The sequence below is a fragment of the Hymenobacter plasmatis genome (genome assembly GCF_020711255.1).
In the GTDB taxonomy this organism is placed as follows: domain Bacteria; phylum Bacteroidota; class Bacteroidia; order Cytophagales; family Hymenobacteraceae; genus Hymenobacter.
Window position 1 is genome coordinate 1 of sequence record NZ_JAJFAW010000007.1, and the last position, 115343, is coordinate 115343.

Sequence of the window (115343 nt, forward strand, 5' to 3'; positions counted from 1 at the left end):
TGCGAGACCAGCAGCGCCGAAGCAACGCTCTATTTATCCAGCATTCGACACCTTATCCGTAAATTTTAACAGGCTCTAATTGTCCCGTAAAACGAAGCAGCAACACCCCGCTGGTCAGCCCGCTTGGCATGAAGAAGTCGATGTTGCGAATGAACCGCTTGAACGATTCCAAGCAAACCCTTTCTAAGCCACCTAAAACCCTCGGGTCCCCTCACGGGTCCCCCGGAAAACCAAAAGGCCCTTCACGCTAGCATGAAGGGCCTTTTTGGTGGTCGTGTAAGGACTACCGAAGGTTGTATGTCGTCTGCCTTAACTATGGTTGAAATGTGCCTTTAATGGCAATTATCGCATTTTATTGTTAGGTAGTGATAGGCTATGACCAGTTATGTTCAGAAGTTTTGTCCCGTGAAGTGTCCCGTGATGGTACAACTTGCTAACTTCGTCCCCTCAACTTCACAAGCAAAAAATGCTGCGCACGAAATACTATCTCACCGACGCCAAGGCTTCCGGCCCGACAGCTCTGTATGCCGCCTGCTACCTGGAGGGGGAGCGCAAAAAAATCTACCTGCCTGTGCTCACGGTGCAGCCTGCGCAATGGGATAAGGACGCGCAGAAGTATCGCCGCAATTTCACGGGGTTCTCGGACGCCAACCACCTGCTGAAACGGCTCACGGAGGCACTGGAGGAGGCTCACCTGCAAATCATCGCCAAGGGCAAAGTAACCACCCTTGCCGACCTGAAGGCCGTGGCGGCTCGCGTCACAGCTGGTAAGCAAGAGGCCCCCGCTGCTGGCCTGTGGGAGGCGATGGACAATTGGATTGAGTCCAGTAAACGGGACCGGGCCACTTCCACTATCAAAGCCTATAACACATTGAGGCAGCACCTCCTCACTTTCTCAAAACTGCGCCGGCTGCGACTAGAGTTTGCCAGCCTGGACGTGGCTTTCTGCGAGGCGTTTAAAACCTACTTGCTGAAAAACGTGGGCCTAGGCAACTCGTCTATCAATAACCAAGTGAAAAATCTGAAGGTGTTTCTGGGGCAAACCTTCGAGCAGGGCGTGCACGAATACGTGCATTTCAAACGGTTCCGCAAGCTAGAAGATGAAGCCCCTGATGTGGTCTACCTCACCGCTGCTGAGAAAGGCCGTTTGTTCGCCCTTCAGCTCGACCACATTCCGTACCTGGAGCAAACGCGCGACGTGTTCCTGTTCGAGTGCGAAACCGGGCTGCGGTTCTCGGACGTGTTGGCGCTCAAGGCCGAGCAGGTAACCAAGGATTATGTTCTAGTGACGACCCAAAAAACCGCCGACCTGCTGAAGGTGCCTCTGTCGCCACTGGCTCAAATGATTCTTGCCCGATACGCGGGCCGAGCCGATGGCCGCGCATTGCCCGTCAAAAGCAACCAGAAAACCAACGCCCACCTCAAAACCTTGGCTAAGCTGGCACGCATCGACGCGCCTACCACGACCCGGCAGCGAAAAGGCAGCGAGCGGGTTGCTACTACCTGCCCCAAATACGACTTAGTCGCAACTCACACAGCCCGGCGCACCTTCATTACCTTGGCGTTGGAGGGCGGGATGCGCCCCGAAACAGTGATGCGAATCACGGGCCACAAGGACTTCAAGATGCTGCACCGATACGTCAAAATCACCGACGCCGTGGTGCAAGATGAGTTTGCGCAGTACCTGGAGCGACAAGCTAAGCCCATTATGCGGGTGGCAGGGTAGGGGCGCCCTGCGCCTCAACCTGAATCCTATTCAAGGAGGTGAAAGGCAATGAGGGTAAAGATTAGGGAGGGCTGAAATTTCTTTTTTTATCAAGAAAACCGCTGCTTACTGGCTGATAATTTTGATTAATCAAAGCCGCGAAAAGCTCGTGGTAGTTTTCACCCTAACCCCTTTAATGCCCTTTACCCCCAACCTTGCCATCGTAGCAGACTCGCCGGAATCGTTCCGGGACCTGCTGCGCTCCATTGTAGCGGAGTTGTTTCCCGCTAACACAACTGCCTCACCGGCTGCCCCCGACGGGCTAATGTCGAAGGAGGAAGTTTGCCGAGAGTTCGGTATTTCCTCCACCACCCTTACCGAATGGATGAAAAAGGGACTCATTCCCTTCCTGCGCTACGACCGGCGCGTCTACTTCGAGCGGGCCGCCATCTTGGAGGCAGGTCGCACCCATACTAAGTACAAGCACTCCAAAGGCAAGTAACATGGGGACCCCAAACCACCTCCGCACCGCCCGTAAACCCGCACGCCTCGGGCCCGCCCCAGTCCTTCGCTCAGCGCGCTCCGCCTCTTCTAAGGCCCGTCCCCTAGCCGTATTGTTATACGAGAATTGGAGCAGCTCATACTCCCGCAGCTTCAAGCACCTAGGTATCAAATTCAACCTCACGGTGGCGTGTCTACCGACCGCAACCAGCATACGAGCCCATCAAACCCTGCATTTGTGCACGCCGCAGCGGCGGTATGATGGCCAGTGTGAGCACATGTTGCAGAGCCCGGACGTGGCGGGCATGAAAGATTTTCTTACGGGTCTCCGCGATGTACCAGCACCGGCAGAGCTTCCCGCCGGAGTCCGGCTCTTCGTAGGCGACTATAATGCCAGCCGCCATGCCAAAGGAGCGGCTCCAACCGCTGTGGTGCTGGAGGGCCAGCCTAAAGGCAACCGCCCTGGCTGGATGCTCGTCGTGGTGGTGGACAAGCCCTACCGCCGCCGAGGTGCTGGCGTCAACGCAGAAACAGCTAAGGTCACCGCCCTAGCCGTGGTGCCTCACTTACCGAAATGGCTTGAAAAGCTTCCCCTGGAGGAGCTACAGCCTGCCTAACCATCCTAACCCGCGCCGTCTTACTCGCCAGTTTCGCGCCACAACCATCAAACGCCAGCCCCCTGTGGGTTGGCGTTTCGGTAGTGTGCGGGGCCGGTCGGGCTCGTGCGGCCTTTCCCACCACCATAACGACGGGATGAACCCGCTGACGTGTACGACGACCTGCACCTACGATTTGAATTACCAGCGCCCTATGCCGTGACAGAACAGGCCCTGGCCGATTCCCTTGCCTTTGCTCATCGCACCCAGGAGGAAGGTGACGATGGCCGCCTACTGATTCGGGCAAAATACAAGAATCTCCGCATCACATACTGGCCCGACCAGCACCGGGGGCTCATTCGAGGCTCGCTGCACAGGTTCGCCCACGGCTCCAATGGCTCCCACTTCCCGGCTGCTGACGTGGCCCGTGCCTGCGCCGAGCTGGCCGCTGCCCTGGCCTTGCCGCCCGCAGCCTTAGTTGTGAGCCGGCTGGAGGTGGGCGTGAACCTGGAGGTGCCCACGCCACCGCGCAAATTCATGGAATTGCTCGACCACCACAAACGCAGCCCTTTTGCCGCAATGGCGCCACCCGCAGGCGTTAGCCGCCCGCTGGGGTACGTTGCGGGGCACGCGGATTACAAGGTAAAGGTGTACGACAAAGCCGCCCACCTCGCCCAGCAGAAAAAACCATTGCCCAAAGGTCATCACCTGCTGCGCTACGAGGTGGCGTTCACCCGGGCCCGCGAGGCGCTCAAAATCACGGGGCGCACGCAGCTCACCTTGGCAGATTTGCCCGACTCGGGCGTAATGGGAGCCTTTGCAGTTCATTTACAAAAGCAGTGGGGCCTCATCGCCCGTCGCATGGATTTTGACTATGCTGGCCTCAGCATGGCCGATGCCGAGCTGCTACGGGCCGGAGCAGATACGAAATTTTGGGAAGGCACCCGCGACACAACACCGCCCTCCACTTACAAGAAGCACAAAGCCCGCTACCGCAAGCTCCAGCAGCAGGCGGCCCACCGCGCCGGGCCTCACCCTTACGACCTGCTGCTGCCGAAGCAACTGGAGACGCTGCTGCAACTGAGCAACCCGGGCTGCGCTAGGCCCGAATCTGGTCCCTTCCTCCACGCATGTAATCAATTGGAAAATAGAGCTCAGAACAACGAGCAACCCGGGGTAATGTCTATGCCCACCGTGCCGATGCTCATGGCCGCCTAGGGCAACGTGAGCGGAGAGAGGCACGGGTATTCCTGGGCGATGAAGGCAAAAACTAGTTGTAAAGCAGTCGCCTGGGCGGTGCAAATCCTACGCAATGACGAACGCCCTGACATTTCCTGAGCGTGTTATTTGTCGCCGTTAGGGGCTGGGTATCAGTAGCTGTCAGCAGCAGGGTGGGTTTCTATTTCGTTGGGTTTTACCACACACGCAGCGGGGCTAAGGGCCTGTGCCGCGGGTGAAGAAGACTCATCCATAGCGACCCCACCCGGTTGAGCATTTGCGTTTCAATTAAAACCCAATACCCCCGGCCGTTGAATAACTAGCCCGGGCCCCTAAGCATCTCAACCCTGTGAAAAAACGGCGGGATGCGCGCCGTACAGGAAAAGCCCAACATTCGGCCTATCTTTTGGCCCGTTTTCTCTCCAGCGCGAGGGAGAACGGGCCATTAGCTTCTACCCCGATTTCGTGACCTACCCTGAATTTGAAGCCCGCTGGAAAAAATCCGGCGGGGCCGAGCGTGCCAACTACGGCCTTTTCCTCGTTAACCTCTGCTCCTTGCTTGGCGTGCCCCCACCCAACGGGACCACTGACAACCCCGCTCAAGATACCTACGTGCTGGAGCGGGCGGTGACTTTCAACGATGGGGGAGTGAAAAAGAGCACGGGCCGTATCGACCTCTATAAACGCGGGTGCTTCGTGCTTGAAACTAAGCAGGGAACCGACTCACCCGACACCGCCAAACAAGCCGAACTCGCCCAACTCGACTTACCCGCTGAGAAACGTCGCAAGGGCCATGCCGTGCGCGGCACCGCGAAGTGGGGCTTGATGATGGAGGCCGCCCGCCAGCAGGCCATTGGCTACGTGAAAGCACTGCCGCCCGAGGAGCCGCGCCCGCTGTTCGTGGTGGTGGTCGATGTAGGCTACAGCATCGACCTCTACAGCAACTTTGCCGGGGTGGGAGACTCCTTCCAGCCGTTCCCCGACCAGCAGCGGTTCCGGTTGCCGCTGACCGCGTTGGCGAACGAGGACACCCGGGCCATGCTCCAGTTGCTCTTTACCGACCCCCGCGAACTGGACCCCAGCCGACGCGCGGCCCAGGTAACGCGCAAGCTCGCCGCCCAGCTCGCCGCCCTTTCGGCTCAACTGGAGCAGGCCGGCCATGCCTCCGAGGTGGTGGCCGCCTTCCTAATGCGCTGCTTGTTCACCATGTTCGCCGAGGACGTGGCGCTGATACCGAAAGAGTCTTTCTCGGGCTTGCTGAAGCAGTACGACACTGACGCCCTGCGCCCGCGCCTGGCCGACGCCTTGACCAACCTGTGGGCCACGATGGACACCGGCGGGTTCACACTCAGCCTAGCCGCCGACATTCCCAAGTTTAACGGCCAGCTCTTCCACGGGGCCACGGCCCTACCGTTGTCGGTGCCGCAACTCACGTTGCTGCGCGAGGCTGCTGCTGCCAATTGGGCCAACGTAGAGCCCGCCATCTTCGGCACCCTGCTGGAGCGCGCCCTAAATCCTAAGGAGCGCCACCGTCTGGGCGCCCACTACACCCCGCGCCGCTATGTGGAGCGCCTGGTACTGCCCACGGTGATGGACCCGCTGCGCCGCGAGTGGGCTGCCGCTCAGGCTGCCAGCGCACAGCGCCAGAACGCGGGCAACGACAAAGACGCACGCGCCGAGCTGGTGAAGTTTCAGCGCCGCCTCACGTCCCTGCGCATCCTGGACCCGGCGTGTGGCTCCGGTAATTTCTTATACGTTACCCTGGAGCACCTGAAACGCCTTGAAGGGGAGGTATTGGCCGCCATCAATGCCTTCGGGCACACCGGCTTGCTGGACTTGGCTGGCACCACCACTGTGGGCCCGCGCCAACTGCTGGGGTTGGAACTGAACCCCCGCGCCGCTGCCATTGCCGACGTAGTGCTGCGCATCGGCTACTTGCAATGGCACATCCGCACCCACGGCCTCACCCACATGCCATCGCCTTTGCTCACTGATGACCACAACATCCGGCAGCAGGACGCCGCCCTGCACCACGGCCCCCCCGTCCCACGCCTTGATGCCCTCGGCCAGCCCGTGACCCGCTGGGACGGCACTTACCGCCCGAATCCCGCGACAGGACAGCCTATGCCCGACGAAACCGCCCGAGTCGCGGTGCTGGACTATCCTAACCCAGAACCTGCCGAGTGGCCAGCCGCTGACTTTATTGTGGGCAATCCTCCATTTATTGGCGCAAGCCGACTTCTGGACGTGCTGGGTGAAGGCTACGCTGAGGCTCTTCGTAAAGCCTACAAAGGACAGGTGCCAGATTCGGCTGACTTCGTGATGTATTGGTGGCACAACGCCGCCCAGGCCGTGCAAGCTGGCGCGACGGAGCGGTTCGGTTTTATCACCACCAACAGCCTCAAGCAGACTTTTAACCGGCGGGTGCTACAGCCATTCTTGGAGGGTGACAAGCCCCCGCTGGCACTCACCTTCGCCATTCCTGACCACCCTTGGATAGACAGCGGCGAGGGCGCTGCCGTGCGCATTGCCATCACCGTGGCCGAGCCCGCTGGGCCGGCTCCCGGCCGCCTCCTCACCGTACAAACCGAAACAGTACCCGAAGGCGACGACGCGGCCGATGTGGTGTTTTTAGAGCAGCAGGGCCGCATCTTGCCGGACTTGAGCATTGGGGCGGACTTGGATACCTCCCGGCCGCTAAAGGCCAATGCAGGGCTTTCTAATCGCGGTTTTGAATTAGGTGGTGCTGGCTTTATTGTTTCCCCTGAAACGGCTCGCTCTTTAGGTCTTGGTGAAGTAATAGGTTTAGACATGCACATTCGTCCTTATCGAAACGGTCGGGATTTGACTGACAAGCCCCGTAAAGTATTAGTTATCGACTTGTTTGGGCTGTCTGACAACGAGGCACTAGAGCGGTTTCCTTCTGTTTACCAGCATGTTTTACAAACTGTAAAACCAGAACGTGACCAAAACCGAGATAGAATTTTACGTGAGAATTGGTGGCTTCATAGGCGGCTTCGTGAGGACTTGCGCCAATCACTCAATGGATTGTCCCGGTACATTGCCACGGTAGAAACCGCCAAACACCGCCTTTTCCAATTTCTCGATGCTAACATTATTCCCGACAATAAACTGATAGTTTTTGCCTTGGATGATGCCTACCACTTGGGGGTACTATCGAGCCACATTCATCACATTTGGGCAGTCGGCACGGGCAGCACTTTAGAAAGCCGCCCGGTTTACGTCAAGACCAAGGGGTTTGAGCCATTTCCGTTCCCCAATGCTACGCCCGTTCAACAAGCCCGCATCCGCAAGCTGGCTGAAACCATCGACACGTGCCGCAAACGCCAACAAGCAGAGTACCCCAGCCTCACCCTCACCAAACTGTACAACGTAGTGGAGCAACTCCGCGCTGGCCAACTCCTGACCCCAGAGGAGCAGACCATTAATCAGCAAGGCTTCGCCTCAGTACTATTAGACCTACACAAATCTCTCGACGCGGCCGTGGCTGAAGCCTATGGCTGGCCCGTTTCATTATCCGAGCCTGAGGTGCTTACGTTGCTGGTGCAATTGAATCAAATACGGGGCACTGAGGAGGCGAACGGCCTCGTACGCCACTTGCGCCCAGCCTACCAAGACCAAGGCCAACAGCAGGCCGCTATGAAGCTCGCCACAGCGGCCATAGCTGAAGCAGCAACCCCAGCCTCTGCCCAGGCGTGGCCCGCCGAACTCGTGCGCCAAATGCAAGCCGTACGCGAAGTAGTGGCCCAGGCTACCGTACCGCTCACCTCCAAGCAAGTGGCCGCTCAGTTCATCAAAACCCGCCCCGCCCAGGTGCAGCCAATGCTGGATACCCTCGCTGGCCTCTCGCTGCTGCGCTGGGTAGAAACGGAAAATGCCTATGCAGCTTAGGAAATAGGGAGGAGCAATTCCTGAGAGTATAAAATCGCCTCACGCTAACAAAAAGAAACCCTGGTGCCTATTGCGCCAGGGCTTCTTTTTATGTTTTAACGGTAGTACAACCTATTGCAAAGTGCCTTCTATTAAATAGTGTGCAGCTTGCTCAGAGTATTCAACTAATTCCTGCCCTTCTGTAATGATGCGTTTTGGCGCAGACGTATCATTTAAGATGTTCAATGCTTTCTCATACTCGCCATAAAGCTCACGGCGACTAGGCGGAGCAACCAACAAATCAAATCGGTAATTATCTATCTCGGGAACTTTGCCTACCAAGTCAAGCCAACCATGACAATACACCGATTTTCGATTGATTTCCGTTGGGTTAACCAAATCAAAGCTAATAGCTTTTACATAGTTAAATGTGCCATTTTGCCAAGCAGCATCAAATTTCACGCTAGTCTTAGAATTTGGAACTTCTACATCTCGGAGCACAAGTTTCGCGGCAGCAGGGGCAGCCTGAGCCAAAAGCTGATTGAATTGACGACGTAAAAAGTCGTCGTCCTTATGTCGAGGACGTTCCTGTACAGCTCTGAAGAACGTGTCGTAATACTGCTGAGCAACCTCCACTGTATCCGAGGTATGAGCCAAAGCCTTTTTAGGAGGCCCAAACTGTAGTACGGTGGCGTCAACGGCGAGTAATTCGCGAGTGATGAATGTAGTGAACTGCTCTAAAGAAGGTACGGGTTTCAGTACAGAATTTTCCTGCGTTACTCTCTTCCTGAACGCTGTGAGGTATACTTTTAATTGACGCTCAGAAAAGTCTGGGTACAACTGGCGTATCCGACGAAAAGAATCAGGGAAACGAAATTCCATCCGCTCCTGCTCTGGGAAATAGAGCAGAATAGCTACGTTCACTTCTTCCCCCAGAAAGGGCGAGTGTACATACTTAAGCAAGCTGAAATAAATCGTTTTCACTGTAATGTTTTCCTCAATAATGCCTCAAATTTGCCGTACTGAGCTTTCTGCTGGCAAAGGTATTCTAATAACTCCTCAAACCGGCGGTGACCTAAGCCAAGCTCTTCAAGTTGGCGCTGATAAGGTTCAAGCAGATTAGGATTTAGCCGTCGTAGCAGTTGCCCAAAAGTTAGAAAGGATTGCTGAACCTTATCCGGACTTCTGTTACGTAGTTGCCGATAGAACAGATGACCTGCGCAATAGTGTTCCCAACGTTCTTCCCTAAGTTGAATGAGTGCGCCGGGTACGCCTTCAAGGGTCATTTCGTGGTCAATCAAATAAGCCTCCGCACCAAGCAGAAGAATGTTTGGTTTATCGGGACGCCGGTCAACATTAAGAATTAGGCTGTCGAAAGCGTAAATCGTTTCTTGGTCGTAATCGGCTAAAGCCTTTGCGCCTAAAGCTGGTGAGAAAGGAAAGCCACCTTCTATAAAGGTACTGCCTATCTTAAGGCCAGGCGGTACGGTGCGCAGTTGTTCTTGTTGTGGTTCTTGAAGTGTCTCAAGAAACTCGGGGGAGAAGTCAATCAATACAGCACTGGGGCACTGTAAATCGAACTCTTCAGCTAAAACAGCGCCGAATACTTCATTGGCAATAGCTGCATACTGCCGGAAGTGATACTCCCGAAATAACTTAACGGCAACCTTTTCTGATTTGCCAGCAGGGCTAACTGCGAGTATTGCCCAGGGGCGGGTGCTACCACCTGATAACTCCTCAATGAATGACAGTGCTTGATAAATGGGTAGCAACCGGAGTAGAGCTAAGTGCTAGGGTAGGGCTAAAAGTAGCTGTAATAACCGGGGTAGGTAAATAATGCTCAACTATTGGAGCCAGGATTGAAAGATGCATGATGGTTCGAAGAACCGTTTCATAGTAGCAAACACTAAGCATTAGCGTAGTAATGTCCCGTGAGCCGTCCTGTAAAAATAAATAGGCCCTACAACTTGCTAGTTATTAGCTTGTTGCAGGGCCTACTGGTGGTCGTGTAAGGACTAAAGCACCCCGACTCATCCCGACCCTACAAGTCCTAAAACCCTCTCAGATTCGCTGAATAGGCCTTTCCCAAATTTCCAACGTCGGTTGGTGTCCGATTGAATCGGTTAATAAAGCCCAAACTGTCCGATTTTCTGTCCGATATCGGACGGCCTTTTGTACATTTAGAGTAGTAACAAAAACCCCTCTAAGGCATGGCTAAGGTAACTTTTTTGCTCTATAACCCGGCCGCCGACAAGCCCACGCCCATCATTGCATCCATCACTTTTGATGGCCAGCGCCACAAAGTGTACGTTGGTATTTCCATCATTCCGCAGCACTGGAATAAGGAAGACCAGAAGGCGCTGACCCGGGGCTACTCGCACACCAACAACAGCAGCGTTAATGACACTTTAGAGGATACTAAAACGCGGCTGCTCAAGTGCTACGACGACCACCGCGCCGTGGGCACCCTGCCCACACTGGCTACCTTGAAGACCGTGGCCGCACCCGTGAAAAGTGCGTCGGAGCCGGAGCATGCTCCCGACAGCAACAACACTGAGACAACCACTGCCCGGCCCGACCTGCTTACCACCTTCTCCAACTGGATAGAGAACCGCGGCCTCACCCAAAGCCCCAATACCGTTCGCACGTACCGCACCTGTCTCCGGCACCTGCGCGACATGCAACGCGTCGAGCGCTACGCTATCGACTTCGACACCGTGGGCCACGGCTTCGGCGAGAAGTTTGCCCGCTACCTGCTCACAAAGCGCAACCTGATTGACAGCGTTATCAACAAAAACCTGTTTCGCGTCAAGCACTTTTTGGTGTGGGCCCAGGAAAACGGCTACCCCGTTGTCGTCGAGCCCAAGCAGTTCCGCTGGCAGCACCAGGAGCCGGAAATTCTAACCCTGACCCGCGCCGAGGTGCAGCGTCTTGCCGACCTCGACCTAGCCAGTCACCCGGCCCTCGACAACGCCCGCGCCCTGTTTCTGATTGGGGTGTACACCGGCCTGCGCTTCTCCGACGTGGCCGCGTTGAAACCCGAGCACATCCAGGCCGACCGCATCCGGCTTACCACCCAGAAAACCCGCACCACGCTCACCGTTCCGGTGCGGGCCGAAGCCCAGCCGCTGCTGGCCCGCGTCATTGCCGGCTCCCTGCGCCCCATCGCCAACCAGAAGCTAAACGGCCACCTTAAAGAACTGGCGCAGCTGGCCCGCATTGAGGCCCCCACCGAGCGCGTCCGCTACGCCGGTGGCCAACGCCGCGCCACTACCTCCCCCAAGTACGAGTTTGTAACCACGCACACTGCCCGCCGCACTTTCGTCACCCTGGCCCTGGAGGCAGGCGTGCGCCCCGAGGTAGTCATGCGCATCACCGGTCACAAAAGCCTCGCCGCGTTCCGCCGCTACGTCAACGTCACCGAGGACACCATGCTTGATGAGTTTTCCCGCGCCTTCGCCTAGCGCTACTTCCTCCCTTCTACCATCCTGAGCCGGCCCCTGCGCCCGACATGCGCCAATACTCCCTTCCCTCCGACGCCCTGCCCGCCGAAGCCGGTGAAGCCTACGAAAGCCTCCTGCACGCGCTGAGCGACTGGCTCAGCGCGCCCGCCCCGTTCGCTTCCACCAACCTGGCCGACTACTTCGAAGAGCACCTGGCCAGCTTCGACGCCCCCGAAGGACGCATCCGCTACCTGTGCCGGCTCACCCTGCAGGGCGGCATCAATGGCGAGGCCTACCCCGAAGCCGCCATGGAGCTGGTCGAGCTGCAATCCGAATTCCGCGCCTTTCCGGACTACACCGATACCGACCTGGACCTGTATTTCGACGAGTACTACTTCTCCTGGCTGGCCGTCCGGCTCACCGAAGCGCTGTGCGAATACACCGGCCGGGCCCGCCTCCGCGGCGCCCGCGCCAGCCTGCGGGCCGAGTGGGAAGCCCTGCCCCTCGCCCGCCTGCAGTACCGTCCCCACGACGCCAACACCGTCCAGTTGCTGCGCTTCCTGTTTGTCGTGCTGGTGCCCTTTGCTCAAAACAGCCGCACCCGCAGCGTTAGGAGCGTAGCCGAAGAAGTCGTGCAGGAAGCCCGAGCCGCCGCAACCAAGCCACAGCGCCCCGCTCCGGTGCCCCTCTCTTCCAACGTGGCTACGCTCTGCTCGGGCAGCTTCAAACCCGCCGACCTACGCGACCTGCTCACGTCATTAGGCGTGCTCGATACCAATACGGGCCACTGGCACCTCGGCGAGCTCAAAGGCAAAGCCGCCGCACCCCTTAGCGCCTTTCCCGCTGCCTACCGGGCTCTTTTCGAAGCCAAGCTCATGCTCTTTGCCGACGCTCCCGTGTACCGCAAGGCCTTCGAGGAAGAGTTCCGCGTCAAATTCAGCGACCGCCTCGCCACCTTCAAAGACGGCAGCGGCAGCGCCCGCTTCCAAGATTACCTGGTCGAAGCCCGCCGCTGGATTACGCTCTGGAAAGCCCAGCGCCAATCCGAGAAATAATTCTCGTCGTGCTAGTCCATATTCTTGCCGGTAATCTGCGCTAGCTTCGCCTTTCCTTGCCAAGGGCTACCCTTCCTCAAACTACCCAATAATGAAATTCTCGACCGGAGTTGTAGACGTTCACGCCCACAACGCAGCCATTACCGGTTTGCTTGCCGACGATGAATGCATCATTTTCCTGGATACCAACATCATATTCCTATGCTTCGCGCTTAATGATGCGGCCCGCAATGAGTTCTTCTCATGGTTGAGGCCACTAGCCGAAAAGAACCGGATAAAGCTGCCCTCATGGTGCTTACACGAGTACACTTCAAAATTCAATAACAAGCAAATCACAGGTTCTCAAGAAGAGAACAAGCTTATCAGCACGATTACCAAGAACTTTGAAGAGTTACGAAAGCTGCTGAGCTTATCGGTAGATGAAGCCAAGGCGCAGAGGCAGGGCTTTGCGACAATAGGAGACTTTACAAGCGCCGTTGATTCCGTAAAGCTCAACATCAGCAAACTAAATAATATCTTAAAAATTGACGAGCGGCTCTTGCTTGAAGTGCACGGGGTTCTGACGGAGATTCTTGGGCCATGCGTTCTGGAATCCAACATTCAGCAACTGGCGGATGAATGCTCACAAGTCCAAGCTTCAAGATTCGGCAATAGAATTCCACCAGGCTACAAAGACGGCTACAAGCCTGAAAACGCAATTGGTGACTTGATTATCTGGAACGAAATACTTGCGTTTTCCAAAGCCACCTCGCTAAGCAAGATTCTGGTAATATCAAATGATGAGAAGAAGGATTGGGTTTACCAGCCTTACAAGAAGCTGGAATCATCAAAGCAAAAGCCTAACATAAACCCGTCAATCAATTTGGTGGACACTAGGCTTGTCGATGAGTTTGAGAAATACACTGCAATACATGACCCCGCTTTATATGTAGTGCCTTTTAACTACTTGTTCGAGCTAATAATCAAGGCAGCTGGAAACGACAGCTTTGATAACTTGAGATTGGCAATCCAGGTAGCACAGGTAAGCCATAACAGCGCAGTAGAGCAACAGAGTGAGATTGACACCGCTGCTGAGGGGGCAGTAGCAGTAGAGGTACTGGTAGATGCTCCCGTCGATGTACCTGCTCTAATCGAGCAACCGGCTGACGCAGTTGTTGAACAACACGGAGGCTTATCAAGCGAAGCAAAAGCCGACGCGCACTATGTGTTTAAAAGCAAGGAAATAGAGGATATAGTATCCCTACTGAAAACCAGCAACTGGTATGCTCAGAACGACGCAGTTGCTGAGCTATACAGCACCTTGTCCACTACCGATGTAACCGAGGACCTGTTCGTTCTAGGCCGAAACATCTACCAAGCAGCCGAAGGAGGCTCTTTCGGAGCTTCAGATTACATCAGAAGTCTAGGTCAGAGGGTTAAATACTTAACAACTGACCAAATCACCACTTTGATTGAGGGAATAGTGTTCGAAGCCTACTTCAATTCCCAAGGAGCTTTTCGGCAATGCAAAGGCAAGCCCGATGCGTTGCCGCTTGTAGTAGAAATGCTGAGCAGCCACCGGTCAACACTACTACCTGTCGTCTCCAAGTTTATCAAGGACGAGCTTGGGGCCAATGAAAGCCAAGTGTTATACAAGTGGTTTAACAATGAGGTAACTGACTTCAACTTTTATGTTGTCCGGAATGAAAGTGAAGACGGAGATTATTTCAGCTTCTATAAAGTTCAACGCTTAGAGCTTAATGGTGTCGACATAACTGCAAGTTTCGTGTCCTGCAGGGAAGACGAAGACCCTTCCTTTTCTGTTCTTAACGACATTTCAAGGTTCTTCCACATTCCCCGCAGGTTAGTGCTTGTACACATTGAAGGAGAGGAAAATGACGTTCCACTGTTCTAGTAACCAAGCGCGAAAGCTCCGCTAATCGGGCACCTTTTCATGCGGGCCACCCGCCCTTTCATGCGGACTTCGTGCGCGTTTCATGCTGCCGATTGAACCCGCATGAAAGCCGAACTCCCTTTGTGTCGTCGCTGGCCAACACCCCCAGCGCCGTCCCAAATGGAGCCCTTCATCCTAAGCCCCGTCCCCTATGCCCAGTTGCTGGAGGACATGCGGGCCATCATCCGGCACGAAACCGCCCAGCAGCCCGCCTCTGCATCCCCGGCCGAGCCCAACGCCGGCTCTGACCTGCTCACCGTGCAGGAAGCCGCCGACATGCTCGACGTCTGTCCCCAAACCATTCACGAATGGAAGCGCCGCGGCGTGCTCACCTACCACAAGATGGGCCGCCGCACCTACCTCAAGCAGGCCGAGGTACTGGCCGCCCTGCAAAGCGAAAAGCGCACGGTCAAATCCGGCAAGAAAAGCCGGTGACCGTGCGCCTCGCTCTGTTCCTGCGCGCTGCTAGCCCCGCAGCTGCGCCGCGTTGCTCGTGCTTTCTTCCAGAAAGCGCCGCACCTCGTGGTAGTCGTGGCCCAGCAGCTCAATCACCTCCTGCAGGCGCTCCAGGGTTTGCACCGTCTTGTCCATCGGCCGGGCCGGAATGCTCGTCGAGAGGTAGCCCCGCACCATCCACAGCTGCTGAATGTCGGCCACCGGCAATCGGTACGGCTCATAGCCCGGGTTATCGGAGTGCAGCTCAAACGTCTCGTCGGCATCAGTAATCACCGCGCTGATACGCTTGAGCAGCAGGTTCTCCGATGTCACAATCACGTAGCACTCCCACGGCTTCAGCAGGTCCTTCCGGTCCACCACGCTGCACACCACAATGTCTTTGTGGCCAAACGTCGGGCTCATGCTCGTGCCCGATACCTCAAAGGCCCGGTACGTGCCCCACTCAAACCCCGGCAAGTGGTAAGGTTGCATGTCCTGCAAATACACCGCTTCGTTGCACAGCGACGGATAGCCGGCCTGCGCCGTCAGCGGCACCAGCAGCGTGTTTTCCTTGCCATCCCGGTCCACCGTCACGGTCAGCACCTTGAAGTTGCCCAGGTTCTTCCAGGTATCGGAGCTCGGCTTGCTTTCCGCCGCGGCTCGGCCGCTGGCCACCGGTGGCACCTTCTCTGCGCTGCGCACCATCGGCCCGCGGCCCATCACCAGCCAATCCGCTGACAGCTCAGGCCATACCTCCAGCATCTGCGTCAACGTGTCGAAACCAGGTTTGGCATCACCGCTCAGCAGTTTGTAAATCTTTCCACTTTTTTCATCGCCCATTTTCACCGCTGCCTGCCTGGCAGTCAACTGATAATGGTCAAGAACCTGCTGCAGGCGCTGGCTGACGTGTGTTGCGGTTTCCATTGTCTTAGTCTTTTAATACACCATAAGCGCAGCCGTTAGCGTATGTTTGTACACACTTCGCTGCCTTCTACCCCACAAATGTACTAAATTACAAACAAAATGGAACAGATTACTAATGACCGGCAAACAAAAGATACTAACGAGCAAACACCAACGCTCTTCCAGGTGTACAAAAGGCTCGGCGAACGCAACCGTGCCGCTAAGAAAGTAGTCGAGCGCCTGGCCGAAAAAGGCACCGTCGTGGCCCTCAGCACGGTCTACAACGTCATCTACGGCCGCTCCAGCCGCACCGACATCACCGAGCAGTTCCTCATTGTGGCCGCCGAGATGCTCGCCCACTCCAAAGACCTGCAGGCCCGCACCGCCGCCCTGGCCTCGGCCGAATAGCTCGTTTCCGCCCAAAGCTAACGCGCCCGCTCTCGTCAGGCTCCCCTCTCCCTTCGGAGAGGGGCCGGGGGTGAGGCCCAACGCCAGAACGACCATGAACTTCATCCGCCACATCCGCACGGCCTTCGAGCTGCTGGCGACCCATGCCGATGCCACGCCGTACCACGTAAGCCTGTACGTGGCCCTGTTCAGCCAGTGGAATGACGAGCGGTTCCCCGAATCGCTGATGCTCGTGCGGGGCGAAGTCATGCGGGCCGCCCACATCGGCAGCCCCAGCACCTACCTCAAGTGCCTCCGCGAGCTCACTGCCTACGGCCTCATCACCTATCAGCCCTCCAAGTCCGAACACCGCCCCAGCCGCTGCCTCATGCACGAGCTACAGCCCGACCAGCTTGCACCAGAAGTGGCCCAAGCACTGAACTCAAATGAGTTCACAGCTCGCACCAAAAGTGTAGCAAGCACTAGCACCAGAAGTGGTGCAAGCACTGGTGCAAGCCGTGGTCAAGCCGTAGTCTCGTTTGATAAACAGGTTGAAACAGTAGTAAACAAGAATAAACCCGTTCTATCAATCAAACTAGATGAGGCGGTAGCTGAAAAAAAAATAGGGGAGGAGTTGACTTCCGCCGAGCAGCTTTTAGAGCCAGACGATTCCGAGCTGACGGCCCCAGAGTCACCCCCCAAAGCAAAAGTTGCGCGAAAAGGAAAGGCCCCCACCACCCGCCGGCCCCCGCACCCGGAAATCCCTTTCGCTGAATCCAACCTCGCCGACCTCTCGGCCTTCATCGCCGCCTTCGCCGGCACCGACTACGCGCTGGCCGACCTGCGCTTCTACCACGAGAAAATCCTGAACTGGCGACAAAAGGGCGAAGTGCCCCGCCGGCGCGATTGGCTCGCCACCTCCAAGCAATTCTTCCTCAACGATGCCGCCGCTAACCGCCTTAAGCTCGCCCCCGGCGTCCAGTCCCACCAGCCTGGCGCCACCTACGCCGACACCGGAATCCCAACTACTGGCTACCGTTCTACCCGTTGGGATTAGTGCCCTGGCCCGCAGCAGCACCCCCGAGCTGCGCGAGATGCTCGCCGATATCAGCATCGGCCTCACCAAAGCCCAGGCCTTCAGCGCCCCCAAAATCTTCCAGCTCAATCGGAGCCTGGGCGAGCGCGAGGTCGTCAAACTGCTGGTGGTCGTGCTCCGCGCCTTCGTCGACTCGCTCCGCGTCAAGGAGAAGCCCGACGCTGCCGACCTCATCGCCCTGGCCGACGACCTGGCCCGCACCTACACCCACGACAGCCTCAAAGACATCATCCTGGCCCTGAAAGAAGCCCGCACCAACGGCACCAACTTCTTCCAAGCCCTCGACGTGAGCACCCTCTACCGCCTCATCGCCGAGTACTTCGACCGCAAAGCCCAATACCTCGAACACCGCCACCTCGACCAAAAAGCCACCGGCGCCAGCCTGCAGGCGCAGGACGTAAGGCTGCTCGGAGATTCCGCCCCCCGCCTGCTCGAGCACGTGGCTCAGCAAATCCCCGCCGACCACCCCAACGCCGACGCCCTCCGCTACAAGCTCACCATCACCAAGGCCCGCGAAACCCGCGGCCTCATCACCCCCGAGCAAGCCGCCGAGCAGCGCGCCGAAACGCGCCAGGCTACCCTGCGCAAGACCCGCCCTGACTGGCAGCCCACCCCCGAAGCCCAAGCACAAATAGCCCACCGCCACCTCCAGGAGGAACAAACCCTACTTCACCGCTACCGCACTCCTAACCCCTAGCCCCACCATGCCCCTCGCTAAAAAGCACGACCAGCTGCCCCTCGACCTCGGCCAGCTCTACGCCCCCGACATCACCGGCGCCATCCTGGCCTTTCTCACCCACTACGGCTACACCGTCTGGCGCCAAAACACCACCGGCATCTACGACGCCGCCAAGGCCCGCTGGCGCGTCAACCCCCAGGGCAGGAGAGGGGTACCCGACATCATCGGCTTCCGCAACCGCGACGGCGTCTTCATCGGCGTCGAAGTCAAAGCCGGCCGCGACCAGCTCCGCGACGACCAGCGCACCTTCCTCACCGAGCTCAAGCAGGCCGGCGGCCTGGCCTTTGTCGCCCACGACTTTGCCCAGTTTCAGCTTTCCTTCGAAAGCCGTGGCCTGCATCATTCCCGAAATTGATGTGCTAAGCAGGCCCGCCTTGTACTTTTGTGCCGCCATTTCGCTGCCATGTCCGCCCATCGCCTGCTTCGTCTGCTCTTCCTGTTGCTTGGTAGTTTCTACCTCAACACAGTTTGCCAGACCGACGCCGAAGATGCCCGCGCCTACCACGCCCGCGGCATTGCCGAGTACGTCGCCGCCCCCGTTGAAGTCACGGTAACGGCCCCGGTAGCCCGGCGCACCAGCCCCCGGCTCCGGCCGGTAGTTGCCCGCCGGGGCGCCCAGTATCAGCAGCGGCTAGCGGCCCGGCCCTGGCCTGGTCCCGCCCCAACCCCTCCCCGCGCCAGGCGCTGGCTGTGGTGCTCGGTGCTGCAGGTCTGAGCACAACACCTTGCCTTCCTCCCGGCAACGGGTTGCCCCGTAACCGGCCCCGCAGTTGTTGTTTGTTTTCCGGACGCTGGCCGTCCCTCTCTTTCATGAAATTTCAGTTTCTCCTGGCGCTGCTGCTGAGCAGCGCCAGCGCAGCCGTGGCTCAAAGCCCGCTGCGCGTACTCGTGCGCGACGAGCGCACGCACACCCCCTTGCCCGGCGTCACCGTCGCCGTTCCTTCCCTCCATACCGGCGCGGCCACCGACGCTGCCGGCCAGGTCACCCTGCCCAATCTACCCGCCGGCGTGGTCACCGTCCAGTTTTCCAGTCTCGGCTACGACTCGGCCACCCGCACCTTTACCCTGCCCCAACCCACCGACGCGCCCGCCCTCGTTGAGCTCGAACCCAACAGCCTCGAGCTGCAGGGCGTGGTGGTGGAAGCCACCCGCACCAACTCCCGCATCGAGGACGTGCCCGTGCGCATCGACGTCATCGACGAGGAGGAGGTCCACGAAGAAGCCAGCATGCGCCCGGCCAACATCGCCATGCTGCTCACCGAGGCCACCGGCGTACAGCCCCAGTTCACCTCCGCCAACGCCGGCAGCATGGCCTTCCGCATCCAGGGGCTCGACGGCCGCTACACCCAGATTCTTAAAGACGGCTTTCCGCTCTTTGGTGGCTTCTCCCAAGGGCTGAGCTTGGTCCAGATTCCGCCCCTGGACTTGCGCCAGGTTGAAATCATCAAGGGCGCCTCCTCGGCCCTCTACGGCGGCGATGCTATCGCCGGCCTCGTCAACCTGGTCAGCAAAACGCCCACCGAGAAGCCCGAGCTTAACGTGCTGCTCAACCAAACCAGCAAGGGCGGGCGCGACCTCACCGCCTTCTACACCGGCCGCTCATCCAGGCTCGGCCTCACGCTGCTCGCCACCCACAACACGCAGGAGGCCCGCGACGTGAGTGGCGACAGTTTTTCCGACCTGCCCCAGGTGCAGGCCACCACCGTCACCCCGCGCCTCTACTACTACGCCACCGACTCCACCACGCTCTCGGCCGGCCTCACCGGCACCGTCGAAACCCGGGCCGGCGGCTACCTGCCGGCCCTCGACAATCCCGCCACGCCCGGCTACACCGAGCGCAACCGCTCGGAGCGCTACAATACCCAGTTGCGGCTCGACTCCCACATGGGCCGCCGCCGCCTGCTCACCCTCAAAAACAGCGTCAGCTCTTTCACCCGCCGCCTCCAGGCGGGCGACACCTACTTCGCCGGCCACCAGCTTTCCACCTACACCGAAGCCTCGTTTCTGCTGCCCGCCGGCCGGCACCGGGCCGTGGCCGGTGCCAACCTGCTAACCGATGACTTCCGCGAAACCAGTGCCCCGGCCCCCGGCGCCCGCGACTACACCTACCAGACCGTGGGCCTGTTCCTACAGGACGATTGGAAGCTGCGCGACGACCTCACCTTGCAGGCAGGCCTGCGCGCCGACTCCCAGCGCCCTTACGGGCTGTTCGTGCTGCCCCGCGTTTCCGCGCTTTACAAGCCGGCCCCCTGGCTGAGCGTGCGCGCCGGCGGCGGCTTCGGCTACAAAGCTCCTACCGTGTTCAGTAGCAGCACCGAGCAGCGCGCATACGTCAACGTGCGCCCCCTCGACCCGGCCCGACTGCAGGCCGAAACCTCCCGCGGCCTCAACGCCGACTTCACCCTGCGCGGCCGCCTCGACGAGCTCAACGTCTCCTTCAACCAGGCATTTTTCCTCACCGAGCTTTCTCACTCCCTCATTGCCGACCCGGCGCAATTCGCCCAGGGCATCACCGATTTCGTCAACGCGCCCACCCCCGTCCGGGCCCGCGGCCTCGAAACCAACCTGCGGCTGAGCGTCGACGAGTTCCAGTTCCTGGCCGCCTACACCCTCACCGACACCCGCCAGACCTACGACCCCGCCCAGCCCGCCGAGCTGCCCTTTGTGTCGCGCCACCGCCTCGTGCTCACCACCACCTACGAAGAAGAGCAGAATTTCCGCGTGGCCCTCGAAGCCTTCTACAACGGCCCGCAGTACCTCGGCGAAGGCCCCCGCCAGGGCCGCGGCTTTTGGATATGCGGCGCCCTGGCCGAAAAGATATTCGCCCCCCATTTCTCCGTGGTACTCAACGTCGAAAACCTGCTCGATGTGCGCCAGACCCGTTTCGAGCACGTCGTCACCGGCCCCATCACCCAGCCCACCTTCCGCCCGCTCTACGCGCCGCTCGACGGCTTCGTGGGCAACGCCGCCCTGAAATTCACGCTCTAGCGTTTTCCGAAATCAACTAAAAAGCCCTGGCTGCGAATGCAACCGGGGCTTTTTTATCCCTGTTTAACTACCCGCTCAGCAGGGCGACCTATCAAATAGATTACATGGCATACGCATCCAGCTCCGGCACGTGCCGCAGCAGCGCCAGGCTCACCAGCGTATCCAGCAGCGGCTGCACCCTGGCGGCTTTGGTGGCCCGGAAGCGCGCCGCCGCCTGCTTGGCCGTCAGCGGCACCGCCGCGCCCTGCACCACGGCCCGCAACGCCTGCATCTGCTGCGCCAGCTCGGCCGGCCACGGTTGGGCCTCGGCCGTCGCCACGTCGCTCACTGCAGCCACCGTAGTTGCCAACGCCATGGTGCCCTGCTGCAGGCCTGGGGCCTGGTATTCGGGGCGCAGGTAGCGCACGGTGCCCGCCGCCTCTTCCGCCGCCCGTTGCTGGTTGAGCTGCACCAGCCGCGTCAGCACCTCGGCATCGGGCAGCGTCGCGGGCCAGCCGTAGGCCTCGGCCACGGCGGCATCAAGCTGCTGGTGCAGGCTGAGCACCACGGCCGCCAAACCCTGCTCGTGGGTGGTCTGCTCTTTGGCGGTGAGGGGCTGGCCGGCGCGCAGCTTTTCTACTACGTTATAGAGGTCGGTGAGCGCGAGGCCAGGGTGTTGGGCCTGCTGACGCTTGCGGTGGGTGTCGAGTGCTTCAGCCAGCTCGCGGATGTGAGCTTGTTGAGCGACTGTAGCGGCGGGAAACGGGAACTTAGAGAAACAGTCGCTGTGATTGTAAGTAGAATCATTACCAACTCCCAACCATCCACCTGTTGACGCTGCCCATAGTGTGTGGATTCCGCTTGAAAGAACACCGAGGAAATATGCATCATCATGGCCGATAGCAACCAGCTTCGCATCGGCCACATATTCTGCACCAACAAAAGAGAAAATTCTATGCCGAGCAGTACGCGGCGTAGCAATGTATCGCGTCAGCCCCAAGAGTGACTTGCGCATTTGAGAGCGCGCCTCGGCAAACACCCACCATTTTGTTCGATAAGTTGCTCGGTTGTTTAACTCTCTTTCCGGCTTAACCTTCTCAAAAACGTGCTGATATACTTCTGGATACTTACTAATTATTTCATTAGTCTCCAACCCGAATAAATCAATTACCCATGCCCCGCGAGGCCTTTGGGCTAAGTCACGGCCATTAATATAGGGTCGTAGATGATTCTCGAGACCAGCAATGCGGCCTAAGCCTAAAAGCTCAGCTTCCGGCTTTGTGATGATAAAGCCGCCGCCTACAAGTGTCATTCCTTGTGAGCTAAGCCGACTATTTGCCTCCATTAACTTAGCACTGTTCACATCAGACCCAATTGTGAGGTCAGAATTAATGGCTCCGGTCATTTCGCGAAGTACCACTTCGTGTGCATCGTCATCGGTTGTCGATTCCTCAACGACTGCAAACAAGGAACCAGCCAGTACACCTTTTTGCGCCACCGTGAAAGCCACACGCACAGCAGCTCCGTCCGCAGCATCAACCCATGGGTGGTCGGGTATGGTGAAGTTGAGTGACAGAGGGTTGGTTGTATCGCCCAAAAATTCCTGAACCACGCGCCGATTAAAGGTCTGTGTGATAGAATTGGTCGTAATGAAGCCAAACCGTTCCACTTCGCCACTGGCAGCAAGTTGAGCTGCCCTGTGCCACCAATACATCACCAAATCAGCCGACTCGGGCACTTTGCCTTTATATGTTTTGCGCAACGCATCCACGTACCCATCGCCCAAGGCCCGCCGCATGGCCTTGTCTCCCACAAACGGCGGGTTGCCCACAATAAAATCCGCCGCCGGCCACTCGGCCGGCCACGTCTGGCTGTAGTCCTCTTTGTGCCCCAGCACCGCGTCCTGCTGCTGGATGTTCTGGTAGTCATCGAGCAGCGGCTCGCGCAGCTCCGTTAGGCCGTGCGTGCGCAGGTGCCACTGCAGGTAACCAATGCGCAGCACCACGTCGGCAATGGCCGCCGCCCGCGGGTTCAGCTCCAGGCCCAGCAGCTGCCGCGGGCTCACCGTCGTGCCGTCGCCCAGCTCCAGCCGCCCCGAGCCGCCCAGCTTGGCCAGGCTGGTCAGCACTTCGCCCTCCAGGCGCTTGAGGTGCTCCAGCGTCACGTACAGGAAGTTGCCCGAGCCGCAGGCCGGGTCTAGCACCTTCACCGCCGTCAGCCGCCGCAGGAACTTCAGCAGTTCCTCGCGGGCATCGGTCACGGCCTTTTTGCCCTTGCCCTCGTCCAGGCGGGTGGCGCTGGCCGCCTGCGCGGCCGCCCACTCGCGCCGCAGCGGCTCAATCACCGTGGGTAGCACCAGCCGCTCCACGTAGCGCCGGGGCGTGTAGTGCGCCCCCAGGCTGTGCCGCTCGGTAGGGTCCAGCGCCCGCTCCAGCAAGGTGCCGAAGATAGCTGGCTCCACTTCCGTCCAGTTGGCCGCGGCGGCCCGCTGCAGCAGCGTTATCTGGTCGGCGTTCAGCGGCAGCGCCGTCGCCCCGTGAAACAGCTGCCCGTTAAAACGCCGCAGCCGCGTGCGCAGCTCCGGCGAAAACCCGCCCTTGTCCATCACCGCCCACAGGCTTTGCAGCGCCTCCGGCAAATACCCCCGCGATTCTTCCGTGCCCGCATACGCCGTCAGCAGCCCCGAAAACGACTCCTTCGGTATCAGCTCCACATCCTCGGCAAACATCGTGAACAGGCAGCGCATCAGGAACTGCGCCACCACGTCCGACGCATGCCCCGCCTTTTCCAGCTGGCTGCTCAGCCCCGCCAGGTGCCCCGCCAGTTGGCGCGTCACCTGCGCCGCCCGGCGCCCGGGGTCGAGGCTCTGCGGGTCGGTAAAGAGCTGCTGCAGCTGCGCCCGCAACTCGGGCTTGGCCAGCGCCGGCAGGTAAAAGCGGTAGGTGCCCGAGTCCGGAAACGGCACGTAGCTGTCGCCCACCCCGGCAAAGTTCGAGTACACGTCAAAGCAGTGCCCCACGTCCACTACCACCACAAACGGGGGCCGCGGCTCGCTGGCCGGCAGGGCCCGAACGTAGCGCAAGGCCTGTTCCTGCGCGGCGCGCATCATCTGCTCCCACTTGGCCGTGCCCCGCACCGCGTGGCCCTTGCGTCGCTTCTCAGCCGGCAGGCCCAGCTGCGCCTTCTCGGCCGCCGCCTGCTCATCGGGCGAGGTGGTGCCCTGCTTGGTTTCCAGCACAAAGCACCCCCGCTTATACAGGTCAATGCGGCCCGTGGTCTGCTTGCCGCCGCCGTCGTCAAACGTCACGGCCCGCTCCAGCACGTAGGCGTCCTGCGCGGGGTTGTCGGTGGTCGGGTCCGGGCGCGGCACGCCCAGTAAGTCGCAGAAGTCTTGCAGAAACAGGCCATAGTTGGCCCGCTCCGCGCCGCCGGATTTCAGCCAGCGGGTTTCAAAGTCAGTGTACAGCACGGTGCGCGTTAAATCCTTGCGGAGTAGCCCGGCCTCCTATAAAAGGCCAGGCAGTAGGTAGAGCCGCGAAGGTAGCTTTCGTTGCAACGGATTGGTAAACCGCTGCCACAATTTGCAGCAGTTTCAGAACGCGTCGTGCAAAGCGCAAAAAAGAACGTCATGCAGTGTGCAGCCGAACCGAAGGGCGCCGCAGGCAAGCATCTCGCGTGGGGTAGTAATTACAATCGTCTGTCATGCTGACCAAGGAAGCCCCTTCTCAGGCCAGAACGAGTCGTTCAGCGGCGATAAGTTGCTTCCTTGGTCAGCATGACAATCACAGTAGGAGAGACGCTTCTTGTAACTCCCCAAAGCCCTCCTCATATCTCCCGCGCCACCCGCGCCAGTGCAACCAGCGCCGCCCGGGCCCGCGTTTTCACCGTGGCCAGCGGAACGCCCAGCTGCTCGGCCGCTTCCACCTGCGTGCACCCCCCGAAGTAAACAGTTCCACCACCTCGCGCTGCTTGGGCTTCAGCTCCAGCGTCAATTCCCGCACCCCAATGTGTTCCGGGTGGAAGCTGGCCGGGGAGCGGGCCTGTTGCGCGGCACTCACCTCCAGCGACTTATTGCCCTGATGGAACCGCTGCCGCGGACTCCGCAGCACGTCAATGGCGTGGTTGCAGCACACCCGCACCATCCAGGTAAAGAAACGTCCGCGCTCGGGGTCGTAGCTGGCAATGCTCAGCCAGATTTTCAGCAGCCCCTCCTGCAGCACGTCCTGCGCCAGCACCTCATCGCGCACCAGTCGCTGAATCGCCAGCTGCAAGCTCCGCGCGTACCGTTCCTGTACCAGCCGCAGGGCCTGCTCGTCGCGGGCCAGCAGGCGCTGCACCAGCGCCGCTTCGTCGGCTGCCGTGGGCAGTACCGGAGTAGCATTCATGGGAGGGAAGGGGCGTAGCGAATCGGTGTCTTGGGACTGTCCGGGCGGAAAGGGTCTGACCGAAAGATACGGACCGGCCTAACTCCAGGCGGAAGATAGCGGAACTACGGTAGCGCTTTATTAGCCCGCCGGCAGGACCTGTTCATCACCGAGAAGGACAAGCTCAACCGCGGCCTCATTGACTTCGTCACTGGCACGGGCGTGCGCGCCGGTCAGACCAGTCTTGCCTTACGAGGCATAAAAAAAGCCGGACCGCCTACTAGGCAGTCCGGCTTCGTTACTGGTGGGTAACTCGCGGTTGAGCTACCGACGCATGGCCACGCCTTTGTCAGGCCCCGTGTCCAAACTTTTCAGGTATGCGACCAGCGCCGTCCGCTCCTGGGCGCTGACCGCGTAAAACGGGTGGGGAGCGCCTTTGCCGCGGTTGGGATTGAGGAGCGCCTCCAGGCTGGGCACGGAATTGTCGTGCAGGAACACGGGCTTGCGGGCCAGGTCGAGTAGCAGCGGCAGGGCGTTGCCGCGAATGCCGCCGCCGGGGCTGGCATCCACCACAATCATCTTGTCGTCGAACGTGCCGGGCGCATTCTGAATGGGGCTCAGCGGCGCTTGGCGCTGGGCCAAGACCTTGGGCTTGTAGTCCGGGTAAATCTGATTCATCGGAATCAGTTTGGCCATCACCGGCTTGCTTTGGTCCGTGTTATGGCAATTGGTGCAGTTATTCGAGACAAACAACGCCCGGCCCTGGCTCACGAGGGCGGCATCCGTGACCACGCCTTTGGGGGCCGCCAAGTGGGAAACGTAGGCGTTCAAATCGCGCAGCTTCTGCTCGTCGACGCGCTTGCCGGTGGGCGTGGGGGCCTCGCCGGGCTTGCCTTCCGTGGAGGCGGTCACGTAGGGAAAGCCCGTGACGCCCGTGGCGGCCAGGACCTTGGCGTAGCCGGCCAGCAGGGCGTCCCCGCCGGCCCCGCCCAGCACGTGGATGAACTGCTTGCCGCCGGGCGAGAGCAGGTTGCTTTGGTCGAACAGGGCGGTGTAAACCGTGTTGTTGAAGTCGTCCAGCTTGTCGTTCTGGCCGGAGCTGCCGAAGGGCGCGGCCAGGTCCTGGCGGAAGAAGGGCAGGATGTGCACGGGGTTGCCGTTGCCGTCGGGCGAGTCGTCAAACGTGCCGATGGGGTAGAATTTGGGGTTGCTCAGGTAAGCGTCCACCTCGGCTTCGGTGGAGGTGGCGGTGAGGCCCTTGGGCGCGCGGCCAATGGTGCTGCCGTCCGGCTGTTGCAGCTGCAGCGTGGGGAACAGGGCCCGCGAGTTGGCGGCGGTGGCCAGCAGCTTGCCCACGTTGAGCTGGTGGGGCGTGGGCCCGTCAATCCGCTTGCCGATGCTGCCCTTGCCGCCCAGGTCAAACATCGACTTGTCGGTCACGGCGTGGCACAGGGCGCAGCTCACGCCTACCAGGGCCCCCTTCGGTACCATGCCGATGACGGCGTTGGCTTTCACCAGCGCCTCCATCGTGGCCGGGTCGTTGAGCTTCGGGGCTTTGGCCGGCGAATGGTCGGTTTTCAGCTCGCTGGCGAAGGCCGCTTTCAGGTCGGCGGGCATGGCGTCCACGTCGAAGCTGACGCCGGCCTTCAGCGCGTCCATCACCGTGAGCTTGGCCGCTTTCATGCCTTGGGGCATGCGCACGGCGTTCGTCCAGAAGCCCTCGGTGCCGAAGGTTTCGTTGCGAAACACGTCCCGGCCTGCTTCGGCATTGCCGGTGGAACCCGCTACCGCAGGCGCCGTCCCCGTCGAATCGGCGGGCGTCTGCGCGGTGCCCTCCGTGGTCTTGGTGGAATTGCTCTGGCACATAGCCAGCGTCAATACGGTAAGTGCGGACAGGCCCAGGGTGGGCAGCCGCCATTTCGTAAAAGAAACCATAGGGGGTTGGAGTGAGGCGTGAAAACAAAAGGTATTCGGCTAACGAATCCCTAATCGGCTAGGTTGCTGTGAGGGGGTCCAGGGTAACCGGTCAGAAGCCCTCGTCCGGCAGGTGGTAACGGCTGATGGCCCGCGCTTGCTCCCAGCCCGTTGCCCTGGAAGCAAGTGCGGGCTGGGACCAGGCAAGGGCCCAAGTGGCGGAGGCGTTCTTCCAGCGGGTGAAAGCGGTGGAAAGCTTATTATAGGCCGGGAGCGGCGAAGCACCTCCTTCCTAAGGCTGTGCCTGATTGGTCCATTAGCTCAAGCATACTGGGACCCAGTGCAACCCCGTCCCAACCGGCGTCCCTGCTCCGCCGCGCCTTCGTAAAGGTTACGGGCCTTGGCGTGGCGGGGGCAGCCCTGGCCTCGGCCGGGTGCCGCACCAACAAGGATGAAGTGACCGACCGCGTGAACGTGGGCAAGCACACTCTGGCCGTGCTCAACTACGCCTATGCCCTGGAGCAGCTGGAGGCGGCCTGTTACACCAAAGTGACAGCCCGCTTTTACGCCGGGGCGATCGAATCTCGTGCGCCCCCTGCTATCGCCCCCGTTTCTGCCGCGACGAGAGCAGCCAGATGCCGCCGACTAGCAGCGCCAGCGCGGCGGCTACGACGGCCGCCTTAGGCAAAGTCGGGGCCGCCGCTTCTGCTTTTGACAGGGCAATGGATTCATCGGTGAAGGGCTGGCGGCTGGTAACGGCCAGAATCAGGCGCGTGGCTTCGGCGGGCTGGTCCCACTGCGGGAAGTGGCCGCAGTGCTCAAACCAATACAGGCGCGCATCGGGGAATTTCTCCAAGGCCAGTTTCGACTGGCTCGGCAAACACACCCGGTCCTGCCGGCCCCAGCCAATGACCAGGGGCCCGGGGAGGCTGCCCTGGGGCGCGGGTTGCTGCACTTGGCCGTGCGCCAACTGGTCGAGCAATTCGTCGAAAGCGGGCGAGTGGGCGAAAGTGTACATCTCGTCGATGGCCTGCTGCGAATCCACGGCCCAGGGGCGGGCTGAAAACTGCGGCAGCAGCACGGTGCGGCCCACCGCCGAGCCGGCCAGGGCGGGCATCATCGGCTGCAGGGCCTTTACCAGCTTGACCGACACGTCCACCGAATGGTAGAAGAACGGAATCTGCCAGCCCTGCCAGAACCCGCCCGGGTCCAGCGACACCACCGCGCCGAGCACCCCCCCGCGCCGGGCCAGCTCCAGTACCAGGCGGGCGCCCATGGAGCTGCCCACGGCATCAAGGCCGAGCAGGCCGTAGTGGGTGAGAAAGCCCGTCACCGCGTCGGCCAAGGTGGCGATAGAGTTTTCGCCTTCCAGCTGGGGGGTTTCGCCGTGGCCGGGCAAATCGACGGCAATGACGTCGCGCTCAGTGGCCAGCGCGTCGATGATGGTATTCCAGGACCGCCAGCTGCCGCCGATGCCGTGAACCAGTAACAGGGGGCGGCCGGTGCCGCGGCGGACAAAATGCAAATCCATAAACGGAAGAATGAAAATGGGTGAAAAAGTAAGTACAGCCCTATAACAGCTGGCCCCCCGAAACGGCTGAACGAAGCACCCCAAAAATCGAAATACTGCCCCTAAGGTCCGCAAGCCGCGGGTTGGCGCTCGTGCCTTCCAATGGCCCGCGGCGGGCCCATCGCTTTTGCGCCCCTTTTCGTGCCCCTTACCTTACGGCGGGTTACTGTCGGCCTTAAGTTGCATCTTCCCCGGCGGGCCATCCCCTCCCGCTGGTTTCCTCCCGTCCCGCATGGCTTCCGCGTACCCCTTTCCCGACGCCCTGCCCTGCTGCCCACGCTGCTAGCCGTCTCGCTCACCGCCGTCATGCTGCTGCGCCCGGTCTACGGTCCCGACGGCGAGGAAATGACCGACTTCACCCTCGACTACCTCAACCACGCCGCCCAGCGCATACTCGGCCTGCCCGAGCAGCCGGGCACCACGGCCCGCACCCGGTTTCCCGAAATTGTCCCCACCGGCATCTTCGACTTTTACCGCCGCGCGTTCGGCGGCGGCGCGGCCGAAACCTTCGACGTCAACTACCAGGCCGACGGCCTCGACAACTATTACCACCTGGCGGCCCAGCGCTGCGGCGAGGTGCTGGTCGTCAGCTTCACCGACACCGCCAACCAGCCCCGCACCCCCGTCGAAATCGCCCTGCGCGAAAGCCAGGCGGCCGAGCAAGCGGCCCGCGCCGAGGCCCAGCGCCAGCGCTTCTACGACGTGCTGATGACCCTGCCGGCCCAGGTGGCCACCTACCACGGCCCCGACCTCATTTATAATTTCGTTAGCCCCCGCTACCAGCGCTATTTCGGCACCCATGTGCTGTTGGGCCGCTCCCTGCGTGAGGTGCTGCCCGAGTTGGAAGACCAGGGCGTGGCGGCCCTGCTGGACCGCGTGTACCAGACCGGCGAGCCCTACCACGGCCAGGAAGTAGAGCTGTGGCTGGACTCCGGCGGGGGCGGCCCGCGCCAGCAGGTGTTCCTCAACCCGTTCTTCTACCCGCTGCGCGACGCCGGCAACCTGGCCCGCGTGGAGGAACTGCCCGTGGCGGGCCTGGTCAGCAAGCCCCACACCAAGGAAAAGCTCGACACCATTCTCAAGCTGCATTTCCAGCGTCAGTTTCTTACCTAGCACCATACCCGGCTACTTTCCACCCAACTAAAGCAAAACGAGCGGACCATCTGGCCCGCTCGTTTCGTTTCCGCTCTACAACTCGAAATGCGGCCGGTCCTTGAAAGTGGGCCAGTCCCCGCCCCAATGCACCCGCGCATCGGCCGCCTTCATCAGGCGCGCAAACTTGCTCAGCAGCAACCCCGACCACGACACTTCCCCGTCAGGCAACAGAAACGCCACGTCCAGAGCAGGGCAGGGCAACCAGTTGTGCTTCGATTCGCCCCCGCGCTTGTACGTCACAATGGCCCCCGGCTTCGTCCGCCCCTGCGCGTACAGCTCATCCTGGCGCGCCACCGACCGGTAGCATTCCGTAATCACGGGCAAGCCCAGCAGCCGCAGCACCGGGTCAGCTTCCCACCGGGCCAACGCATGGGAATACGCCGCGCCCAGGCTCGGCTTTGCCTGCACCAGCCGCGCCGCCTGAATCTTCCGTTCAATTGGTCCCAGCGCCGGCGCCACCCGTTGCCGCTTAGGGGCACCTCCAGCGGCTGGCTTAGTCGGCGCCATGAGCAGCGGTAATCGAGGCCTCGGCGGAAACAGCAGCCGGTGACACAGGCGGAGCCACCACCGTCCCCACGGCCGGTAGCTGAACCACCGTTTCCGGCTTCTGGAACATCTTGCGCACGGTCGCATAAATCGTCACGACCCCCACCACCACCTGAATCACGACGTGTACAAACGTCTCAATCTCATTCGCCGTGGGTGGCGTAAAGGCCGACGTTCCAATCTCCCAGGCCGCACCGGTGCTGAGTATCTGGCCAATGTGACCAAGTTTAGAGCTGCTGAATAACATAGCGGAGGGGCTTAATAAAATCAGAATACTATTTGTACTAATATACGCACTAGCAATACCTTTAGATACAGCCCATCCACCAGTGATTATTATTGTACTATTTAGGGCGTGACCCCTGCATTCCCGCTGGTCGTTCCGGGGACGGGCGCCCAAATGCTTTATGCGCATTTCCGCCACTCCGCTTCGCTGCGGCCCTGCGGTCAGCTCCCTTCGCTCGCTTGGCTCCCATCCCTCACGCAACCCTCCCGCGACTCCAGAGCCTCCCGAAACACCGGCCCACGCGCCGCCTCGCCGCCCTCCGTTCCTTCCGCCCACGCGGCGCTCCGTTCTCTCGTCCCTTAGTGCCTGCGCTCCTCGTTCACTATGCTTTGCAGGGCTTCACTCACTCCGGCCGGCCAGCCGCCGCTACCGCAATCCCACCCACCGGCCCGCCCGTCGCCGCTCCTCCCTCCAGACCGGCTCCCTTACGCTCCGGCTCCACGTTGCTGCGCCTGCGCTCCATTTCGCCGGCTTCCGGTCGTCGCCACGCCGTGCCGGCCTCTTCCAGCCCACCTCCCGCAGCTACTCCCGAGCCTGACGACACTTCGCCCCACGCGGCGCCCAGCCTCCCTACAGTCGGCCAGTGTCTCGTCCGGCTAGAGCTTTACACTAAGCTTCTAAGCCATGGACGAAAATTCAGTGCCCCGTCGCCGGGGCCGTAATGAGCATTATCCAATTACCGTGCGGCTGCAGGCCGTGCGCCTGGTCGAGGGCGGGATGCCGCGCCGGGACGTGCTGCAGCAATTCGGCATCAGCGGCACCAGCCTGCGCGACTGGCGGCGTGATTACGCCAGCGGGCAGCTAACTTCCCCCATGCCGTTTCCCCGCTTCACCCAGGCCCAACGCGACGCCGTGGCCCAGCAGCTGCTCGACGGGCGCCTCACGCCCGACGAAGCGCTGCGCAAGCACGGCCTGCGCCTGAAAAGGACCCTGCGCGAGTGGGTGGCCGCCTACCAGACCGCGCAAGCCGCCGCGGCGCCGCCGGCCCCGGTCCGGGTGGCGGCCCCGCCGCCGCTGCCGACTGGCGACGCGGCCACGCTGGCCGCCCAGCTGCACCGGGCCCAGTGGCAGTTGCAGGCCTTGGAGGTGCTCGTTGACCAGGCCGAGGCCCGCTACAACATCGACATCCGAAAAAAGGGTGGTGCCAAGCCGTCGAAGTAATGCGCCAGCGCTACCCCCAGGCCGGCCTGGGGGCGCTCTGCGGACTGTTTGGCAAGACGAGAAACGCATACTACGACCACCAGCGCCGGGCCACGGGCCAGGCCGTGCTCGAGGGCCTGGTGCTGGAACTGGTGGCCGATGTCCGGGAAGAGTTGCCCCGGCTGGGCACCCGCAAGCTGCACTTTTTGCTCGCCGACCGCCTGGGCGAACACGCCGGCCGGGTGGGCCGCGACTACCTGTTTGCCCTGCTGGCGGCGCACGGGCTGCTGATTCGCCGCCGCCAGCGGCGCGTCATTACCACCCAGACCTGCCTGCCGCTGTTTCGCCGCCCCAACCTGGTGGAAGGCTTGACGGTGCACCGCCCCGAGCAGGTCTGGGTCAGCGACATCACGTACGTGCGCCTGGTCGAGGGCTGGAGCTACCTGAGCCTGATTACCGACCGCTACTCCCACAAAATCGTGGGCGTGTGCCTGCACCCCGACCTGTCGGTGCGCGGCACGCTCGCGGCCCTGCGCCAGGCCCTGGCCGGCCGCGTGTACCCGGCCCGGGCCCTGATTCACCACTCGGACCGGGGCCTGCAATACGCGGCCCGCGAGTACGTGGGCCTGCTCGAAGGCCAGGGCGTGGCCCTGAGCATGACCCAGCGCGGCAACCCGACCGACAACGCCGTGGCCGAGCGCGTCAACGGCATCCTCAAGGGCGAATTCGGCCTGGGCCTGACGCTGCCTTCGTTTGCCCACGCCGCGGACCAGGTGGCCCGGGCGGTGCGGGCCTACAACGAGCTGCGCCCGCACGGCAGCTGCGACTTTCTCACCCCGGCCCAGGCCCACGAACGCGAGGGCCCGCTGGTGCAGCGCTGGAAAAACTACTATCACCCCGCCCCAGCGGCCAAAACGCCCACCAACCCCTACCTTACGCCTCTGTAAAGTCCTAACCGGATTACCGCCTCCCCCTGCAAAGCTGCAGCCGGATTACCTCTTTCACCTGTATAGCCACAGCCGGACGAGACACAGCCGCCGCTACCGCTAACCCACGCTCCGGCTCGCTTCCCTACAGTCAGCCAGCCTCTCCCCACCCGCTCAAAAACGGCAGCCCGCGGCTAAAAGCGGCATCAGCGGCCATAGGCTCAAAAGCTACAGCTGCCTCAATGCGGTGCCCTCCGGGCGCGTTTCATTGGGGCGGCCCCCAAACCCCTGCGATATGCTCCGCTTTGCTCTGCATGGCCTCGGGTTCCACCCTCATAAGGCCCGCTGCGCGCCCATTAGCGGGCTCCGCGCCGCCAAGAAAAGCGTCTAGCTGTTCGGCAGGGTTGGGGCTGGCAGGGCCACTGCACCGCGTAGGCTACAGGCCCAGGCCGCCGGGCACTGGCCCCGCCCCGGGTGCAGGCGCCAGCAGCCACTCGCAGGCCTTCCCCAGCCGGGCCGCCGCCCGGGCCGCGCTCAGCGTGCCCCGGCTGGCCCCGTCCCACACCACCAGCACCCAGTCGGCCGCGGCCACCACCTCGGCATTGCGCACGTGCGGCGCGCCTGCCCCGTGAGTGGCGTAGTCGGGCCGCAGCTCGCGCACCGGCACCCCGTTGGCCCGGGCCCAGTCGGCCGCCAGGCTATCCACCCCAGTAGCGCCGCCGCTCACCACTTGTGCCGGGGCCAGTTCCGCCAGCCGGGCCAGCAGCGCCGGGTAGCTGGTCACGCCCCGGCTTCCCACCACCGCTACCGTCTTTTTGTCTTTTTCCATGTTGTAAAGGTACGGACTATCTGTGTATTTTTATACATATTTATCGCATATTTCTTTTCATTGTGTGTACTATTTTACTCTGTTATGCGTATATTTGTACAAGCACAAGGGAAAGGCCCTGCCTGCTGTATCACGCCTCACATCTACAGGCCATGTTCACCCACTTTCAGTTTGCAGAGTTAGCCGCTGCCGCCTGGTGCGGCCCCGCCCTTCATTCCACCGGCGTCCACGTCAGCATCACGGGCAGCATTACCCATACGCAGTACGGGGTTCACTATTTCGTTGCCCAGGCCGGTACCGAGCACGGGTGGGCCACCTACTTTTCCTGTGGTCACCCGTGCCCCTTCGCCGCCATCGCCTCCGCGGTAGCGCACTATGCGCAGGCCGCCCAGGAGCAGGCCGCCGGGCTGGCCATGCTGGCAGAAGCCGCCCAGGGCCACGCCGCCCGCGTGTTGTCGGCCGCAGAGCAGGCCCTTAGCGGCGCACCGGCCGCACTGCAGGTGCAGGCGCCCGAGATAATGTGTGCGGTATGCAGTGAAGGGCGCGATGCCTTCGGCCAGTGCCGCTGCTGCTATGTGCCGGCCCCTCAGCTGGTCGCCCGTGCAGCCTAGCGCCGCCTCCGTGCAAGCCGTCCCCGCAGTGGGGGCGGCCCTGCCCCCGGCCCACGTGCTGGCCCGCGCCCAGTCGGCCTATGCCGCCGCCAAAGAAGCCCGGTGGGCGCTGCGCGAGGACTACTGCGATGCCGGCCACCCTGGCCGCTTCTCCCGCCTCCGCTCCGCAGTGGTAGCCGTCCGGGTTGCCCGCGCCGCTCTAGCCGCAGCCGCTACCCTGTATCACGCCAGTCCCCACGCCGCCGCGCTCCGGGCCGCTGGCTCCCTCATGCTCACCAGCTCGCCATGCCCGCCACCATCGCCCCCAGCCTTGCCCAGGTTGCCGCTGCCTGCTTTCCCGTGCCCGGTGCCCACTTCACCGGCTACGCCTTCGCCCAGGGCCGCCGCTTCAATTGCCAGTTCGACGTGCCCGACCCCAGCACCGGGGCCGTGGTGGCCCACTTCCGGGGCACCGGCGTCACACCATTCGAGGCCATAGCCGCCGCAGTCCAGCTCTTTCACGACAGCGCCCATGCCTTCCCAATCTTCTAAATCACCGGGGCCGCCAAGCCGGGCGGCCCCACTAAACCAACCCACACCATGCCCCAAACCGCTACTCCTACCTATCAACCCCATTTGCTCGACCCGCACAGCGCCTCGCCGCAGCCGGTTAGCCCTGCCAACGGCAAGAGCTTCAAGCTGGCCGAGTTGTACCAGCTGCTCGACTGCCAGACCGTCGACGTGGTACGCCTCAGCCCCGAGCTCATTCTCATCATCGACGACGAGGGCAAGTTCCGCCACCCCGCCTACCTCAATCTGCTGGCCACCTACCTCTGGTACCAGCACCAGCCCGAAGCGCGAGGCGTCGACAGCATCGTGGGCCGCGCCATCGTCTCGTATGATTGCCAAGCCCCCGGTTGGGGGTTTGCCGGCCAAGGAGCCGGAGACACCCGCCATCTTCAAGTGCGCGCCACCCGGCCGTGACACTGTGTGGCAGAGCTTGTGCTCCGGCTCCCGTTTTCGCCCGAAGGCTGAACAGTATTCAGGGAGCAGCCCGCCCACCCGGCGGGTAACGCATCCCGCATCGCACGAGAGTAGCTGCGGTGAAAACCTTGCCCGGCAAGCAGGTTTCACTTTCTTTTTCTTCTTTCATGGTCCGTACCCCCAGTACCGCCCCGCTGCTGAAATACGTGGTGGGCGTCGACATTGCCAAAGACACCTTCGTGGCCTGCCTGGGCAGCCTCGACGCGGCCCAAGGGCACCGTTTTTATGGCAAACCCACCACCTTCCCCAACGACGCGGCCGGTTTCGCCGCGCTGCGGGCGTGGGTCGTCGCCCGCCAGGAACCGGCGCCGGCCCCCTGCTGGTACGTGGTGGAAGCCACGGGCGTCTATTACGAAGAGCTGGCCTATTTTTTAGCTGACCAGCAGCAGTCCCTGAGCGTGCTCTTGCCCCACAAGGTCAAGCACTTCGCCCGCAGCACCCAGGTGAAAAGCAAAACCGATGCGCTGGACGCCCGCCTGCTCTGCCAGTTGGGCCTGGAGCGGCAGTTGCCACCCTGGCAGCCCCTGACGCCGGCCATGCGCCAGTTGCGCTTTCTGACCCGCGAGCGGGCGGGCTTGCGCCGGCAGGCCTCACCGCTGAAAAGCCGCCTGCACGCCCACCGGCACACCTACCAGCCCGACCCGCAGGCCTTGGCCCGGCTGCGGCGACAGCTCGCCTGGCTCGACGAGTTGGTAGCCGAAATCGATGCCCAACTGGCCCAGGTGGTGGCGGCCGAGCCGGAACTGGCCCGCAGGCTGGCTTACCTGACGAGCGTACCGGGCATTGGCCTGGTCTCGGCCTGCATCATCGTGGCCGAAACCAGCGGCTTTGCCTTGGTCGAAAACGAGCGCCAACTCGCCTCATACGCGGGACTGGACGTGGTGCAGCGCCAAAGCGGGGCCACGGCGCGTGCCACCAGCGTCTCCAAGCGCGGCAATGCCCGCCTACGGATGGCCCTGTACTTGCCGGCGGTTAGCAGTTTGACCCACAATGTGCAGCAAAAGGCCTTTTACGCCCGAATACGGGCCCGTCAGCCGGCGGGCAAGGTCGGCGTCGTGGCCGTCATGCGCAAGCTGTTGCTGCTCACCTACGCGCTCTGGAAAAACGAACGCGAGTACGACCCCGCCCACCAGCCCACCGGGCGCCTAAAAGTAACCCCGGCGCTGCTCGCGCAGGCCGGGGTTACACAGGATGACCCCCAAAGCGGGGGGCTCCTTCAGGAAAACCAAAGATAAAATAAACCGCCAAAAAATAACCCGCAATCACAGTATCTGCCACGACCAACAATTCAGATAACTGAAAGTCGGCGGAGCCAACCACAAACGGCGCAGGGGCCGGCCATCAACAGGCCCCACTTTTTTCACTTCCCAACCCATTCCCATTATGGCAACCGCCACCACAACGAAACCCCTCCGGGGTAAGACCGCCGCCGCGATGGCCGCCCCCGCAGCTCAGGTTTCTGACCTGGCTCTTATCCCGAGCACCCGCCCGGCCTACCTCGTCGCCGGCGTCGACGAAAGCACCGGCGAAGAAACCCGGAGCAACCCGTTCCGCTACCTGCCTGGCCACCCCCGCCAAATCCGCTTCGACGCCAAGGCCGGCCAGTTCAACATCAACGGCACCACGCCCCTCGGCCAGTCGCTGCGCTTCATCCCGCTGGCCTGGCGCATTTTCCAGGACGACATTCTGAACATGGGCCGCAAGACGTGGGCCGAGCTCTACTTCACCGACGACAAAGGCGCCGTCTGCGCGGTGCTCTTCCACGGCTACTCGGTCGAAAACCTCTACCGGTTAATTGAGCCGCTGTTCTACGACGACCTCACCCTGGCCGACGTGGTAGTGAAGGTGCAGGCCGAGAAGAAGGAAACAACCAAAGACGGCAAGAAGGCCACCTACTACATCGCCCAATTCAGCTACGAAGCCGCTGACCCCGCCGAGGTAGCCGCCCGCCGCGACTTCGCCCGCGACTTCCCCATCTGGCGCGCCGAAACCTACACCGGCCTGGCCGACATCCGCCAGCAGCACGGCTACACCGTGCCCCAGGCCGAAGAGCAGGCGCCCCGCTTGGGCCAAGAGTCCGAAGCCAACGAAGGCGTCAGCCAAGCCGCCTAATCATTCACCGGCAGCCTGCACGTCACGCATTGTGGCGGGCAGGCATTGCCATTCTTTCCTGCCTAATGCTGCAACTCCCTGAACTCCGCCAAGAGCTGCCCGCCAGCACGCCCGACGAAGCCACCCGCCTGACGGAGCTGGCCCAGCTCCTCGCCACCACCGCCCCGCTGGCCGACTTGCGCGACCTAGCCCCCAAAGTGCGCCAGCTCTTCCCCGAACCGGCCTATCAGGTCGGCTGCGGCGGCTCCCACATCTGGCTGCACCGCGCCCACGAGGCCGGCCGCCTGGCCTGCATCCTCGACCGCTACCAGTAGCCCCGGCCGCCAATTGTAAACTGTTAATTGATAACTGTTAAATGAAAATGTTTGCCAACCACCGCCACCACGCCGGCCTAACCCAGGAAGCCCACCGCGCCCTGCCCTTCATTTCTAACACCGACCTCTCCAACCTCAAAGCCGAGCTATTGGGTAAGCCCAACACGCCCAACCCTGTGGCCCTTACGTTTGGCAGCCACTTCCACACCGCCACCCTCGAGCCCCATCGCTACGCCCGCACCGAAGAGCTTTGCGACTGGTCCTTAGTCGAAACCCTGGCCGCCGAGGTTCGCCGCCAGCGTTACTGCCGCGACCTGCTTTTTCGCGGCCAGGCCGAGCAGACGCACACCGCCACGCACGCGGCCACCGGCGTGCCCGTCAAAATCCGCCCCGACCTGCTCCACGTCAGCCCCCGCATCGGCAAGGTGGGCCTCGTCGACTTCAAAACCACCAGCGCCCGCGACTACGCCGGCTTCTGCGCCACCATCGAGCAATACGACTACGACCGCCAGGCCGCTCTCTACGCCGACGTGCTCGGGGCCACGCGCTTCACCATCATCGGCGTGCAGAAAAAAGCCCCCTTCGCCGTCTGGCAGGTCGAGCTGTTCAATATTCCCGGGCTTTTCGAGCAGGGCCGCAAAAAGTACACCCGACTGTTGCGCGCCTACGCCGAGCAGAGTGCCGGAAGACTCTTAGCACCTAAGTCCGCTGCTTAAGCGCTTGCCTCTTTATTCCCAACTCATATCAAGGCCTACATGCACAGTTTAGGATGGATTTAGTGGCTGGCTTCTATATCTTCACCAGCACTATGCAGCATTTGCCATGGCCCGTTTAGTCGGCCTAAGTTATGCGCTGATACTAAATAAAACGTAAGATGAAAAGCCCTTTAACAATTGGTGACAAAGTTTATAAGTACAAGAAGGACGCACTAGCCCACTACAAGCAAATCCTTAATTCGTATACATTCGGACAGTCACTGAATGACGATGACTTTAATGATTTATTAGATTTACTGGACTACGATTATTCGTTTTATGCAGAGGACGAAGAAGAAGTTACCCAAGACGTAATTCCAGAGGATGTCCAAGCCCCACTAGTTGTTAAAGATATTGTAATTGCTAAGGTCCAATTCAATACAAAGTGTTTTGAAATTATATGGGACGATTCATCGAGTGACTATATCTCGTATCTCATGATAATCAACCGGCACAATACAAATTCGGGCTCTTCTTTCAACGCCGCCTGTAGAAATGCAATTCATGATGATCTAAGAGCGGTTAAGCAGAAATACTTCGATGCCTATTCTGAGAAGGGCTTGGTAAAATGCCAGGAGACAAGTCGGCTATCAAAGTGGGAAGAATTACACGTTGACCACAGACAGCCACATACATTCTCTATTATCGTCGATAGGTTTAAGGAAGTCCATAAGATTGAATTAAGCACTGTTGAATATGAGGTAAATGAAAGGAATATGCTTCTTTTTAGGAGTGAAGCGTTAACGAATGATTTTCGCGATTACCATAAGGGTAAAGCAAACTTGAGGATTGTCAGGAAGGAATGCAATACTGGTAGGACAGGCATGGCGAGAATAAAGCGGACACCAAAAGATTTGACCATAGAGTAGAATAAATAGGGCACTGCATTAACACTCAATACATAAAAGGCCGGACACCATTGACAGGGTCCGGCCTTTTTATGCCTCATCCAAAGATGAACCTTCTATACGTACTTTAGCATTTGCTTAAATACACCTAGCAGCGCTGTTACTGTAGCCCCTTCCATGAATCCTACCCCTTGCGTTCGGGTATTTGCCGACACCGACCACATCCAACAGTGCCAGGAGCGTCTGACCCAGGCTGACCCTGCGCTCAGCTCGCTGGCCAGTGTGCTGGCGCTAGCTGGCAACGAAGTGCGCCTGCAAATGCTTTTCTTATTGGCCGAAGAGCAGCTGTGCGTATGCGACCTGGCCGACGTGCTGCAGATGACCATTTCCGCCGTTTCGCAGCACCTGCGCAAACTCAAAGACGGCGGCATCGTCACAGCCCGCAAAGTGGGCCAAACCGTGTTCTACACCCTCAGCGCCGACCACTTACCGGTGCTCCAGCCCCTGTTGGCCCGCCTCACCACCCAAGCCGAGCCAGTCTAATGAGCAACGCCCCCGCCCAACCTTCCAAGTCGTTGTTTGGCGCCGGTCTGCTGGCCGCACTAGCCGCTTCGCTCTGCTGCATCACCCCGCTGCTGGCCATAGTTGGCGGGCTCGGCGGTGCCGCCAGCTCCTTCTCCTGGCTAGAACCCTACCGCCTCTATCTGGTGGCCCTCACCGTAGGAGTGCTCGGTTTCGCCTGGTACCGCCAGCTGCGCCCCGCGCCAGCCGCGGCCCACTGCTGCGCCGTGCCCGCCCAACGCTCCGTCATGCAGTCCTCCGGCTTCCTGGCGTCCATCACCATCCTCGCAGCCCTGCTGCTGGCCTTTCCCTACTACGGCGCCGCGCTGTACCCCACGGCCAAGCCCAGTGCTCCCGTGGCCGCCCCCGGCGCCGCCCCCGGCGCCGCCCCCGTCTGGGAAACCCGCACCTACCGCATCCAGGGCATGACCTGCGAGGCCTGCGCCCGCCACGTCGAGCAGGCGGTCCAGCAAGTGCCCGGCGTGCAAACCGTGGCCGTTTCCTACGACCAAGCCACCGCCCAGGTCCGCTACAACAGCACCCAAGCCCAGGCCGCCCAGGTCGAAAGCGCCATCAACAGCACCGGCTACCGCGTCCAAAACCCCACCCGTTAACTACCGCCCATGACGCCGACTCAACCCATCACCCTCACCTCCGTGCTCACCTGCCCCGTGTGCCAGCACGCGCAGGCCGAACAGATGCCCACCGACGCCTGCCAGTGGTTCTACGAGTGCACCAGCTGCCACACCCTGCTCAAGCCCCTGGCCGGCGACTGCTGCGTGTATTGTTCTTACGGCTCGGTACCCTGCCCGCCCATCCAGGAGCAAGGCAAAAGCGCCTGCGGCTGCTGCTAGTCACCTCTACCGCTGCCTGAATTGCAGTACCCATCCTGAAAATAGCGCTGGCATAACTGCAGAAGTCATCACCGACAACCGTGCCGGCTGCAAAAGTCTCGGATTCCCATCCAGAACCCATTGGCCATGCCGCCCCACAAACAGAACGATAATTGTTTCCAACTGCTCGTAAGGCCATTTCCAATCGATAACCCTACTGCTTGAGCACAAGCCGATGAGTTCTGCAACTGCTACGGTCCGGACAAAACAATTAGGGGTTGCTCTAGAGCTAAGGCTAATCTGCTTTATCTAAGCAAGCAGGATGTTCCAATACCAATTGCAACTCCTTGATGGCCTCCTGCAAAGACTTTAGTTGGGTCGTGGAAGCTATTTCATTCTCCGTGGGTAAGGAACCGACCGCACTTACCATGCGATGCAGGATAGGTTGTGCCTGCTTCACTTGGTCCTGCGTGGCGGTGAGTAGCATGTTGGTACGGCGAAGCTGAAAATGGGTGTTCACCAGCTCAGCCAAGGCCTGAAGGGACTCCATTTTGTGTTCGGGAATTTCCCGGGCCCGGATGTCGGCCACGCAAAGTGAGCCTAAAGCTCTTCCCTGGGCGTCCTGCACTGGCACCCCGGCATAAAAGACAATGCCGTTGGGGGTGGCGATATTGGGATTGTCAAAAAACCGCTCATCGTAGCGTGCATCGGACACGACCATGGTTTCGTCCGGATTCAAAATGGCATGGGCACAAAACGACTCCTCTCTTGGAGAGCTCACCCGCTCAAAGCCCACGGCCGATTTGGGCCATAACCGGTCGCCAGCGATGAGGTTGATGGCAGCAATGGGGGTGCCGCAGATTTCGGCGGCCAGGCGGGTAATGTCGTCGTAGACCTCCTCGGGCAGCGTGTCGAGCAGGTTGTGCTCGGCCAGCGAGCGCAGGCGGTCGGGTTCGTTGGCAGGCAGGCCGGGAGCAATCATGTAAACGGAATTTAAGCGTAAGGACTGAGAAGTAGTTAATGCCGTAGAACATTCTCCCAACAGTCAAGCGCATGCCTACCAGGCTAGGTAATATATTTCAAATCCTGCTCAGCATTTTAGCTCAATTCCTCGGGAGAGGCAGCTTGCTCTGCAAGAGCAGGAAGTGTTTTTATCACTTATCTATCTGGTTGTTATTGGTGACAAGCAAGTGCTTATTTTGTTCCAGAACGCTGGTGCGCTGCCACTAAAAATTTAGCGCGAGGACCTAAACAAAATCACACGCCGGCTCAACTGCTACAGCGAAGCAGCCAGCCTTACCATGCCAATTGAAATCAATTACCAGCCTTAGTGTAACTCCAAGGCGTTTTTCAAGGAAAGCACCCCTGCTTGCAAGGACTGTAAATGAACGATTTGCTCTTCTTCAGACTCTTTGGTAAAAGAGTTGATGGCTTGGGTCAGGGCCTGCAGAATGGGCTGCGCCGCATCTACCCGGGCCTTGGTTTTATCCAGCTCAATTTGGGTGCGGCGCAATTGGAAGTGGGTGTTTACCAATTTAGCCAGCGCCCGCAAGGATTCCAGTTTATACTCTGGCAACTCGCGGGGGCGACTGTCGATAACGCACAGCGAGCCCAGCGCCCGGTCTTGAGCATCCTTCACGGGCACCCCCGCATAAAATACAATATGGGGGTCGCCTGTTGTCAAGGGGTTGTCCATGAACCGCTCGTCGTAGCGCGCATCGGGCACGACCATGGTTTCGTCGGGATTCATGATAGTGTGCGCACAAAAGGAAAGCTCCCGGGGTCCGCGCATGTATTGGTGGAGGCCCTGGCTGTCGCCTTGCGTATTATGCGTCGACTTCGACCACTGCCGGTCGCCGGCAATAAGGTTGATGGCGGCGATGGGGGTGCCGCAGATTTCGGCAGCCAGGCGGGTGATGTCGTCGTAGACCTCTTCGGGCAGCGTGTCGAGCAGGTTGTGCTCGGCCAGCGAGCGCAGGCGGTCGGGTTCGTTGGCAGGCAGGCCGGGAGCAATCATAAACGTAGAAGTAAGTGAGTGGTAGAATTAGGGATTTAAAAAGCGTTTTCTTCTCCTTTGAACACGTTGTACACGGTCAAAAACATGATTTTCAGGTCCAGCGACAGGCTCCAGTTTTCCAGGTACCACAAGTCAAACTCCACCCGTTTCTGAATGTGGCGCAGCTCCGTGATTTCGCCGCGGAAACCGTTGACCTGCGCCCAGCCCGTGATACCGGGCTTAAGAAACTGCCGAATCATGTACTGGTCTTCCAGGCCCGAATACTCCACGGTGTGCTTGAGCATGTGCGGCCGCGGGCCCACAATGCTCATCTGCCCCAGTAGGACGTTGAGGAACTGGGGGAATTCGTCGAGGCTGGTTTTGCGCATGAAGCGCCCAATCCTGGTGACCCGGGCGTCGTTGCGGGTGGCCTGTTTGGTGTTGGATTCCTGGTTGACCGTCATGCTCCGGAATTTGAAGCAGTCAAACGGTGCGTTGTTGAGGCCGCTGCGCTTTTGCACAAAAAAGATGGGCCCCGGCGATTGCAGGTAAATAATGATGCCCAACAACGGCACCAGCCAGCTCAGAATGAAGATGCAGACGCCCAAGCTCACTACAATGTCGAACGCCCGCTTCTTGAAGCGGTTCATCACTTCCTGCAGCGGCTCTTTGCGCACGGAGAGAATGGGCAACTCGTACAAGTAGTCGACGTGCACTGGCCGGTTGATGAAGTAGGCAAAGTCGGGCACAATGCGGAAGCGTATCAGGTCTTGGTCGGCCTGAAGCATCATGCCATATACCGAGCTGTTGTTCTCGGGCATGATGGTGGAGTAAATCTCGGTTACGCCGTGCTGCCGGGCAATGCTGAGCGTGTCGCTGATGCCCGGAAAAATGGAGTATTTGGCATGAGTGGCCGGCTTGCGCAGGTCGTCAACAAAACCGGCTATGCGCACGCTCAGCTCCTCGCTCTCGAGGTAGGTGGCGAGGCGCTCGGCCACTTTGTTATAACCAAGAATCAGCACACGCCGGTGCAGGCCGCCTTTTTTGCGCACCCAGGCCCGGATAAGCAAGTAGAACATGCGCGCGACCAGCAGCGCGCCCGAAAAGCTCAGAATGGTGGTGTAAGCAAACTCGCGGGCCAGCGGCAGCACGGCCCGCAGCAAAAAGGAGCTCACCAGCACCAGAAAAGCCCATACAAAGTAGATGGTGTATGTAGACTTCAGAAAGCGACGAAACACAATGAGCTGCCGGTACGCATAAATCTGGCCCACACCAGAAGCCAAAATCCAGGCGATGTTGATAATCAGCCAGTAAAAGGTGTGGGGAGAAATGAATCCGTGTTGGAGCTTATCGGGAATGTACTGCTGCGTGAATAAGTATATCACGTTCAGCATGAACAAGTCGAGAATCAAAAAAGGAATTTGCAGTGAGCGTAGAAATGTTCTATCCATAATTACCTGTCACTGTTGGGAATGCCTACTTCAGTCCAACTTGGAGCGGTGCGAACCATGCGGTTTCAGAGGTGTGCGTTGCTTGGATATAGCTTAATTGCTGAGTCCAATCTGTTCTGTCAAAGTTACAGTAGTGTCGGCCCAATTACCTAGTAAGCGTTACAGTAGTTTTTGCTAAATAAACCAGCCTTTACCCGTACTATGTAGTTCCAAATGGGCTGATTGCTTGGTCCTTTAGCTCCAGCACCATTATGTTTCCTTGGCCTGCTGGTAGCGGGCGCTAGGGAATAGCTCGGGTTTGGCCAAGTTGGGAAGGCACTGGCGTGAAACAGCAAAGCCTATTTGCTGGATTTATGAGCCTAAAGTTGAGCGGCTGGTTAGTTAGCGCGCTACACTTTTCCGCTGAGAAAGCTGGTCTACTGCGCAGGTAAACACTAGCGCCAGCAATAAAGCCGCGAGAATTGCCACAATCCGGTCCTCCACATACAGGTCCGTGCCCAGTGCGAACCGGAGGCCGGCAATCGCTGCGGTGAGCAGAACAATAGAAAACCAAAACAGCCCAATTTGCCGGCTGCTAGCTAAAGCCGCTGAGGACTTTGGCAGGAAGTAGATAGCCAAGCCTACCGCCAAAAGGCCCGCTACCGAATGGGCCAAATGCACCCGATTATAGAGGTGGCTATGGGATTCCCATCCATGGAAAGCAGATATGATACGTTGGTGCACGTACCAATAATCGCCGCTTCGGTGCACAAACCAATCCCATCCGAAGTGTGTCAGTACGCCAATTAAAACCGAAAGCAACACAACGGGCCAGCGGTTTCTCAATACCTGCGGCCAATTCAAAGAGCTAAAGGGGACAAAACGAGCAGACAGTGGAGCAGGAAGGTGCGCAAGCAGAGGCATGCGCACCACCTGATGAAACAGGACCGTCAGCAGGACCGCAAAGGGAAGGTCGAACCACAAAAGCCCGGTCCAGGTGTGGCTATAATAGCTCAACCCCTTGCGCATGCGCAGGAAATACTCAAAATCGGGGACGACACTGCCCGCCAGCAGCCCGGTCGCGGAAAGCCATTTTGTGGGCTTCCGCAGTAGCAGCAGCACCAGAGCGGGGTGAGAAAATGTGAAGGGCATCGAAAGGCTACAACTTTTAATCAAAGTGGCAACCGGGAGCCAACAGGACTAGCAGTGCTCGGCAAAGTTAAGTCCTGCCTAAGGCCGGGAAGCCTGCTTTTGACAATTCATCCCTAGCCGGGAAAACCTTTTCAGTAGTATCTACGCATTGGTGAATGCCGATTTGCGAATACCCCACACTCTTACCATTCGAGCTATGTTTCAACGATTTACTAGGACAAGTACGCTCTGTATTAGCGTGTTTGTTGCTGCTACTGCGGGGTGCCAGTCCACTATGCAGCCGGTAGCGCCTATTCAACAGCCTAAGGTGGCCAATCTAGCTCCCCAAGCAACTGCTACTGCGGCGGGCGTTTGTAACTACGACCAGACGGCTGCAAAGGAGGCTGAACTCCTGAATGCCGGTTGGAAAAAGACCTTCGAGGATAATTTCGATGCGAGCCCCGCCAGCAGCTTGAATCCTAACTGGAATGTGTGGGTAGGCGGCGCGTTTAACAACGAGCTGGAAATGTTTACGGCCAACGAACGCAACCTGTACGTTGCGCCCGACCCCGATAACACGGCCAACAACGTGCTGGTTATTAAAGCCATCAAGGAGAGCGTGACGGGCCCCAAGTACCGCCAGGATGTAGATGCTACTCCAACTAACTTCGAGTTTACCTCGGCTCGGATTGAGTCGAAGGCCATGTACGCGCCTAATAAAACAAACAGTCAGGTCCGGTTCGTGTCCCGCATTAAGCTTCCGAGCGGGTACGGCATGTGGCCCGCGTTTTGGCTGTACGGCGATAACTGGCCCACCAACGGAGAAATTGATATTCTGGAAGCCCGGGGCAACGAGCCGTTCCTATTCCAATCCAACTACTTCTTCGGCCGGCAAGCCAACAACAACCTGGTGCAGAATGCGGCCACGTACATCACCACAAATACCAGCCTCACGGATTGCTGGCACGTGTACGAGCTGGTATGGACCAAGCAGTCGCTCACCTTTCTCCTCGATGGCCAAGTGGTGGACGTAAAAACCGGCGGCTACGTGCCCGACCTCTACGCCAAGCTCGAACGCATCACACTCAATCAGGCAGTTGGCGGCGACTTCTTTTACAAGGACTCCGCCATTCCGACGCCCAGCCAAATTCCACTCAACGAGGGCGAAGGCGTAATGCTGGTGGACTGGGTCAAGGTCTACGTCAAGAAATAGTCCGTTCCACAGTCACCCGGCTCCGGCTCTGGTCAATGGGAGAATGGTGGCCATGGGCGAGCTCGAGAGCCGTGCCCAATTTTACCGGTTTAGCTCAATTTCGCCCTTGTTACCCGTTTGTGTTGGCGGGCCTTAAAGATTTCTTGGAAGTGCGTAGCGTACTGGTCAATGATTCGGTCCCAGTTATAAACCAACTCAATTTTTTTGGAGTTGTCCTCCAGCATCTTCGCGTAGGCTGGGTCTTCCTTGCGAACGGTGCCGAGGGCGGCGGCTACATCGGCAGCCGTGGAGAAATACAGCGCATCTTCCTCGAGCACGTATTTATTGAAGGCGTTGTCGTTGGCGCAAATCAATGCCCCGGAAGCCATGGCTTCTAGAAGCGACGGATTGGTGCCGCCCACGGTGTGGCCGTGGAAGTAGAGGTTGGAATAGTAGCGAATGTTGTTGAGGGTGTTGATGTTGTAGATGCCGCCTACAAACTGAATGTTCGCGGCCCCCTGAAATTTGTTCTTTAAGTACTCGCCATATTGGCTCTCGTGCTTGCCCACCACCAGGAAGGGGCGGTCTACGCCGGCCTGCACCACGCCGTCGAGAATGACTTCGATGCTGTTTTCGGGTTCGAGCCGGGCGATGAGCATGTCGTAGCCGTAGAGCGTGAGCTTGTAGGCAGCGAGGTCGCCGGGGTCGGGGGTGGTGAATGAGTGGGCCCCGTAAGCAATAAAGGTGGAGTCAACGTTGAACTTATCCTTCAGATACTGCTGAATGCCAATGGAGTCCGATATTAGATGGTCGCTGTGGGTGACGGCCATTTTTTCGGCGAACTGCAGGAAACGCTGCACCGGCTTGGAAAACTTAGACCGCTTCCACTCCAAGCCATCCATGTTGGTGGTGACGATGGTTTTTTTGCGCGGCAGCAGCTTGCCCCACACCGAGCTGCTGGTGTACCCAAGCTGCAAGATGATGTCGAAGTCGCGCTGCCGGCAGTCACGGATACAGTTGTAATCGTAAATAAACTGCCCCACGGTGCCGTATTTAAACTCCGGGTCGTAGGCATGAATGAGGTTCACGCCGTTCCAGGTCGTTTCCTGAAAGGGGTGGTTGTGCGAGTTGTAGACCGTGACCGCAAAGCCGCGCTTCACCAGCCCAACCGCCAGGTATTCGGCGCACTGCTCAAACCCGCCGTAGTTGTTGGGGATGCCCCGGGTACCAATGATTGCAATTTTCATAAGCTAGGGATTCAATACTTGTTGGTAAGCGGCCAGGGTTTGGGCGGCAGTGTCCTGCCAAGTGTAATGCGAAAAAATATGGTCTTTCAGGCGCGCATTTACTGGTTCGGTATGCGCCTGCAACAGCGCCCCCCGGATAGATTCCACGTCGTCCGGCTCGCAGTAGTAAGCCATGTCGCCAAAGTATTCTTCGGTGTCGCCTTTGCGCGTCACCACGAGGTTGCAGCCCAGGGCGCCGGCTTCCAGGGAGCTCAGGCCCGTGGTTTCAAACCAGCTGGGCAGCACGTGCACCTTGGCTGCCTTATAGAGGCCGGCCAACGTGCGGTGGTCCATGTGTGGGATAAACTGCACGTTGGGGGCATTCTGGGCCAGGCGCTGGCACTGCTCGTAGTAGGCCATATGGTTGGGGGCAGGCTTGCCCACGATGGTCAGCTGCAGGGAAGTGCCCAGCACGGCCTGAATCAAGTTGAGCTGATTTTTTAATCCTTCGATGCGCCCCACGCAAAGCACGTGGCCCTCGAAGGCCGGGTTTGCCACCACGCCCTCGCCAAATAGGCTGGGGTCAATGGCATTGACTACCTTTTGGTACCGCTTGTCGACTTGGTAAGCGGCCGTCAAGCGCTGGTATTCGTGGTGGGAATTGGGCAGCAGCATAGCCGCCCGAGAGGCCAGATGTTGCACCGACTTGCGCTGGCCGTGCAGCAGGAAATAGCGCGACTTGATGGCGTCGCCGTTTTTCACAGCCCGGGCCAGGGCTTTGGCGTACTCGAGTTGGTCGCGGTTCAAAACCATGTTGAGAACCCGCAAGGGACCGGTGCGGCACTTGCGCTCGTACTCCGAGTAGTCAACAAAAATGGTGGAGATGACGAATGGAACCGCCGTGGCCTGCGCGTGCGGCAGAATATCATCGGGGCGAATGATATTGAAGAAATGCAGAAGGTCGTAGTCCTCGTAGGCAATGGCTTGGTTGCTGAGCTTTAAGTCCACTTCCACGCCCAATTCCCGCAGGTACTTGGCCGTCATCTCAATCTGGGTGGAATCGCCCCCCGGGGCCGAGAAGTGTGTGCTACGGGCAATCATTAAAACCTTCATGGCGGGCTGGGGAAGGGGCAAAGCGGATGTCAACAGAAGCTGGGATTGTTTAGGCGGCAGCCCGGCTTTGGCCAAAGTACTTTTCCCGTACCACGCTTAGGTACCCCAGCGCGGCCAGTTGGTTGATTTTAAAATAGGTGCGCTTCTGCGGGGCCCTGGTGTGGGCTCCGTAGAGGTTGAAGGCCGCCAGCATGATCAGCGATTTCACGGCTTTGGCCCCAAAGCGCGCCGGGGCGGCCTTACCATCAATCAGCCCTTCTGACCGGCCACTCAGCTGGGCATAGGTGTAGATATATTCCAGGTTGAGCTTGTTGGCAATTTTGTGGTACACCACCAGTTTCGGCTCGTACCAGATGGAATAGCCCAAGGCGCGGGCCCGGTTGAAGTAGTCGTTTTCCTCGCCGGCCATCAGGTTGTTGCCTTTGCGGCCCAGTTCGGGATTGTACCACCCGATGCGTTCAGCCACGGTTTTGCGCAGAGCGTAGTTGGCGCCCATGAGCTTTTCGGTGGGCTGGGCTTCGTCGCCCAGGTCAAACATGCTGGCCAAGTAGTAGTACTTCTTCGGCAGCCAATCCGGAACGGCCGCGTTGTACGCCAGTACTTTGCCGCCCACAATGTTCAGGTCGGGGTTGGCAAAGAGGTTTTCGCACACGTCGAGGTAGCGGGCGTCGAGGTCAATGTCGTCGTCAACAAAAATGAGAACGTCGTTTTTGGCCTCCTTAATGCCCCTGTTTCGGGCATGCGACAAGCCCTGCTCCGTTTCGAGAACGTAGCGCACCACCGGATTCTGCAAAAACGGTTTCACGGCTTCCGCGGTGCCATCGGTCGAGTTGTTGTCGATGACCAGCAATTCGTAATTGCTATGCGCCGCGCAATGAAGTAGAATCGATTCTATCGTTTCCTGAATGAACGGAACACGGTTGTAGGTGCAAACAATAAACGTAAAAGTGAGCATCTAGGCAGGAGGGAAACGGCCATTATCCCAGTTGGAAGGGATAAGTGGGCAGCGGTGAAACGAAATAGGTTAACTGCGAGAGCGGCGCTTTTGCGGAGTCGGAAGAAGAACCTAATTGGTGATTGTGGGTCGGGTACGGGTTCGGTTCAGGGTTTTGCGGGCGTGATGAAATTTTGCACGTCAAACACTTTGTAATTGCCGCCCAGAATAAGCTGCGGTTGGGGCTTGAGCTGGGCCGCCGCCGCGCTCTTGGTAGAGTCCTGGCCCGTGAACCGGATGTTTCCTAAATCGGCCAGGGTGTAAAACACATTTTGCGAGCCTAGGGCTACATTTTTATTCTGTTCCATGTCGGCCAGCCGGCGCGGAAAGGTGCGGCGGTAATCGGGCGAGAGCCACACAAACCACGGGATGTGCGCCACGAAAATGGAAGGAACCGGAAAGCCGTGTTGCGATTGCTGGCGGCTGTCGTCGAACAGCTCCTCGCCGTGGTCTGAAAGGTAGTTAACCCAGGATAAAGCGGGCTGGCGCTCCACCATCCGTATCGTGCTGTCGACAAGCGCATCGGTGTAGCGAATACTGTTGTCGTAGCTGTTGATAAGGGCCTGCTTTTTTGTCACGTCAGTCGGCCGGGCATTTACTGAGCGGGCCGTGGGCTGGAAGTGAGCATACGCGGGCGGGTAGCGGGCATCGTAATCGTAATGGCTACCCAGCGTGTGCAGCACAATGAATGCTTTGGATTCGCCCTTGTCAAGAATCTTTTTTAATGCCCCGAGCAGCTCCAGGTCGTAATGGACGCTCTTGGTCGATTCGTAGGCCGAGGAAAAATACAGGCGCGTTTCGGCCTCGTTGGCGTGAATGCCGATGTTGCCGTAGTCAAACTGGTTGCTCAACCAGTACGTTTTAAAGCCGCTTTCGCGAAACAAGCTGACCACGCTTTTCTCCTGGTAATGCAGGTCGTAGTTGGTGGCCGTGGCCCGGGTCACGAGCATAGGCACGCTGTACTCGGTCAGGTAAGCGCCCGTCGACATGTTGGAGAATGATACGAGCTGCTGCTGCCGGGTAGCAAGCCGCGGCGAGGTGGGCCGGGCGTACCCGTTGATGCCCCAATGGTCGTAGCGGCTCGTTTCGCCCAGGATAAGCACATATATCTGTCGCTCCTCGGGCTTTGACTTGGGTTGCGCGTGAAAGGTGAAATTCTTGGTGTTGTCGGCGAAGGCCTTCACGGTGGCATGCTGCTGCACCAAGAGCTTGCCGGCATAGTACATGGAGCCCGGAAAAAAGGAGGAGATGTTGATTTTCACCTGCTCCACGTACGTGCCAGGCTTCGCCCGCAGCAAAGGCGTGAGCAGCAGAAAAGCTAGTCCACCCAACGACGCCAAAAGGGCCGGCCGACTTGGGATATAATTGGGAGACCAGCGGATAAGCTGCGCGTAGAAAAACAGGTAAAAAAGCAGCGCCGCTAGTATGTAGAGGTAGTACCCTTTCAGCAGCTCCGTGGCCTCGGCAAACGTGGTGTTGCGGATAACGAGTAGGACATCAAAGTTTAGGTTGACATTGTAAACGATAACGCATGCCACCGAAACAACTGCCAGTAGCCCCAGCGGCATGAGCAGCCACACGTAAAGCTTCACCCACCGATGGAACAGGTACAGCGGCAGCGCTACTACTGCCGTGCAAATCGCATAGGCCAACCCTGCTTCCAGCCAGTTCCGGTTCAGGGCATAATACAGAACGTCGGGGAATGCTAATAGGAAAGTTACAAGTAACAAAATTGCTCCTCGTCGATTTCCATTGGTTTCGGTTTGCATTCAAAAAAGCGAAAGTTATCGGGGAAAGATACTACGAAAGAATGCATTCAGTCAAAACAAGCGCTGAGCTTTTTCCGAGTCCAATGAGGTGCCCGGCAATTTTGCGTGCGCTAGAGCAGCAGTTGAGCTGGCTTATAGGACTAGCTGGCCCTTAGCGACTTGCTATAACAAGGGCCAAGCTTATGCTACTAGGGCCTTACTCTTCGATATTCTGGCTGCGCTCCTGAGTGGTGGTTTCCAAGAGCAAAAACCGGAACGGAGAGGTTTCTGCCGCGGAGTTGTAAATGGCCCGGTAGAAAAATGCCACCATCATCAGGGCAATGGCATAGCCCAATATTTCTTTTACCATACGCTGGGTGCGGCTATGGAAAAAGAAGAAGCACAGAAAGCTCAGGATGAGCACCCGGAAGTTGAGCAGGTAGTCGTTGGTCCGCGCCAGGATAAAGTTGTCGTACACCAGACGCTCGAGCAAAGCGCCCAAAAAGTAGAGGTTGTAGTACTTGTAGAAGTCGTATTGCTTGAAGTTCTCTTTTAGGTCCTGACTAAACCAGATGATGATGAAATCGAGAATGAAGAATAGGGCACGGGCTGTGCCGGCACCCACTTTGCCTTCGTCGCTAATCTCCTGCATGTAGTCGAGGTTGTCGACGTAGTACTCGTAGCCGGCCAGGGAAGCGAGCGGCCCGGCCACCTTGAGCACAAAAGCCAAAACGGCGGGCGCAAACGCCGTGACAAACAGCAGCAGGCCTATTTGCACGTAGCGGTTCTTAAACCAGTCCCAACGCAGTAGCGGAAAAAAGAGGGCCCCCACCAGAATGCTCTTATGGAAGCTGTAGCCAAACAACAGCCACAGCAGGGCCCAGCCATACTTTTTATCAAAAGCCAGATTCAGTGAATAGAAGAATACAAACCAGGCCAGGGTTTGCCGCATGATGTTCATGCTGCTGAACATCAAGAGGTACGTGAAAAAGAAGTATATGAACCAGGGAGAGAGGAAAGGAAACTTCGCTAATGATTTGAATAAGAATAGGATTTGAATAAACGCGATGATGATAAAGAGAAAGGCATAGTGGGCGTGCAGGTAGTTTAGAAATTCGTTTAGCAGCCGGTAGCCAAATTCAATGTCCCGAGGGTACACCCCGGTTTCGCGGAGCTTCAGGTACCATTCTAGGTAGGCCTTGTAATCGATGCCCACGTAGTAGCGGCACCCGATAATGAGGGAGTAGGCCGCAATGAGAAAAAGCAGGTTAGGGCCCCAGTAAGAGGGGAATGCTATGGGTTCTTCGTTCTCATTCAGAACCGCCTGCACCGAGGGAAGGGCCAGCAGTATCATGAACCCCATCAGCAAAGTGTAGAAGATGTAGGTCCCGGGTTCGGTCATGGATGGCGTCGGCAGTAGTCAAGTGGAAGATGTGGCGCCAGCACGCAATAGGAATAGCGGGCCGGTCCGGCCCAGGCTACGCCAGTGGGTTAGATGTTGACCGGGGTGCTGGCTGGAGCGGCCTTGGTGAGCAGCTTCCGGACCATCTGTACATCGTCCTGCGAATACACCCGTAGCAAATAGCCCACGGGGAGCAGCAGGAGTAGCATGGCGGCCCGTATGCCATAAGTGGAGTAGTAATTGTCGGCCGGTACGATGCCCGAAATCACGTACCAGGCCACCATCAGGCCCATGAAATAGAGCAGGGTGGTCGGGTAAAAGAAGAAGCGGATTTGCGGGTCTACCTTTTTGGCGGCCCAGGTGAAGAGTACGCGCTCGAACACGCAGGCCAGCAGCAGCCCAAAGGCAACGGAAACCGGCAGGTTGTGGAACCAGTTTGCATAAGCCAGCAGCAGCGTACACCCCACAATGGCACCGGCAAACAGGAGGGAAGTCCGGCGAAACTCTTTCAGGCGGTTGTTGGCAAAGAGGTAGTTCTGGTAAGGAATTGTGAGGGTTTTCGTATAGGCAAACAGCAACGAGAAAACCAGCACCGGATACGCCTGCATGTAACGAGCGCCAAACACTAGGGTAATGAGCTCCTGACCGAACAGCACCGCCACCAGCACCGCCGGCAGGAAAATAATGGAGATAAAATGCTCATAGTTGGCGAGCTGCTCCATGGTTTTCTCGTGGTTGTTCTCCGAAATGTTTTTGGAAAACACCGACAGGAAAATGCCACCAACGCTCACCCCCAGCGTGAGCACTAGCAGCCCCAGCCGGTTGCCCACGTTGTAGTAGCCCAACTGCTCGGCCGGCACCCCGAAAATGCCGAGCAGCACCTTGTCGAAGCTGATGAGCAGGCCGTAGGCCACGGTGGAAGTAGAAATGCTAAGCGAATAGCGGATGTAGCTCTTAACCACGGCAAAGGAGAACGTGCCAAACCGGGCACGTAGCAGCTGCACCAGTGGATAAATCGAGCTCAGGCCGCAGGCGGCCATCATGTACCAGGCAATGCCAATTTCAGACTGCCCGAGCACCACGGCCACTATTTTTGCAATGTTGATGACTATCTGGGCGTAGAAGTCCACCATATTGGCCTTTACGATGTTGAGCTTCGAGGTCTGGTCCGTTGTATACAGGTACAACGGCGTCATGAGGTAGTCCTGCAGAATGAAAATGATAATAAGCGTTATCTGCAGCTCGGTGAACGTGCCCTGGTGGCTCATCTGGTTCCAAGCCACAAAGGCCAGCACCAGCAGGGAGGTGAGCACATTATAAAAGACAAAAACCGCCAGGTAATTCTTCATCCCCACGCTCGGGTCGTCGTTGTACATCTTGAGGTGGGCACTGTTCACCGTGTGGGTAAACACCGACTTGATAAGCACCTGGAAAGACATGGCTAGGCTGATGTTGCCCAGAATAGCAGGCCCGCCAATACGCGCAATGAAAACCGAGCTGAGAATGCCAAAGGCCATCGACACCAGACTGATGGCAAAGTTCTGGCTTAGCTTTTTTCCTAACATTTGCCTCTGGTCTGTAAGATGATGACGCTAACTGATGCTACGAAAGGAAGCTGCTGTTTTCTCGCCGTGCGTCGTTGAGCACAACCACGGCCGGGCCCAGTTTTTGCTGGTTGGCCACGTCATGCAGCAGGTCCAGCCGGGCGCGGGGGGTTTGGTTGCAGCGCACCACCAGCAGGGTCGCATCAAGGTAGGGCGCTAGCGCAAACACGTCGGCCACCTGCCCAACCGGGGCTGAGTCCAGCAGCACGTAATCAAACTGCTTGCGCAGCTCCCCAATCAGGCTGGCTACCCGCGGATGTAGCATTAGCTCGGCCGGGTCAGGCGGTAATTTCCCTGTCCCAATAAGCAACAGGTTGGGCGCAAACTCTGGCTTCTGCAATAGGTCACACACGGTCCGGCCTTCGCTGGCCAGGTAGTCGGTCACCCCTTCGGATTCGGGAAGGCCGGCTCCGGCAAGCACGCCTGGGTGGCGCATGTTGAAATCAACTACTACCACCCGCTTACCCGCTTGGCTCAGGCTGACGGCCAGGTTCAGGCAGACGAAGGTTTTACCGTCCTTTGCTGTGCTCGAGGTAACCAGAATTACCTGCAGGGGCTGGGTGCCCAGTACGAAGGGCAGGTTGCTCCGCAGAAAGCGAAACTGCTCGGCCACGGCCGGCCGCTGGACCGACGCCAGCGCCAGCAGCCCTTTGGCAGGGGCGTGGCCGATTTCACCCAATATTGGAGCCGACAGGGCTTGGGTCACGTCTTTGGGCTGTTGCACCGTATCGGAGAGAAAGTCCCGCAGGAACAGAAAGCCGAACGGCAGAACCAAACCCAGGACCAGCGCCAGCCCGTAGGCAACGGGCTTGTTGGGGTCCACTGGCGTTTTGCTGGCCAGAGCGGGGTCGATAACCCGGGTGTTAGACACGGTAGCCGCCAGCGACAGGGCCGACTCTTCCCGCTTTTGCAGCAGGTAGATGTACAGGTCACGCTTCACGCCGGCCTGGCGGTTAATGGCGTTCAACTCCCGCTCAATGTTGGGGATGCGGGTGGTGCGGGATTGAAAATCATTGGCTTTGGCCGCCAGTATGCCGCGGGTCACTTGCAGGCCGCCGCCAATAGAGCGCAGGTTTTCGAGCATGTTGAGCCGGAGGTTAGCCAATTGCTCGTTGATGTTCAAAATCAACGGGTTGGCAGGCTCGGCTACGCGCAACATGCGCTTGCGCTGCAGCTGCAGCTCGTTGAACTTACCCACCAGCTCCTGCAGGGCCGGGTCGTTCAGGCGCAGCGTACTGGGCACTAATTCAAACTGCGACTTTTGCTGCGACAGGTAGCGCTGCAGGGACTTGACGACATCCAGCTGAATGTTCAGCTCGGAAAGCTGCTTGTTGTAGCCCGTGCTTTCCTCCAGGTACGCGGAAGCCTCCGAGCGAACATCGGTAACCTGGTTCTGGCGTTTGAATTGCTCCACCTCCTTCTCCGTTTCGGAAAGCTCCGAAATGAGGGTGCGCAGTCGTTCGTCAATAAAGGATATAGTATTGGTGGCGAGGAGATTACGGTCTTCCTTGCTTTCCTTGTTGTACACCTCGATGAGGGTGTTCAAAATGTCGATTCCTTTTTCCGGTACCGGATGCGTCAGGCTGACGGTTAGCACGTTGGCCTTCTTGTTATTCTGGGCTACCGTCAGGTCTTTGTTGTAGCCGGTGGTTAGGTCCTGGATGTTTTGCAGTACCACATGTACGGGTTGGGCAAAGGGCTGCGTAGCCGCGGGATTTAGCTCAACGGTGAAGGTGCCGTAGGGCCGCACCACGAGCTGCCCAAAGGCGTAGGTGGTGCGCGGGGCGTTGGCTTCTTCCAGCGAAAACCGCTTGTTGTCAACCGGGTACAGGGTCAGGTCTTTTTTGCCGGGCAGGGCCTGGAGTTGCTTGACGCGCAGGCGCAACGGCACCTGGCTGCCGTAAACTTCTTGCTTCTTGAGAAACCCGTCGACGTAGTAGCTGGCCTGCAGCGAGAGCTCCGTGAGCACCCGTTGCATCAAGGTGACCGACTTCAACGATTCTATCTCGTTTTCCAGCGTCGTCGACCGGTTGAACACGTCCAGGTCCTGGAAGGCGGCGTTGCCGGACTGGTAATTTGGCCCTTTGTCGACGTCCCGTATCAGCAGCACGCTGCTGACCAGGTATCGGGGCGTGGCATATTTTAAGTAAGCAAAAGCCAGGCCCAGGCACAAAGTAAGGCTGGCCCCAAACACGTACCAGTACCGCCAGTATTTGCGGAAGTAGCGCTTGAAATCGTTTTTATCGGACTGGGAGTAAATGATTTCTCGCTCCGCCATACGGGTTGGGTCTTAAAGTAACCGTAAGGAAATGAGGGTGTAGCCCAACGTGGATATCACGGCGCCCCAAATGGCGATATACCGGTTGTTGGGATTGGTTTGAGCCACTTTGGTCCGGTTATCCGGCTCAACATACACAATGTCGTTTTGCTGCAGGTAGAAGAACGGCGAGTCAAAAAAGCTCTTGGAGTGCAGGTTGAGCCGGGTGGTGACCCGTTCGCCGCCTTGCTCCCGGATAATGAGCACATTTTCTCGCTTGCCAAACTCGGTCATGTCGCCGGCCAGGGCCAGGGCTTCCAGCACGTTCACGCTCTCGTTGGGGACGATGAAAGAAGCAGGCTTGTGCACTTCGCCCATCACCGTCACCCGGAAATTGACCACGCGGATGTCCACAATGGGAGCTTTGATATACTTCTTTATTGCGGTGGTCATGGTTTGCATGGCCTCCTCCCGGGTGAGGCCCGCGAGCTTTACCCGGCCGATAACCGAATAGATGATGTTGCCATTTTGGTCAACCACGTAGCCTTCGTCTTGGCGTTTGTTGGTCACGGCGTTGTTCACCGTGTTCGCATCCGTGGTGTTGGCACTGCTGGTGGCGGAGAGCACGCCGTTATTGAACAGGACACTGGCTTCTGGACTTAGGCTACTGACCCGGATGGTCAGCAAGTCGCCGGGCTGAATGCGAAAAGCGGGTTTGTTCAGAATTTGGTCTTTGGTCGCTGCCGTTCCCTTCAGGTCATCAAGATAAACCAGGTTCCGGCTTGAACTACAGGCGCCAAGGATAAATATTGAGACCGCAATAAAGAGGGCAATTCCCATTCGCCGCGAAATAGAAATAATTACCAAGGCTTTTCCATTTTGGAGGCGTGTCACTACTTAAGGTGAAAGAGTGTTCTAGGGAAAGTACGCAGACTTCAGTTAAAAAAAGTTGCAGGGTGTATATTCTTAGCTGCCTCAATATTAGCCCTTGGACTTCTCAGACAAACCCTAATGCCTTTCGAGATGACTGCACCCGGTTTCCGATTACCAAGGAAGCTAGCAGCAAATGCCGACCTTTCTTGGGCTTGCTTTCCTCCTTAATGATGCCCGTTTTGGTACAACTAACTGACAATTGGCTAAACAGGTAGCTTAGATAAAAGGAAAGACCAAGTAACTCAAACGTAGGACCCTCTAATAGGACGAAGGTAAGGGCAATTAGTGTTCTAAACCCTTTGCCAGGGCTACCATCTCTACTCACCGCTCATAGATTTGCCTGAACTACGACCTTTTGTGTAAAAACACGTTTTATCGAGCTAGATAATGAGCAGGGGCTAACTGGGAGCGGACTCCTGATAGGAGAGCAGTTGCCTGCAAGTGGCAATGGTGGAAAAATTCTTTCCGTCCTGGCAAGTCCTATTTCCCCTCACGGAATTCCCGGAGCTGCCGCTGTATTTTTCTCAATTCCAACCGCGTGCTTACCAGCCTTGCTAGGGTTTCTAAAATCAATAACTTATGGTCGGAAAGTTGGCGTGGCCGTTTATCAGCCAGGGCCAACGCTCCGAGGGCGTACCCATCAGCATCGACAATGGGCATGCCCGCGTAATACACAATGCGCGTTGCGCCAGTTGTTAAGGGATTGTCGTGAAAGCGTTCGTCGTAGCGAGCGTCTTGCACTTCCATAAGCTGGTCGGGATGCAGGATGGCAAAGGCACAAAAGGAATATTCCCGAGGTGCTTCCTTCAATGCCAGCCCGTGGCTAGCTTTAAACCATTCACGCTTTTCGTCCACAAGTGCCAAAAAGGCCACTGGGGCACCGCTCATCTCCACGGCCTGCTGGATTATTCCTTCGAACCACTCCTCTCGTGGTGTTTCCATGATGTCGCATGCTGCCAGTGCATGCAGCCGAGTAGTCTCGTTGGTCGGCAGTGGAGCAGGTATCATGCTTCGCAGAAGATATGGATTCATGCCAAACAAGAGGGCGAAGGCACTGAGCATGCCTGCTAGAAGCCAGAGTCTACTTGTAGAGCTATGCTGCCTCGTCGCTGGTGTAGGCTTTAATGCCTTCATGAGGATTACCCGATTTCAGAGTGCAGAGATGCTTGCACGCTGACTTTTTAGTAGTTATTCGGTTAAATTCAGTAGTTCATGCAGCCCGGAAAGCAAGTTTTCCTATCTGAGTTCGACCGGTGCTGCACTGGTTAATCTGTCGTATTGTTTGGCAGTACCCAGGGTTCAAATTATTATGTTTACGGGTGTTCTGTAGCCACAACTTGCGGAAGAAATTGCTTTCGGTGGGCGACGAAGCAGCGGATTCTCTGACAATGATTCGCCAATCAAGAAACACCAAAAAGCCCACCAGCAAAAAGCGAGTGGGCTTGTTTAGGAGAAGAACGAATCCAGTTTAGGCAGGTGCTGCCCGGCTACACGTCGATGCCATACGAGCCTTCGGTGAAGAGGCCCGTGGCCGTGCGGCCATCGGCCAGGTGCACAGTAAAGGGCTGGCCGGCGTACCGGTCGGCAAACGTCACCTTGGCAGTCATCGGGTCCTCCACGTACACGAACAGGTACATCTCCACCGGCGTCGAGCTGCCGCTATAGAGCGGGGCAAAGTCCAGGCTCACGCCCGGCGCCGATTCAATAGTGATGCCCGCCACCGTTCCGTTCGGGCCGGCCAGCGTCACCTGCTCCGCTACCGTCCCGTCCACCACGGGCGCCGGCTCCGGGGCCGGGGCCGGCTCAATGACCACCGGCGGGCCCACTACGACCGGGGGCACGTCCACCACTTCCCCAAACAGGGTCTCCGCGGCCAGCACCGCGCCGCCGTTGCCGTCCACCATGGCGTTAAAGAGCTGCACTTCCTCGCCCGGCGTGCTGGCAGCCATGCTCGTGCTGAGCAAGCCGGGCAGGCCGGCCGTGCGCAGGTCGTGCACCAGCAGCGTTTCGGTCGAGACGTCCACGCCGTAGAGTAGGTTAATCCGGTCCACGCGCGCTTTGGCGTCGGCCGCGCCGATTAGGGCCGCGCCGAGGGCCGTCGCGTATTTGCGCACCCGGCCGTCGTAGCGGGCGCGCAGCTTGAGCGCCGTTTTCAGGCGCTTGTCCGCTTGTTTTTGATAGGCAGTTTTGGAAGCCATCCGAAAGAGTGAATTAGAAGTAAAACCAAGAGAAACCGGGGCTCGGCCCCACCCAAACGGCCGGCGCCAGTCGGCGCCGGCCGCATACCCTAGCCGCCTGCCTTACGCCACGTAGGCGATGGCCAGCGGGTTGGTGGCGTTGTTGTTGAGCGGGTAGAGCTTGCCGTTCAGCTGCTGGTAGAAATTCACGCCCAGCACGGCCATCACCACGTCGTCGGCCGTCGGGGCCGTGGGCAGCGTGGCCACCAGCGCCTGGTCGGCCATCGGGGCCGCCGTAACCGCCTGCGTGCCGAACGGGGCGGCCACCGTTCCGGCCTCGTAGGTGCCGGTTTCAAAGTTCATCGTGGCCACCCCGTAGAGCAGCTCGAAGTGCGTGGCGCCCTGCGGCGCCACCAGGTCGGTGGCCGGGTTCAGGCGGGGCACCGTCAGCGTCACGTCCGCACCGGCAGTGGCCACCGCAAACGGAAAGAACAGGCTCTGGCCCAGGCCGGCGCCGCTGTTGAAGTCGAAGCCGAGCAGCCCGCCGACGTTGTCCTTGTCCACCACCCGCTCGCCGCGGTCGTTGGTTTCGTCCAGGCCCACGATTTGGCGCACGCGCTGCGTGAGCCGGCTCACCATCCGAGCGTCCGAGGCCGTGGCGATGAGCGAGCGGAAGGCCGAGCGGATGAGCTTGCCGCCGGTGGCCGCGCGGCCGAATTCCGACGCGTTTTCCCGGGTACGGGCCAGCGAGGCGGCCGAGGCGAACGCGGCTTTGTTGGAGGCCGGTTTCTGACGAACCGTGCCGTTTTTGGCGAAGACAAGGCCGCCCACCGTGCCTTGCAACCCCAGGATGCCATTTTGAGAGGCCATGAGAAGAGGGAATAAAAGTGAGAGAAAGAACCCGGCTGCTTGCACGTATGCGGCCTCGTTACCAGGTGCAGCCAACCCGGTAGCGCCGCTTGATTTCTGCTTTAAAAGACCGCCACAGCTTCGGCGGCACGGCCTGGCTAGCGCCACATTTCCACAGGCCGCGCCCGGCTCGCTGCGCGGCTGCCTGCTGCTGCGCGCGCCCGGCCACCTGGTGGTCCGGGTCAAAGGCCCAGGCCCAGCCCCTCACTACCATCAGGGAATCCAGCGGCGCGGCGCGGCCCGCGGCGGCCACGGTCGCTGTCGGCAGCAGCACCGTGCCCAGCGTCCGGCCGTAGAGGTCCATGCCCGCCCGCGCCACCAGCACCACCCGCCCCGGCGTCAGCAGCCGGGCCACCGAGTCGGCCGCCTGCGGCCCAAACGGTTGGTCGTGCTCCGGCGCGTCCACGCCCAGCAGCCGGAACCGGTACGTCGAGGAGCCCGCCAGCAGGATGTAGGTATCGGCGTCGACCACGCGCACCACGCGGGCCGCCTCGGCAGCCGCCGCGGCGCGGGCCGTGAACGAGAGCGGCTCGCCCGTCTCGGGCTGAGTCGACAGACAGCCCGCGACCAGCACCGCCAGCAGCGCCAGTTCACCTACCCGTAAAATAGTCCGCTTGGTGTTCATGCTCCGAACCTACGGACGGGTTTTACCCGTTGTATATTCGTCTGCCACTTTCACCCAACTGTACCCGATTATGCCCCAGGTTTGCATCCATCCCAAGGAAGTAGCCCAGCTTACCGGCACCAAATACGGCACGGCCAAAGTCCTGCTGCAGCGCATCCGCGCTGAGCTCAACAAGCCCGCCCGGGCCTACGTCTCGGTGGCCGAATTCTGCCATTACACCCACCTTCCTGAGGAAGAAGTTTCCCGTGCCTTAAATACCCGGTAGGGATGGAGCATAGCTCGAGTATGGGTAAAGCCACCTTCACCCCACCTTGTAGAGCTCTGTCCGACGCCTTTTGAAGTGTCCGACGCAGCCAGGGCCAACGCAGCAAAAAAGAACCGCTACCCACCCCGGTCTTTTAATACTGTCCGATATTCTGTCCGACAGAAAAGCAAAAACCCCATTTCCTGGCTGGAAATGGGGTTTTTCGTGGTCGTGTAAGGAGTCGAACCTTAAACCTTCTGATTCGTAGTCAGATGCTCTATCCAATTGAGCTACACAACCCGTTCCCGTGATGGGACCGCAAAGGTAAGAGGGAAAAATGCGGCAGTGCAAACCACGACAGCTTTTTTCATGAAGAAAAGTTGGTCTTTGCGGCCAAATAGCTAATAATCAATCGAAGATTTTAACTGTTTTCGGTTGCGCCACGGCGGAGAGCCTTTTGCAAAGCCCGGTTGAAGATGAAGAGCAGGCCGAATAGTGAGGCTGCAACCAAGCCAATGAGCACCGTTTTGCTCAGGGCGCCCTGGTCTGGGTCGCGCAATAGCGTTAAGACGTCGGACGCTTCGGTGCCGAGCCAGTAGAAAAACAAGCTGCGTGGCAGCATGCCCACCACCGAGGCCACCAGAAACCGCCGCCGCGGCACGCCCACAATGGCCAGCACAAAGGTCATGAGCGCAAACGGGAGCACGGGGGAGAGGCGCGTGAGCAGAATGAGCTGCCAGCTTTGGTGCTGCAGTTCGTTGAGCACGGCTTCGGCTTTGGGGAAGAGGTGCAGGAAGTGGCGCAGCTTGCCGTGGTCGAGGCGTTGGGCCAGCTCGTAGCCAATGGCCGAGGCCAGCGCGTAGGCCAGCACCATGCCCGCCAGCCCAGCCCAACCGAAATAATACCCCGTGACGATGGCTACAAACGTGGTAGGGGTGATGGCGAAAGCCATGGTGATGGCAATCACCACGAAGTACAGCAGCTGCTGGGCTACGCTAAGGTGCTGCAGCAACTGCTGCCGCTCGTACAGCAAGAGCAGCAGCGACGAAGAGCCCAGCAGCGGCACTGCCACCAGCAGGAACATGGTGAGCAGCGTGGAAAAGTTTTTTCGGAAAAGCTCGCGCAGAAATTTCATGGGCAGCGAAGGTAGGAGGGGGGCCAGCCTTGGCGGGCGTACCCAACCAAAACCGGCCCCACCTCGGTATCCGCCGCTTTACGCCAAAGCCGAGTGGTGGGTCGGTTATTCTTTGGCGCCGAACCCAAAAAACCGCTTTACGCTGGCCCAGGCGCCGGCCAACGCCAGCAGGCCCAGTTTCCAAAACTTGAGGACGACGGCAAACAAGCCCACTTTTGCCAGCACCTTGCCCGCCACCAGGCCGCCAATGGAGTAGGCAGCCACCTGGTCGATGCTGGAGTCGAAATCGAGGTATTGCTGGCCTTTGGTAAAGGTGGTGCCGGCCAGCAGGCCGGGAATGCTTGCCTTGATTTCGCCAATCTGGCTGGGCTCGCCGATGGCGTTGAGCACCAGCACGCCTTTGCGGCCGAGCAGGCGCACGTTGTAGTTGAGCACAGTATCGGGGCTGCTGCCGAAGCGCAGGGACTTGGCCCAGTGCAGGGCGTGGGTGTCTTTGTCGTAGTAGGGGTTGGAGGCCCAGCCCAAGAGGTAAATGGGAGCGTAGCCGGCTTTCTCGCGGTCGGCGTTGCCCTCCCGGGTGTCGTTCTGCATTTCTTCCAGCAGCTCGTCGTACTTGATGTCGTCAGCATCGTCGTCCACGTGGCCCATGTTGTCGTAGTCGATGCTGTAGGCCCAGGCCATTTCGTCCATGGGGCCTTTGCCAGTAGGAAACAGCATGCCCAAGGACTCCTGATTGGGGTTATCCCAGAGCTGCACGAGCACCCGGCGGCTCTGGGCCGAGTCGAGGTAGCGGAAGCCTTGGGGCACGGTGAGCTCGCCGATGCCGCCGGGCAGCACCACGTGGCCCTGCTGGTAGCGGAAAGTAGCGTTAACTGAGTCGGCGAAAACTTTGTAGGCGGCTTTGCGCATGGCCACCGAGTCGGCCGCGGTGAGCGAGGGCTTGGGCCGGGCCATGGCTGCGGTGTGCAACAGCAGCGGAATAACGAGCAGTAGAATTTTTTTCATGCGAAGCTGAAAAGAGCAAGAAATGAAGGGGTAGAAGTAAAGCAAACCGCGAATATAACCTGAGTCTCACGTTTCAGCTTTGCCTTGGCCAGCATCCGTAACTTGCCGGCCCAAAGCGCCGGGCTTAGGCCGCGCGCTTGGGCTCGTACCCGTCAAATTCCCGCTCTTGTTTCTATGAAATTCGCCACCAAAGCCATCCACGCCGGCGTACACCCGGACCCCACCACCGGCGCCATCATGACGCCCATCTACCAGACCTCGACCTACGTGCAGCGCTCGCCCGGCGACCACAAGGGCTACGAGTATTCGCGCACCCACAACCCCACCCGCAGCCAGCTGCAGGACGCCCTGGCGGCCCTCGACAACGGCAAGCACGGCCTGGCATTTGCCTCCGGCATGGCCGCCATCGACTGCGTGGTGAAGCTGCTGCAGCCTGGCGATGAGGTGATTTCGACCAACGACCTCTATGGCGGCAGCTACCGCTTGTTTACGAAAGTGTATGAGCCGCTGGGCATCAAATTCCACTTTGTACCCATGCACGACATGGAGGCCGTGCGCGCCGTGGCCGGCCCCAAAACCAAGCTGATTTGGGTGGAAACCCCCACCAACCCGCTGCTCAACGTCATCGACATAGCCGCCGCGGCGGCCGTAGCCAAGGAGTGCGGCGCCCTGCTGGCCGTCGACAACACTTTCAGCACGCCTTATCTGCAAACCCCGATGGATTTGGGGGCCGACATCGTGATGTATTCGCTCACCAAGTACATGGCCGGCCACTCTGATACCGTGATGGGCGCCCTGGTGGTGAAGGACGACGAGCTGCACGAGCGGCTGCGCTTCCTGCAGAACGCCTGCGGTGGCACGCCCGGCCCGCAAGACTGCTTTCTGGTGCTGCGCGGCCTTAAAACCCTGCACATCCGCATGCAGCGGCACTGCGAAAACGGCCGCGCCGTGGCCGAATTCCTGCGCCAGCACCCCAAGGTGGAAAAGGTGTACTGGCCCGGCTTTGAGAACCACCCCAACCACGCTATTGCGGCCAAGCAAATGCGCGATTTCGGCGGCATGATGTCCTTCGTGCTCAAGGGCGACCGCCAGGAAGATGCCATTGCTGTGCTTGAGAAGTTCAAATACTTCACCCTGGCCGAAAGCCTGGGCGGCGTGGAAAGCCTCAGCGGCCACCCCGCCTCTATGACGCACGCCAGTATCCCAGCCGAGCAGCGCCGCAAATCGGGCCTGAGCGATTCGCTCATTCGCCTGAGCGTAGGAATTGAAGACGCTGAGGACTTGATTGAGGATTTGGCTCAAGCCATTGGCTAGGCAGAGCTTCTGGTCTTCCGGAAGCTTCGGAAAACAAACAAGAACGTCATGCTGAGCTTGTCGAAGCATCTCGCTTGTGGTAGTAATCCTTTCTTGCCATTGGATTTACTATTGCACGCGAGATGCTTCGACTGCGCTCAGCATGACGTTCTTTCTTTACAAGCTCCCCATTGCAATGCTACCCATCCCCATCATCACCCTGCCGCTCTTTCCAGTGCTGGACCAGAAGCTGTTGGAACTGCTGCGCTCCTTGGCGCCTGCCGACTGGCTGCTCCCAACCTTGGCCCGGGAGTGGACGGTGAAGGACTTGGCGGCACACTTACTCGATGGCAACCTGCGCACGCTCTCGATGCTGCGCGACGGCTATTATGGAGAAACGCCGCCGGAAGACCCGGATTCCTACCCTGGCATGGTGTGCTACCTCAACCGCCTGAATGCCGACTGGGTACGGGCCACCCGGCGCCTCAGCCCCACGGTGCTGATTGAGCTGCTGGCTCAATCCGGCCCGGAATACACGGCTTACCTGGCCACGCTCGACCCGTGGGCGCCGGCGGCCTGGCCCGTGGGCTGGGCCGGCGAAACCGAGTCGCTCAACTGGTTTCACATTGCCCGGGACTATACCGAAAAGTGGCACCACCAGCAGCAGATTCACGCGGCGGTGGGCGGCCCGGGCTTGTTGACCAAAGAGCTGTTTTACCCATTTCTGGAAACCTGCCTGCGCGGCTTGCCGCACGCTTACCGGCAGGTGGCCGCGCCGCTGGGTACGGTGGTTCAGGTACGCATCGACTCGCCCATTGGGGGCGTGTGGCAACTGGTGAAAGCCGCCGATGCCTGGTGCCTCCAGACTCCCGCAGCCGCCAGTACCGCGCCGGCCGCCGAGGTGACACTCAGCCCGGGGGTGGCCTGGCAGCTCTTCACCAAGGGGCTTAGCCCAACTCAGGCCCGTGAGCGCACGCAGCTCAGCGGCGACCCGCAACTGGCGGAAGCGGCGCTCCACCTGCTGGCCGTGATGGCCTGACGGTGGGCTAAAGCCAGGGCCAGTGAAATAACCGGAACCGGAAATCGTCTGGGTAGCTAAGTGGCGGTGGCTCACCCGCCATGAGCTTTTGATTGAGGCAAAGCACGAGCGTACCCACATTAAAACTTCGTTAAAAACAGCGCTATAGCCAACTAGATTAATCTAAGCCCTGTTTAAGGACTATTTACAGTTCCCGGCTCGCTGCTGGCCTTCTCCCATGCCCTCCCTTCCTTTTCTGCGCCGCTGTTCACGCGTCGCGCCCCTGGCCGCCCTGTTGGGCCTGGCGGGCTGCGATATGCTCGAATTCAGCCCCAACGACCACCGCGTCCCCGAGGAGTTTACCAACCTTACCCAGAAGAACCTGGCCAAGCTGCAGGCCAAGCCATTGCCCGCCGGCGATACCCTCCGCTTTGTTTTTACCGGCGATTCGCAGCAGTTCTACGACGAAGCTGAGGCCCTGGTGGCCAGCGTGAACCAGCAGCCGGGCATCTCCTTCCTGGTGGTAGCGGGTGATATTTCCGACTTTGGCCTCGGCCGCGAAATGCGCTGGGTAGATGAGAAGCTGCGGCGCTTGTACATGCCCTACGTGACCGTGGTGGGCAACCACGACCTGGTGGGCAACGGCCGCGAGGCCTACCAGCACATCTTCGGCGCCCTGGATTATTCCTTCGTGTACGGCGAAACCAAGTTTACCATGGTGGATACCAACGGACGCGAATACAATTTCAACGGCCAGGTGCCCAACCTGGGCTGGCTGCGGCCCCAGCTGGCCAGCCTCGACGGGGCCCGGCGGCAGGTGGTTATCTCGCACGTACCGCCCACCAACGAAGATTTTGACCCGGCCCTGCGCGCGCCCTACGTGCAATCCCTGCGTGAGGCCCGTGGCCTGGTATTCAAAATGAACGGCCACAACCACTCCTCCAGCATCAGCCAGCCCTTCAACGACGGCGTGACCTACGTGAACTCCGACGCGTTTTCGGAGCGCCACTACATGGTGGTGACGGTGTGGGGCGACAAGCAGTTTCGCATTAAACGGGTAGCATTCTAATGAAAACGTACTTGCTATCTGCCTTCCTGTTGGCGGCGCTGGGCGCCCAGGCCGCCGGCCCACCCGATACGGCCGCGGCGCGGCGGCCCCCCGTGGAGCACCCATGGTACCGGCCCAGCCACCTGGTGCTCCAAACCGGCGGTGGGCTGGGCATGGTGGCCGGCGGTGCGGGCTACGAATTTGCCAAAGACCGCCTGGAAACCGACGTTCTAATCGGTTACGTGCCCAAGCGCTACGCCGGTTCCACACTCAGCCTGGCCTCGCTGAAGTTCATGTACTCGCCTTTCCGACTGCGGGTGACCGAGCAGGTGCAGGTATTGCCCATAACTGTGGGCGCGTATTTTAGCTATACTCACGGCACCGTGAATGACGAGATAAAGGGCCAGTATTCGAGCGACTACTACTGGTTTTCGACCGATACCCGCTACGGCCCGCTGGTGGGTGGCCGCGTTACCTATCTTACGGCGCCGGTGCCAGCTACCGGGCTGCCCCGCAAAGTGTCGTTTTACTACGAGCTGGGCAGCAACGACCTCTACCTGGCCAGCTACCTCAACAACCGCAACGGTGGGCTGGGCATCGGCCAGCTTCTGACCCTGGCGCTGGGCGTTAAAGCTGATTTTTAAGTAGTACAGTAATAGCCGATTGGTTGACAAAAAGCCGTCATGTTTCAGCTCCGCTCTGCATGACGGCTTTTTATTGCCCGCGCTCAACAGTTTCGGTAGGCCATCAAGAGCAGTTTCGGAGTCGCTGGGCAGTAGCGCGGACTTTTAGTCCGCTATGCAGTAGGCGGCACGGACTCGCGGACTAAAAGTCCGCGTTACCACCCAGCCGTATGCTCGCTTTGAAACCGCTCTAATCAGCCCAATTTTCTTCTGTAGCTTCAGCAATGTTCGGTAGGGGAGATACCTAAGGCATGTTATAAAATCCCGGCAGTAGTTGAGCTAAACCCAACACTGGGCTTGCACGCGGGAGGACAATCGAGAAATTATTTAAACCATTTGATAACTCCTCGACTTATACAGGCTCGATTTCGGGCGCTGATGCAGCCCGGGTGTTAGATTATACTGTTGCTACGTGATACAATTACTCTCAGCCGCGCCTCACTTGCAGGCAATTGGGCTGAATACAACCTGCTTTCCCTTAAATACTTCCAGCCAGTTCGTGCCCGTGGGCGCCACTGTAGCTGGCTGCTGTTACTGTTGTAGCAAGTAGTTGGTTGCCGGCGGCCCTGCGGCTGGCGACTTCGTTCTAATTCGGGCTGGGCAAATGGGGCGCGGTAACGTGCCAACTGCTGCCGGCCGCCGTCTTAGAATGCCGTGACCTGATTGGTCCATCTCTCTTTCTCGGGTTTTTTCAGTTCCTCTGGTAGCTCCGGCGCGCTTTGGCGTGGCCGGAGCGGTCCACTTTTCTTTTTCTGGCTTTCCCGTTGCGCAAAATCGGCCCATGGTGGCTACCCGCAACGAATAGCCCTTTTCCCCCTTCTTACTTATGAGTAATCCATTTATTACCCGCACCGGGCTGGTGGCGCTGCTGTTGTGGCTGACTACCGTGGCCGTCTGGGCGCAAAATATTAGCGTGACGGGCCGTGTACTGAACACCGCCGGCCAAAGCCAGCCCGGCGTAACGGTGCTGGAGCAAGGCACCACCAACGGCACCTCGACCGATGGCGAAGGCCGCTTCAGCCTGAGCAACGTGCCCAGCACAGCCACCCTGGTTTTCTCTGCTGTAGGCTCCGTTACCCAGCAAGTGCCGCTCAATGGCCGCACCACCCTGGAAATCCGCCTGGCCGACAACCAAACCGAGCTCAACGAAGTGGTGGTGACGGGCTCGCGCGCCACCGAGGGCCGCTCCAACATCCTCACCACGTCGCCAGTGGATGTGATTTCGGCCCGCGAAATTCGCGCCTTTGCCCAAACCGACGTTACCCAAATCCTGACGTACATCGCGCCCTCTTTCCAGAGCACGCGCCAGACCGTGACCGACGGCACCGACTTTGTGGACCCCGCCACCCTGCGCGGCCTCGGCCCCGACCAGGTGCTGGTGCTGGTGAACGGCAAGCGGCGCCACACCTCGGCGCTGGTGAACATCAACGGCACACCCGGCCGCGGCTCGGTGGGCACCGATATGAACGTGATTCCGCCCGCGGCCATCAAGCGCATTGAGGTGCTGCGCGAGGGCGCGGCGGCCCAGTATGGCTCCGATGCCATTGCGGGCGTCATCAACATTCAGCTCAAGGACGACACCACGGGCGTGAACGTGAGCAGCACCGCGGGCCAAACCAGCAAGTCGGATGGCCAGCTATTTCAGGCCGATGCCAACGCCGGGTTTGGCCTGGGCCACCGCGGCTTTGTGAACGTGAGCGGGCAGTTCAGCAACCGCAGCTTTGTGGACCGCAGCGGCCTCGATACGGCCCCGCTCATTTACCTGGGCACCAGCGGTGGCGCGTACCCCGCGGGCCTCAGCTCCCAGCAGAAGCTTGATTTGAAAGCCCGCGACAATGCCCTGGTAAACCAGAACGGCTTCAACCGGCGCGACATTCGGGTGGGCAGCGCCGATACGCGCACCTACGGCAGCTTCGTGAACGCGGCCTACACCCTGGCGCCCAGCATTGGGCTGGAAGCCTATTTCTCGGGCGGCCTCACGCGCCGCACCGGCCGTTCGGGGGCACTCTACCGGCTGCCTACCGCCGTTACGCAATCGGACCCCGCCGTGTACCCCAACGGCTTCCTGCCGTTCATCAACAGCACCGTGAACGATGGCTCGGCTATTGTGGGCCTGCGGGGCCAGGTATTCGGCTTTGCGGCCGACCTGAGCAACACCTACGGCCGCAACGCCCTGCGTTACGACATCAGCAACACCATCAACGCCTCGCTGCCGCAGGGCACCAGCCCCACCGAGTTTTACGCCGGCGAGCTGGCCTTTCAGCAGAACACCACCAACCTGGGCTTCACCCGGAAATTTACCGACGTGGGGCTGCTGCCCACCGTGAACGTGGCCTTCGGCGGGGAGTTTCGGGTCGATAACTTCCAGATTAACCCCGGCGAAAGCGGCTCCTATATATTGGGCTCGCGCCAAGTAAACGGCGCGCCGGCCGCCGCCGGCTCGCAGGGGTTTGCCGGCTACCGGCCTTCCGACGCCCTGAACCAGTCGCGCACCAACGTGGCCGGCTACGTGGACCTGGAAAGCGACGTAACCGAGAAGCTGCTGGTGGACGTGGCCGGCCGCGCCGAACGCTACAGCGACTTTGGCTCGAACGTGAGCGGCAAAGTGGCTGCCCGCTACAGCATCCTCGACGCGCTGGCCCTGCGCGGCGCCATCAGCAACGGCTTCCGGGCGCCTTCGCTGCAGCAGCGCTTCTTCACCAACTCGAGCACGCAGTTTACCAGCGGCGAGCTGCGCGAGGTGCTGACCACCAACAACAACGACCCCATCACCCGCGCCTTTGGCATTGGGCCGCTGAAGCAGGAGAAATCGAATAACTACAGCCTGGGCCTCACCGCCCGCGTGGGCCGGGCCTTCACCCTCACGGCCGACGCTTACCAGATTGACATCCGCGACCGGATTGTGCTCTCCTCGCAGTTTAGCCGGGGTAATGCCGCCGTGGCGGCCATTCTCACCGCCAACCCGCGCCCGGGCCAAAACCCGGTGCAGGGCGTGCAGTTCTTCGCCAATGCCGTGAACACCCGCACCCGCGGCATCGACATCGTGGCCAACGAGCGCCTGACCCTGGGCGCCGACAGCCGCCTGACGCTAACGGCCGCCGCCAACTTCAACGAGACGCAGGTGCGCAGCTTCAACAGCTCCGCGTTCATCGACAACAACGCCAGCCTGCAAAACACCTTGTTTGACCGCGCCCAGCGGGCCCGCCTCGAAAACGGCCAGCCGCGCAGCAAAATCAACCTGAGCGCCGACTACGGCTACAAAATCTTCGGCCTGAACCTGCGCACCGTGCGCTTTGGCGAGGTGCAAACCAAGGACGCTGACCCCACCCGTTCCTTCATCGACCAGACCTTTGCTGCCAAGTGGGTGACGGACCTCACGCTGAGCGCCCAGCTCCTCAAGCAAGTTGGGCTGAGCGTGGGCGTGAACAACCTGTTCAACGTGTACCCCGACCGGCTCTACCTCGACCCCAACAACAACGAGCAAAGCCTGAACTACTCGACCCTCGACGCCACCAACCGCGGCCGCTTCGTGTACGGCTCCAACCAGTTCGGCATGAACGGCGCGTTTTACTTCGCCCGCCTGAACGTGACGCTGTAGCGTTATCGGTTTCAGCGACCTAAGCTAAGGCCAGCTCAATTATTGAGCTGGCCTTTTTGGTGTTGGCACCTCGGGTAACCAGCCGTGCCCTGGGAGCCTGCCCACGCCGGAAACCAGCTCAACCCCGAGCGGCCCAAGGAGGAGCTTAGTCAAGGTGCCTCATTGCCAAGGGCTTGACTTTGTGGGCCTCGGTCATTAGCTTGGGCTATCACAGCCCCCTGAGTTTATGCCTCTGCTTACTGCTCGCCTTCGGTGTTGTTGTCCGCCAGGATTCGGTTACGCCTGTCCATGAGGGTGCTAGCCGGCTGTAAGGTTGGCTTTTGTACAATTCCAAAAACTTTTTGCAGAAGATGTCCTGTGCTGGTTGGCCGGTGGGAAGGCCCTGACGACCAGCCAGAGGCTGCGGTTTTAAGCTCTTCTTTTTCAAATCTCTATATCTTTTTACCAACCTTTTTCCGCATGAAAAATCTTTTACTTATTCTGCTGTTGGTCCTGGGTGGGCTGACAGCGCAGGCCCAGAAAATAACCGTGACCGGCCGGGTGGTGGGGGCGTCGGGCGAGGGGCTGCCTGGCTCCACAGTGCTGGAGCGTGGTACCTCCAACGGCACCTCTACGAGCGGCAACGGCGAGTTTTCGCTTTCCGTCGCGCCCGAGGCTACGCTCACCATTCAAGCCATTGGTTTTGCCACCCAGCAGATTCCGGTGAACGGCCGCACCACCCTGCCCGACGTGCGCCTTGTGGCCGCGGCCCAGGACCTGAATGAGGTGGTGGTGACGGGCTCCCGCGCCAGCGAAGGCCGCTCCAACATCCTGACCACGGCCCCGGTCGACGTGATTTCGGCCCGCGAAATCCGCGCATTTGCCCAAACCGACGTGACGCAGGTGATGTCGTACGTGGCGCCTTCGTTTCAATCGTCGCGCCAGTCCATCTCCGATGGCACCGACTTTGTGGACCCCGCCTCGTTGCGCGGCCTCGGCCCCGACCAGGTACTGGTGCTCGTGAACGGCAAGCGCCGCCACAACCAGTCGCTGGTCAATATCAACGGCACCGTGGGCCGCGGCTCGGTGGGTACCGACCTGAACGTGATTCCCACGGCCAGCATCAAGCGCATCGAAGTGCTGCGCGATGCCGCCTCGGCCCTCTACGGCTCCGACGCCATCGCCGGCGTGATTAACATTCAGCTCAAGGATGACTCCACGGGTGTAAGTGCCAGCGGCCTCTATGGCCAAACCGTGGAGAGCGACGGCAAAACCGAACAGGCCGATTTTAACGTGGGAATTGGGCTGAACAAGCGCGGCTTTCTGGACCTGAGCGGCCAGTTCCTGAACCGCGGGTTTGTGAACCGGGCCCTGCGCGACACCTCGCCGCTCATTTACCTGGGCAACAACGGCGGCAACTACCCCAGTACGGCCACCACCGAGCAGGCCCGCCGCGACCTCAAGGCCCAGGACGACGCCCTGGTGGCCCAGAATGGCTTCAACCGCGTGGACATCCGGGTGGGCCAGTCGGCCACGCGCAACTTCGGCGGCTTCCTGAACAGCGCCTACCGCCTGGGCCAGGGCTACGAGGTGTACGTGTCGGGCGGGGCCAGCTACCGCACCGGCCGGGGCCCCGGCTTCAACCGCCTGCCCAGCCAGCCCACGCAGAGCGACCTGACCATCTTCCCGAATGGCTTTTTGCCCTTCATCAACACCACCATCTACGACCAGTCGGCCATCGTGGGCCTGCGCAAGACCATCGGCGGCTTTGCGGCCGACCTGAGCAACACCTTCGGCCGCAACGAGCTGCGCTACGACGTGGACGGCTCCATCAACGCCTCGCTGCCACTGAACCCGGCCCTGAACCCCACCAGTTTCTACGCCGGGCGCCTGGCTTTCCGCCAAAACACCACCAACCTGGCCTTGTCGCGCAAGTTTACCGACGTGGGCATGCTGCCTTCGGTGAACGTGGCCTTGGGCGGCGAGTTCCGGGTTGATAATTTCAAGATTGGCCGCGGCGAATACGCCTCCTACATCAGCGGCGGCCGCCAGGTGGTGACCAGCGCCCCGGGCGTGACGCCGGTGGTACTGGGCCCCGCCGCGGCGGGCGCGCAGGTGTTCCCCGGCTACCAGCCCCAGGATGAGGTAAACAAGTCGCGCACCAACGTGGCCGGCTACCTCGATTTGGAAAGCGACGTGTCCGAGAGGCTGCTGGTGCACCTGGCCGGCCGGGCCGAGCACTACTCCGACTTCGGCGGCAACCTGAGCGGCCAGGCCGCCGCGCGCTTCACCGTGGTAGAGGGCCTGGCCCTGCGCGGCTCCATCGGCAACGGCTTCCGGGCGCCCTCGCTGCAGCAGCGCTACTTCACCAACACCAGCACCCAGTTTGTGAGCGGCGTGCCCAACCAGGTACTCACCGTGAACAACGAAAACCCCATTGTCCGCAACGGCCTGGGCGGCAGCGGCCAGCAGGGCTTCGGCGTGGCGCCCCTCAAGCAAGAGAAGTCGACCAACTACAGCCTGGGCCTCACCGCCCGCGTGGCCCAAACCGTGACGCTAACGGTGGATGCTTACCAGATTGATATTTCCGACCGCATTGTGCTGTCCTCGCAGTTTACACGCACCAACCCCACGGTGAACACCATTCTGGGCACGCTGCCCGTGAGCCGGGTGCAGTTCTTCGCCAATGCCGTGAACACCCGCACCCGCGGCGTCGACATCGTGGCCACCGAGCGCCTGGTGCTGGGCGACAACAACCGCCTGACCCTGACGGCCGCTGCCAACCTGAACGAAACGGTGGTGCGCAGCTTCAACAGTACGTCGTCGACCGTAAACAACGACCCCACGCCCGGCACCGCTGGCCTGCAAAACACGCTGTTTGACCGCCAGCAGCGCGCCCGCCTCGAAAACGGCAACCCCCGCAGCAAAGTCAACCTGAGCGCCAACATCGGCCACGGCATCTTCAGCTTCGAAGCCCGCACCGTGCGCTTCGGCGAAATTCAGTACAAAGACGCCGACCCAGCCCGCTCGTTTCTGGACCAGACCTTCCGCGCCAAGTGGATTACCGACCTGACGCTGAGCGCCCAGGTTATCAAGCAAGTTGGGCTGACGGTGGGCGTAAACAACGTGTTCAACGTGTACCCCGACAAGTTTATCCAGAGCCCGCGCAACAACGAGTTCAACTTCTCGGCCGACCCCAACCTGAGCTATAACTCCTCACTCGACAACACCAACCGGGGCCGCTTCGTGTACCCGGCCAACCAGTTCGGCTTCATCGGGGCCTACTACTTCGCCCGCGTGAACGTGACGCTGCCGTAGGGTTACCTGCCTTTGCAAACAACAAAAAAGCCAGCCCAATTGGGCTGGCTTTTTTTGTGAGGAATGACGACTTCTGTGCCCAGCCCCACTCGGGGCGGGACGCTAGCGGCCAGCGTAGGAAAGCCGCGCCACCTGGCTGCCGCTCTGGTTACGGGCCAGGTACAAGCCGGCGGCAACGGCCGGGCCCGGGTGCCACACCAGGCTGCCATCGGCGGCGGTTAGCAGCTGCGCCACGGTGCGGCCCAACTCATCGCTAATGAGCACGGGCTGGCGGCCGGGTTGGGCAAGCTGAAAGCGCACTTCGTCTTGAAACGGCGAAGGGTAGGGCGGTTGGGCCAGCGGCTGGCGGGCAGGACGGATGGCTAGTAACTGCTGGATGACCACCACGGGTACCGTCAAGACTTCGGCGCCGGGCACCGGGCACGCGTTGTCGGTGGCGGTGGCCGTCAGGGCGTAGCGGCCTAGTGGCTGGGTAGCCGGCACCTGCCAGGTCAGCAACCCCTGGCCATTGCCGAGGTCCTGAAAGGTGGCGCCAGGAAAGACGGCCGGCACATGGCTGCTCAGGGCCAACACCTGCCCCGCATCGGCATCCGTGGCCGTTACCGTGAGCGAAAGCGTCTGGCCGGCGTTCACGCGAATGGTTTGGCCCAGGAGTTGGCTACCTGGGCTGCCGGTGCGGGCCACGCGCGTAAAGGCGGGCAGCTGGTTGTTGCTGAGCACCACCCAGTAGTCCATGTCCCGCGTGATGCTGCCAATCTGCTGCCAGCTGCCGCTTATGCGCCGGTACTCGTCGATGCGCACGGCCAGGGCATAAATCCCTTGCGTTGCCTGCCCGCTGCCGGTGAGTAGCTGGCCGGTAGCCGCATTAATTTGAAAATGCGGCGCGATGGGCCCGGCCGTAGCCGCGCCGCAGCCCGGCGATGTAGTGGGAGCCGCCAACGGCTGCACGAGCTGGTACACCAGCGAATCGCCTTCGTTGTCGTAGGCATTCAGGCTGAAAGACCGCGCCTGCAGGCCGGAAAGCTGAATGAGCTCAGCGGTAGTAAACCGGGGCGAGGAATTTATCAGGCCGGTTGCATTGTGCAGCTCGGCCTTCACATAAATGCTTTGCATTTCCGATTTGGCCATGTTAACCAACCCAGAGCGTCGGTTCTCTCCGTTAATGCTCAGCGTCCAATCAGCAGGCGGAAGCTGCACCAGCCCCTCCAACGTGGTTACCCGGTAGTAGATGCCGCCACTAGCGCCACTGGTGGCGCAGCCTTGGCTTAGGGTTACCTCGGCCGTGCGTATCAGGTGAGTGGTGAAGCTGCCGGCCTGGGCCGTGCCGCACCCGTTTTTTCCGCAGGTCAACAAGATGTCCGTATCCTGAACCACTGCATTGGCATCCAGAAACAACCGCACCGTAATGCGGTACTGATTGGGCAGCGCCGCCGTGCCGGCATACGCATAGGTAAGGTCGGCCCCCAGCCAGTGAGAGGCACGGGCCGCCAGGCAACTGCCCCACCATAAAACCAGAAGCAATGTGCTGCGGAAGAGGAAAGATGGACGCATCGCCGTATTGAAGAGGTAGAAACGAAACACCAGCCCGACAGCGGGTGCCGGGCTGGTGAAAGTAACGTGAATCAGAGGGTTACTGGTATTGGTTGCCCGTATTATTTATTTGCCAGTAGGAGCAGCGGCCGCTGGGGTGGCCGAGTTGCTGTCCAGAATCTGAAACAGGTCGTCGAGCTTGGGGGTGAGGATGATTTCGGTGCGGCGGTTCATGGCCTTGTTCTGGGGCGTGTCGTTGGCCGCGACGGGCACGTACTGGCCGCGGCCCGACGCCGTGACGCGCGCCGGCGGCACGCCGCTGGCGGTGAGCAGGCGCGCAATTTCGGTGGCGCGCAGGGCGCTCAGGTCCCAGTTGTCGGTGAGGCCGGCGGTGCCGCGCATGATGGGCACGTTGTCGGTGTGGCCTTCCACTACCACGTTCACGTCTTTCTGCTCCTGCAGCACCGTGGCGAGCTTCTTAAGGGCCTCCTGGCCTTTGGGGTCCACCTTCGTGGAGCCGGATTTGAACAGCAGCTGCTCGGAAAGCGACACGTACACCTTGCCATCTTTCAGCTTCACCTGCAAGTCGCTGGAGTTGAAGCTGAGCAGGGCCTTGCTCACGCGGGCCTTCAGGTCGTTTACAGCCTTGTCCTTTTCGGCGAGGGCTTTGGTGAGCTCGGTGAGCCGGGCTTCGCGCACCTTGAGGTCGGCGGCGAGGCGGTCGTTTTCGGCTTTGCTCTTCTGCAGGTTGGTGTCGAGTTCGCCCAGCTCGGCTTCGCGGCGGGCCAGGTCCTTGGCTACTTTGTTGTAGTCGGAGGATTTGTTGGCCAACTCCCGGTCGCTGTTCTTGAGCAGCTTGTCGTAGCTGTTGTTGAGCTCGTTGTAGAGGGTGCGGGTTTTGCGGTAGGCGGCGCCGGTTTCGGCAGAGTCCGTCACGAGGCGCTTTTGCGTGAGGCGCAGCTGGGCCAGTTCGTCGCTGGCTTTCTTGAGCTCGGCCGTGGCACCAAGGTACTGGCGCTCGGCGGTGGCTTTGCCGTCGGCGTCGGCCTTCTGGCGGGCGCTCAGGTCGTCGTATTTCTTGGCGGTTACGCAGCTGTTGAGGGCGGGCGCCGCCAGCAGCGACAGGGCCAGCAGGGCAGGGGAGAAGTTTTTCACGTAATAAATAGAAGGCTGAATTTCGGGCGGTGGAAGGCCGGGCAGTCCGGCCGTAATGGAAGAGCAAGGTAGCGCTTAACCCGCAGCCAGCGCCTCCCAAGCCCGATTTGCCTCGTGTTTTTCGACCTATATTTGCTCAGCAGCCCACTGGGCCGGCACTCACCCCGATTTTCCCCTTCCCATGGCCTCCTCCCTCGTCCTGAGCCGAGAAAACGAAGCCTTGCTGACGCACGAGGCGCTGGTGAGCAAAGACATGATTCACGCCCCCGGCCCCGACTTCCTGGACCGGTGCTTTGTGCCCGGCAGCCGCACGCCGCAGGTGCTGCGCAGTCTCGGGGCCATCTACAACCACGGCCGCCTGGCTGGCACCGGCTACGTCAGCATCCTGCCCGTCGACCAGGGCATTGAGCACACCGCGGGCTCGTCCTTCGGGCCCAACCCGATGTATTTCGACCCCGAAAACATCCTGCGGCTGGCCGTGGAAGGCGGCTGCAACGCCGTGGCCACCACCTTCGGCACCTTTGGCACGGTGGCCCGCAAGTATGCCCACAAAATCCCGTTCTTGGTCAAAATCAACCACAACGAGCTGCTGACTTATCCCAATAAGTTCGACCAAATTATGTTCGGTTCGGTGCGGCAGGCCTGGGACATGGGCGCCACCGCCGTGGGGGCCACCGTGTATTTCGGCTCGCCCGAAAGCAACCGCCAGATTATCGAAGTCACCGCCGCCTTCGAGGAGGCCCACCGGCTGGGCATGGCCACCGTGCTGTGGTGCTACACCCGCAACAACGCCTTCAAAACCAACGATAAAGACTACCACGTGGCGGCCGACCTCACCGGCCAGGCCAACCACTTGGGCGTGACCATGGGCGCCGACATCATCAAGCAGAAGCTGCCCGAAAACAACGGCGGCTTCACCACACTGAAGTTCGGCAAGACCTTTCCGGCCATGTACGACAAGCTCAGCAGCGACCACCCCATCGACCTGACCCGCTACCAGGTGCTCAACTGCTACGCCGGCCGCATTGGGCTGATTAACTCGGGCGGCGAAAGCCTGGGCGACGGCGACCGCGAGGCCGCCGTGAAAACGGCCATCATCAACAAGCGCGCCGGTGGGCAGGGGCTCATTTCGGGCCGCAAAGCTTTCCAGCGCCCGTTTGCCGAGGGAGTGGACCTGCTGAACGCGATTCAGGATGTTTACCTCGACCAATCCATCACCATTGCGTAGAGAGAAGGGCAGGCCGCCAGTGTTCAGCATGGGGCTAAAACAGGCCAGTACTTATGGCTTATCTTTGATGCCCTGTTTTATTAGTCACGGCAAGCCTGAAGCTTGCGGCTCTTCCTCAAAAATAAAAGCTAATAGCCATCCGCTAACAGCTAAAAGCTAACATCAAATGGCCTGGTTTAAGCGCGTAGAAAAGGGCATCGTCACCCCTACTGACCAAAAAAAGGAGACGCCCGACGGCCTCTGGCACAAATGCCCCGAGTGCAAAACGGTGGTGACCATGGCCGAGCACAAGCGGCTGCGGTACGTGTGCGGCTCCTGCAACCACCACGACCGGATTGACGCCGCCGACTACTTCGAGTTCCTGTTCGACAACGGCCACTTTACTGAGCTCGACGCCGATTTGACGTCCGGCGACCCGCTGCGTTTTGTCGACACCAAGGAGTACCCCAAGCGCATTGCCGCCACCGAGCACAACACTGGCCTGAAAGACGCCGTGCGCACGGCCCACGGCCTGTCGACGGGCCAGCCGTTGGTGGTGGCGGCCATGGATTTCAAGTTCATCGGCGGCTCTATGGGCTCGGTGGTGGGCGAGAAAATTGCGCGCGCCATTGACTTTGCCCGCAAAAACCGAACGCCCTTCCTCATGATTTCGCGCTCCGGCGGCGCCCGTATGATGGAAGCCGGCTACTCGCTGATGCAGATGGCCAAGACGTCGGCCAAGCTGGCCCTGCTCTCGGAAGCGGGCGTGCCCTACGTGAGCCTGCTCACCGACCCCACCACGGGCGGCGTCACGGCATCGTTTGCCATGCTCGGCGACTTTAATATTGCCGAGCCGGGCGCACTAATCGGCTTTGCCGGGCCGCGGGTTATCAAAGAAACCATCGGCAAAGATTTGCCCAAGGGCTTTCAAAGCGCCGAGTTCGTGCTCGAGCACGGCTTCCTCGATTTCATTGTGGACCGGCGCGAGCTGAAGCAGCGCCTGGCCGATTTGTTGGGCATGCTGCAGCCGGCGGCGGTGGCGGCGCCTGAGGCGCGCGATGCCCGTCGGGCTTCATCCAAAGCGCATTAGGGCCAGCCCAGGGCTTTTTTTACTTTCGGCACACTTATTGAAAAGCCCGTTTCCGTTACCGGAACGGGTTTTTCCCGTATAAGCCCGAGAATATCTCCACCAACTTTTCATTTTCCTATGAACACCTCCAAATCCCTTCTTTCCGTGCTGATGGCTTTCGTGCTGTTATTCAGCTCCTGCGCGAGCACGAAGCAGACCACGACCCAGCCCGACCTCTCGACCAACAACGGTACCGGTGCCCGCAAAACCGGCATGAGCAAAACCACCAAAGGCGGCCTGATTGGCGCCGGTAGCGGCGCGGCCGCTGGTGCTATCCTGGGCCGCGTTATTGGCGGTGGTGCCCGCGGTACGGCCATTGGCGCTATTGTAGGTGCGGCGGCCGGTGGTACGGCCGGTGCCTTGATTGGCCGCAAAATGGACAAGCAGGCCGAAGACCTGCAGCGCGACATGAAAGACGCCAAAGTAGAGCGTGTGGGCGAAGGCATCAAAATCACCTTCGACTCGGGCATTCTGTTTGACTCGAATTCGGCCACGTTGCGTCCGGCTTCCGAAACGGACATCACCAAGATGGCCGCTATCCTGCAGAAATACCCCGACACCAACGTGCTGATTGAAGGCCACACCGACAACACCGGTTCGGATGCCATCAACCAGCCCCTGAGCGAGCGCCGGGCCCAGGCCGTGGCCAACTCTACCATTGCCAAAGGCGTGTCTTCGAGCCGCATCACCACGCAGGGCTACGGCTCGACCCAGCCCGTGGCCGACAACAGCACCCCCGAAGGCAAGCAGGCCAACCGTCGCGTTGAGGTTGCCATCTACGCCAACGAGAAGATGAAAAAAGCTGCCGAAGAAGGCCGCTTGTAAGTTGAGCTAGCTCTGTAGCAGGCAAACAACCCTAGGAAAAAGGCCGCCCGATTGGGCGGCCTTTTTTTAGTGGTATTATTCTTGCCCGACCGTACCAGATTACGCGGCTCCGGTACAACCTCTACCAAATTGCCCGCGTTTAAATCAGCGTTGTCTTTCAACCTTAACTTTTATCTGACATGAAAACGCTCAAGGTATTTTTTCTGCTGGTGTTCTCCTTCCTGCTGCTGGCCGGCTCGGCTGCGCAGGCCCAGACGCCCAAAAAGACGTGGAGCAATAAGGCCAAGGGTGCTGCCATTGGCGGTGGCGCGGGTGCCGTAACGGGCGCAGTGCTCGGCGGGGGCAAGGGTGCCATCATCGGCGGCGCTGCGGGTGCCGTGGGCGGTGGCCTGCTGGGGCGCAGAAAAGACAAGAAGCAGGACCCGGCCCGCTACAACGCTTACCACAATAAGAAGAAATAGCAGGAACCGCCGACGGCAACTCTGGTGTTGTTGAGCTAAGAACGGCCTTCACTTTTTAGTGGGGCCGTTTTTTTATCACTGAGGCACGCCATGTTACGCAACAGTAAGCGCTGCTACCGTCGAGCCTGGAAAGTTTGGCAAGGTGGTTGCAAATGGCGTACTTGCCGGCCCGTTGCCCCCGCAGCGAATTGTTTCAGGCCGTTTACTTATTACCCAACCCTTTTTTTTGATTATGAAATTTCTCCGCTCATCACTGACCTTCTTACTGGCACTGTTGCTGTTGGTAAACAACTTTGCCCAAGCCCAAAGCACCACCGTATCGACTGACAAGCCGAAAGGCATGAGCAAAACCCTCAAAGGCGGCCTCATCGGCGGCTTGGGTGGTGCGGTAGCCGGCGGCGTGGCCGGCCGTCTGATTGGCGGCAAATCCGGTACCGCTAAGGGTGCCATCATTGGTGCTGCCGTGGGTGGTACTGCCGGTGCCCTCATCGGCCGCAAAATGGACAAAGCCGCTGCCGAACTGCGCCGCGACCTGGAAGGCGCCAAAGTTGAGCGCGTAGGCGAAGGCATCAAAATCACCTTTGCTTCGGGCATCCTGTTCGCCACCAACTCGTCTAACCTGACGGCCGATGCTGCTGGTAACATCGACCAGCTGGCCGCTACGCTGAAAAAGTACTCCGATACCAACGTGGTGGTAGAAGGCCACACCGACAGCTCGGGTTCCGACGCCATCAACCAGCCCCTGAGCGAGCGCCGGGCCCAGGCTGTGTCGAATGAAATTCAGGCCCAGGGCGTGGATGCTGCCCGCATCACGGCCACCGGCTACGGCTCCACTCAGCCCGTAGGCGACAACAGCACCGCCGCTGGCAAAGCTGCTAACCGCCGCGTGGAAGTAGCCATTTTCGCCAACGAGAAAATGCAGAAAGCTGCCAAGAAAGGCCAGCTCTAAGCCAAGCTACCCGGCTGCAAACCCGGTTTGCGGCACTCAATTGAAAAACCGGCGGCCGCCCTGGCCGCCGGTTTTTTTATGGCTTTTTAGCTCAACCGGCGGCGTGGCACAACCTTGCCCAGCGCGGGCCGGTACAAGCAGCCATGCCCGCACCCGACGCTACTTACGCCTCGCCCGCCGCCGAAAAAGCCTGGGCCGACCACGTCATTCTCGACCATTTCTACGGCCACCTGCCGCCCGAGCCGCGCCGCACGCCTATGCGCGAGCTGGTCTCGACCATTCTCTCGCACCGTACCACCCACGCCGACGAGGAACTGGCCTACGACCGCATGCTGGAGACGTTTGGCGACTGGCCCGGGGTGCTGGCGGCGCCCACGGCCGAGCTGGCCCACGCCATTCGCACCACGCGCTGGCCCGATACGCAGGCGCCGCGCATCCAGGAAATCCTGCGCCGCATCCAGGCCGAAACCGGTGGGCCGTTTGACCTGGACTTTCTGGCCGACTGGCCACTGGAGCGCGCCATGGCCTGGCTCACCGAAATGCCCGGCATTGGGCTGAAAACGGCGTCGCTGCTGCTGCTTTTTAACTACCACAAGCCCGTGCTCCCTGTGGATACGCACGTGCACCGGGTAGCCCAGCGCGTGGGGTTTCTGGGGCCCAAGGTCTCGGTGGAAAAGGCCCATGCGGTGCTGCTGGCACTGCTGCCCGCCGACGCCGAAACGCTGTTCAACTTCCACAAGCACAACTACTGGCACGGGCAGCAGATTTGCTTTTTCCTAAGGCCAAATTGCCCGCGCTGCCCTCTGAAGGGCTTTTGCAACTACTACCTGGAGCACTACGGCGCGGCCACGCCCGAGGCACTGGCCGCCACGCCCGCGCAATGGGACCCGGCCGCCTGGGGCAAGCTGCCGCATTAGCTTTGTAGCGCGGACTTTTGGTCCGCGAGTTGAAAAAGTGTTCAGGTGCGAAATTTGAAATTCGTGGTTGAAGAATAGCTCACGCGCGGACTAAAAGCCCGCGCTACCACCATGCGCCTCGTTAAGCACCCCGTTCTCTGCAATTACTACGTCACGTACCGCTGCAATGCGAAGTGCGCGTTTTGCGACATCTGGGAAAAGCCCTCGCCCTACATCACGCTGGAGGATGTGGCCCAAAACCTGCGCGACCTCAAGCGGCTGGGCGTTTCGGTGATTGACTTCACCGGTGGCGAGCCCCTGTTGCACCGCCAGCTGCCCCAGTTTCTGGCCCTGGCGCGCGAGATGGGCTTTATCACCACCGTGACCACCAATGGCCTGCTGTATCCCAAGAACGCGGAAAAGCTGCGCGGGCTGGTGGACATGCTGCACTTTTCGCTGGACTCAGCCGACCGCGACACCCACGACCTGGGCCGTGGGGTGGCCTGCTACGATTTTGTGCTCGAAAGCCTTCGCGTGGCCAAGGCGCTGGGTGAGCGGCCCGACATCCTCTTTACCGTGTTCCGCAAAAACCTGGCGGACCTGGAAGCGGTGTACCGCGACATTACCCAGCCCAACGGCCTGGTGCTCATCCTCAACCCCGCCTTCGAATACGGCGACGTGGAAACCGGCGAGCAGCTGACGCCCGAAGAGCTGGATTACCTCTCCGCCTTCGGCAAGCGCAAGGGCGTGTACCTGAACGAAGCGTTTATTGAATTGCGGCGCGACGGCGGCAACCACGTGGCCGCGCCCGTGTGCCGGGCCGCCAGCACCACGCTGGTTATCTCGCCCAGCAACGAGTTGGTGCTGCCCTGCTACCACTTAGGGGAGCAAAAATTCCCTATTGAAGGCAAGCTGTTTGAGCTCTACAATGCTCCCGAAACGCAGCGCCTGGCGGCTCTCGAAGGCCGGCTGCCGGCGTGTGAGGGCTGCACCATCAATTGCTATATGCAGCCCAGCTTCGCGGTTGAGACCAGCAAATATTTCTGGCAGGCGCTGCCCAGCACGCTGAAGTATAATTGGGAAAAAGGCACGTGGAAGCGGTTGATTGGGGTATAGCTGAGTTAGTTGAGCTAATGTCATAAACCCATGCGTCTGTCATACTGAGCGCAGCGAAGCATCTTATCACGTGCGGACGAGTCGTTCCGCGGTGATAAGATGCTTCGCTGCGCTCAGTATGACAGACGATTAGGTTTGCTTACCCAGTAAAGATGCTTCGCTGCGCTATGCATGACGTTCTTTTACTCACTGTTCACTGCTCACTGCTAAAACCTATGCCCGCTCTTATCCTCCCTGTAAATGGCCTCCATCCACAAATCTCGCCCGACTGCTTTGTGGCTGATAATGCCACCATCGTAGGCGATGTGGTGCTGGGCCGGGGCTGTACCGTCTGGTTCACGGCTGTGATTCGCGGTGATGTGCACCGCATCCGCATCGGCGAAGAAACCAATATTCAGGATGGCGCGGTGCTGCACTGTACGTACCAGAAAGCACCGCTCACCATCGGCAGCCGTGTGAGCATCGGGCACCGCGCCCTCGTGCACGGCTGCACCGTGGAAGATGATGTGCTCATCGGCATGGGCGCTATTGTGATGGACCACGCTGTGGTAGGCACCGGCTGCATCATCGCAGCCGGAGCAGTGGTGCTCGAGAATTTCGTGTGTGAGCCGGGGTACCTGTATGCGGGCGTGCCAGCCAAGAAAATCAAGCCCGTGACCGAGGAGCAGCGAAAAGGGCTGGAGCGAACCGCTGCCAATTACCAGACCTACGCAAGCTGGTTTCGGTAGGAGCAGGCCAGGGTACGTGCCGGCAATTGGTCCAAGTCAGCTCAATTTGACTTCTCAGAAACTCCCCGACGCGCCATGTGTCGGGGAGTTTCTTTTGCTCGACAGTAGTCGGTTCGTAAAGTCCGCAAAATGGCTTTGTTTATTGTCGTTGAGAGTAGCTGAAGCCGCTTTTTTGCCTTCGATACGATGAATGCGAAGTCTACTGTATTCGCATTTTTACTTGGAAGGAGTTGCCATCATGGTGTTGCTTCGTTGCGCTTCTACTTCACGCTTCGTAAACAATGTCAATCTGCTGTCGCGCTGTTTGTGCGCTACTTGGCTTCACACTATCAGGGCTGATTGGTAGTTGCCAGCGCGTCAGTTACACGTTTCAGCCGGTTGTCCGCGCTTCAGGAACTGGAGTTGCACCGCCGTTGGTGGTGGCCCCCGTACTCCGCATTACAGCGATGGAGCCGAGGCGCCAGCGAAGTGCCCGGCGGACTTATTTTCGGAGAATGCCCATTCGCCGGAGCATGGGCACAGCGGGACTTGCGCCGGCACGAACTCCGGCATTGCGGCAGAAAGCCCAACAGCATGTTGTTCAGGGATTCCTGATTACTAGCCGACTGCAGGAGCCAGCTCCACCTGTTCGCAATCGCAGCAAGGGGGTTGCCTTGGTGATGGCGCTTTTTGGAGGGTTGAGTGGCCTCCATCGGTTCTATCTGGGCTATACCGGCCAAGGATATGCCTCGATAGTCTTAGCACTATTAGTAGTGCCTTTCGTGGCCTTTGTGGGCGGTATTGCGGGCTCTGCTACCGCTGGCATTTTAATGCTTTCAGGGATAGGGGCTTGGTTGCTGGTCGACATCATCCGAATTCTGATGGGAAAACTGAAACCCCGCAATGGGAACTACTACCCGCGTTTATTTCAAATCAGGCCCAAGCCAGAAAATACCCCGCCGAATCCCGCCCAGAAATAAATTTTCTGTCTCGTCGGCCCGGTTCACTACGCGGCTCGGCACGCTCGGCTACGCACAACGACACCTTGCTTCAACGCCATGACCAACCGCCTTCTTGTGAATCTATCCCTTGGCATTGCCCTATTGTTGGGGACTGCCCTGAGCGGGTGCCATCGTTCCAGCTACACGTTTCAGCCCATTAGTGCCCAACAACAGCCCGAGCATAAGAATCAGGTAGCTACTGCAGCTACGCTTACTGAGCCAGCCGAAGCAGCCGAGCCAAAACACCAAAAGGCCAGGGGCATGCACCTGCCAACAGTGCGCCGGGTATTTCGCCGGCGAATTGAGCCAGTTGCTCGCCAAGTGATGTATCCAACCCTATCGAAAGCAGTTGCCTTGGTGCCATCGGCGCGGGTTGAGCAGCATAAGGTCTCCCATTCTGCTCAATTGGCTCAACTTCCAGCGCCGGAGCCTGCGCTACACTACAGCAAGGGCCTGGCAGTGCTCTTGGCGGTGTTATTTGGGTATTTGGGGGCGCACCTGTTTTACCTGGGCGACCGCAAGCCGGCCCTTGCCTATTTGCTGACCACGCTGGCGTGCATCGGGCTGATGCTAATCGCCGTTCCGGTTGCCAACTCGGCGGCTCTTGGTGTCGGCATGGGCGGGGCGGTTGTAGGCATTTTCCTCCTCCTACTGGGCGCAGGCGGCATCGCTTACGTGTACCTGCGTGCGCTGTTTGACGGCGTGCGCATCCTGGCCGGTGGGCTTGAGCCGCCGAATGGGAAGTTCTAAAGTGCTGTTTGGCAAGCCCCTGTTACGGCACCAGGCATGAGCCAGGCCTATACCTCGTCGCCGAGGTCGTTGCGCGGCTCGGCGCGCTCGGCTACAGTGGTCACGCGCAGCTGCACCAGCTCCACGGCGCGGCGGGAGCGCTGCAGCACCCGGAACTCGTAGGGGTCGAGCACGGCCACATCGCCCACTTCCGGGATGCTGCCGTAGATGACGTTGAGAAGGCCGCCCACGGTTTCGTAGTCTTCGCCTTCGGGCAGGGGGAAGGGGAGGTATTCGTTGGCGTCGGAGATGGGCGTGGCGGGGTTCACGCGGTATTCATCCTCGGCTACCTTCTCCACCACCGGCACTTCGTTGTCGTACTCGTCCTGGATTTCGCCCACCAGTTCCTCCATGATGTCCTCGATGGTGACGATGCCCGACACGCCGCCGAACTCGTCGCTCACAATGGCCATCACAATGTGCTTGCGCTGGAACTGGCGCAGCAGGCGGTTGATTTTCTTGGTTTCGGGTACGAAGTAGGGCGGGCGCATGATGCGGGCCAGCTCCACGGGCTCGCCGCGCCGGATGATGGGCAGCAGGTCCTTCACGTTGAGCACGCCCACGATGTTGTCGATGTTGCCCTCGTACACCGGCATGCGCGAATAGCCTTCGTTGAAGACGATGTCCAGAATCTGGTCCTCGGGCGCGTTCACGTCTAGGGCCGAGAGCTTGGTGCGGGGCACCATAATCTGCTTCACCATCCGGTCGTTGAACTGGAACACGTTCTCAATCAGCTCGTGCTCGGAGTCCTGAATCTCGCCGCTTTCCTTGCTTTGGTCCAGCAGCAGGCGCAGCTCGTCGGAGGTGTGCGCCTCGGTGCCGTGCGAATTCTGAATGCCAACGGCGCCCAGCATCAGGTTGGACGCTTTCGACAAGAACCATGTGAGCGGGCGGGTGATGAAGTAGAAGCCGCGCAGCGGCAGCACCAGCGCCAAACTCACCGATTCGGGGCGCTGAATGGCCAGCGCCTTCGGAAACAGCTCGCCAAACAGCACGTGCAGAAACGTCAGGATGATAAGCCCCAGGCCCACCGCGATGCTGTGCGCCGTGAGCGGCGCCACGTGCAGGCCCAGGCGCGGCATCAGCCCCAGAAATATCTCGGTGAAGAGTTCTTCGCCCACGGCACCGAGTAGCAGCGAGGCAATAGTAACGCCGAGCTGGGTAGCCGAGAGGTAGTCATAGAGTTTGTGCAACACGCCCAGTGCTTGGCTGGCCATGCGGCTGCCCTCTTTGGCTTTTATCTCCAGTTGCGAAAGGCGCACGCGAATCAGCGAGAATTCGGCAGCCACGAAAAATCCGTTTACTAGAACGAGTAAAACGGTAAATAATATCTGTAAGCCCATGTGAATGGCCCCCTCGACGCGGTCGGTCTGGGGGCCTTAGTTGCTCAAAAGTACGGAGTTTAGCGCGGGCGGTTGGCCCGCTGAACTTTCCGGCTAGCAGTTTGTGGTACGGACACCCTTATTTTGTGGAAGAAAGCCCGTGTAAGCAACTGCGGAGGTAACCGTCTGCGCCACTAATGGGCGGGAACGGATTCCGCAGCCAGCGCCTTCTTCCAGGTTGAAGAGGTAACACTATACACGATGCTTCTGGTTTGCGATTATGAAGAATTATTTGATGGTTAAGTTCTTGTTGCTCTGGCTGGGTGTGGTGGTTCCGGCCACCGCCCAGATACTCACGCCTACGCACCTGAGCACGGCCCTGAGCCGCCCCACGGCCAAAGTGGGAGACGAAATTGAGCTGGTGGTGAATGCCCGCATCGACGACAAATGGCATCTCTACGCCTCTGATTTTAGCGACGAAGTAGGGCCGGTGGTGTTCACCCTGGCCTTTAAGCCCAGCCCGGCTTATGCCTTGGTGGGCAAGTTGCAGTCCGTTAAATCGCACCACGAGCAAGACGAAGTTTTTAAAGGCGAAGTAGCTTTTTGGGAAAAAACCGGCCAGATGCGCCAGCGCATTAAAGTGCTGAAGCCCGGCCCGCTCACCATCACAGCCGCTGCCGACTACCAGAGCTGCACCACCGTGGACGGCCGCTGCGTGCCCGGCAATGAAACCCTGAGTTTCGGCCCCATCGCCGTGACGGGCGCCGCAGCTCCGGCCAAGAGTGTTGGTGCCGCCGCACCCACCGCGAATCCCGCTAAAACTGAAGTAGCTGCAACTCCTGCGGCTGCCCCCGCGGCTCTTGCGCCGGCTGCTACGACGCCGGCCCCGTCTGATTCGGCCACACAACTGGCAGCGGCCACCGCGCCGGCCCTTCCGGGCGATGCCGTGCCCAGCGCCGCCCAGGATGCCAAGGTGACGGCCGCCGCGCCGGCCGCACCCGCCACGGCCCCCGAAAATGCCGTACGCAAGGCCGGTGGGCTGTGGGGCTTTGCCTTCCTGGCGTTCACCTTTGGGCTGGCCGCGCTGGTTACGCCCTGTGTGTTTCCCATGGTGCCCATGACGGTTTCGCTCTTCACCAGCGGCAATGACAGCCGCCAGCGTGGCATCCTCAAGGCCCTGGTGTATGGGGCCAGCATCATTGGCATTTATGTGCTGATGGGCGTGCTCGTATCGGTGCTGCTGGGCGAAGATGGCCCCAACCTCATCAGCACGCACTGGCTGCCCAACCTGATATTCTTTGCGGTCTTCGTGGTGTTTGGCCTGTCGTTTCTGGGCTTGTTTGAAATCACGCTGCCCCACCAAATCGTGAACACCGTGGATACCCAGGCCGACAAAGGCGGTTGGGCGGGCATCTTTTTCATGGCCCTCACGCTGGTGGTGGTGTCGTTTTCGTGCACGGCGCCCATCGTGGGCAGCATTCTGAGTCTGGCCGCCCGGGGTGAGCGGATTCAGCCCATTGTGGGCATGCTGGGCTTCTCGCTGGCGTTTGCGCTGCCCTTCACGTTGTTCGCCATTTTCCCGTCGTGGCTGAAAAGCTTGCCCCGCTCCGGCGGCTGGCTCAACACGGTGAAGGTGGTATTGGGCTTTGTGGAGCTGATGCTGGCCCTGAAATTCCTGAGCACCGCCGACCTGGCCTACCACTGGCAGCTGCTCAACCGCGACGTGTACATCGTGCTGTGGATTGTGCTGTCGGCGCTGCTGGGCTTCTACCTGCTGGGCAAATTCCGCCTCTCGCACGATTCCCCGCTCGACCATCTCAGCGTGGGCCGCTTGATGATGGCCGTGCTGGCGTTTGCCTTCACCGTGTACCTGGTGCCCGGGTTGTTTGGGGCGCCGCTGCCCTTGCTGGCCGGCTACCTGCCGCCCCAGAGCAAGCACGATTTTTCGCTGGCTACGGCCGAAAACGGCAGCAGCCCGGCCATAGCGGCCAGCGGCAAGACCCAGCAGTGCGAGGCGCCCCGCTTTGGCGAGTTTCTGGAGCTTCCCCACAACCTCAACGGCTACTTTGACCTGGAGCAGGCCAAGCGCTGCGCCCGCCAGCTGCACAAACCCATTTTTATCGACTTCACGGGTCATGCCTGCGTGAACTGCCGGAAGATGGAAGCAACCGTGTGGAGCGACCCGCAGGTGCTCGAGCGTCTGCGCAACGACTTTGTGGTGGTGGCGCTGTACGTGGACGATAAGACCGAGCTACCCGAGAAAGAGTGGTACACCTCGGCCCGCGACAAGCAGCTCAAAACCACCCTGGGCAAGCAAAACGCCGACCTGCAGGTGACCCGCTACGGCTTCAATGCCCAGCCCTACTATGTAATCATCGACCCGGACGATGCCGCCAGCAAGCCCCTGATTGCTCCCATAGCCTACGAGCCCGATGTGGCTCAATTCAGTGCGTTTTTGCAAGCAGGCCTCAAGCAGTTCAGCAACCAGCGGGCCCCGGTGGCCACGCGCTAAGCATGCGGCCGGTCAGCCCAACTGAGGCAGCAAACTATTTCCTTAAATGAGTTTAAACATGAAGAGGCGGCCCCCACCCAGAGGCCGCCTCTTCCTTGTGTGAGGCGCGCACCCACCCAGATGCGCTGCCCCGTTTTCCCCTCTTCTCCTCTGTATCCAACCACGGCCGTAGTGAAAGGAATAAACCTTCCGTGAGTAAGTTAGCCCGCAATAACGCTGACGTATCAGCGTTTGCCAGCACCTGCTTCTCTGCTACTTAATAGCCCTGGCTTTCAGCCTTGGATTGTGACAAATGTAATAGTATAAGAGAGTTAATGCAAACGACAAGGTTAAACAACTAAGAATTTGCAAAAAACTTAATTATGACCACCTAGTTTTGTATTTCCTTTAACTTCCACCTGCAGAAAATGGCCAGAAATTACGAACTTGATGATACAGACCGGAATATCTTGAATCTACTGATTCAGGATGCCAAAATGCCATACACCGAAATTGCCCGCAAAGTCAACGTATCGGGCGGTACTGTGCACGTGCGCATGGCCCGGCTTGAGGAAATCGGCATAGTGCAGGGAGCAACGCTTCGCATTGATTACCAGAAGCTCGGGTACGGGGTGAATGCCTTTTTGGGCATCTACCTACTGAAAAGCTCGGTGTATACCAGCGTGGTGAACCAGCTGCGCGAGATTCCGGAAGTGGTGAGCATTCACTTTACCACGGGGGCGTATGGGGTGTTTGCCCGGCTGGTATGCCGCGACACCCAACACCTGCGCGACGTGCTCCACGACCGGATTCAGCCCATCGACGGCATCGAGCGCACCGAAACGCTGATTTCCCTGGAAGAAGTCATCAACCGCCCAGCCCAACTGACTTAATTCGTCGGCTTCCAACTGGCAACAGGGCCGTCGTAGCGTACCAAGGTGCGTTGCGGCGGCCCTGTTGTTTTAAGGATTTGGTGAAGGGCCGGGGCTGCTCAATAAAGTCCGTCATGCAGAGCACACCGAAGTATCTCGCTCACCTTTTGTCATGCTGACGAAGGAAGCATCTTATCACTGCAGAACGAATTGAGCTAACCTGATAAAATGCTTCGTGGGCTCAGCATGACAGGCGTTTTAATTACTTCACCATGCAAGAAGCTTCGATTCGAGCTGCATGACGTTCTTTCTCTGTTTTCCTCATTTACTCCGCTTCATCACAAACCAGCCGCTGCAGAATAGAGCCAGACCTGCCGGCGCAGCGTAATTTTGTGCTTCGCCCATGCCTACTGCCCCGTCCGCCACGCTGCTCATTCAAACCGCTTTCATTGGCGACGTTATTTTGATGACGGCGCTGCTCGAGCACCTGCACCACACCGAGCCGGCCACGCCGGTAGATGTGCTGGTACGCCGCGGCAACGAGGGCCTGTTGGCCGGCCACCCGCACGTGCGCCAGGTGCTGATTTGGGATAAAAAGCACCGCAAGTATGCCGCACTTTGGCAGCTGTTGCGCCAGATTCGGGCCAACGGCTACGGCCGGGTAGTCACCCTGCAGCGGTTCGCGAGCACGGGGTTTCTCACCGCCTTTTCGAGGGCGCCGGAGCGGGTGGGCTTCGCCAAAAACCCGTTGAGCCGGTTTTTTACGCGCCGTGTGCCGCACACCATTGGAGACGGCACCCACGAAGTAGCGCGCAACCTGGCGCTGCTGCGCAGCAATGAAGAATTGAGGGCGAATAATTCGTCATTCCCAATTCCTCATTCCTCATTGCCCAAGCTGTATCCCTCGGCCGCTGATGAAGCTACGGCCGCGGCTTTTGCTGCTGGCGAGCCTTATGTGTGCCTGGCGCCCACTTCGGTGTGGTTTACCAAACAGTTTCCGGAGGAAAAGTGGCTGGAGCTGCTTGCGGCGCTGCCCGCGGGCCTGCGGGTATTCCTGCTGGGCGGGCCGCCCGATGTGGCACCCTGCGAGCGGCTGGCCGCCGCCAGCGGCCGCGCCAACGTGACCAACCTGGCCGGCAAAATGGGCCTGCTGGCCTCGGCCGCACTCATGCGTGGGGCCCAGATGAACTACGTGAACGACTCGGCCCCGATGCACCTGTGCTCGGCCGTGGGGGCGCCCGTCACGGCGGTGTTTTGCAGTACCGTGCCCGAATTTGGGTTTGGGCCGCTCTCGCCGGTGTCGTTTATTGTGCAAACCAACGAGCCGCTGGCGTGCAAGCCCTGCGGGCTGCACGGACACGGCGCCTGCCCGCTGGGGCACTTTCGGTGCGCTTATACCATTGAAGTAGACCAGCTGCTTCACTCCTTGAATTCGGTGGGCTAAACAAGCATGCGCCGCCGAAGCAATTCTGCGGGCCTACTTGTTTATGCCTCAGTACGCGCAGCGTCCGGTACCTTTGTTATTCCTATGCCCGACTACGAAATCCACGAATACCCGAACGGTATCCGCCTGCTGCACAAGCAGGTACTTCATACTAAGATTGCGCATTGCGGCTTCCTGCTCGACATTGGCTCGCGCGATGAGGCCCCGCACCAGCAGGGCCTGGCCCACTTTTGGGAGCACATGGCCTTCAAGGGCACCGAAAAGCGCAAGTCGTTCCACATCCTCAACCGCCTCGAAACCGTGGGCGGTGAGCTAAACGCCTACACTACCAAGGAAAAAATTTGTTTCTACGCCGCGCTGCTCAGCACGCATTTTGAGCGCGCGTTTGAGCTCCTGACTGATTTGACGTTTAATTCGGTGTTTCCCGGCCGCGAAGTGGAGAAGGAGCGGGGCGTGATTCTGGAAGAAATGAGCATGTACCAGGATGCCCCGGAAGACGCCATTATCGATGATTTCGACACGGTGGTATTCGGCGACCATCCGCTGGGTGTGAACATCTTGGGTACCCGCGAGAGCGTGAGCCGCTTCCAAACGGCCGACTTTCACGCCTTCCTGCAGGAGCAGATGCGCACCGACCGGCTGGTTTTCAGCTCGGTGAGCAACCTGCCCTTCAAAGAAGTGAAGCGGCTGGCCGATAAATTCCTGGCGCCGCTGCCGGCCAAAATTGGGCCGCGGGTGCGCCGCCCGGTAGGCGGCTACGAGCGCAAAACGCAGGTGGAGTCCCGGCCCATCTCGCAGGCCCACTGCCTGCTGGGCGGCCCGGCCTATTCCATTGCCCACAAGCGCCGTATCCCGTTTTTCATGCTCAACAATATCCTCGGAGGGCCTGGCATGAACTCGCGGCTCAACTTGGCCGTGCGCGAGAAATACGGCTTGGTGTACACAATTGACAGCACCTACTCGCCCTACACCGACACGGGCCTGTTCGGCATCTACTTCGGCACCGAGGGCAAGCAAGTGAAGCGCACCCTGGGCCTGGTACAAAAGGAGCTGAAGCTGCTGCGCGAAAAAACGTTGAGCACCAATCAGCTGCACACGGCCAAGCACCAGCTCATGGGCCAACTCGCCATGAGCGAGGAAAGCAACAGCGGCCTAATGCAGCTCCTGGGCAAAAGCACGCTCGACCTGGGCCGCGTGGAACCGCTGAGCGAGATTTTCGAGAAAATTGAGCTGATTTCGGCCGCCGAGCTGCGCGACATGGCCAATGAAGTGCTGACGGATGAGCACCTAAGCGTCCTGCAGTACGTGCCGGAGGGGAAATGAGTGTTCCCGTATTCGGCCACGTGGGCAGCTACCGACCCGGGGACACCTTTCGCAACCGAATAGAATTATCCCTCAGCGGCGTGCACCGGCCGCGCCGGGCGGGCGTCTGCGGAACCCAGCAACTCGGGGCCGAAAGCATCGTGCTGGCTGGCCAATATGAGGACGACCAAGTTGAGGAAGAGGAAATCCGCTATGCGGGTAATGGTGGCCGCGACCCCAAGACCGGGCATCAGATAACCGACCAGGTAGCCACCGGCACCAATCTGGCCCTGCTGACCAGCCACGAAAACGGCCTGCCGGTGCGGGTGCTGCGCAAGGTGTCAGCCTTGGATGGGGGTGGCCCCGATGTGTACCGCTACGAAGGCCTTTACCAGATTGTGGCCTCCAGCTACGGCCCTGGCAAGTCGGGCTTCAACGTATTTGTGTTTCGGCTGCGGCCCATCATTTGAAAACCCGTCAGCCTCAATCGACTGTCATGCAGAGCACAGCGAAGCATCTTATCGCCGCGGAACGACTCGCGCTAACCTGATAAGATGCTTCGCATGCTCAGCATGACAGCCGATTGATTGCGCAACTAGCTACTTATAGCTTCTTAATGACCAACCAAGACCCCATCCAGGCCTACGCCGAGCAGCACACAGCGCCCGAGCCGCCGCTGCTGGCCCAGCTCACCCGCGAAACCCACTTGCAAACCATGCTGCCGCGCATGAGCAGCGGCCACCTGCAGGGACGGTTTTTGAGCATGTTGAGCCACCTCATGCGGCCCCGGCGGGTGCTGGAGATTGGCACCTTTTGCGGGTACGCCACGCTGTGCCTGGCCGAAGGACTGGCGGATAACGGGCTGTTGCACACCATCGAAATCGACCCCGAGCGGGAGGCACGCATTCGGCGGTACGTGGCGGCGGCCGGTATTACAGAGCAGGTGCGCCTGCACATTGGCGCAGCGCTCGACGTTTTGCCGGGCTTGGTCGATGAAGTATGGGACTTAGTCTTTATTGACGCCGATAAGCGGAGCAACGACGCTTATTTTGAGGCAGTCATCGGGCAGGTGCGCCCGGGCGGGTTGCTCATCGTCGACAATGTGCTGTGGAGCGGCAAGGTGCTGCCCACGCACGAAGTGAAAAGCGGGGACAAGGACACGCCTTTTGTTCGGGCTTTCAACGACAAGATGGCTCAGGACGCACGGGTAGAACCGGTTTTTCTACCCTTGCGCGATGGGCTGCTACTGTTGCGTAAAAAGTAGCCCAATTTGCCCGCTTGACTGGTTTGCAAACCCTGACTGGCAGAATGCCGTCAGATGTGTTTCCGTTGCTTTTTCCAGTTCTATGCGGCTCTTCTCTTTACTTATCTTTCTGTTGATTGGGCTGGCGGCCCGTGCCCAGGCGCCCACCACGGTTAGCGGCCGCGTGACCGATGGCAAAGACCAGTCGCCGCTCATCGGAGCCAACGTGCTGCTGATACACCTGCCCGACTCGGTGAAGGCCGGTGCCGCCGCCGATGCCGAGGGCCGCTTTCAGTTCGACAACGTGGCCGCGGGCCGCTATGTGCTCGATGCCTCCTTTGTGGGCTACCAGAAGCAGCGCCAGGTGGTGGCCGTGAATGGGGCGCCGGTGCAGCTTGGGGCGCTGGCCCTACAGTCGGGCGGTGTGCAGCTCAAGGGCGTGGTGGTGACGGGCCAGGCCGCGCAATCGGTGCAGAAGGGCGACACCACGCAGTTCAACGCCAAGGCGTTTAAAACCAATCCCGACGCCAACGCTCAAGACCTCATCACGAAGATGCCCGGCGTGAGTGTGGGCACCGACGGCAAGGTGCAGGCCCAGGGCGAAAACGTGCAGCGCGTGCTGGTCGACGGCAAGGAGTTCTTCGGCAATGACCCCGACGCCGTGCTCAAAAACCTGCCGGCCGAAATGGTGGACAAGGTGGAGGTATTTGACCAGCGCAGCGAGCAGAGCCGCTTTTCGGGCTTCGACGATGGCAACACGACCAAGACCATCAACATCGTGACCAAGGTGGAATTCCGCAACGGCACCTTTGGGCGGGTGGTGGCCGGTGCGGGCCCCGACCGCTACAAGGCCAGCGGCAACGTGAACAACTTCAAGGGCGACCGCCGGGTCTCGGTGCTGGCGCAGTCCAACAACGTGAACGAGCAGAACTTTGGCACCGAGGACTTGCTGGGCGTGGTGGGCAACTCCAACCAGGGCGGAGGCGGGCGTGGTGGCCGGGGTGGAGGAGGTGGCCAGGGCGGCGGGGGCAATGGCGGCAATGCCGGCGACTTCCTGGTAAACCAGAGCGGCGGCATCACCAAAACCAACGCGGTGGGCCTGAACTACTCGAACTCCTGGAACAAGAAGACCGACATGTCGGCCAGCTACTTCTTCAACCGGGCCAACAACACGCTGCTCAGCAGCACCCAGCGCCAGTACGTGCTGCCCCAGCAAGCCAGCACCACCTACACCCAAAGCGCCAACACCAACGGCCTCAATACAAACCAGCGCTTCAACATGCGCCTGGAGCATAAGATTGACTCGGCCAATTCCATCCTGTTTCGGCCGCGCTTCAGCTACCAGCAAAACGATGCGGGCAGCAACGTGGTGGGCCTCACCCGCCGCAGCGGCACCGAGCAGAGCCGCATCACGAGCAACTACGCTTCGGATAATGAGGGCCTGAACACCGGCGGCGATCTGCTGCTGCGCCACCGCTTTCCCAAGGCCGGCCGCACCGCCAGCCTGAGCATCGGCGGTACCTACAGCCAGCGCGACGGCAATACTACCCTGCGCACCCTGGACACGGGCTCGGCACTGAACAGCCTCAACCAGACCAGTACGCTGCGGCAGCACGGCGGCAGCATGAATGCGAACCTGTCCTTGACCGAGGCGCTGAGCAAGCAGGACGTGCTGCAGGGCAACTACGCCATCAACTACGCGCCGAATAGCTCCAGCAAGTACACCTACGACCTGCTGACCGGCGACACCAAGCAGCAGAACGACGCGCTGAGCAACGTGTTTGATAACTACTACCTCACGCAGTCGGGCGGGCTGACTTACCGGCACATCACGCCCAAGTACCAAGCCAGCGTGGGCCTATCGGGGCAATACTCGGAGCTGTACAGCGACGCACAGTTTCCGCGGGCAAGCATCGGGCGCTATTACTTCGTGAACGTGCTGCCCAATGCCAACGTCAACTACCGCTTCACGCGGCAGAAAAACCTGCGCTTCAACTACCGCACCAACACCAACCCGCCCAGCGTGAGCCAGCTGCAGGCCGTGGTGAACAACTCCAACCCCCTGCAGCTGACCATCGGCAACCCCACGCTACGCCAGGAATTCCAGCATTCCGTCAACTTCCGCTACACGGCGTCGAGCCCGGAGGTGGCCAGCAATTTCTTCGCGCTGCTCTCGGGTTCCTACACCCAGAACCCGATTTCTAATCGCACGCTGGTGGCGTCCCGCGACACCACTGTGGTGCCCGAGGGCGCGCCTGGCGTGCGGCTGCCGGCCGGTGGCCAGCTCACCCAGCCCACCAACCTGAGCCAGCAGTACACCGTGCGCTCGCTCATCAGCTACGGCCGGCCCATCAAGCCCATCAAAACCAACGTGAACCTGAGCGCCAACGCCAACTTCACGCAGACGCCCGGCATCGTGAACGGCGGCCTGAACTACGCCCGCGTGCCTTCGTTTGGGGCGGGCCTCACGCTCAGCTCCAACATCAGCCCCAACCTGGACTTTACGGCCTCTACCACATCGAGCCAGAACTTCGTGCGCAACACCCTGCAGGCCAAGCTCAATACTAACTACTTCGCGCAGGTCACGCGCTTTCGGTTGGGCTGGATTGTGGGGCCGGGCATCAACTTCCAAACCGACCTGGTGCACCAGGCTTACTCAGGCCTTTCGGCCGGCTACAACCAGCAGTACCTGCTCTGGAATGCCAGCTTGGGCAAAAAAATCTTTCCCGGCCAGCGCGGCGAAATCAAGGTATATGCCTTCGATTTGTTGGGCCAGAACCGCGCCATCCAGCGCAACGTGACGGAAGCTTATTACGAAGACGTGCAAACCACCATTCTGCAGCGCTACTTCATGCTGATGTTCACTTACAACATCCGCAGCGGCAATGTGGTGGCTCCCTCCAGCGGCGGCGAGGGCCGGCGTGAGCGGGGCTTTGGGCAGCCCGGCGGCTACGGCCGGCCCGATGGCGGCGGCGCAGCTCCCGCGGGCGGCCCGCCGGCTGGTGGCCCTCCCGGTGGCGGCCCGCAGTAGGGCAGTGTCCGGCTTTCTGGCCAAAATTCAGGTTCTTTGTAGCTTCCGGGCAGGAGGTGGCCGCGGTGGCCGCCTCCTGCCCGCGTTGTTTATGCGAAATCCTGTTGTCTTGTTATTGCTGCTGGTCCTGGCCGGGCCTGTGGCGGCCCAACCCGCCACGCCTCTTGCTCACCCAACGGTGCCCGCCGCCATGGACGTGGCCGGGATACATCTCGTGTTGAATGAAGAAGCCCAGCGCTTGGTGCAGCAAAAGGCCGATGGCCTGAGCCGCCACCAGCCCTCGTTTCAGGCCCGTGTGGACCTGGCCGATGCATCCTTTCCCATCATCGACCGGGTACTGAAAGAAGAGGGCGTGCCCCTGGATTTCCGCTACCTGGCCTTGCAGGAAAGCGCCCTGCTCGGCGATGCCCAGAGCGTGCACGAAGCTGTGGGCTACTGGCAGCTCAAGCGCGAAACAGCCACCGGCCTGGGCCTGCTGGTGAATGACGATGTGGACGAGCGCAAGCACCTCACGGCCAGCACCCGCGCGGCCGCCCGCTACCTCGCCCGCAACAATGCCACCTTGCACAACTGGGTGAATGCCTTGCTCAGCTACAACACCGGCCTGAGCGGCGTGAAGCCCTACATCCTGCCCACCGACGCCGACGCCACCGAAATGGCCATCACCGAGGCGACGTCGGTTTACGTGCTGACCCTTCTAGCTCAGAAAGTGGCCTTCGAACCCGCCTGTGGCCTGAACCCCAAGCCCCCCTTGCGCCTGCAGGAATTTCCCGCCACCGCCGGCCAAACCCTCGAAGCCCAGGCCCAACTACTGCACGTGGGGCCCGGCGCCCTGGCCGTGCACAACCGCTGGCTGCTGGCCAGCGCCGTACCCGCCGACCGGCCCTACACGCTCATCGTGCCCATCGGCGACGTGACCCAGGCCGCCGGAATCGTGGCTAACCAGCGCCTCCAGAGCCGCGGTGAGCTGCTCACCGCGCCGGCCGTAGCCGCCAATACGGCCGAAGTGCGCCTGAACGACCTGCGAGCGCTGATTGCGCTGCCCGGCGAAACCACCGCCGACCTGGCCAAGCGTGGGGGCAGGAAGCTGCGGGAGTTCCTGCGCGACAACGAGCTGACGGCTTTTGACGTGGCCGTGACCGGCCGGCCGTACTACCTGCAGCGCAAGCGCGACGTGGGCGCCGTGGAGTACTACGTGGTGCAGCCCGGCGAAACCGTGTTCGACGTGGCGCAGAAATACGGCATTCGCAAAAAGGCGATTCTGGCCAAAAACCGGATGTCGCGCATCGAACAACCCAGCCCGGGCCGGGTGCTGTGGCTACGGCACGTGCGGCCTCGCGAGGTGGCCGTGGAGTACCGCCGCTTGCCCGAAGGCAAAGGCATCGAGGGCTCCGCTACGGCCAGCCGTGCCATGGCCGACGACCAAATGATGGCCCCCGAGCCCATAAAGACTGCTCCCGCCCACCGCGAAACAGCCCGGGCCGCAGTCAAAAGAAAAGCCGCCCCCGGCAAAGACGAAGAAGCCGAGGCCAGCGACGGTTGGGGAGAATCCATATCCGGAACGAATATTCCTCCGGCAGCAGTAACGAAGGCTCAGCCGGTCGCCGCGCCTGTGCCTGTCCCGCCTGTGTACACTCCCCCGGTTCGCCCTGCAGCGCCGGAGCCCGTGGCAGCTCAACTGCCGCCTCCGGCATCGGCCCCAGCCCCCGCGCCGCTAGCCGATGAACCCCGCGCTGCCGAGCCGGAGGTTGAGCCAGAAATTGAGCCAACTGTGAGCAATTCTCCCGTAGTTGAGCCGGCGCCGGCCGTAACGCCAGCGCCCGTGGAACCACCAGTTAAGCCCGCAGTAGCGCCAGCCAAGTCAGTGATAGTGCCCGCTGCCCCGCGCCCAATTACGCCTAAGCCTGCCGCGCCCCCCGTAATCACGCCCGCAGCTACTCCCGCGGCTGTTGCTAACGAAGCTTCCCACCGGGTTGAGCCGGGCGAAACGGTGTACTCTATCAGCCGGCGCTACCAGATACCTCCTGCTACCCTCATGGCCCTAAACCACCTCACGCTGCCGGCGAACCTGGCAGTAGGGCAGGTGCTGGTCCTGAAGTCGCAGGAATTGCCAGTGCCTGCAGTTGCTGCCGCTCCGGTAGTAACTCCAACTGCTCCCACGCGGCCAGCCACCCGCGCCACCAACCGCCCTAACCCTGCGATTTATGTTCCGAAGGCCGCGGCTCCCCAAGCGGCACCCGCGCCGACGGCTGCGGCCGGAACCACCATTGAGCACACTGTGGCTAAAGGGGAGACCTTGTACAGCATTGCCCGCCGGTATGAGGTGAAAGTGGCTGACATCCAGGCCCTGAATGGTAAGCTGGATGGCAACGTGAAAGTGGGGGAAGTGCTACGAGTTGTAACCAATGCCAAGCCATAACATGGCACGCATGAGGCTTTTACATCTATAGAAACGAGCCTTTGGTTTGCTTTAAAACGGGGAAAATTCAGTCCAGTTGCGAATGCTGCAATTTGCCTTAGCAGTAAGGTAGGATTGTTATATTGAAGTTTGGGTGTGGGGTTATTTAAAGCTATTTTTAGCTTTCCCTTTCTCCTATGAAACTTTCTACCCTTTTTGCTGGACTGTTATGTGCCGCCCCCGCGCTGGCCCAGACGCCAATCAGCTTCGCGCCCGCTCAAAATGCGTCGGCTGCGCCACGCAATACAGCAGTGGCGGTTACGCTTTCAGCACCAGCTGGGCCAGGTGCGGCCACCGGCCTAAAAGTATTCAGTGCCCAATCCGGAGGTAAAAAAAGCGGCACCACCACCGTGAATGGCAACACCATAAGCTTTGCTCCATCCAATCCCTTCCTACCTGGCGAAACCGTGACGGCTACGTTGGCTAATGGGGCGAGTGTGCCGCAGGTGTGGCAGTTTACGGCGGCGGCTACGGGAGGCAGCGGGGCGTTTAGTAGCAGCAGCACCCTCTCCATACCCAGCAGTGCTTCCACTGTAGCTTCCCCCATGCGCATGGCCGATGTAGATGGTGACGGTGACCTTGACCTGCTGACCTTCAACCTTAGTGTACAATACTCATCTCCTCCTCCTCCACTTACCGGAAACCTTGCAATAACTACCGGGATGGTAAAGGTCCATCTCAATAACGGCGTGGGGGCCTTTACCACAATATCCTCAGTTTCCTTAGCTCCTGAAGACCCGTACTCGGGGGGACTCAATTATCGTCCAGCGCTCGATGTAGCCGATATCGACGCTGATGGAGATTTGGATATTCTGGTCAGTTCTGTTTTAGCCCAGGTATTTGTATTGGTTAATAATGGTACCGGGGCTTTCACCCTGGCTTCAACAATTAAGGCGGGTGCGGCTAATAGTAATTCCCTTGTCACCGGAGACATTGATGGCGATGGTGACCTTGATTATATTTCCACAACGCAGGGTTTGTCGTCGCATACATACACTTTTGATACTTCAATAGGCATAAATGATGGTGGTGGCAACTTCACCATTGGAGCCAGTGGCAATTTTTCGGGGGCGTATTACAGCATTATTAAAGCATTAAAGGACATAGATGGCGATGGCGCTTTGGACGCTGTAGGGACGGACGCAACCGGGGTTTGGCTTTACGCTTGGCTTAATAACGGCAGCGGCAGTTTTAGTAGTGCGCATCGGTTAAACGATGCCGGGGACAACATCAGCAGCTGGGCGCTAGGCGATTATGATGCCGACGGCGATTTAGATTTAGCAGTGGTAGCTTATACCAACTGTTCTTCCTGTGGAAGAACGGTCAAAATCATGGCTAATGATGGAACCGGAAACTTCAGTAACAACGGATTACCTGTTTATCCCTATTCAGGGCAGCTAAGCTCAGCCGACATCAACGGCGATGGCCGCATCGACCTGCTATTAACAGGGTATGGCTTTGCAGGAAGACCAGCTGATACGCTAAAAGTGATGCGTAACTTGGGGAATGGCAACTTTGGTCGGCCGCAAGGCTATGCCATTCCCAACAACGATGGCACTATTGTCACCGGGGACGTTGATGGCGATGGCGACATTGACGTGGTAGCGTCAACGTACGCCACTTCAACCCTTGCCGGTGGTACCAATACGATGCTCAATGGCCTAGGTGCCGTGTTGGGTACGGCTGCGCTAACTGCTTCTAGCTTCGCGGTCTGGCCTAATCCTGCCTCAGCAGCAAGTGTTTTGCATGTGACCCTCCCTGTTCCGGCCTCGCATGCTACGCTGCGTTTGGCTACGGTGCTAGGCCAAACAGTGCATACCCAGTCCTTTACCGGAAATGCTGCCAATATTGTTTCCGCCGGCTTGGCTTCCGGGGTGTATTTGCTCACGGTCCAGGTGGAGGACCAAGCCCCGCTTACCCGCCGTGTGGCTGTGGAATAAACCAGAAAAACGCAGCACTCAGGGAATCAGGCAGCAGGCGAATGGGGTTTGGGAATGCCCGCCGGACGGGGGTATCTTTACTAAAATGAGGAATGACGGATGCGGAATTAATAATTCTCCAACGGCCATTCTTCATTCCTCATCCGTCATTCCTCATTAAGCGCCGCGCCTAATGCCCGTTTTCTCGCACCTTCACTCGCACACCCAATACTCGCTGCTCGACGGCCAGGCCAGCATTTCGGCCCTGATGAAGAAGGCGCAGAAGGACGAGATGCCGGCCGTGGCCCTCACCGACCACGGCAACATGTTCGGGGCGTTCAACTTTGTGGCCGAGGCCAACAAGTACAACGTAAAGCCCATCGTGGGCTGCGAGTTCTACATGGTGCAGGACCGCCACAAGAAGGCCTTCAGCCGGGAAAAGGGGGAGAGGGACGTGCGCCACCACCAGCTGCTGCTGGCCAAGGACCAAGCCGGCTACCACAACCTGAGCAAGCTCTGCTCGATGAGCTTTATCGAGGGACTGTACTCCAAATTTCCGCGCATTGACAAGGAACTGCTGCTGCAGTACCACGAGGGCCTGATTGCCACCAGCTGCTGCATCGGCGCAGAGATTCCACAGACGATTTTGTTCGGGACCGAAGCCGAGGCCGAGGAAAAACTGAAGTGGTGGCTCGACGTGTTCGGCGAGGACTTCTACATCGAAATCCAGCGCCACGGCCTGATGAACTTCGACGGCACCGGCAAGAGCCAGGAAGACGTGAACCAGGTGCTGCTCGGCTTTGCCAAGAAGTACAACGTCAAGGTCATTTGCACCAACGACTCGCACTACGTCGACCAAACGGACTACGCCGCCCACGACCTGCTGCTGTGCGTGAACACCGGCGAGGAGCACAGCATCCCGGTCGGCGACATTCGTACCAACTACTACACCCTGCTCACCACCAAGGGCGAGGTGAAGTACGACCTGCTCGACAACCTGCGCAGCAACTACGGGCGCGACGAAAACGCGCAGAAGCAACTCCGCCGCATCGACGAGGAGCTGCAGAAGCCCAAGCCGCACACCCGCTTCGGCTTCGCCAACGACCAGTTCTTCTTCAAGAACCAGGCGCAGATGAACGAGCTGTTCATCGACCGGCCCGACAGCGTGGACAACACCAATGAGATTGTCGACAAAATCACGCCGCCGAAGCTGGCCCGCGACATTCTGTTGCCCAACTTCCCCATCCCGGCGCCCTTTGCTAACGCCGACGAATTCCTGCGTGAACTCACCTACGTGGGCGCTTTCGGCCCCAGCGCCGGCAATGGCACGGTGAAAATGAGCAAGCCGCCGCGCTACTCCGAGCGCACGCCCGAAATTGAGGAGCGGCTTGATTATGAGCTGCGCATCATCCAAACGATGGGTTTTGCCGGCTACTTCCTCATCACCCAGGACTTCATCAACCACGGCCGCAACATCGGCGTAGCCGTGGGCCCGGGCCGGGGTTCGGCTGCCGGTTCGGCAGTGGCCTATTGTGTGGGTATCACCAATATCGACCCGATTAAGTACTCGCTGCTGTTCGAGCGTTTCCTGAACCCGGAGCGCGTGTCCATGCCCGATATTGATATCGACTTTGACGACGTGAACCGTCAGAAAGTCATCGACTACGTGGTGGATAAATACGGCAAGACGCAGGTGGCCCAGATTATCACCTTCGGCACCATGGCCGCTAAGTCCAGCATCAAGGACGTGGCTCGCGCCATGGAACTGCCGCTGCCGCAGACCAACGACCTGACCAAGATGGTGCCCGACAAGCCCGGCACCACCCTGGCCGGCGCCTTCGCCGAAAACCAGGAGCTGGACATGATTCGGCGCGACGAATCGGCCGACAACCTCAAGGGCCAGATTCTGCGCCTGGCCACGCAGCTCGAAGGCTCGGTGCGCAACACCGGCATTCACGCGGCCGGCGTCATCATCGCCCCGGACGACATCACGAAGTACATTCCGGTTTCCACGTCCAAGGACTCGGACCTGCTCATCACGCAGTTCGACGGCAAGGTGATTGAGAGCGCCGGCATGCTGAAGATGGACTTCCTGGGCCTGAAAACCCTGACCATCATCGTGGATGCCCTGCGCCTGATTGAGCGCAACCACGGCGTGAAAATCGACATCGATGACATTCCGCTCGACGACGAGAAGACCTACGCCCTCTACCAGCGCGGAGATACCATCGGCACCTTCCAGTTTGAATCGGAAGGCATGCGCCAGTACCTCAAGGACCTCAAGCCCACCAACATCGAGGACTTGATTGCCATGAACGCCCTCTACCGCCCGGGCCCGATGCAGTTCATCCCGAACTTCATCAACCGCAAGCACGGGCGCGAGGAAGTGGTGTACCCGCACGACCTGCTCAAGCCCATCCTGGAGTACAGCCAGGGCATCATGGTGTACCAGGAGCAGATTATGCAGACGGCCCAGATTCTGGCCGGCTACTCCCTGGGTGGCGCCGACTTGCTGCGCCGCGCCATGGGTAAAAAGGACATGAAAAAGATGGCTCTCGAGCGCGAGAAGTTCATCAAGGGCGCGGCAGAGCTGCACAACATCCCCGCGAAGAAGGCCAACGAGGTGTTCGACGTGATGGAGAAGTTTGCCGAGTACGGCTTCAACCGCTCGCACTCCGCCGCCTACTCCGTGGTGGCCTATCAGACTGGTTATCTGAAGGCCAACTACCCGGCCGAGTACATGGCCGCCGTGCTCACCAACAACATGGGCGATATTAAGAAGGTGACCTTCTTCATCGAAGAAGCCCGCAAACAGGGCGTGCCCGTGCTCGGGCCCGACGTGAACGAATCCCTGCTTAAGTTCAACGTAAACCAGGAAGGCGCCATCCGTTTCGGCATGGGCGCCGTGAAAGGCGCCGGCGAACTCGCCGTAGAAAGCATGGTGGAAGAGCGCGAAAAAAACGGCGAATTTTCCGACATTTTCGACTTCGCCAAGCGCGTGAGTTTGCGCACTGTGAACAAGAAAACCTTCGAAAGCCTGGCCCAGGCCGGCGCCTTCGATGGGTTCGGCAAGCACCGCCGCCTGTACCTGGACGCCCCCGCCGGTGACCAGAACCTCATCGAGAAGGCCATGAAAATGGGCCAGCAGCACCAGGCCGCCAAGGAATCAGCTCAACACAGCCTCTTTGGAGCGGGTGCATTCGGGGCGGTGGCCGCGCCGCTGCCCAAGATGCACGAGATGGAGCCCTGGAGCAAAACCGAGCAGCTGCGCCGCGAAAAGGAAGTGGTGGGTTTCTACCTATCGGGCCACCCGCTCGACAGCTACAAGCTGGAGCTGGACGCCTACTGCACCTGCGGGCTGGAGAAGGTGGATGAGATTAAGAACAAGGAGCTGGCAGTAGCCGGCCTCATCAACAACGTTTTATTCAAGACGACCAAGACCGGCCAGCCCTTCTGCACCTTCACCCTCGAGGACTACGAGACCAGCATCAACCCCGCGCTGTTCCGCGACGACTACACCAAGTTTGCCCCGCTCATCAACCCGCGCAACTACCCCAACGAGCAGGTGCCGCCCATGTATGTTCGCCTCAAGCAGGAGCTGCGCCGCCACACCCAGGACCAGTGGGACCTGCGCATCCTCACGATGGAGCCCCTGGCCGACGTGGCCGAGAAGCGCAGCAAGGGCGTGCGCGTGAAGCTGGACCTGCGCACCGTGACCGGTCCCATGCTCGACCGCCTGCAGGATGCCATCGACCACGCGCCGGGCAGCAAGCGCCTCGAAATTCAGTTTGTGGAGCCCCACGAGCACCTGGCCGTCGACATGTTCTCGCGCAAATTCCAGATTGAGCCAAAGACGTTCATCCAGAAAATGCACGAAATGGAAATGGAGGTCTGCACCCTCATTTAGGGCATTCATCCTTCTACTCGTCTGTCATGCTGAGCCTGCGAAGCATCTTATCACCGCTGAACGAATCGTTGAGCCGTGAGAAGATGCTTCGCGCTGCTCAGCATGACAGTTGTAGTGGCGGAAATCCTGAATATGTTCAGCATGATATTCCCAGCTTTCGGATAGCTAATTGAGCCGTTCGCCGGGCCTCTTGGCGGTGGCAATGGCCCTTCTGAACTTTCCCCCGTACACTCTGTTTAACCTTCCAATCTGCTACCTTGCGACCCCGTTGGCCGTACACGCCAGACCATCCTTAACCCCAACCCAAACTAAAATGGGACACAAAGCAATTGAAATAACCGACGCCAACTTTGACGAAATCATCAGCGGCGACAAACCCGTATTGGTCGATTTCTGGGCCGAATGGTGCGGCCCTTGCCGCATGGTAGGCCCTGTGGTGGAAGAACTTGCCGGCGAATACGAAGGCAAAGTTGTCGTGGGCAAAGTTGACGTCGATGCCAACCCCCAAACCTCAATGAAATTCGGCATCCGCAGCATCCCGACGCTGCTGGTGTTTAAAAACGGCCAAATCGTTGACAAACAAGTAGGCGCTGTGCCCAAGCACGTGCTGGCCCAAAAGCTCGAAGCACAGGTAACGGCTTAATCCCGTTATTGCCGATAAATAAAAAGCCCCTTGCCAGTCTGGCAAGGGGCTTTTTGTATGGGTGGGGCTGGTCGCAAACTGCCAGCTATCCTGTTAGTTCAAGGCTTTTGGGCAGCGGCGGCGATGCGCCCGCGATTCTCTGCGGGCCTTGGCCTTGAGCTGCTCCTGGCGCAAATGCTGCTCCCGGTTGAGCTTGGCGGGAGACATTACTTTTTTACTTTCTGCCAGTCCCAAGATGGCCAGCACCGAGTTGCGGCGCGCTTTACCGGCTGGGCCCTTGGAATTGGGCGATTTGCTCATCTCCAAGGGGCTGGATGCTTCGACAATGGAAACCGGAGCAGCTGCGTGGTTAACCTCGGTAACATTGCCAGCCAGAGGCGTGGCTTGGGCCGGGCTTTGTACCAGGGCAGCAGCTACCCCAAAGGCGAACAGAAAGTAAAAATTTTTCTTCATCTGAAATTAATTAGTGTGGTTTTACCTTGGAGAACAAGTATTTGCGATACCCCAAAGTAATAAATTCTAAAGCCATATTGCAACGGTTTATTGATAATTAATCGGTATATATAAAAAGATTAATGAAACGAGAAGCAGGGCTCCTTACCACTCCAAGCTTCAGATGTAGCGCATAGGGCCCAGAAACGTGGTTTTGGCAAGAAGTAGCCCAATGGCTACCGTCTTAATGCTTCATGGCAAAATAACATACCTGAAAATAGCTGTTCTACTATCCTCTTCATCGGGCATACATTCATTTTCTGATACATTGCATTGAGCGCTAAAGGGCTTACAGTCAATGTAAAATAAATGGCTAAATTTCCTGCCAACTGCGAAGCCAGAAGCTGCGTAGGAGGCCCATCTTTTCACCCACCTTTTTCACCTTTGTTATGAAGCGCATCCTCGGTTTCCTCGTTTCCTTGAGCCTGCTTGGCAGTTCTGCTGCCCTGGCCCAGACCCCCACCACTGCGCCGGCTACGTCCGCCACCAAGATGAGCACCAGTTCGTCGAAAATGACCACCCGCACGGCCCAAACTCCGGCCACGACGACGACCACGAAGTCGAGCACGATGAGTAACCCGGCCGGCATGACCAAGTCGTCGACCACCACCAAGCAGCAGGGGACGATGACCAAGTCGAGCACCCAAACCACGCCTTCGGGCGTGACCAAGACCACGAGCAGCACCAAAATGAAAGCCGACGGCACGCCCGACATGCGCTACTCGGCCAACAAAACCGCCAAAACCAAGACCGTAACCGGCCCCATGAAAGCCGATGGCACGCCCGATATGCGTTACAAAACGAATAAGACGGCCACCAAGACGGTAAAATCGAAATTGTAAGCCGGTAGGCTTCCAAAATAAAAAAGCCCCTGCCAATCGGCAGGGGCTTTTTTGTGGCCTATTGAGCGGGCGTATTGGCCGAAGCTGGTCAGGTTGAGCTGGCCTGCACCCGGGCTGGATTCCCCAGGCGGGCGTATTCTGGCAACGGCCCGGGACCTAACTTGCGCTCGCTATTCCCAACCAACCTTTCGCATGCGCTACACTCCCCTGGCCCCCGAGCTTTTTGTTGAAAACCGCCGCCGCTTCCGCGAGCAGCTGCCGCCGGCTTCGCTGGCCATTTTTCAGTCCAACGACGTGATGCCGACGAATGCCGACGGCACCCTGGCGTTCCGGCAAAACAACGACTTGTTTTACCTCAGCGGGGTAGACCAGGAGGAGAGCATTCTGGTCATTTTTCCGGACGCGCGCCTGCCGCAGCACCGCGAAATTCTGTTCCTGAAAGAAACCTCCGAGCATATCCTAATTTGGGAAGGCTACAAGCTGACCAAGGACGAAGCTCGCACTAACTCCGGCATCCGCAGCATCATGTGGCTCGACAGCTTCAAGTCGGTGCTGCCGGCTCTGATGAACGAGGCCGAAAACGTATACCTGAACTCCAACGAGCACATCCGGGCCGTGGTGGAGGTGGAAACGCGCGATGCCCGCTTCATCAAATCGCTGCAAAGCCAGTACCCGCTGCACACCTACCGCCGCGCCGCGCCGCTGCTGCACCGTCAGCGCGCCATCAAGAGCCCCGAGGAAATCCGGGTGATGCGCGAAGCCTGCAACATCACCGAGAAGGCGTTTCGGCGGCTGCTGGGCTTTGTGAAGCCGGGCGTGTGGGAGTTTGAGATTGAGGCCGAAATCGTGCACGAGTTCATGCGCAATCGCAGCCGCGGGCCGGCCTACGGCAGCATCGTGGCCAGCGGCAAAAATGCCTGCGTGCTGCACTACACCACCAACGACAACCAGTGCCAGGATGGCGACGTGATTCTGCTGGACTTTGGGGCTGAATATGCCAACTACGCCGCCGACCTTTCGCGCAGCATTCCCGTCAACGGCAAGTTCACCGGCCGCCAGCGCCAGGTGTACGATTCCGTGCTGGCCGTGATGGCCTTCGCCAAAACGCGCCTAGTGCCCGGCGGCGAAATCGAAGCCTATCACCAGGCCGTGGGCGAGTGCATGGAGCAGGAACTCATCAAGCTCGACTTGCTGAACGCCTCCGACGTGCGCAACCAGGACCCCGCCGCACCGCTCTACAAGAAGTATTTCATGCATGGCACCAGCCACTACCTGGGGCTCGACGTGCACGACGTGGGCTCTAAGTACCGCACCTTCGAAGCTGGCATGGTGTACACAGTAGAGCCCGGTATCTACATTCCGGAAGAAGGCCTTGGCATCCGCTTAGAGAACGACATCCTGCTCACGCCCAACGGCAATGAGGACCTGATGGCCAATATTCCCCTGCAGGCCGACGCCATTGAGGACTTGATGGGCAAGGCGTAAGGGCAGCGCGCCGCAGCACCTCACCCCCGGCCCCTCTCCCTAGGAGAGGGGTGCCTGATGGTAATCAAGCGAAAACCAAAAGCCCCGGCTCAATTGAGCTGGGGCTTTTGGTTTTTAAGAAATTGAGCTAAAGCTTGTGCCGTGGCTCCCCTCTCCTAGGGAGAGGGGCCGGGGGCGAGGTTCCAAGCGAGCGGCTTTGCGGCAAGCTGCAGGAGAACCTTACTTACTAGTAGCCTGCACAATCTGGGGCAGGTACTTGCTCAGCGCTGCTACCTGGCTGCTGGTGAAATTGCCTTGCACCGATACCAGCACAAACGAATCAGCCACATCGGGCAGGGAGCCTAGGGCCGCAAACTCCGAGACTTTGTCGCCCGAGCCGCGGGTTGACACGGCATAGTCGCTGCCGCCAAAACCGGCGGTAGAAAGCGGCGTGTATTTCTCGCCCTGCAAAATGCCGGTGGCTTCCTGGCGCAGGCCCTGCTGGGCCAGTTCGCGGGCCGAGCCGGAGGTGGGCGCAAAGCTGATGACCTTGGCCGAGCGGATGCCCGTGATGGCATCGGTAAGGTCGGAGCCGCCGAGTAGCTTGGCGGCTTTCACCAGGGCCAGGCGCTGGAGCAAGTCGGCCGACCATTCGGTGGTTTTGAATCCTTCGCGGCCTTCGTACTTAGAGAAAAACGAGGCCACGGTGCGAGCCGGCGTGCCGGGCCCACCGGCGCGGCAGCCCACCATTAGCAAAAACAGGAAGAGGGCGGGGAGTCGGAGTTTTGTAATCATGAGGCAAAGGTGGCGAGAAGATAGGTGCGTTCTACGGTCCCTGGCCTTGCTACGGTTGCCTTTATGCGGGAATTGAGCTAAAAGAAAGGCCGGCTTCCCTGCCCGAATGCAGGGAGAAGCCGGCCATTTAGAAAGAATATCAGCTCAATTTTTGGCTGCAGCCGGTGCCCCCACGGCCTCACCTAGAAAGCCACCGAATTCAGGAAAAATACTTCCCGGTCGGGGCCGTGGTCTACGTGGATGCGCTGGTAGCCGGAGGCGACAAACCGGGTACCGAACCACGGCAGTAAATCGGCCTGGGACGTGTCGCTCACGCGTTCGGCAGCGGCCGTGGCGCCTGAGCCGGTTTGGAGGGGGACCTCATGGTCGTTGGAAGAGGTTTCGGCGCGGTTTATCACCTTGTAGCGCAGCTTTTCCTCGTCGATGTAGGCCAGCACGAGGCGGCCGTCGGGCAGAGGCTGCAGGCGAACGGCTTCTTCGAGGTCGGTGCGGCGCAGGTTTTCCACCACGAAGGTGTTGTCCCAGAGCAGGGTGCCGGAGCGGTCGAACCCGCACACCAGGGCGTGGGTGGTTTGGTAGCCGTCGAAGACGCGCGCGTTGCCATTGCCGTACCCGTACTGGGGGCCGTTGTAAAAAGAGGGCGGCAGGTTGCCGTAGCTATTGTAGCGGTAATGGGGGTAGTACACTTCGGCCACCAGCACGTAGCCGCCGTCGGGCTGGGGCAGCAGCTCGTGCAGCAGCAGGCGGTAGTGCCAGCGTTTGGGCGGTTCCGAGCGGGCCACCCGGCGCTGCGTCTGCTCCCGCAGGCGGGCCTGGCGGGAAGGCTTGAGGTAGTCGAAAAAGTGCTTCAGGTGCAGGAAATCGTAGAAGCGCAGCGGCGGCTTGGTGCCGTTGCCCGCGGTGGGCCGCAGGTCGGTGGCAAACAGCCCCTGGGCAAAGCTGGGGTCGCGCAGCGAATAGGTGCCCATGAGCAGGCGGGCGGTGGTGTCCTGCGGGGGCGTGAGCTGGGCGGTGATGAGGCTCCGCTCGCTTTCGGCCTGCACAAATTCGGAGCTCACGAGCTGGCCGCGGTCGGTGAGCTGCTTGAGCAGCAGGCGTGACTTGCGGCCATTAGTTTGGCTCAACACGTACTCGGCGCGGCGGCTGGCGGCATCGGCCACAAAGGTGAGCTGGGTGGGCAGCGGCTCGTAGATGGACGAGAGGTACTGCATCTGGCCCGAAGCCACATCGAGCAGCAGGGCCGTGACGTGGAGCTGGTCGTTGAGCAGCACCGTGGCAAACAGGCGGCCATCCAGCGCCTTCAGGTCCACGATTTCGCGGCTCAGGCGGGTTTCGTACTGCTGGGTGCGCACCTGGCCCAAGCGGCCGTTGTAGGCCGCCGCAAACAGCCGCCCCGGCGTGCTGGTGGAGGTAAACAGGGCGTACACCGTGTTGCCCTCGGCGCACATGCGCGTGAAGCCAAACTCCTGGGGCATGTCCAGCGCCAGCTCGTGGCGCAGGTGCAGGTCTTTGTCGAACTGCTGAAACCCGAAGGTGGACTTGTTGGAAAGGCCCTTGTTGCGGCCCACCAGCAGTACCACGGTGCTGTCGGCGGGCAGGGCCTGCACGTGCACTTCGCTTTCAAAAGCAGTTAAAGGCAGTTCGGTGCGGGCCGTTTGCGTGGGGGCATCGGGCGGCGTGGGGGCATCGGGGCGCTTCTGCGCGCGCGCGGCCGGCAGGCTGGCCAGCACCGAGTAGGAGAGCAGTAGGAAAAAGTAGCGAAGTTTCATGTCCGTACGCCGTAAAATCCAACTGAAAAAACTACTCCAACGAGTATTATCTTCTCTAAAGCTACAACCGAATGGGGCGTTTCTGTCCTGCGAAAGCCTGGTTTATTTTGCGCTCAGGGCCAGCACCGCATCAAACTCTTCGGGCCGCACCGGCAGCACCGAAAGCCGCGACTGGCGCAGCAGGGCCAGCTCGCCCAGCCGGGCATCGGCCTTGAGTTGCGCCAGGCTCACGGGCTGCGGCAGCGGCTCTACCGGGCGCAGGGCCACGGCCACCCAGGGCGAGCCGGCTTCGGCGGTGGCGTCGGGCGCGGCCAGGGCGGCAACCTCGGCAATGCCCACCACGGCCTTCTCGCTCACGCTGTGGTAGAACAATACTAGGTCGCCGGGCTGCATCAGGTTCAGGTTGTTGCGGGCCTGGTAGTTGCGCACGCCGGTCCAGGCGGTGCCGTCTTCGGCTACAAACGTGGCCCAGGAATAGGCTTCGGGTTCAGATTTAATAAGCCAATGCTTCATAAAAGGGACTGGGGCGATGAAATGGCCCAACCGGGCCAAATGCCAACGGCCGACACAGGCATAGATGCCGGCCGGCCGCTGTATTGCACACCACAAAGAAAATAAATCCGACGACTATCGCCTCATGTCCCCTTCGTATTAGAGCGCAAAGCCCAGGTCGAAGCTCACGATGTTGGCCACCAAGTCGGTGCTGCGCTGGTAGTGGGCGTAGCGCAAGTCCAGGGATTTGAGGCGCATGATGCGCGGCTGGCCCGCAGCATTTTGGCCCGGCACATGGAAGCGGCCAATGCCGTACACCGGCGAGTAGCGCAGGCCCAGGCCCACTTTGTTGGCGCTGAAATCGGACAAATCGTAATCCGAGGTATAAAATTCGTCGCTGATGGAATGCTGCAAAAAGGGCGCGAAGTACTTGGCGGCCGTTTGGGTGTGGTAGCGGTAGAAGGGGTAGAGCACGAAAAACGGCGTCACCTTCACTGGCAATTCCAGCTCGGCGGTGTGGGCCGTGATGCCAAAATTGTCGTTGTACAGGCGGTAGAAGGCCCGAATCTGCACCACGTCGGTGGCGAAGTAGTTCAGGCGCAGGCTGATGGGGTATTTGAAGCGGGAGCGGGGCAGCAGCTCGGTTTTGGGCGCAGTGGGCACCCGCGACGAGAAATTAGCGGCGTCGACGGACGTCACCGGGTTGGGCGTGGTGCTGTCGTAGAAATACACCCGGTGAAAGGGCGTGCTCAGCAAGCCGTTTTGCGACACCAGTTCGGTGCTGATGGCCGCCTGCAGCCGCTTGGTGAGCACCTGCGAGTAGGTAGCCGTGAAGTTGTAGGTCTGGCGGGTATCGGTGCCGTATTCGCTTTTGCCGCGGGTGGGGCTGCCGATGCGCAGCTCAATGGGCGTAATCAGCGTCACCTGGTCGAGGAAAATCTGGCCGGCCAGGCTGAGCTGCCGGTTGCCGTCGCGCGAGGTTTTGGCAAACGAGCCCGTGCCGTTGACCGAGAAGTAGTCGTATTCTTTCGAGACACCGGCGCCCACGCCCCAAATGGTGCCCTTGTACTTGTGCTCGCGGCTGTAGCCGAAATCGCCGTGAAAGCGGGTGTCGTGCGCCGAAGGAGTGGAGAGCGCAAAGTCAATCCGGTCCGTCGAAGCCGACGCGTAAAAATCGGCGCCGACGTTGGCCGTCAGCCGGCTCACCGTATCGAGCGGCACGTTGACGATGATGGCGGGCGGCACATCGGTGAGGTGCTCGGTGCCGCGGCCGCCTTCCACGGCGCCGTGGGTGCCATCCTGCTGGTAGTAGCCCCCGATGATGTCGATAGTGGTTTCATCGGCCGCGCGGTTCACGGGCACCGCGGGGCTCACGGGCGCGCCGTAGCCGTCGATGCGGTTGGGGTTTTGGGTGGTGCCGGGCGTAGTTTGGGCCAGAGCCGGCGCCGCCAAGGCACCCAGGATACTAAGCGTAGCGAGTAATCTTTTCACAGTCATAAGCGACATCCGGATGATTAATTGCAGCCGCAGCCGCCGCCTACTTTGCCACCGTTGGCCCCTCCGGCGCCTTCGCGGTAGCTCTCAAAATTGGTTTCGGGCGTTTCCACCATCTTGCTGCTCAGTTTCATGTCCTCGTCGTTGAGGTACACTTTCTGGTACGCGGCCACCGATACACAGCTGGGCAGCGCGGCGCCCAGCGGCAGCAACACCAGCGCCAGCCCAAGGCGCGGGCAGGAGAGCAGCAAAGACTTTTTCACAGCTAGCAATACGAAGAATCAGGGATGGGAGGTAGCGCCGCCGCGGTAGTAATTCAGTTTCATGCCCTTGGACACCAGCGTGCGGTTGTCGTCGGTAATCAAGGTGCAATCCACATGCTTCAATCCGTTGATGAAAGCCAAACCGGCAGTTGGGCCCTTTACGAAGACGACTTCGTCTAAGCCGTCGGCCAATTCCACATCGGGGCAGATGATGGTGACCGAGCGCAGCCCAATGGACGGGTAGCCGGTGTGCGGGTTGATGATGTGCCCGTAGACCTGGCTGCCCACCGTGAAGTACTGCTCGTAGTTGCCGGCCGTCACCACAGCCACGTCGGTCACGTCGACCCAGGCGGCCACGCTGCGCGGGTGGTCGGGGTCGCCGATGGCCACGCGCCACAGCGAGCCATCGGCCTGCCGGCCCCAGCAGTAGATGTCGCCGGAGCCGTTCAACAGCCCGCCCTTAATGCCCATCCCATCCAGCACCTGCTTGGCCCGCCGGATGCCGTAGCCCTGCAGAATGCCCGCCAGGTTGATGCGCATGCCTTTTTCGGGCAGGTACACCGTGTGTTGGGCTGGGTCCAGCTTGATTTTTTGCCAGCCAATGCGCCGCACCGACGCCCG

99 protein-coding genes and 1 tRNA gene (1 of these 100 running past the window's edge) are annotated in these 115343 nt (G+C 59.8%); 60 read left to right on the forward strand and 40 right to left on the reverse strand.

Translation table 11 applies throughout. The features are described 5' to 3' along the window. The first annotated feature begins 466 nt into the window (after positions 1 to 466). The 5 genes from LJ738_RS06645 (at position 467) to LJ738_RS06665 (ending at position 7932) form a co-directional block, all read left to right on the forward strand. A complete protein-coding gene (locus LJ738_RS06645) occupies positions 467 to 1726 on the forward strand; it encodes a site-specific integrase (protein ID WP_227785526.1) in 1260 nt (419 codons plus the stop codon). 175 nt (positions 1727 to 1901) lie between these two features. Then, entirely contained in the window at positions 1902 to 2207 is a 306-nt protein-coding gene (locus LJ738_RS06650; protein WP_227785527.1) for a helix-turn-helix domain-containing protein, read from the forward strand. 304 nt (positions 2208 to 2511) lie between these two features. Beyond that, positions 2512 to 2823: a hypothetical protein gene (locus LJ738_RS06655; protein WP_227785528.1), complete on the forward strand. Its 312-nt coding sequence runs from the start codon at positions 2512 to 2514 to the stop codon at positions 2821 to 2823. 198 nt (positions 2824 to 3021) lie between these two features. Continuing rightward, positions 3022 to 4020, forward strand: coding sequence for a hypothetical protein (locus tag LJ738_RS06660; protein WP_227785529.1), 999 nt, complete (start codon positions 3022 to 3024; stop codon positions 4018 to 4020). A 465-nt stretch (positions 4021 to 4485) separates the two neighbouring features. Next, complete coding sequence (locus LJ738_RS06665) at positions 4486 to 7932, forward strand: class I SAM-dependent DNA methyltransferase (RefSeq protein ID WP_227785530.1); 3447 nt, start codon at positions 4486 to 4488, stop codon at positions 7930 to 7932. Between the two features lie 111 nt (positions 7933 to 8043). Here the strand turns inward: LJ738_RS06665 and LJ738_RS06670 are convergent, their stop codons facing one another. Then, the gene (locus LJ738_RS06670) at positions 8044 to 8895 is read right to left on the reverse strand and encodes a DUF3037 domain-containing protein (RefSeq protein WP_227785531.1); all 852 of its coding nucleotides are present in this window, start codon (positions 8893 to 8895) and stop codon (positions 8044 to 8046) included. Then, positions 8892 to 9683, reverse strand: coding sequence for a HipA family kinase (locus tag LJ738_RS06675; protein ID WP_227785532.1), 792 nt, complete (start codon positions 9681 to 9683; stop codon positions 8892 to 8894). The genes LJ738_RS06670 and LJ738_RS06675 overlap by 4 nt, the downstream gene beginning before the upstream one ends. A 438-nt stretch (positions 9684 to 10121) precedes the next feature. On the opposite strand from LJ738_RS06675, the gene LJ738_RS06680 reads away from it, so the two are divergent. From LJ738_RS06680 to LJ738_RS06695, 4 genes are all read left to right on the forward strand, one after another. Continuing rightward, the gene (locus LJ738_RS06680) at positions 10122 to 11375 is read left to right on the forward strand and encodes a site-specific integrase (RefSeq protein WP_227785533.1); all 1254 of its coding nucleotides are present in this window, start codon (positions 10122 to 10124) and stop codon (positions 11373 to 11375) included. Positions 11376 to 11422: 47 nt separating this feature from the next. Further along, the gene (locus tag LJ738_RS06685; RefSeq protein WP_227785534.1) at positions 11423 to 12409 is read left to right on the forward strand and encodes a hypothetical protein; all 987 of its coding nucleotides are present in this window, start codon (positions 11423 to 11425) and stop codon (positions 12407 to 12409) included. A 91-nt stretch (positions 12410 to 12500) separates the two neighbouring features. Further along, positions 12501 to 14303 carry a PIN-like domain-containing protein gene (locus LJ738_RS06690; RefSeq protein WP_227785535.1) on the forward strand — a complete coding sequence of 601 codons (1803 nt, stop codon included), beginning with the start codon at positions 12501 to 12503 and terminating at the stop codon, positions 14301 to 14303. A gap of 159 nt (positions 14304 to 14462) precedes the next feature. After that, positions 14463 to 14777 carry a helix-turn-helix domain-containing protein gene (locus tag LJ738_RS06695; protein ID WP_227785536.1) on the forward strand — a complete coding sequence of 105 codons (315 nt, stop codon included), beginning with the start codon at positions 14463 to 14465 and terminating at the stop codon, positions 14775 to 14777. Positions 14778 to 14807: 30 nt separating this feature from the next. Here the strand turns inward: LJ738_RS06695 and LJ738_RS06700 are convergent, their stop codons facing one another. Then, a complete protein-coding gene (locus LJ738_RS06700) occupies positions 14808 to 15701 on the reverse strand; it encodes a S24 family peptidase (RefSeq protein ID WP_227785537.1) in 894 nt (297 codons plus the stop codon). Positions 15702 to 15800: 99 nt separating this feature from the next. On the opposite strand from LJ738_RS06700, the gene LJ738_RS06705 reads away from it, so the two are divergent. From LJ738_RS06705 to LJ738_RS06730, 6 genes are all read left to right on the forward strand, one after another. Next, positions 15801 to 16088, forward strand: coding sequence for a hypothetical protein (locus LJ738_RS06705; RefSeq protein WP_227785538.1), 288 nt, complete (start codon positions 15801 to 15803; stop codon positions 16086 to 16088). 94 nt (positions 16089 to 16182) lie between these two features. Beyond that, positions 16183 to 17124 carry a hypothetical protein gene (locus LJ738_RS06710; protein WP_227785539.1) on the forward strand — a complete coding sequence of 314 codons (942 nt, stop codon included), beginning with the start codon at positions 16183 to 16185 and terminating at the stop codon, positions 17122 to 17124. A gap of 37 nt (positions 17125 to 17161) precedes the next feature. Continuing rightward, a complete protein-coding gene (locus tag LJ738_RS06715) occupies positions 17162 to 17860 on the forward strand; it encodes a hypothetical protein (protein ID WP_227785540.1) in 699 nt (232 codons plus the stop codon). A 7-nt stretch (positions 17861 to 17867) separates the two neighbouring features. After that, positions 17868 to 18257 (forward strand): VRR-NUC domain-containing protein, encoded by a 390-nt coding sequence (locus tag LJ738_RS06720; RefSeq protein ID WP_227785541.1) that lies wholly within the window; start codon positions 17868 to 17870, stop codon positions 18255 to 18257. 48 nt (positions 18258 to 18305) lie between these two features. Then, the gene (locus tag LJ738_RS06725; protein WP_227785542.1) at positions 18306 to 18617 is read left to right on the forward strand and encodes a hypothetical protein; all 312 of its coding nucleotides are present in this window, start codon (positions 18306 to 18308) and stop codon (positions 18615 to 18617) included. A 95-nt stretch (positions 18618 to 18712) separates the two neighbouring features. After that, complete coding sequence (locus LJ738_RS06730; protein ID WP_227785543.1) at positions 18713 to 20890, forward strand: TonB-dependent receptor; 2178 nt, start codon at positions 18713 to 18715, stop codon at positions 20888 to 20890. 100 nt (positions 20891 to 20990) lie between these two features. On the opposite strand, the gene LJ738_RS06735 is transcribed toward LJ738_RS06730, so the two are convergent. The 5 genes from LJ738_RS06735 to LJ738_RS06750 all read right to left on the reverse strand — a co-directional run bounded on the left by LJ738_RS06735 (position 20991) and on the right by LJ738_RS06750 (position 28678). Continuing rightward, entirely contained in the window at positions 20991 to 24338 is a 3348-nt protein-coding gene (locus tag LJ738_RS06735) for a class I SAM-dependent DNA methyltransferase (RefSeq protein WP_227785544.1), read from the reverse strand. 356 nt (positions 24339 to 24694) lie between these two features. Then, on the reverse strand, positions 24695 to 24793 hold the full coding sequence (locus LJ738_RS21590; RefSeq protein WP_368045541.1) for a hypothetical protein: 99 nt from the start codon (positions 24791 to 24793) through the stop codon (positions 24695 to 24697). Continuing rightward, on the reverse strand, positions 24751 to 25254 hold the full coding sequence (locus LJ738_RS06740) for an RNA polymerase sigma factor (protein WP_227785545.1): 504 nt from the start codon (positions 25252 to 25254) through the stop codon (positions 24751 to 24753). Before LJ738_RS06740 ends, LJ738_RS21590 begins: the two co-directional genes overlap by 43 nt. A 303-nt stretch (positions 25255 to 25557) precedes the next feature. Then, the gene (locus LJ738_RS06745) at positions 25558 to 27168 is read right to left on the reverse strand and encodes a hypothetical protein (RefSeq protein WP_227785546.1); all 1611 of its coding nucleotides are present in this window, start codon (positions 27166 to 27168) and stop codon (positions 25558 to 25560) included. A 577-nt stretch (positions 27169 to 27745) separates the two neighbouring features. Next, entirely contained in the window at positions 27746 to 28678 is a 933-nt protein-coding gene (locus tag LJ738_RS06750; protein ID WP_227785547.1) for an alpha/beta fold hydrolase, read from the reverse strand. Between the two features lie 219 nt (positions 28679 to 28897). Between LJ738_RS06750 and LJ738_RS06755 the strand changes: the two genes are divergently transcribed. Continuing rightward, the gene (locus LJ738_RS06755; protein WP_227785548.1) at positions 28898 to 29830 is read left to right on the forward strand and encodes a PAS domain-containing protein; all 933 of its coding nucleotides are present in this window, start codon (positions 28898 to 28900) and stop codon (positions 29828 to 29830) included. Between the two features lie 75 nt (positions 29831 to 29905). On the opposite strand, the gene LJ738_RS06760 is transcribed toward LJ738_RS06755, so the two are convergent. Beyond that, positions 29906 to 30379 (reverse strand): M15 family metallopeptidase, encoded by a 474-nt coding sequence (locus tag LJ738_RS06760; RefSeq protein ID WP_227785549.1) that lies wholly within the window; start codon positions 30377 to 30379, stop codon positions 29906 to 29908. Next, entirely contained in the window at positions 30366 to 30665 is a 300-nt protein-coding gene (locus LJ738_RS06765; protein ID WP_227785550.1) for a hypothetical protein, read from the reverse strand. Before LJ738_RS06765 ends, LJ738_RS06760 begins: the two co-directional genes overlap by 14 nt. A 663-nt stretch (positions 30666 to 31328) precedes the next feature. Between LJ738_RS06765 and LJ738_RS06770 the strand changes: the two genes are divergently transcribed. After that, positions 31329 to 31865: a transposase gene (locus LJ738_RS06770; RefSeq protein WP_227785551.1), complete on the forward strand. Its 537-nt coding sequence runs from the start codon at positions 31329 to 31331 to the stop codon at positions 31863 to 31865. Next, the gene (locus tag LJ738_RS06775; protein ID WP_227785552.1) at positions 31865 to 32791 is read left to right on the forward strand and encodes an IS3 family transposase; all 927 of its coding nucleotides are present in this window, start codon (positions 31865 to 31867) and stop codon (positions 32789 to 32791) included. Before LJ738_RS06770 ends, LJ738_RS06775 begins: the two co-directional genes overlap by 1 nt. Positions 32792 to 33206: 415 nt before the next feature. Here the strand turns inward: LJ738_RS06775 and LJ738_RS06780 are convergent, their stop codons facing one another. Further along, positions 33207 to 33599: an SLOG family protein gene (locus LJ738_RS06780; protein WP_227785553.1), complete on the reverse strand. Its 393-nt coding sequence runs from the start codon at positions 33597 to 33599 to the stop codon at positions 33207 to 33209. A gap of 152 nt (positions 33600 to 33751) precedes the next feature. Between LJ738_RS06780 and LJ738_RS06785 the strand changes: the two genes are divergently transcribed. From LJ738_RS06785 to LJ738_RS06835, 11 genes are all read left to right on the forward strand, one after another. Then, positions 33752 to 34210, forward strand: a complete 459-nt coding sequence (locus LJ738_RS06785) for a hypothetical protein (protein ID WP_227785554.1) — start codon at positions 33752 to 33754, stop codon at positions 34208 to 34210. Between the two features lie 285 nt (positions 34211 to 34495). Beyond that, positions 34496 to 34741 (forward strand): hypothetical protein, encoded by a 246-nt coding sequence (locus LJ738_RS06790; RefSeq protein WP_227785555.1) that lies wholly within the window; start codon positions 34496 to 34498, stop codon positions 34739 to 34741. A 48-nt stretch (positions 34742 to 34789) separates the two neighbouring features. Continuing rightward, on the forward strand, positions 34790 to 35173 hold the full coding sequence (locus LJ738_RS06795) for a DUF3846 domain-containing protein (protein WP_227785556.1): 384 nt from the start codon (positions 34790 to 34792) through the stop codon (positions 35171 to 35173). Positions 35174 to 35340: 167 nt separating this feature from the next. Beyond that, positions 35341 to 36468 carry an IS110 family RNA-guided transposase gene (locus tag LJ738_RS06800; RefSeq protein WP_227785557.1) on the forward strand — a complete coding sequence of 376 codons (1128 nt, stop codon included), beginning with the start codon at positions 35341 to 35343 and terminating at the stop codon, positions 36466 to 36468. A 148-nt stretch (positions 36469 to 36616) separates the two neighbouring features. Next, positions 36617 to 37345 carry a hypothetical protein gene (locus tag LJ738_RS06805; RefSeq protein WP_227785558.1) on the forward strand — a complete coding sequence of 243 codons (729 nt, stop codon included), beginning with the start codon at positions 36617 to 36619 and terminating at the stop codon, positions 37343 to 37345. A gap of 65 nt (positions 37346 to 37410) precedes the next feature. Beyond that, a complete protein-coding gene (locus tag LJ738_RS06810) occupies positions 37411 to 37659 on the forward strand; it encodes a hypothetical protein (protein WP_227785559.1) in 249 nt (82 codons plus the stop codon). A gap of 41 nt (positions 37660 to 37700) precedes the next feature. Beyond that, complete coding sequence (locus LJ738_RS06815; protein ID WP_227785560.1) at positions 37701 to 38375, forward strand: PD-(D/E)XK nuclease-like domain-containing protein; 675 nt, start codon at positions 37701 to 37703, stop codon at positions 38373 to 38375. Between the two features lie 158 nt (positions 38376 to 38533). Then, positions 38534 to 39283: a DUF3223 domain-containing protein gene (locus tag LJ738_RS06820; protein WP_227785561.1), complete on the forward strand. Its 750-nt coding sequence runs from the start codon at positions 38534 to 38536 to the stop codon at positions 39281 to 39283. A 156-nt stretch (positions 39284 to 39439) separates the two neighbouring features. Further along, positions 39440 to 39805 (forward strand): ArsR/SmtB family transcription factor, encoded by a 366-nt coding sequence (locus tag LJ738_RS06825; RefSeq protein WP_227785562.1) that lies wholly within the window; start codon positions 39440 to 39442, stop codon positions 39803 to 39805. Next, the gene (gene merTP / locus LJ738_RS06830; RefSeq protein ID WP_227785563.1) at positions 39805 to 40437 is read left to right on the forward strand and encodes a mercuric transport protein MerTP; all 633 of its coding nucleotides are present in this window, start codon (positions 39805 to 39807) and stop codon (positions 40435 to 40437) included. Before LJ738_RS06825 ends, merTP begins: the two co-directional genes overlap by 1 nt. Positions 40438 to 40446: 9 nt before the next feature. Then, entirely contained in the window at positions 40447 to 40677 is a 231-nt protein-coding gene (locus tag LJ738_RS06835) for a GDCCVxC domain-containing (seleno)protein (RefSeq protein WP_227785564.1), read from the forward strand. Positions 40678 to 40951: 274 nt separating this feature from the next. Here the strand turns inward: LJ738_RS06835 and LJ738_RS06840 are convergent, their stop codons facing one another. The 4 genes from LJ738_RS06840 to LJ738_RS06855 all read right to left on the reverse strand — a co-directional run bounded on the left by LJ738_RS06840 (position 40952) and on the right by LJ738_RS06855 (position 45234). Then, a complete protein-coding gene (locus LJ738_RS06840; RefSeq protein WP_227785565.1) occupies positions 40952 to 41638 on the reverse strand; it encodes a GAF domain-containing protein in 687 nt (228 codons plus the stop codon). 345 nt (positions 41639 to 41983) lie between these two features. Continuing rightward, positions 41984 to 42673: a GAF domain-containing protein gene (locus LJ738_RS06845; protein ID WP_227785566.1), complete on the reverse strand. Its 690-nt coding sequence runs from the start codon at positions 42671 to 42673 to the stop codon at positions 41984 to 41986. A 35-nt stretch (positions 42674 to 42708) separates the two neighbouring features. Further along, complete coding sequence (locus tag LJ738_RS06850) at positions 42709 to 44064, reverse strand: undecaprenyl-phosphate glucose phosphotransferase (protein ID WP_227785567.1); 1356 nt, start codon at positions 44062 to 44064, stop codon at positions 42709 to 42711. A 420-nt stretch (positions 44065 to 44484) separates the two neighbouring features. Continuing rightward, positions 44485 to 45234 carry a DUF4184 family protein gene (locus tag LJ738_RS06855; RefSeq protein WP_227785568.1) on the reverse strand — a complete coding sequence of 250 codons (750 nt, stop codon included), beginning with the start codon at positions 45232 to 45234 and terminating at the stop codon, positions 44485 to 44487. Positions 45235 to 45541: 307 nt separating this feature from the next. Between LJ738_RS06855 and LJ738_RS06860 the strand changes: the two genes are divergently transcribed. Continuing rightward, positions 45542 to 46426 (forward strand): glycoside hydrolase family 16 protein, encoded by an 885-nt coding sequence (locus LJ738_RS06860; protein WP_227785569.1) that lies wholly within the window; start codon positions 45542 to 45544, stop codon positions 46424 to 46426. A gap of 89 nt (positions 46427 to 46515) precedes the next feature. Here the strand turns inward: LJ738_RS06860 and LJ738_RS06865 are convergent, their stop codons facing one another. From LJ738_RS06865 to LJ738_RS06920, 12 genes are all read right to left on the reverse strand, one after another. Then, the gene (locus LJ738_RS06865; RefSeq protein WP_227785570.1) at positions 46516 to 47652 is read right to left on the reverse strand and encodes a DUF1972 domain-containing protein; all 1137 of its coding nucleotides are present in this window, start codon (positions 47650 to 47652) and stop codon (positions 46516 to 46518) included. Between the two features lie 3 nt (positions 47653 to 47655). Continuing rightward, entirely contained in the window at positions 47656 to 48744 is a 1089-nt protein-coding gene (locus tag LJ738_RS06870; protein WP_227785571.1) for a glycosyltransferase family 4 protein, read from the reverse strand. A 49-nt stretch (positions 48745 to 48793) separates the two neighbouring features. Then, positions 48794 to 49699, reverse strand: a complete 906-nt coding sequence (locus LJ738_RS06875; RefSeq protein ID WP_227785572.1) for a glycosyltransferase family 2 protein — start codon at positions 49697 to 49699, stop codon at positions 48794 to 48796. A 146-nt stretch (positions 49700 to 49845) separates the two neighbouring features. Next, entirely contained in the window at positions 49846 to 51468 is a 1623-nt protein-coding gene (locus LJ738_RS06880) for a phosphoethanolamine transferase (RefSeq protein WP_227785573.1), read from the reverse strand. A gap of 235 nt (positions 51469 to 51703) precedes the next feature. Beyond that, positions 51704 to 52888, reverse strand: a complete 1185-nt coding sequence (locus LJ738_RS06885) for an EpsG family protein (protein WP_227785574.1) — start codon at positions 52886 to 52888, stop codon at positions 51704 to 51706. A gap of 89 nt (positions 52889 to 52977) precedes the next feature. After that, positions 52978 to 54453 (reverse strand): lipopolysaccharide biosynthesis protein, encoded by a 1476-nt coding sequence (locus tag LJ738_RS06890; RefSeq protein WP_227785575.1) that lies wholly within the window; start codon positions 54451 to 54453, stop codon positions 52978 to 52980. Positions 54454 to 54490: 37 nt separating this feature from the next. Beyond that, the gene (locus tag LJ738_RS06895; RefSeq protein WP_227785576.1) at positions 54491 to 56770 is read right to left on the reverse strand and encodes a GumC family protein; all 2280 of its coding nucleotides are present in this window, start codon (positions 56768 to 56770) and stop codon (positions 54491 to 54493) included. A 12-nt stretch (positions 56771 to 56782) separates the two neighbouring features. Then, positions 56783 to 57589 (reverse strand): polysaccharide biosynthesis/export family protein, encoded by an 807-nt coding sequence (locus LJ738_RS06900; protein ID WP_227785577.1) that lies wholly within the window; start codon positions 57587 to 57589, stop codon positions 56783 to 56785. A 573-nt stretch (positions 57590 to 58162) separates the two neighbouring features. Further along, the gene (locus tag LJ738_RS06905; protein ID WP_227785578.1) at positions 58163 to 58744 is read right to left on the reverse strand and encodes a GAF domain-containing protein; all 582 of its coding nucleotides are present in this window, start codon (positions 58742 to 58744) and stop codon (positions 58163 to 58165) included. Positions 58745 to 59169: 425 nt separating this feature from the next. After that, positions 59170 to 59880 carry a hypothetical protein gene (locus tag LJ738_RS06910; RefSeq protein WP_227785579.1) on the reverse strand — a complete coding sequence of 237 codons (711 nt, stop codon included), beginning with the start codon at positions 59878 to 59880 and terminating at the stop codon, positions 59170 to 59172. Positions 59881 to 59982: 102 nt separating this feature from the next. Further along, positions 59983 to 60729 carry a hypothetical protein gene (locus tag LJ738_RS06915; protein WP_227785580.1) on the reverse strand — a complete coding sequence of 249 codons (747 nt, stop codon included), beginning with the start codon at positions 60727 to 60729 and terminating at the stop codon, positions 59983 to 59985. Positions 60730 to 60787: 58 nt separating this feature from the next. Then, a complete protein-coding gene (locus LJ738_RS06920) occupies positions 60788 to 61393 on the reverse strand; it encodes a thermonuclease family protein (protein ID WP_227785581.1) in 606 nt (201 codons plus the stop codon). Positions 61394 to 61463: 70 nt separating this feature from the next. On the opposite strand from LJ738_RS06920, the gene LJ738_RS06925 reads away from it, so the two are divergent. After that, positions 61464 to 61658 carry a hypothetical protein gene (locus tag LJ738_RS06925; protein WP_227785582.1) on the forward strand — a complete coding sequence of 65 codons (195 nt, stop codon included), beginning with the start codon at positions 61464 to 61466 and terminating at the stop codon, positions 61656 to 61658. 205 nt (positions 61659 to 61863) lie between these two features. Here LJ738_RS06925 and LJ738_RS06930 read toward each other — a convergent pair. The 3 genes from LJ738_RS06930 to LJ738_RS06940 all read right to left on the reverse strand — a co-directional run bounded on the left by LJ738_RS06930 (position 61864) and on the right by LJ738_RS06940 (position 63777). Beyond that, positions 61864 to 61937 (reverse strand) — tRNA-Arg (locus tag LJ738_RS06930). 121 nt (positions 61938 to 62058) lie between these two features. Beyond that, entirely contained in the window at positions 62059 to 62772 is a 714-nt protein-coding gene (locus LJ738_RS06935) for a TVP38/TMEM64 family protein (protein ID WP_227785583.1), read from the reverse strand. A gap of 105 nt (positions 62773 to 62877) precedes the next feature. Then, complete coding sequence (locus tag LJ738_RS06940) at positions 62878 to 63777, reverse strand: DUF2167 domain-containing protein (protein ID WP_227785584.1); 900 nt, start codon at positions 63775 to 63777, stop codon at positions 62878 to 62880. 174 nt (positions 63778 to 63951) lie between these two features. Between LJ738_RS06940 and LJ738_RS06945 the strand changes: the two genes are divergently transcribed. The 6 genes from LJ738_RS06945 to LJ738_RS06970 all read left to right on the forward strand — a co-directional run bounded on the left by LJ738_RS06945 (position 63952) and on the right by LJ738_RS06970 (position 74714). Then, complete coding sequence (locus tag LJ738_RS06945; RefSeq protein ID WP_227785585.1) at positions 63952 to 65091, forward strand: cystathionine gamma-synthase; 1140 nt, start codon at positions 63952 to 63954, stop codon at positions 65089 to 65091. Positions 65092 to 65233: 142 nt separating this feature from the next. Beyond that, the gene (locus tag LJ738_RS06950; RefSeq protein WP_227785586.1) at positions 65234 to 66109 is read left to right on the forward strand and encodes a maleylpyruvate isomerase N-terminal domain-containing protein; all 876 of its coding nucleotides are present in this window, start codon (positions 65234 to 65236) and stop codon (positions 66107 to 66109) included. A 217-nt stretch (positions 66110 to 66326) separates the two neighbouring features. Then, a complete protein-coding gene (locus LJ738_RS06955; RefSeq protein ID WP_227785587.1) occupies positions 66327 to 67157 on the forward strand; it encodes a metallophosphoesterase family protein in 831 nt (276 codons plus the stop codon). Then, positions 67157 to 67780 carry a hypothetical protein gene (locus LJ738_RS06960; RefSeq protein ID WP_227785588.1) on the forward strand — a complete coding sequence of 208 codons (624 nt, stop codon included), beginning with the start codon at positions 67157 to 67159 and terminating at the stop codon, positions 67778 to 67780. Before LJ738_RS06955 ends, LJ738_RS06960 begins: the two co-directional genes overlap by 1 nt. An 865-nt stretch (positions 67781 to 68645) precedes the next feature. Then, positions 68646 to 71417, forward strand: coding sequence for a TonB-dependent receptor (locus LJ738_RS06965; protein ID WP_227785589.1), 2772 nt, complete (start codon positions 68646 to 68648; stop codon positions 71415 to 71417). 459 nt (positions 71418 to 71876) lie between these two features. Beyond that, entirely contained in the window at positions 71877 to 74714 is a 2838-nt protein-coding gene (locus LJ738_RS06970) for a TonB-dependent receptor (RefSeq protein WP_227785590.1), read from the forward strand. A 102-nt stretch (positions 74715 to 74816) separates the two neighbouring features. Here LJ738_RS06970 and LJ738_RS06975 read toward each other — a convergent pair whose 3' ends face one another. Continuing rightward, positions 74817 to 76265, reverse strand: coding sequence for a hypothetical protein (locus tag LJ738_RS06975; RefSeq protein WP_227785591.1), 1449 nt, complete (start codon positions 76263 to 76265; stop codon positions 74817 to 74819). 105 nt (positions 76266 to 76370) lie between these two features. After that, on the reverse strand, positions 76371 to 77399 hold the full coding sequence (locus LJ738_RS06980; protein ID WP_227785592.1) for an OmpA family protein: 1029 nt from the start codon (positions 77397 to 77399) through the stop codon (positions 76371 to 76373). A gap of 181 nt (positions 77400 to 77580) precedes the next feature. On the opposite strand from LJ738_RS06980, the gene LJ738_RS06985 reads away from it, so the two are divergent. The 10 genes from LJ738_RS06985 to LJ738_RS07030 all read left to right on the forward strand — a co-directional run bounded on the left by LJ738_RS06985 (position 77581) and on the right by LJ738_RS07030 (position 86440). Continuing rightward, positions 77581 to 78627 (forward strand): class I fructose-bisphosphate aldolase, encoded by a 1047-nt coding sequence (locus tag LJ738_RS06985; protein WP_227785593.1) that lies wholly within the window; start codon positions 77581 to 77583, stop codon positions 78625 to 78627. A gap of 166 nt (positions 78628 to 78793) precedes the next feature. Beyond that, the gene (accD, locus tag LJ738_RS06990; RefSeq protein WP_227785594.1) at positions 78794 to 79696 is read left to right on the forward strand and encodes an acetyl-CoA carboxylase, carboxyltransferase subunit beta; all 903 of its coding nucleotides are present in this window, start codon (positions 78794 to 78796) and stop codon (positions 79694 to 79696) included. Between the two features lie 117 nt (positions 79697 to 79813). Continuing rightward, a complete protein-coding gene (locus LJ738_RS06995; protein ID WP_227785595.1) occupies positions 79814 to 80560 on the forward strand; it encodes a YiaD family glycine zipper/OmpA-like lipoprotein in 747 nt (248 codons plus the stop codon). Between the two features lie 179 nt (positions 80561 to 80739). Further along, positions 80740 to 81021, forward strand: a complete 282-nt coding sequence (locus tag LJ738_RS07000) for a YMGG-like glycine zipper-containing protein (protein ID WP_227785596.1) — start codon at positions 80740 to 80742, stop codon at positions 81019 to 81021. Between the two features lie 232 nt (positions 81022 to 81253). Continuing rightward, positions 81254 to 81970: a YiaD family glycine zipper/OmpA-like lipoprotein gene (locus tag LJ738_RS07005; protein ID WP_227785597.1), complete on the forward strand. Its 717-nt coding sequence runs from the start codon at positions 81254 to 81256 to the stop codon at positions 81968 to 81970. Between the two features lie 143 nt (positions 81971 to 82113). Continuing rightward, positions 82114 to 82887 carry an endonuclease III domain-containing protein gene (locus LJ738_RS07010; protein ID WP_227785598.1) on the forward strand — a complete coding sequence of 258 codons (774 nt, stop codon included), beginning with the start codon at positions 82114 to 82116 and terminating at the stop codon, positions 82885 to 82887. A gap of 111 nt (positions 82888 to 82998) precedes the next feature. Continuing rightward, the gene (locus tag LJ738_RS07015) at positions 82999 to 83982 is read left to right on the forward strand and encodes a radical SAM protein (RefSeq protein WP_227785599.1); all 984 of its coding nucleotides are present in this window, start codon (positions 82999 to 83001) and stop codon (positions 83980 to 83982) included. 215 nt (positions 83983 to 84197) lie between these two features. Beyond that, positions 84198 to 84710 (forward strand): gamma carbonic anhydrase family protein, encoded by a 513-nt coding sequence (locus tag LJ738_RS07020; RefSeq protein ID WP_227785600.1) that lies wholly within the window; start codon positions 84198 to 84200, stop codon positions 84708 to 84710. A 494-nt stretch (positions 84711 to 85204) separates the two neighbouring features. Continuing rightward, entirely contained in the window at positions 85205 to 85669 is a 465-nt protein-coding gene (locus LJ738_RS07025; RefSeq protein ID WP_227785601.1) for a TM2 domain-containing protein, read from the forward strand. 345 nt (positions 85670 to 86014) lie between these two features. Beyond that, positions 86015 to 86440 (forward strand): NINE protein, encoded by a 426-nt coding sequence (locus tag LJ738_RS07030; protein ID WP_227785602.1) that lies wholly within the window; start codon positions 86015 to 86017, stop codon positions 86438 to 86440. Positions 86441 to 86487: 47 nt separating this feature from the next. Here the strand turns inward: LJ738_RS07030 and LJ738_RS07035 are convergent, their stop codons facing one another. Then, the gene (locus tag LJ738_RS07035) at positions 86488 to 87822 is read right to left on the reverse strand and encodes a hemolysin family protein (RefSeq protein ID WP_227785603.1); all 1335 of its coding nucleotides are present in this window, start codon (positions 87820 to 87822) and stop codon (positions 86488 to 86490) included. A gap of 259 nt (positions 87823 to 88081) precedes the next feature. Here LJ738_RS07035 and LJ738_RS07040 point away from each other — a divergent pair, with 259 nt between their 5' ends. The 11 genes from LJ738_RS07040 to trxA all read left to right on the forward strand — a co-directional run bounded on the left by LJ738_RS07040 (position 88082) and on the right by trxA (position 107111). Then, positions 88082 to 90313: a protein-disulfide reductase DsbD family protein gene (locus LJ738_RS07040; protein ID WP_227785604.1), complete on the forward strand. Its 2232-nt coding sequence runs from the start codon at positions 88082 to 88084 to the stop codon at positions 90311 to 90313. A 407-nt stretch (positions 90314 to 90720) separates the two neighbouring features. Continuing rightward, positions 90721 to 91185 (forward strand): Lrp/AsnC ligand binding domain-containing protein, encoded by a 465-nt coding sequence (locus LJ738_RS07045; protein WP_068192418.1) that lies wholly within the window; start codon positions 90721 to 90723, stop codon positions 91183 to 91185. Between the two features lie 382 nt (positions 91186 to 91567). Beyond that, positions 91568 to 92608 (forward strand): glycosyltransferase family 9 protein, encoded by a 1041-nt coding sequence (locus LJ738_RS07050; protein WP_227785605.1) that lies wholly within the window; start codon positions 91568 to 91570, stop codon positions 92606 to 92608. 84 nt (positions 92609 to 92692) lie between these two features. Continuing rightward, positions 92693 to 93931 (forward strand): M16 family metallopeptidase, encoded by a 1239-nt coding sequence (locus LJ738_RS07055; protein ID WP_227785606.1) that lies wholly within the window; start codon positions 92693 to 92695, stop codon positions 93929 to 93931. Further along, positions 93928 to 94380, forward strand: coding sequence for a YDG/SRA domain-containing protein (locus tag LJ738_RS07060; protein ID WP_227785607.1), 453 nt, complete (start codon positions 93928 to 93930; stop codon positions 94378 to 94380). Before LJ738_RS07055 ends, LJ738_RS07060 begins: the two co-directional genes overlap by 4 nt. Positions 94381 to 94526: 146 nt before the next feature. Continuing rightward, positions 94527 to 95174 carry an O-methyltransferase gene (locus LJ738_RS07065; protein ID WP_227785608.1) on the forward strand — a complete coding sequence of 216 codons (648 nt, stop codon included), beginning with the start codon at positions 94527 to 94529 and terminating at the stop codon, positions 95172 to 95174. Between the two features lie 82 nt (positions 95175 to 95256). Beyond that, entirely contained in the window at positions 95257 to 98184 is a 2928-nt protein-coding gene (locus LJ738_RS07070; RefSeq protein ID WP_227785609.1) for an outer membrane beta-barrel protein, read from the forward strand. A 91-nt stretch (positions 98185 to 98275) separates the two neighbouring features. Next, entirely contained in the window at positions 98276 to 100603 is a 2328-nt protein-coding gene (locus LJ738_RS07075; protein ID WP_227785610.1) for a LysM peptidoglycan-binding domain-containing protein, read from the forward strand. Between the two features lie 176 nt (positions 100604 to 100779). Next, entirely contained in the window at positions 100780 to 102582 is a 1803-nt protein-coding gene (locus LJ738_RS07080) for an FG-GAP-like repeat-containing protein (protein WP_227785611.1), read from the forward strand. A 172-nt stretch (positions 102583 to 102754) separates the two neighbouring features. Continuing rightward, on the forward strand, positions 102755 to 106468 hold the full coding sequence (gene dnaE / locus LJ738_RS07085; protein ID WP_227785612.1) for a DNA polymerase III subunit alpha: 3714 nt from the start codon (positions 102755 to 102757) through the stop codon (positions 106466 to 106468). A 313-nt stretch (positions 106469 to 106781) separates the two neighbouring features. Further along, the gene (trxA, locus tag LJ738_RS07090) at positions 106782 to 107111 is read left to right on the forward strand and encodes a thioredoxin (RefSeq protein WP_227785613.1); all 330 of its coding nucleotides are present in this window, start codon (positions 106782 to 106784) and stop codon (positions 107109 to 107111) included. 93 nt (positions 107112 to 107204) lie between these two features. Here the strand turns inward: trxA and LJ738_RS07095 are convergent, their stop codons facing one another. Then, positions 107205 to 107564, reverse strand: coding sequence for a hypothetical protein (locus LJ738_RS07095; RefSeq protein WP_227785614.1), 360 nt, complete (start codon positions 107562 to 107564; stop codon positions 107205 to 107207). A 428-nt stretch (positions 107565 to 107992) separates the two neighbouring features. Between LJ738_RS07095 and LJ738_RS07100 the strand changes: the two genes are divergently transcribed. Both LJ738_RS07100 and LJ738_RS07105 read left to right on the forward strand, forming a co-directional pair. After that, positions 107993 to 108445: a hypothetical protein gene (locus LJ738_RS07100; RefSeq protein WP_227785615.1), complete on the forward strand. Its 453-nt coding sequence runs from the start codon at positions 107993 to 107995 to the stop codon at positions 108443 to 108445. Between the two features lie 192 nt (positions 108446 to 108637). Then, on the forward strand, positions 108638 to 109930 hold the full coding sequence (locus LJ738_RS07105; RefSeq protein ID WP_227785616.1) for an aminopeptidase P N-terminal domain-containing protein: 1293 nt from the start codon (positions 108638 to 108640) through the stop codon (positions 109928 to 109930). Between the two features lie 219 nt (positions 109931 to 110149). Here the strand turns inward: LJ738_RS07105 and LJ738_RS07110 are convergent, their stop codons facing one another. The 6 genes from LJ738_RS07110 to LJ738_RS07135 form a co-directional block, all read right to left on the reverse strand. After that, positions 110150 to 110704: a DUF4252 domain-containing protein gene (locus LJ738_RS07110; protein ID WP_227785617.1), complete on the reverse strand. Its 555-nt coding sequence runs from the start codon at positions 110702 to 110704 to the stop codon at positions 110150 to 110152. 182 nt (positions 110705 to 110886) lie between these two features. Further along, complete coding sequence (locus LJ738_RS07115) at positions 110887 to 112473, reverse strand: hypothetical protein (protein ID WP_227785618.1); 1587 nt, start codon at positions 112471 to 112473, stop codon at positions 110887 to 110889. Positions 112474 to 112575: 102 nt separating this feature from the next. Beyond that, positions 112576 to 112986: an EVE domain-containing protein gene (locus LJ738_RS07120; RefSeq protein ID WP_227785619.1), complete on the reverse strand. Its 411-nt coding sequence runs from the start codon at positions 112984 to 112986 to the stop codon at positions 112576 to 112578. A gap of 138 nt (positions 112987 to 113124) precedes the next feature. Next, the gene (locus LJ738_RS07125) at positions 113125 to 114456 is read right to left on the reverse strand and encodes a DUF3570 domain-containing protein (RefSeq protein ID WP_227785620.1); all 1332 of its coding nucleotides are present in this window, start codon (positions 114454 to 114456) and stop codon (positions 113125 to 113127) included. A 23-nt stretch (positions 114457 to 114479) separates the two neighbouring features. After that, positions 114480 to 114677, reverse strand: coding sequence for a DUF4266 domain-containing protein (locus tag LJ738_RS07130; RefSeq protein WP_302716700.1), 198 nt, complete (start codon positions 114675 to 114677; stop codon positions 114480 to 114482). Between the two features lie 63 nt (positions 114678 to 114740). Beyond that, positions 114741 to 115343: the 3' portion of an FAD:protein FMN transferase gene (locus LJ738_RS07135; protein WP_227785621.1), read on the reverse strand. 444 nt of this gene lie beyond the right edge of the window; only the last 603 of its 1047 coding nucleotides appear in the window; its start codon lies beyond the right edge, outside the window; its stop codon occupies positions 114741 to 114743.

Excerpts from the sequence above, each read along its gene's own strand:
- LJ738_RS06765 (WP_227785550.1), bottom strand. The coding sequence starts at position 30,665 with ATGTTATTCAGCAGCTCTAAACTTGGTCACATTGGCCAGATACTCAGC.
- merTP (WP_227785563.1), top strand. The coding sequence starts at position 39,805 with ATGAGCAACGCCCCCGCCCAACCTTCCAAGTCGTTGTTTGGCGCCGGT.
- LJ738_RS06690 (WP_227785535.1), top strand. The coding sequence starts at position 12,501 with ATGAAATTCTCGACCGGAGTTGTAGACGTTCACGCCCACAACGCAGCC.
- LJ738_RS06775 (WP_227785552.1), top strand. The coding sequence starts at position 31,865 with ATGCGCCAGCGCTACCCCCAGGCCGGCCTGGGGGCGCTCTGCGGACTG.
- LJ738_RS06900 (WP_227785577.1), bottom strand. The coding sequence starts at position 57,589 with ATGGGAATTGCCCTCTTTATTGCGGTCTCAATATTTATCCTTGGCGCC.
- LJ738_RS06740 (WP_227785545.1), bottom strand. The coding sequence starts at position 25,254 with ATGAATGCTACTCCGGTACTGCCCACGGCAGCCGACGAAGCGGCGCTG.
- LJ738_RS06705 (WP_227785538.1), top strand. The coding sequence starts at position 15,801 with ATGGAACAGATTACTAATGACCGGCAAACAAAAGATACTAACGAGCAA.
- LJ738_RS07040 (WP_227785604.1), top strand. The coding sequence starts at position 88,082 with ATGAAGAATTATTTGATGGTTAAGTTCTTGTTGCTCTGGCTGGGTGTG.
- LJ738_RS06835 (WP_227785564.1), top strand. The coding sequence starts at position 40,447 with ATGACGCCGACTCAACCCATCACCCTCACCTCCGTGCTCACCTGCCCC.
- LJ738_RS06795 (WP_227785556.1), top strand. The coding sequence starts at position 34,790 with ATGCCCCAAACCGCTACTCCTACCTATCAACCCCATTTGCTCGACCCG.
- LJ738_RS06760 (WP_227785549.1), bottom strand. The coding sequence starts at position 30,379 with ATGGCGCCGACTAAGCCAGCCGCTGGAGGTGCCCCTAAGCGGCAACGG.
- LJ738_RS06770 (WP_227785551.1), top strand. The coding sequence starts at position 31,329 with ATGGACGAAAATTCAGTGCCCCGTCGCCGGGGCCGTAATGAGCATTAT.
- LJ738_RS07105 (WP_227785616.1), top strand. The coding sequence starts at position 108,638 with ATGCGCTACACTCCCCTGGCCCCCGAGCTTTTTGTTGAAAACCGCCGC.
- LJ738_RS06750 (WP_227785547.1), bottom strand. The coding sequence starts at position 28,678 with ATGGATTTGCATTTTGTCCGCCGCGGCACCGGCCGCCCCCTGTTACTG.
- LJ738_RS06950 (WP_227785586.1), top strand. The coding sequence starts at position 65,234 with ATGACGTTCTTTCTTTACAAGCTCCCCATTGCAATGCTACCCATCCCC.
- LJ738_RS06785 (WP_227785554.1), top strand. The coding sequence starts at position 33,752 with ATGTTCACCCACTTTCAGTTTGCAGAGTTAGCCGCTGCCGCCTGGTGC.
- LJ738_RS06680 (WP_227785533.1), top strand. The coding sequence starts at position 10,122 with ATGGCTAAGGTAACTTTTTTGCTCTATAACCCGGCCGCCGACAAGCCC.
- LJ738_RS06865 (WP_227785570.1), bottom strand. The coding sequence starts at position 47,652 with ATGAAAATTGCAATCATTGGTACCCGGGGCATCCCCAACAACTACGGC.
- LJ738_RS07080 (WP_227785611.1), top strand. The coding sequence starts at position 100,780 with ATGAAACTTTCTACCCTTTTTGCTGGACTGTTATGTGCCGCCCCCGCG.
- LJ738_RS06685 (WP_227785534.1), top strand. The coding sequence starts at position 11,423 with ATGCGCCAATACTCCCTTCCCTCCGACGCCCTGCCCGCCGAAGCCGGT.
- dnaE (WP_227785612.1), top strand. The coding sequence starts at position 102,755 with ATGCCCGTTTTCTCGCACCTTCACTCGCACACCCAATACTCGCTGCTC.
- LJ738_RS06845 (WP_227785566.1), bottom strand. The coding sequence starts at position 42,673 with ATGATTGCTCCCGGCCTGCCTGCCAACGAACCCGACCGCCTGCGCTCG.
- trxA (WP_227785613.1), top strand. The coding sequence starts at position 106,782 with ATGGGACACAAAGCAATTGAAATAACCGACGCCAACTTTGACGAAATC.
- LJ738_RS06725 (WP_227785542.1), top strand. The coding sequence starts at position 18,306 with ATGTCCGCCCATCGCCTGCTTCGTCTGCTCTTCCTGTTGCTTGGTAGT.
- LJ738_RS07010 (WP_227785598.1), top strand. The coding sequence starts at position 82,114 with ATGCCCGCACCCGACGCTACTTACGCCTCGCCCGCCGCCGAAAAAGCC.
- LJ738_RS06745 (WP_227785546.1), bottom strand. The coding sequence starts at position 27,168 with ATGGTTTCTTTTACGAAATGGCGGCTGCCCACCCTGGGCCTGTCCGCA.
- LJ738_RS06810 (WP_227785559.1), top strand. The coding sequence starts at position 37,411 with ATGCTGCAACTCCCTGAACTCCGCCAAGAGCTGCCCGCCAGCACGCCC.
- LJ738_RS07070 (WP_227785609.1), top strand. The coding sequence starts at position 95,257 with ATGCGGCTCTTCTCTTTACTTATCTTTCTGTTGATTGGGCTGGCGGCC.
- LJ738_RS06995 (WP_227785595.1), top strand. The coding sequence starts at position 79,814 with ATGAACACCTCCAAATCCCTTCTTTCCGTGCTGATGGCTTTCGTGCTG.
- LJ738_RS07075 (WP_227785610.1), top strand. The coding sequence starts at position 98,276 with ATGCGAAATCCTGTTGTCTTGTTATTGCTGCTGGTCCTGGCCGGGCCT.
- LJ738_RS07050 (WP_227785605.1), top strand. The coding sequence starts at position 91,568 with ATGCCTACTGCCCCGTCCGCCACGCTGCTCATTCAAACCGCTTTCATT.
- LJ738_RS06940 (WP_227785584.1), bottom strand. The coding sequence starts at position 63,777 with ATGAAAAAAATTCTACTGCTCGTTATTCCGCTGCTGTTGCACACCGCA.
- LJ738_RS06875 (WP_227785572.1), bottom strand. The coding sequence starts at position 49,699 with ATGCTCACTTTTACGTTTATTGTTTGCACCTACAACCGTGTTCCGTTC.
- LJ738_RS07015 (WP_227785599.1), top strand. The coding sequence starts at position 82,999 with ATGCGCCTCGTTAAGCACCCCGTTCTCTGCAATTACTACGTCACGTAC.
- LJ738_RS06695 (WP_227785536.1), top strand. The coding sequence starts at position 14,463 with ATGGAGCCCTTCATCCTAAGCCCCGTCCCCTATGCCCAGTTGCTGGAG.
- LJ738_RS06715 (WP_227785540.1), top strand. The coding sequence starts at position 17,162 with ATGCTCGCCGATATCAGCATCGGCCTCACCAAAGCCCAGGCCTTCAGC.
- LJ738_RS06965 (WP_227785589.1), top strand. The coding sequence starts at position 68,646 with ATGAGTAATCCATTTATTACCCGCACCGGGCTGGTGGCGCTGCTGTTG.
- LJ738_RS07120 (WP_227785619.1), bottom strand. The coding sequence starts at position 112,986 with ATGAAGCATTGGCTTATTAAATCTGAACCCGAAGCCTATTCCTGGGCC.
- LJ738_RS06935 (WP_227785583.1), bottom strand. The coding sequence starts at position 62,772 with ATGAAATTTCTGCGCGAGCTTTTCCGAAAAAACTTTTCCACGCTGCTC.
- LJ738_RS07115 (WP_227785618.1), bottom strand. The coding sequence starts at position 112,473 with ATGAAACTTCGCTACTTTTTCCTACTGCTCTCCTACTCGGTGCTGGCC.
- accD (WP_227785594.1), top strand. The coding sequence starts at position 78,794 with ATGGCCTGGTTTAAGCGCGTAGAAAAGGGCATCGTCACCCCTACTGAC.
- LJ738_RS06820 (WP_227785561.1), top strand. The coding sequence starts at position 38,534 with ATGAAAAGCCCTTTAACAATTGGTGACAAAGTTTATAAGTACAAGAAG.
- LJ738_RS06840 (WP_227785565.1), bottom strand. The coding sequence starts at position 41,638 with ATGATTGCTCCCGGCCTGCCTGCCAACGAACCCGACCGCCTGCGCTCG.
- LJ738_RS06800 (WP_227785557.1), top strand. The coding sequence starts at position 35,341 with ATGGTCCGTACCCCCAGTACCGCCCCGCTGCTGAAATACGTGGTGGGC.
- LJ738_RS06955 (WP_227785587.1), top strand. The coding sequence starts at position 66,327 with ATGCCCTCCCTTCCTTTTCTGCGCCGCTGTTCACGCGTCGCGCCCCTG.
- LJ738_RS06885 (WP_227785574.1), bottom strand. The coding sequence starts at position 52,888 with ATGACCGAACCCGGGACCTACATCTTCTACACTTTGCTGATGGGGTTC.
- LJ738_RS07000 (WP_227785596.1), top strand. The coding sequence starts at position 80,740 with ATGAAAACGCTCAAGGTATTTTTTCTGCTGGTGTTCTCCTTCCTGCTG.
- LJ738_RS07020 (WP_227785600.1), top strand. The coding sequence starts at position 84,198 with ATGCCCGCTCTTATCCTCCCTGTAAATGGCCTCCATCCACAAATCTCG.
- LJ738_RS06895 (WP_227785576.1), bottom strand. The coding sequence starts at position 56,770 with ATGGCGGAGCGAGAAATCATTTACTCCCAGTCCGATAAAAACGATTTC.
- LJ738_RS06945 (WP_227785585.1), top strand. The coding sequence starts at position 63,952 with ATGAAATTCGCCACCAAAGCCATCCACGCCGGCGTACACCCGGACCCC.
- LJ738_RS06905 (WP_227785578.1), bottom strand. The coding sequence starts at position 58,744 with ATGCTCAGTGCCTTCGCCCTCTTGTTTGGCATGAATCCATATCTTCTG.
- LJ738_RS06825 (WP_227785562.1), top strand. The coding sequence starts at position 39,440 with ATGAATCCTACCCCTTGCGTTCGGGTATTTGCCGACACCGACCACATC.
- LJ738_RS07030 (WP_227785602.1), top strand. The coding sequence starts at position 86,015 with ATGTATCCAACCCTATCGAAAGCAGTTGCCTTGGTGCCATCGGCGCGG.
- LJ738_RS06870 (WP_227785571.1), bottom strand. The coding sequence starts at position 48,744 with ATGAAGGTTTTAATGATTGCCCGTAGCACACACTTCTCGGCCCCGGGG.
- LJ738_RS07095 (WP_227785614.1), bottom strand. The coding sequence starts at position 107,564 with ATGAAGAAAAATTTTTACTTTCTGTTCGCCTTTGGGGTAGCTGCTGCC.
- LJ738_RS06910 (WP_227785579.1), bottom strand. The coding sequence starts at position 59,880 with ATGGCTTCCAAAACTGCCTATCAAAAACAAGCGGACAAGCGCCTGAAA.
- LJ738_RS07060 (WP_227785607.1), top strand. The coding sequence starts at position 93,928 with ATGAGTGTTCCCGTATTCGGCCACGTGGGCAGCTACCGACCCGGGGAC.
- LJ738_RS06920 (WP_227785581.1), bottom strand. The coding sequence starts at position 61,393 with ATGAACACCAAGCGGACTATTTTACGGGTAGGTGAACTGGCGCTGCTG.
- LJ738_RS06855 (WP_227785568.1), bottom strand. The coding sequence starts at position 45,234 with ATGCCCTTCACATTTTCTCACCCCGCTCTGGTGCTGCTGCTACTGCGG.
- LJ738_RS06985 (WP_227785593.1), top strand. The coding sequence starts at position 77,581 with ATGGCCTCCTCCCTCGTCCTGAGCCGAGAAAACGAAGCCTTGCTGACG.
- LJ738_RS07045 (WP_068192418.1), top strand. The coding sequence starts at position 90,721 with ATGGCCAGAAATTACGAACTTGATGATACAGACCGGAATATCTTGAAT.
- LJ738_RS06655 (WP_227785528.1), top strand. The coding sequence starts at position 2,512 with ATGAAAGATTTTCTTACGGGTCTCCGCGATGTACCAGCACCGGCAGAG.
- LJ738_RS06710 (WP_227785539.1), top strand. The coding sequence starts at position 16,183 with ATGAACTTCATCCGCCACATCCGCACGGCCTTCGAGCTGCTGGCGACC.
- LJ738_RS07055 (WP_227785606.1), top strand. The coding sequence starts at position 92,693 with ATGCCCGACTACGAAATCCACGAATACCCGAACGGTATCCGCCTGCTG.
- LJ738_RS06790 (WP_227785555.1), top strand. The coding sequence starts at position 34,496 with ATGCCCGCCACCATCGCCCCCAGCCTTGCCCAGGTTGCCGCTGCCTGC.
- LJ738_RS06815 (WP_227785560.1), top strand. The coding sequence starts at position 37,701 with ATGAAAATGTTTGCCAACCACCGCCACCACGCCGGCCTAACCCAGGAA.
- LJ738_RS06650 (WP_227785527.1), top strand. The coding sequence starts at position 1,902 with ATGCCCTTTACCCCCAACCTTGCCATCGTAGCAGACTCGCCGGAATCG.
- LJ738_RS07035 (WP_227785603.1), bottom strand. The coding sequence starts at position 87,822 with ATGGGCTTACAGATATTATTTACCGTTTTACTCGTTCTAGTAAACGGA.
- LJ738_RS07065 (WP_227785608.1), top strand. The coding sequence starts at position 94,527 with ATGACCAACCAAGACCCCATCCAGGCCTACGCCGAGCAGCACACAGCG.
- LJ738_RS06970 (WP_227785590.1), top strand. The coding sequence starts at position 71,877 with ATGAAAAATCTTTTACTTATTCTGCTGTTGGTCCTGGGTGGGCTGACA.
- LJ738_RS06915 (WP_227785580.1), bottom strand. The coding sequence starts at position 60,729 with ATGGCCTCTCAAAATGGCATCCTGGGGTTGCAAGGCACGGTGGGCGGC.
- LJ738_RS06805 (WP_227785558.1), top strand. The coding sequence starts at position 36,617 with ATGGCAACCGCCACCACAACGAAACCCCTCCGGGGTAAGACCGCCGCC.
- LJ738_RS06645 (WP_227785526.1), top strand. The coding sequence starts at position 467 with ATGCTGCGCACGAAATACTATCTCACCGACGCCAAGGCTTCCGGCCCG.
- LJ738_RS06975 (WP_227785591.1), bottom strand. The coding sequence starts at position 76,265 with ATGCGTCCATCTTTCCTCTTCCGCAGCACATTGCTTCTGGTTTTATGG.
- LJ738_RS06780 (WP_227785553.1), bottom strand. The coding sequence starts at position 33,599 with ATGGAAAAAGACAAAAAGACGGTAGCGGTGGTGGGAAGCCGGGGCGTG.
- LJ738_RS06700 (WP_227785537.1), bottom strand. The coding sequence starts at position 15,701 with ATGGAAACCGCAACACACGTCAGCCAGCGCCTGCAGCAGGTTCTTGAC.
- LJ738_RS07110 (WP_227785617.1), bottom strand. The coding sequence starts at position 110,704 with ATGATTACAAAACTCCGACTCCCCGCCCTCTTCCTGTTTTTGCTAATG.
- LJ738_RS06925 (WP_227785582.1), top strand. The coding sequence starts at position 61,464 with ATGCCCCAGGTTTGCATCCATCCCAAGGAAGTAGCCCAGCTTACCGGC.
- LJ738_RS06890 (WP_227785575.1), bottom strand. The coding sequence starts at position 54,453 with ATGTTAGGAAAAAAGCTAAGCCAGAACTTTGCCATCAGTCTGGTGTCG.
- LJ738_RS07005 (WP_227785597.1), top strand. The coding sequence starts at position 81,254 with ATGAAATTTCTCCGCTCATCACTGACCTTCTTACTGGCACTGTTGCTG.
- LJ738_RS06720 (WP_227785541.1), top strand. The coding sequence starts at position 17,868 with ATGCCCCTCGCTAAAAAGCACGACCAGCTGCCCCTCGACCTCGGCCAG.
- LJ738_RS07100 (WP_227785615.1), top strand. The coding sequence starts at position 107,993 with ATGAAGCGCATCCTCGGTTTCCTCGTTTCCTTGAGCCTGCTTGGCAGT.
- LJ738_RS06960 (WP_227785588.1), top strand. The coding sequence starts at position 67,157 with ATGAAAACGTACTTGCTATCTGCCTTCCTGTTGGCGGCGCTGGGCGCC.
- LJ738_RS06730 (WP_227785543.1), top strand. The coding sequence starts at position 18,713 with ATGAAATTTCAGTTTCTCCTGGCGCTGCTGCTGAGCAGCGCCAGCGCA.
- LJ738_RS07025 (WP_227785601.1), top strand. The coding sequence starts at position 85,205 with ATGCCCATTCGCCGGAGCATGGGCACAGCGGGACTTGCGCCGGCACGA.